This is a genomic window from Asanoa hainanensis (genome assembly GCF_900188485.1).
GTDB classification, from domain to species: Bacteria; Actinomycetota; Actinomycetes; order Mycobacteriales; family Micromonosporaceae; genus Asanoa; species Asanoa hainanensis.
Genome location: NZ_FZPH01000011.1, coordinates 1 through 110,903 on the forward strand (window position 1 = coordinate 1; position 110,903 = coordinate 110,903).

The window sequence follows — 110,903 nt, forward strand, 5'->3', positions numbered from 1 at the left end:
GGCTGACCGAACGCGGGATCCGGCTACTACGACCCTCGTACCGCAACCGGACCCCACGACCGGACGAACACCTGCTCAAACCCGTCCGGCAACTCATCGAGTCAGTCAACGACACCCTCAAGGGCCAACTCGACCTCGAACTACACGGCGGACGCACCATCGAAGGTGTCGGTGCCCGCATCGCTCAACGACTACTCGCGATGACCGCCGCCATCTGGCACAACCGCGCAACCGGCCAGCCCGTGACCAGGTCACTCATCGCCTACGACCACTGAACCCGTTAGGAATTACTCGTCTAGGTGGGGCGGACGGCGGATCGAGTCAGGCCGCGGACCTATTCCAGGTCGGCGGAGCCGGCGCTCGAGGTCGGCTTGTCCGGGCCCTTGGCCGGCGGCTTCGGGGTGTCCTTGGAGTCCGCCGCCGTGTCGGCCGCCTCGGTGTCCGCCGGCTTGGCGGGCGACGACGACGTGGCGGCGGCGCCGTTGCCGTTGAGGAGGTCCGTCAGGACCTTGCCCGTTAGGCGGCGGAAGGTGCGGCCGCGGCGGGCGCGGTCGAGGATGGCTACCTCGAGTTGGTTGGCGGCGATTGTGCGGGCCGCGCCGCCCTCGCCTCCGACGCTGCTCAGGGCCTTGACCGCGAGTTTGACCGCGTCGGCCAGCGACATGTCGCTCTTGTGGGCGCCCTTGAGGACGTTGGCGATCGCCTCGGCCTGGCCGCCCATCGCCATGAAGCCCGGCTCGTCGTTGACCGAGCCGTCGTAGGCCAGGCGGTAGATCTGGTCGTCGGCCGGCGTCGCGCCGACCTCGGCCACGCAGATCTCGACCTCGAACGGCTTCTGCTGGTCGCTGAATATGGCACCTAGCGTCTGGGCGTAGGCATTCGCCAGGGCCAGGCCCGTCACGTCGCGGCGGTCGTAAGACAGGCCGTTGAGGTCGGCCATGCGGACGCCCGCGCGCCGTAGGTTCTCGAACTCGTTGTAGCGGCCCACGGCGGCGAAGCCGATGCGGTCGTAGATCTCGCTGATCTTGTGTAGCGAGCTCGACAGGTTCTCGGCCACGAACAGCACGCCGCCGGTGTAGGTCAGCGCCACCGCGCTGCGGCCGCGGGAGATGCCCTTGCGGGCCAGCTCCGAGCGGTCCCGCATGATCTGGTCGATGTTGGTGTAGAACTGCATCGCCACGGCGGCGCTCCTAGCGGTGGTCGAGGTCGGACAACGAAGCAACCAGCATGATCAGCCGCCCGGGTTCTCCATGCGGGCCGAGACGACCGCGTTGGCGATCGCCGCGGTCTCGTCGTCGGTCAACCGGTGGGTGCCCTCGGCCGTCGCGGTCATGACCACCGGGAAGATGCGGCGGGTCAGGTCGGGGCCGCCGGTGGCGGTGTCGTCGTCGGCCGCGTCGTAGAGGGCCTCGACCGCGAGCCGGGTCGCCTCCTCGATCGACAGGCCGGCGCGGAACCGCTTCTTGAGGGCCGCGTTGGCGAAGATCGAGCCGGAGCCGATCGCGTCGTAGCCGCGCTCCTCGTAAGGGCCGCCGGTGACGTCGTAGCTGAAGATGCGGCCGGCGCGCGCCGGGTCGTTGGCCGACAGGTCGTAGCCCGCGAACAGCGGCACCACCGCGAGGCCCTGCATCGCGGCGCCCAGGTTGCCCCGGATCATCGCGGCGAGCCGGTTGGCCTTGCCGTCGAGCGAGAGCATCGCGCCCTCGATCTTCTCGTAGTGCTCGAGCTCGACCTGGAACAGCCGCATCAGCTCGATGCCTACGCCGGCGGTGCCGGCGATGCCCACCAGCGAGTATTCGTCGGCCGGGTGGACCTTCTCGATGTCGCGGCTGGCGATCATGTTGCCCATGGTGGCGCGGCGGTCACCGGCCATGATCACGCCTTCGGCGGCGGTGATGGCCACGATCGTGGTGGCGTGCGGAGCGAGCGAGGCCGCGGAGCCCGGGGGAAGCGGACGGCGGCCGGGCAGCAGCTCGGGCGCCGCCTGGCTCAGGAACTGCGTGAACGACGAGGTGCCGGCGTTGGTGAACACGTCGGGTAGGCGCCCGGAAGGATCGAATCCCGCTGCCACGTGGTCCCTTTCAGATGTGGAGCGCCGCTTCGAGCGGCGCTGGAGCAGACTATCTTGGGCGCGACGCAGACGCGACGATGCGCGCCCACACGCCCCGGACCGCAATGGTTGCGGCGCCGCAGGACAGACCCGCCGCGCCGCACCAAACCGGACTAAAGCCTACTGGCCGCCCTTTTGGACGTACCCCCTCACGAACTCCTCGGCGTTCTCTTCGAGAACCGAGTCGATCTCGTCAAGTAGGTCGTCGACGTCTTCGGTGATCTCCTGTTGCCGTTCGGCCACCTCGGGGTTGGCCTCGGTGGTGACGTCCTCGATCTCCTCGTCGCGGCGGGCCTTGCCCGACTGCGACTGGCCGCCGCTGTCCCGAGTTGCCATGCGTGCCCTCCCTCAACAGGCCTCAACTGTGCCCTGCGAAAAACCTACCTCGCCGGTACGACAATCTGGCCCGCCGCGCGCGATGTTTCGCGCACGGCGGACGGTTCAGGGACAATGCCAGATCCCGATGGGGTACGCACGACGACGCGCCAGATCAGCCGCCGGTGATCGCCTCGAGCAGGTCCTTGGCGCTCGGGCAGCGGTCGAACAGGGCCCCGACGTGCTTCTTCGTGCCCCGCTCGGGCTCCATCATGGGCACCCGGACCAGCGACTCGCGCCCGACGTCGAAGATCACCGAATCCCAGGACGCGGCGACCACCTCGGACGGATACTGCGCGAGGCACCGCCCACGGAAGTACGCGCGGGTGTCCTCGGGCGGCTCCACCATGGCCGTACGCGTCTCCTCGTCGGTCAGCAGCGTCTGCATCGCACCGCGGGCGACCAACCGGTGGTAGAGGCCCTTCTCCGGGCGCACGTCGCTGTACTGCAGGTCGATGAGCTGCAGCTTCGGCGACGCCCACTGCAGGTTCTCGCGGTCGCGGTAGCCCTCCAGCAGGCGCAGCTTGGCCACCCAGTCGAGCTCGTCCTGTGCGGACATCGGGTCGCGGCCGAGCTTGTCGAGGATGGCCTCCCAGCGCTCGAGCACCTGCACGGTGTCGGCGTCGGTGTCGGTGCCGTAGCGGTCGTCGCAGAACGCCTTGGCCCGCTCGAAGTAGGCCCACTGCAGGTCGAGCGCGGTCAGCCGGCGCCCGTCGCGCAGCCGCATGCGGTGCGTCAGCGTGGTGTCGTGGCTGACGGCCTTGAGCTCGGCCACCGGGTCGGCGATGCCGAGGTCGGGCGTGAGCACCTTCTCCTCGATCATCGTGAGCACCAGGGACGTGGTGCCGACCTTGAGGAAGGTGGAGATCTCCGACAGGTTGGCGTCACCGATGATCACGTGCAGTCGCCGGTATTTGTCGGCGTCGGAGTGCGGCTCGTCGCGGGTGTTGATGATCGGGCGCTTCAGCGTGGTCTCCAGCCCGACCTCGACCTCGAAGAAGTCGGCGCGCTGGGTGAGCTGGTAGCCCGGCTGCGACCCGTCCTGCCCGATGCCGACCCGGCCGGCGCCGGTGAACACCTGGCGGGTCACGAAGAACGGGGTCAGATAGGCGACGATGTCGGCGAACGGGGTCTGCCGCCGCATGGAGTAGTTCTCGTGAGCGCCGTACGACGCGCCCTTGTTGTCGGTGTTGTGCTTGTAGAGGTGGATCGGGTGCGTGCCCGGGATGGTCGCGGCCCGGCGGGACGCCTCGGCCATCACCCGCTCGCCGGCCTTGTCCCAACGGACCAGGTCCATCGGGTTGGTGACCTCGGGCGTCGAGTATTCGGGGTGCGCGTGGTCGACGTACAACCGGGCGCCGTTGGTCAAAATGACGTTGGCCAGCCCGAGGTCCTCGTCGGCGAGCGCCTCCGCGGGGTCATAGGCGGCGCCGGAGTAGGTGAAGCCCCGCGCGTCCCGCAGGGGCGACTCCTCCTCGTAGTCCCAGCGCGCCCGCCCACCGCGGGTCAGCTCGGGTCGCGCCCCGTAGGCATTGACGACCTGCGAGGACGTCACCATCGGGTTGGCTCCGGCCTGGCCCGGCACCGAGATCCCGTATTCGACTTCGGTGCCCATGATTCGCCGTACCGTCACGTCGCCACCTCGTTCCGCTGCCCCATGACGTCAAAGCGTAGTCCGACCAGACCCCCGCCCGCCCCCGGGCCGCGTGCGAATCTCCGGCACCGGTGCTCGACAGCCGCACCAAAGGACCCAGCACGCACCACGCGCCGGGGGTACGCAGACCCCCGGCGCGGCGCGAACGGCGGCCTAGAAGTAGGCGTACTGCTCCTCGGTGGCGTCCTCGACGTCCTTGGCCTCCGGGCGGTCGACCGTGGCGGGCTCACCCAGCGCGGTCAGCTGGATCTCCGACACCATGTCGCCCATGGATGCGGTCTCGATGGTGTACGAGAGGTCGGTCAGCCGGCCTTCGGCGTCGACGGTGACCGAGTACGGCACCGCGGAGCCGTTGGTCGCCAGCCGGGACACGGGCTCGAGCTGGCCCTTGGCCTTGTCCGGCGCGGCCTCGACGGCCTTCTTGATGTCGGCGATGCCCGTGTAGGTCACCGAGCCCGCGGCCACGCCGTCGCGCTTCTCGGCGGTGACCACCCCGCCGAGCAGGCCGGAGTGCTGGGTGATGTCGAGCGAGTTGCGCATCGGGCTCGACGCGTTGAGCTTGGAGACCTGCAGCCGCAGGTAGGGCTTCTTGCCCGTCTGGCCGGACTTGATGAAGAGGTCGTCGCCGAGCTTCACCACCTCGACCGGGGTCTGCATCCCCTCCAGCGCGATCACCATGGCATCGGCGGCCAGGTCGACCCGCGCGGTCATGTCGAGGCTCTGCTGCTTGCCGACCGAGATGTGGGCGGTCATCGTGAAGGACTTCGCGTCGAAGCTCCGCTGGAACGACTCCTTGACGACGGTGACGGCGTCACGGGCGTCGGCGGTGGGTGACGGCGAGGAGGAAGGCGGTGCGGCGGGCTCGGCGGCCGGCGTGGCACAGCCGGCGACAAGGAGGACGCCGGTCAGGGCGAGAACAGGAAGGGATCGAAACACCGGGACACATTAGCGATCTTGAAGATCACGTGCTGACCCATTTGGCGTACGTCACTGGTGGTAGAAGGCGTCGTCGGCCGGCTCGATGTCGCGGCCCGGCGGCAACGGCGGCCGCACCCAGCGGCCGTGCTCGCTGAGCCGGAGGGTGACCCGACCCCCCTGCCACTCGGTCAACTCGACGAGTCGGCCCCTGGCGTCGAGCGTGGCCTCGAAGGGCACGGCCAGGTCGACCGGCCGCGACGGCGCCTCCAGTCGGGTCGCGGCGAGGCCGCGGGTGCGGTCGAGCACGCCGGTGTAGTGCCGGGCGCCGGTGCGCTTTGCCGTGAACACGCCGTAGAGGTCGCGCGGTGCGAGCCACCGGTCCACGTCGTACACGACGGCCTCGGGTCGGTCCGCCAGCCGGGACAGCTCGAAGCGCACCCACGTCCCGTCGCCTTTCGGCACGTAGCCACGGTCGGCGACGCGGATCCCGGCGAGCTCACCGTACGCCCGCAGCACCACCACCTGGCGGGCCGGCGAGACCGTGGCCGTGATGTCGGCCGCGCGGACCCCGCCGTCGACATCGGTGGTGTGGGATTCGATGTGGAACGACCCGCTCAGCGTGCGGTCGGCCGCCTGCCGCAACGCCACGACCGGGTCGTCGGACAACGCGGCCCGCGCCGTGTCGGGCGCGCCGACCAGCGCCAGCAGCACCCACGTGACGAACAGGAGCGCGCGCTGACGCATGCCGCGACGCTAACGCCTGCGGGCAACCGCCTTACCGGTCGTGGAACTCGGCGGCCGCCTGCTTGAACTGCCCGGGTGGTCGGTCGGTGACCGGAGCGCCGAGATCGGTGAGCTGGATCCGGCGCTGGGTGATCGTGGTGCCGGCCCGCACTGAGTACCAGAACGCGGCGAGGCATCCGTCCCGCGAGATCAGGGCCACGAACCCGACGTCCGTCGGGTCGTCCGCCGTGGCGGCGAGCCCGGCCCAGTAGGACTGGTTCACGACCGGAATGTCGGTGGCCAGCCTCATCAGGTCGATGACGCCGTTGACCGTGACGATCCCGACGGCGGTCGTCGCGGTGGCGCTTACGACGCCGTAGAGCGCGCCCAGGAACGGTTCGAGGTTGAAGGGCTCCAGCATCGGGCTGTCCGGGGCCAGCTGGTCGGCCGAGAACCTCGACCAGCCAGGGCTGTCCGACTCGCGCCGGTAGATCTCGTCCCCGACCTTGATCATCTCTGGACCGTCGGGCGCGGGCCGCACCCACATCACCCCGGAGGCGGCGCTCACCGATCCCTCGACGCCGGTGTTCACGGTCGAGCCTGGTTCCTCGGCGAGCGAGTCGACCGTGACGTCGGTGAGGAACCGTATCGTCGCGGCTCCGAAGGTACGCCGCGATGCCGCCTGGAGGACGGCAATGACGGACGGAGTGGCACCGGCGGACGAGTCCACCACACTCGGGACGGCCGCTCCCCTTCGCGGCCGGTCAGACGGTGACGAGGTCATCCGCAGCCGCTTCGTCGAACTCGCCCGGTCCGGGCACGGCCAGGTCCAGCGGCTCGCCGAGCTTCCGGTAGTCGAGGTGCGTCACGCCGCGACCCGCGGGGGTGTCGATGGTGTACTCCAGCAGCAGCAGCCGGCCCTCGTCGTCGAGCTGGGCGCGGAACGGCACCGCCGTGGCGTTCTCCGCGATTCGCGCCGCGGCGGTCAGTGCCGCCCGCGCGTTCGGCGCGGCGGCCTCGGCCGCGGCCGCGAGGTCGGCGAACCCGGTGTACTCGGTGGCGAGCCGCTCCTGCTCCCGTGTCGCCGACCGCACGCCATCGAGGATTCCGGACTGCGCGGTCGGGTCGAACTGCGACCGGAGAGGGCTGGTCTCGGGGAGCGTGGCGACGTTGAGCCGGGTCCAGCGCTGCTCGCCGCCCTTCCGGGCGAAGACCTGGTCACCGGCCTTCAGCGTCTCGACGACCGTGTCGTCCACCCAGTTGACCGCCGTCACGGAGAACAGGTCGCGGCGCAGGTCCCCCCGCCCGGTCAGCCGCAGGACCTGCGTCGGCCCGACCGACACGGTCGCGGTCAGCTCGAACGTTCCGGCGGCGATGTTCCGGGCGTACGAGGTGCGCAGCGCGGTCACCGGGTCGAGGAGGTAGCCCGCCCGGATGGGCGGCGGGCCGGCCGGGCCGGCGGGACGGGCAACCGCACTGGCATAACCGCCGGCGAGACAGACGGCGACCAGGGCGAGGGCGAGCAGCGAACGACGAAGCACGGCCGTACCCTAGCGATCTTGAAACGCCCCGGACGCCGAGGGCCGGAAAGCGAGAGCGGGGCGACACCCGGAGGTGTCGCCCCGCTGTGGAGATCTCGCTACAGGTACTGACCGGTGTTGCTGGCCGTCTCGATGGAGCGGCCGGCCTCGGTGCCCTTGCCGCCGGAGACGAGCGTGCGGATGTAGACGATCCGCTCGCCCTTCTTGCCGGAGATGCGGGCCCAGTCGTCGGGGTTGGTGGTGTTGGGCAGGTCCTCGTTCTCGCGGAACTCGTCGACGCAGGCGTCCAGCAGGTGCTGGAGGCGCATGCCCTTGCGGCCGGAGGCGAGGAACTCCTTGATCGCCATCTTCTTGCCCCGGTCGACGATGTTCTGGATCATCGCGCCGGAGTTGAAGTCCTTGAAGTAGAGGACCTCCTTGTCACCGTTGGCATAGGTGACCTCGAGGAACCTGTTCTCTTCGGACTCGGAGTACATCCGGAGCACGACCGCCTCGATCATCGCTTCGACCGTGGCCTGGTTGTCGCCGCCGTGCTCGGCCAGGTCGTCGCCGTGCAGCGGCAGGCCGGCCAGGATGTACTTGCTGAAGATGTCCTTCGCCGCCTCGGCGTCCGGACGCTCGATCTTGATCTTCACGTCGAGTCGGCCAGGCCGCAGGATGGCGGGGTCGATCATGTCCTCGCGGTTGGACGCGCCGATCACGATGACGTTCTCGAGCCCCTCGACGCCGTCGATCTCCGACAGCAGCTGCGGGACGATCGTGTTCTCCACGTCGGAGGAGACGCCGGAGCCGCGGGTGCGGAACACCGAGTCCATCTCGTCGAAGAAGACGATCACCGGGGTGCCCTCGCCGGCCTTCTCACGGGCCCGCTGGAACACCAGCCGGATGTGTCGCTCGGTCTCGCCGACGTATTTGTTGAGCAGCTCTGGACCCTTGATGTTGAGGAAGTAGCTGGTGTGCTTCTCCTCGCCACGCCGCTCGGCGATCTTCTTCGCCAACGAGTTGGCGACCGCCTTGGCGATCAGGGTCTTGCCGCAACCGGGCGGTCCGTAGAGCAGGATGCCCTTCGGCGGCCGCAGCTGGTGCTCGCGGAACAGGTCGGCGTGCAGGAACGGCAGCTCCACCGCGTCGCGGATCGCCTCGATCTGCGTGTGCAGGCCACCGATGTCCTCGTAGCCGACGTCGGGGACCTCCTCGAGGACGAGCTCCTCGACCTCGCTCTTCGGGATCCGCTCGTACGCGTACGACGAGCGGGGCTCGATCATGAGCGAGTCACCGCTGCGCAGGGCGGCACCGATGAGCGACTCGGCCAGGTGGACGATCCGCTCCTCGTCAGCGTGGGAGATCACCAGAGCGCGGTCACCAGCACCGCCACTCGGGTTTTCCAGGATCTCCTTCAGCATGACGACCTCACCGACCCGCTCGTAGCCGAACGCGTCGACCACGTTGAGCGCGTCGTTGAGCAGGACCTCCTGGCCGCGCTTGAGCTCCTCTGTGTCGATCGAGGGCGACACGGCCACGCGCAGCTTGCGACCGCCGGTGAACACGTCCACCGTGCCGTCGTCGTGGCGGGTCAGGAAGACTCCGTAACCGCTCGGCGGCTGAGCCAGGCGGTCGATCTCTTCCTTGAGTGTGACGATCTGGGCCCGAGCCTCTTTGAGGGTCGTGACGAGCCGCTCGTTGTTTTCGGACACTCGGGCCAGCTGCGCCTGCGTTGCCGCGAGCCGCTCCTCGAGCTGACGGACGTGTCGGGGGCTCTCTGTGAGCCTGCGCCGCACCAGAGCGAGTTCCTCTTGAAGGAACGCGACCTGGGTGGAGAGATCGTGGGTCTCCTTCTCCCACCGTGCGGCGCGCGCATCCGCGTCGTCGCTGCGTGCCACGTCCCACCTCCCCGGGGGGCTAAAAACGTTCTGTCATAACACTAACCGCTCCGACGACGATTTAGACCCAGGCAACACCCTCGTCACTGACTCTTGATCTCGAAGATTTGGTGTTCGTCACTGCGGACGAGCCACAAAACCTCCGTCGGGTACGGTCAGAACGTACGAACGTAGCTCGCGGGAGGCCAAGTGACGACTCAGACCGAGACTGATCAGTTGCGGGTCTGGGTGGACCAGGATCTGTGCACCGGTGACGGGCTCTGCGTGCAGTACGCGCCCGACGTGTTCGAGTTCGACATCGACGGCCTGGCGTACGTGAAGGACGCATCCGGAGAGCTCCAGCTGTCACCTGGTGTCCGGGTCGACGTGCCCGCCCACCTGCGGCTGGACGTGCTCGACTCGGCCAAGGACTGCCCGGGCGAGTGCATCCACGTGATGCGCGGCGACTCCGACGACGAGGTCGCCGGCCCGAACGCCCCGGTCGAGTAGCTTTTGCCGCCGTCTCACAAGGTGGGACGGCCGACCAGCGAGGCGACCAGCCGGGCGAAGTCCTCCAGGCGGGCGATCTGCCCCGCTCCCCCGTCGTCGAGCGTCTTGCCGAACCGCAGCGCGTCGTGCCGGGGCGCCTGGGCGCCCTCGTCGCCCGCCCCGGCCTCGTCCATCGAGCTGAGCAGCAGGTAGACGTCGATCGAGTCGGTGCGCGCCTGGCCGCTCGGTGACCTTGAAAGCCGCCGCCGGCAGCCCACCTCGGTGACCGTCGAGAGCGGCACGACCCGCAGCGACGAGGTCATCGACCCGGCCGGACCGTCGGTGGGCGGCACGTCCTCGCCGTGCCAGAGCACCAGGCGGCTGCCGTCGCAGACCACGACCTCCTGCCACACCCCGTTGACCTCGTTGACGAACCGCTCCAGCGTGAAGCACACGACCGTGGCGCCGTTGAGCACGCCGCCCAGGGCCTCCAACGCGACGTCGGGGTCGCGCAGGTAGGCCCGGGCGGCGGAGTCCAGGTCGGGGTACGGGGACCAGTCCGGGAAGACGGCGGGCAGGTCGTTGCCGCCGCCGAACGAGGGCCGGCTCATCTCGGCTCGTCCCGCTGCCCGGCCGCCCCGTTGCCCGGCTGCTCCTCCGGCGCCCGGGACGCGGCCTTGCGTATCGCATATGCCTCTTGGCCCTTGGAGGGTTTCCGCCGGCGCGGCGGGGCGATCACGCCCGGGGCCAGCTTGCGCGCCGAGACCAGGAAGGCCGTGTGCGCGATCATGCGGTGGTCGGGGCGCACGGCCAGGCCCTCGGCGTGCCAGTCGCGCACCAGGGACTCCCAGGCGCGCGGCTCGGTGAAGCCGCCCTTCTCGCGCAGCGCCTCGACCAGGTCGGAGAGCTGCGTGGTGGTGGCGACGTAGCCGATGAAGACCCCGCCCGGCACCAGCGCGCGGGAGATCAGGTCGACCGCGTCCCAGGGCGCGAGCAGGTCGAGGATGATCCGGTCGAAACCGGTGTCGGTGCAGTTCAGGACGTCGTCGTTGCGCAGGGTCCAGGCCGGGTGCGGGCCGCCGAAGAAGGACTCGACGTTCCGGCGGGCGATGGCGGCGAAGTCCTCGCGGAGCTCGTACGAGATCAGGTCGCCGGACGGGCCGACAGCGCGGAGCAGCCAGCTGGCCAGGGCACCGGAGCCGGCGCCGGCCTCCAGCACGCGGGCGCCGGGGAAGATGTCGCCCATCGTGACGATCTGGCCGGCGTCCTTGGGGTAGATCACCTGGGCGCCGCGGGGCATGGAGAGCACGTAGTCGGACAGCAGCGGCCTGAGCGCCAGGTATTCGGTGCCGCCGGCGGAGCGGACCACGGAGCCGTCCGGCAGGCCGATCAGCGCGTCGTGGGCGAGCGCGCCGCGGTGGGTGTGGAACTCGCGACCCGGTTCGAGCGTGACGGTGTGCATGCGACCCTTGGGGTCGGTGAGCTGGACGCGTTCGCCGACCCGGAAGGGGCCCCGGTTGCGCGGGGTGGTGTCGGGATCGGTGTGTTCGGTGGTGGTGGAGTTCACGTCCTCGTCTTTCCGTTGGGCTCGAGCAGCTGCGCCAGGTCTGACAGGCGCAGCACACCGACCACATCTTCGCCCGAAGTGACCAGATACTGCGAGCCCGGGTTGCGCTGGACGGTCGTGATCACCTGATCGCCGCTCGTGCCGACGGGGATGGTGGGCACGCCGTCGATGCCCCGGGCGACGGTGTCGACGGAGACCCAGGGGCGGCGCTCCAGGGGTACGGCCTCCAGGGCGGCCTTGTCGACCAGCCCGACCAGGCGCCCCGCGGAGTCCGCGGTGGCCAGCGCGTAGTCCTGGCTGCCGGCGGCGAGGGCCAGCCGCTGCGCCTCGGCCAGCGGGGTGCCGCTGCGCACGGTGAACACCGGCCGGGCCAGCCTGCGCAGGTCGATGAGCGGGAAGCGGCGGCTGATCCGGGCGAACCGGATGCTCTGGCCGGCGCCCTGCCAGAGGGTCAGCGCGATCAGCAGCATGAAGACGAGCCCGAACAGCGACAGGATGTCGAAGTACGCCAGCGCGGCCACGGTGATCGCCACCGCGACGGCGAGCCCGCGGCCGGTCCAGCCGGCGACCTCGGTGCCGATGTGGCGGTCCTTGGAGACCCACCAGACGATCGCCCGCAGGGCGCGGCCGCCGTCCAGCGGCAGGCCCGGGAGCACGTTGAAGATCGCGACCACGACGTTGCTGAAGGCGACCTGGAAGCTGAGCTCGTTCCAGAGGGTGCCGTCGGGTAGGGCCAGCGTCAGGCCGACCGCGCCCGCGCCGAGCACCAGGGAGACCGCCGGCCCCGCGAGCGAGACCAGCAGGTCGACCCGGGGGTTCGGCGCGTCGCGGTCCATCTCGGTGTAGCCGCCGAGCAGCTCCAGGGTGATCCCCTTCACCCCGATACCGAAGCGCCGGGCGGTGATCGCGTGGCCGAGCTCGTGGAGCAGGACCGAGACCAGCAGGCAGACGACGAAGCCGAAGCCGACCAGGTAGCCGGCGGGGACGCTGAGGTCGAGCTGCTGCCGGACGAAGTTGCCGTAGAGCAGCGTGATCAGCCCGGCGAGCAGAAGCACGGAAGGATTGAGGTACAGCGGGACACCCCAGAGGCGCCCGACCACCATGCCGGGTCGCCGCTCGGGGCGATCATCACCGCTCGCGTTGTCTGCCATCGTATCGATGCTATCGACACGACCCGCCCGCGCGGATTCGTCGTACCCCTCGTTTAGCGTCTGGGGCATGACAACGCAGGCTGTGTCCCTCGAACCGCACGACGAGGCGCCGGTTCATCCCACGCTGTCCCCCTCCCGTGCGGCCGACTTCAAGACCTGCCCGCTGCTCTACCGGTTCCGCACGATCGACCGCCTGCCGGAGACCCAGACCCCTGACCAGGCCCGCGGCACGCTGGTGCACGCGGTGCTGGAGAGGCTGTTCGACCTGCCCGCCGCCGACCGCACCGCCGCGGCGGCCGCCTCGCTCGTCGGGCCGGAGTGGTCGCGGATGGTCGAGGAGGTGCCCGCGCTCGCCGAGCTGTTCGACGACGGCCCGCCGGCGCTGGTGCCCGACGCCGCCGTCGACGTCGTCCGGCCCTGGACCACCGACGACTTCCTGGCCTCGGCCCGGTCGCTGCTCGACGGCTACTTCACGGTGGAGGACCCGCGCCGGCTCGAGCCCGCCGAGCGGGAGACGCTGATCAGCGCGCTGGTCGACGACCAGTTGCTGATCCGGGGCTACATCGACCGCCTCGACGTGTCGCCGAGCGGCGACCTGCGGGTGGTCGACTACAAGACCGGCGGCGCGCCCCGCGAGGCCTTCGAGGCCCGGGCGCTCTTCCAGCTCAAGTTCTACGCGCTGGTCCTCTGGCGCACCCGGGGCGTCGTGCCCCGCGTGCTGCGCCTGCTCTACCTGAAAGACCAGGAGATCTGCGACTACTCCCCCGACGCCGACGAGTTGGCGCGCTTCGAACGCACGCTGCTGGCGCTGTGGCAGGCGATCGAGCGGGCCAAGGAGGCCAAGGAGTTCCAGCCCAAACCGAGCCGACTATGCGGCTGGTGCGCCCACCAGGCGCTCTGCCCGTCCTTCGGCGGCACCCCACCGCCATACCCGGTGCCTCAACAGCGCGAGGCGGCCGAGGTCGTGACCCCAGGAGCCGACGACTAGGGGCCTGTCCTGCCAATACCTCTGGACAGTGACGCACCGATACGTGTAACTACGTACACAATCGCGTCGAGAGGTGGTGGGGATGACCGAACGGAGCGTGGCGTCACTGGCCCCGACGGCGGTCTCTGACGTCGTCGCGGCGGTCGAGGTGGTGGACCTGGCGGTGTCGTACGGGGCCGTGAAGGCTCTCGACGGGTTGAGTCTCACTGTCTCGCCTGGCACCGTGTTCGGGCTGCTCGGGCCTAACGGCGCCGGGAAGACCACGCTGGTGCGGGTGCTGTCGACGCTGTTGCGGCCGGGGCGCGGGCAGGCTCGGGTGCTCGGCCACGACGTCGTTCGCGAGCCGCTCGCCGTGCGGCTGATGATCGGGCTCGCCGGGCAGTCGGCGGCGGTCGACGCGGAACTGACCGGGCGCGAGAACCTCGAGATGGTCGGCCAGCTCTACCGGCTGCCGCGGGCCGAGGCGCGCCGCCGGGCGGCCGACATCCTCGAGCGCTTCGACCTGGCGGACGCGGCGAACCGGCGGGTCGGCACCTACTCCGGCGGTATGCGCCGGCGGCTCGACCTGGCGGCGAGCCTGACCGGGCGACCGCCCGTGCTGCTGCTCGACGAGCCCACCACCGGGCTGGACCCGCGGTCGCGGCTGGAGCTGTGGGCGATCGTCGACGAGCTTCGCGACGCCGGCACGACGGTGCTGCTGACGACGCAATACCTGGACGAGGCCGACCGGCTCGCCCAGCGCATCGCCGTGATCGACGCGGGCAAGGTGATCGCGGAGGGCACCCCGGCCGAGCTGAAGGCCGAAGCCGGCACCGACGTCCTCCGGATCCGCCTGCCCGACCCCGCCGGGCTGGCCATGGCGGCGCCGTTGCTGGCCGACCTCGCGGCGGCCGGCACCACCGTCGACACCTCCGACGACGAGCTCACGGTGCGGGTGGCCCGGCCGGACGCCTCGGCCGAGGCAGTGCGCCGTCTCGACCGCGCGGGGCTGACCGTGTCGGTGATCCAGTTGACCCAGCCCAGCCTCGACGACGTCTTCCTGTCGCTGACGGGCCACACCGCCGCCGCGACCGATTCGACCGGGGAGGAGAGCGCATGACCGACACCACGGTTCGCCGGGTCGGGCTCGTCGACCGCGGTGGGCGGCAGCGGCTGACGCTCGGGGGCATCCTGCGCGACAGCCGCGTGATGGCGCAACGGCAGCTCCGCAAGACGCTCCGGCGGCCGACGTACATCGTGTTCTCGTTCGTGCAGCCGGTCATCTTCGTCCTGCTGTTCCGCTACATCTTCGGCGGCGCGATCGACACCGGGTCGGTCTCGTACGTCAACTACCTCATGCCCGGGATCATCGTCCAGACCGCGGTGTTCGGCGCTATGGTCACCGGCATCGGGCTGACCGAGGACCTCGCGACCGGGGTGGTCGACCGACTGCGCTCGCTGCCGATGGCGCGCTCCGCCGTCCTGTTCGGACGGACGGCCGCCGACGCGGTCACGAACGTGCTCACCCTGATCGTGATGACCGCGGTCGGCCTGGCCGTCGGGTTCCGCCCGTCGCAGCCGGCCTGGCAGCTAGCCGCGGCGTTCGTGCTGGTGCTCGCCTTCTCGTACGTGTTCTCGTGGATCAGCGCCTGGGTCGGACTGTCCGTCAAGAACCCGGAGACCGCCCAGTCCGCCGGGTTCATCTGGGTGTTCCCGCTGACGTTCGCGTCGTCGGCGTTCGTGCCGACCGACTCGATGCCGGCGGCGGTCCGTGCCTTCTCCGAGGTCAACCCGGTGAGCCTGTGCGTCGACGCCGTGCGCGCCCTCACGATCGGCGGCCCGTCACCCACGGCACCGGCGCTGCAGACCCTGGCCTGGCTCGCCGGACTCCTCGTGATCTTCGTGGCTCTCGCGGTGCGGGCCTTCCGCCGTGCCTGACGACGACCGTCCCGGCCGGACCTTGAGCGCGGACGTGTTCTCGGCGCTGACCTTCTGGCCGGATTACAGCTCGACTCCGGCGCCGCGGGTGCCGGTCGCGGTGCTGGTGCCCTTCTTCAACGACCTGCTCGACGAACTGCCGTGGTGGAACCCGGCCTGGCGGGTGACGAGGATAAGTGCCGTCGAACCGAGCGGCGCGATGGTGGGTGGCTCGGGCTTCGACGAGGTCACCGTGCTGGGTGAGGTCGGCGACGCGGATCCCCAGCCGTTCGTCGGGCGGGTCCGCCTGCAGGACGACCGGCTGGTCCGGTTCCAGGCCAAGATCGGCGACGTGGTCATCGAGCCGGGTTCGACGCCCGCGGGAGAGCCGGAGCAGGATCCGTTCGCCGCGCTGGTCCGGGTCCTGATGGACGTACGCGGGCTCCGGATCCGCGACGTGGCCCGGGGCGCCTTCCTGTCCGAGGCGACGATCCGCTGCCTGCGCGGCGGCTGGAGCCCGGACCCGGTCGTGGCCCGCCGGGTCGCGGAGGCTTTGGACGTGACACCCGAAGAGCTGCTGGCGGCCGCCGGACACGATGCGGAGCCGGACGGGCCTCGCTAGGGGCGGCTCGCTGCTCGGGATGAGCGTCGCCGCGGCGAGCTCGATGTGGCGTCCGGACTTGCGCGGACGCGGGTCCGACCTCGGTGCCGTACGTGGCCGGCGTCCAGGCGGGCGCCGGCGCCGACCGGACCTGGTACCGGCTGCGGCCAGCATGCGGCCGGGCGCAAACCCCGATCAGACCCGCCTGCCGCACCTGGCCCCGCCAAGTGCGCGAGACCCTATTAGACCCGCCGCCGGGCCCCGCCGGCATCCAGCGCGGACCCCGGACCTGCCGCCGTACCCCTCCGGCATCAGCGCGCACGGACCCCCGACCTGCCGCCGTACCCCGCCGGCATCCAACGCGCGGACCCCGGACCTGCCGCCGTACCCCGCCGACATCCAACGCGCGGACCGCGGACCTGCCGCCGTGCCCCGCCGGCATCAGCGCGCACGGACCCCGGGCCCACCGCCGTACCCCGCCGGCATCCAACGCGCGAACCGCGGACCTGCCGCCGTACCCCTCCGGCATCAGCGCGCACGGACCCCGGGCCCACCGCCGTACCCCTCCGGCATCCAACGCGCGGACCGCGGACCCGACACCGTACACGGCCGGTCTTCGCGTGTGGTCCGTCGTCGACCTTGCCTGGCGCGGCGCCATGATCCGCCAGCCGCCCCCTTAGCGGTCGTCGGCGTGGTTCGTTGCCGGCTTGATGAGTTCGAGCAGGTTGCCCTCCGGGTCCTTGACGTAGGCGAAGCGCATGCCCGGTCGCGCTGCGGCGGCGGGAGCCGAAACCGCTCGCCCGCCCGCGCGCAACAGGCGGTCGAAGGCCGCGTCGAGGTCGTCCACGTACACGGCCCAATGGAAGTAGCCCTGCGTGCCAGCGCCGTCGAGCGGGTCGGTGAACTCTTGCGGCGCGGACCCGCCGCGTTCGATCAGCTCGATCTTGAGGCCGTCCTCCGCGCGCAGGATGACCGAGCGGACGTGGGCCTCGGGCACGTCGACGGTCTCCTCGACCGCGGTGAGACCGAGGGCGTCGCCGTAGAAACGGCGCTGGGCGTCGAGATCGGCGACCGAGAGCCCGACGTGGTCGAAGACGAAAGTCGGCATGGTTCCTCCCGTGGTGGTTAAAGCCATTAACCAGGTTAGCGCCATTAACCATGGGCGGCTACCATGATGCGCATGCCGCCCTCCCCCCGCCCGACCGGCCTGCACCACGGCGACCTGCGCAACGCCCTGCTCGCTGCCGCCCTCGAGCTGGTGGCCGAGCGCGGCACCCAGGGCTTCACCCTGGCCGAGACCAGCCGCCGGGCCGGGGTGAGCGTCGCGGCGCCCTACAAGCACTTCGCGGACAAGGACGCGCTGCTCGCGGAGCTGGCCCGCACGGGCTACGAGCGGCAGCACGACCTGTTCCAGGCCGCGATGGCCGCGGAGTCGGACCCGGTCGAGCAGTTGGCCGCCTTCGCCGGCGCCTATGTCGCGTTCGCCGCCGAGAACAAGGCCCTCTTCGAGATCACCTTCGGGGCGGGGCTGGAGAAACAGCGCTACCCCGCGCTGGCGGAGGCGGGCGACCGCGTCCTGGCGCTGCTACGCGGTCCGGCGGCGCGGCTCGGACCCGAAACCGACGACCTCATCCACACCATCGGCGCGGCCGCGCACGGCTTCGCGGCGTTTCTCGCCGAGGGCATCTTCGGCGAGCCCACCTCGGCCCTGGCGGCGACCCAGCGCCGGGCCCGGGACGCGGCCCGGAAACTGGCCCTTGCGCGATAACTCTATCTAGGTAGATATTAGTGCGATGGTACGTGTACGACGCCCGTCGCCGCAGACCGTGGCCGTGCTCGCCGCCCTCGCCGAGGCCGGCGACGGCTGGAGCCACGGCTACGACCTGTGCCGCGCGCTCGGGCTCAAGGCCGGCACGGTCTACCCGATCCTGATCCGCTTGACCGAGCGCGGGCACGTCGAGACCTCGTGGGAGACCGACCCACCGCGCGGACGACCGGCCCGGCACCTCTACCGGCTCAACACCGCGGGCGCCGAGCTCGCCCGCGCCGTCGCCGCGCCCGCGCGGGCCGCCGACGGCGCGACCTCACCCCGGCTCGCGCCCGGGCCCGCCTGAGACCCCGTCCGGAGGCAACCCGATGCTCGCCCTGCTTTTCCTCGCGGTGCTGGGGATCGCGCCCTTGCTGGCGCTCGTACTCCTGATGACCCGACTCCCCCGGGCCGGCGCCGGGTCGCCCGGCACCCGCGTCCGGGCGGCGCTGCGATCCGGGCTCGCGCGCCCGGTCTGGCCGGGGCTGGTCGCTGTCGTGGTCGTCGCCGGAGCGCTCACCTTCGGCCTGGAACAGGGCTACCTGGCCGCCGTCCCGAACAGCCCGCGCTGGGGCTTCGACGTGGCGCTGCTCGCCGTAATGCTGGCGCCGGCCGGCGCGCTCGCCTGTGCCGGGCTCAGCGCGCTGGCCGCGGCCGCCGTCGCCCAGGCCCGCGGTTTCGGCGCCGGAACCGTCACCGGGCTGCTGACGCTGCTCGCCGTGGCTGTCGGAAGTGCCGCCGCCCACCTGCCGCTGTTGGCGATCTACCGGGCGGACCCGAGCGGCTTCCCGGTCATCCCGAACCTCGGCGAGGGCGACCTGCTCGCACCGTTCACGATCTTTCCCGCCGCGCTGATCTGGGCCGCGCCGTGGCCGGTCATCGGCGCCGCCCTCGACGCGCGCGAGGACTCGCGGCCCCCGGTGCGCGACCGCTGGCAACTCCTGCTCGACCTGACCACCGCCGACCTGCCGGAGAGCCGGTCCGCCTGGGGAGCGGCGTTGCGCGCCGAGCTGGCGGTCATCGACCCGCCGAAGGAACGGCGCGGGTTCGCCCTCGGCGGGGCATGGGCGGCGGTCCGATCAGGCGCCTCGCGCGGCACATGGCTGGGCGCCGCCGGGGTGCTGCTCGTCGTGGCCGCCGCGTCGCTGGCGGCCTCGCGCTGGGAGCTCGCACACGGCCGGGGAGGTGTCCTCGTTTTCTGGACGACGGTCCCGAACCTCCTGCTGCTGGCGATCGCCCTCGCCACGGCCTGGCGCACCCGCTCCTTCGGCGCGGGCCTGCGCGCCGGCCTACTGGCCGGCTTAGCGGCTCTCGTGGCGGTGCTCGTGGTCGGCATCCCGGAGGCAGTGGTCTGGGCAAACCAACGGGCGGGCTACCTGACCACCGGCGACGCCGTCCCACCCGACTGGCAGTCCGCGGTCCGCGACCTGCTCCGACCGGAGTTCCTGGTCAGCATCGTCGTGGCCTGGACAGCGGCGGTCGCCAGCGGCGCGGCGGTCGGCGCGGCCCTGGGCCGCCTACACCGCAGAGCCCACCCCAACGAGACGACGGCCACCGTCTAGCGCGCCGGAGCGCGGGCCAGCTAGATCCGCTGGCGACCGCCACGACCCGCGCACCCGACCCTCCGCGCACGACCCCACGTTCGGTACGCCACGGCGTGGCGCACCATGCCAAGCCGCACGCCGGCAAATTTAGAAAACCCCCCGTCGCGATACCACCCAGGTCCGACCCGCGACCGCCACGGCCAGCGCACGCCGCCCCGCCAACACAACCGACCATCGGGGCGCCACGGCGTGGCGCACCACGCCACGCCGAGCGCCGGCAGACCTGGGAAAACTACCGTCGCGATACCGCCCAGGTCCGACACGCGACCGCTACGACCAGCGCACCCCGCCCGCTCGCACAACCCACCATCGGGCCTCACGGCATGGCGCACCCGCCACGCCGCGCATCGGCAGACTTAGGAAAACCACCGTCGCAATAGCAGCAACGAACCACCCAGATCCGACACGCGACCACTACGACCCGGGCATCCAAGCCCTCTCCCACAACCCACCGCCAGGCGCCACGGCGTGGCGCACCACGCCACCCCGCACGACGCAAGACCTAGGAAGACCACCGTCGCGATGGCGGCATTGAAATACCTAGGTCCGGGCGCGGCCGGTCGTCTAGTTCAGCTTGCGGGCCACGTCGGCGGCCTGTGGGTGGCCGGCGCGGGAGAGTCGTTCGTGGGCGTAGGACCAGCACTCCCGGGCCGCTTCCACGTCGCCCAGGGATTGGTGTACGTCGCCGAGGTGGTTGGTGTGTTGCGCGTCGAGGATCGGGTCGCCGAGGTCGCGGGCCAGTGCCCGGCCCAGGTCGAACTGCTCGGCCGCCGCCGCATGGGCGCCGAGGGCGAGCCGGGCGTGGCCCAGGCCCTGGCGGGCCACCGCCTCGTTCGCGCGGTCACCGGCCGTCCGCTGCACGGCGATCGCCCGCTCGTAGAACGACACGGCGGCTAGGTGGTCGCCGAGCTGGGCGCGGTACCAGGCGACCGCCATCGCCGCCCGGCCCTCCCAGCTCGGCTCGTTCAGCTCCGTCCACAGCAGCAGCGACCGTTCGATGTGCTCCAGCGCGCGGTCGTGGTCGGCCTGCAGCCAGCACACGTAGGACAGGACGAACTCGGTCTCCGCCTCGCCCGCCCGGTCGCCGGACGCGCGCGAGAGCTCCATCGACTCGCGCATGTGCTCGTACGCCTCCGCGAAGCGCTCCAGCCGACCCGCGACCGCGCCTAGGAAGCGGTGGGCGTGCGCGGTGGCCGCCCGGTCGACCAGCGCGGTCGCGGCCCGCAGCGCGACGAACCAGGCGGCGCCCTCGTCGTCCCAGCGGCGGCGTTCGAACAGGTACGTGTCCAGCGCCCAACCCAGCTGCCACGCGTGCCGGTCGAGCCCGTCGTCGCGGGCCTGGCGCAGTGCCGCGAGCAGCACCGACCGCTCCGCGTCGAGCCAGGCCAGTGCCTTCTCGTACGGGATGTCGCCGTTCCCGGCCGGGACAGGCAGCGGGATCGGTGCCCGGGCGGGGTTCAGCACGCGGTCGGCCTCGTGCGCCGAGCTCGTGTAGAAGTCGAGCAGCCGCGTCAGCGCGGCGCGGCGCTCGTCGGCGGAGTCGCGCTCCCGGGCGAGCTCACCGGCGTGGTCGCGCAGCAGGTCGTGCATCAGGTAGCGGCCCGGCCGGTGCTCGACCAGCAGCCCCGCGTCGACCAGCTCACCCAGCAGCGCCCGGGCGTCGTGCGTCCCGGCCAGCGCGGCGACGGCGGAAGCGGCGATGTCCGGGCCCGCGGTCAGGCCCAGCAGCCGGAACAGCCGGGCCGCGGGCGAACCCAACGCGTCGTACGACCACGCGAACACCGCCCGCAGCTCAGCGTGCGCCCCCGAACCGGGCCGCCGAAGCTCGGCTGCGGCGACGGCCAGCGGAAAGCCGGTCTGCCGCACGCGCGCCGCCACCAACGCGAGCGCGAGCGGCAGCCGCCCACACGCCGCCACCGCGTCTGCCACCTCAGCACTGCCGTCTCCGAGCCGGGCCCGCATCAGCTCGGCCGCCTCAAAATCGCCCGGCAGGTCAAGGGCGACCGGCGCAGCACCCGCCCCGGCGACAAGGGTGGTCAACGGGTTGCGGCTCGTGACCAGCGTGCGCACGGCGGGGCCGCCGGCGAGCAACGGGCGCACCTGGTCGGCGTCGCGGGCGTTGTCGAGCACGACGAGCAGCCGGCGGCCGGCGGCAAGGCTGCGAAACCGGGCGAAGCGCGCCTCCCGGTCGACCGGCACCTCGTGCGGCGGCACGTCGAGCGCGTCGAGCAGGCTCCGCACCGCGTCGCCCGGGTCGACCACGTCGCGGTCGTACCCCCGGAGGTCCACATAGAGCTGGCCGTCCGGGAAGCTCGCGGCCGCCCGGCGGGCCCAGTGCACCGCGAGCGAGGTCTTGCCGACGCCGGGCGGCCCGGCGACGACGACGACCGGCGCGGTCGCGGCGTCCAGGGCCGCGAGCGCTGACGCCCGGCCGGCGAACTCGCCGCTCCCGGCGGGAAGCTGGTTCGGCCCGGCGGTGCGCGGCGCGGGCCGGCGCCGCAGTCCTTCGTGGACGCCCACCAGCACGTCGTGGCGCCGCCGCCAGTCCGCCAACTCGCCGCCACACGCGAGCACGAGCGGACGCACGAGCGCCTCGAAGTCCGGCGGGCGCCGGATCTCTCCGCCGAGGATCGCGTAGAGCTGCGCCCGGCTGATCTTCACCTCGCGGGCGACACCCGGCAGGTCGCGACCCGACGCCCGCCACAGGCGCCGCAGGTCGGCACAGAACTCCCCCACCGGATCCATGCGCACCGATCCGTCCCCCACGCGGCACACCCTATCCGGTCCGGTCCGGTGTTCCGCCCCGCGGCCACGCGTTCCGTCCGGAGTTGGTCGGCGTCGGGCCACCATCCACCCGTACCCGGTGACGCTCGTGGAAAGCGACGACGGGAGTGATGTCATGGTCAAGTCCAAAGTGCTGCGTTGGCTCGCGGTGGCGGTGGTGGCCGCGGGCCTGCACGTGCTGGCGCCGGGCGCGGCACACGCGGCCACCCCACAGTGCAACGGCTCGGGGGTCCTGATCCGCAACGGGAACTCGGCCTGGATCCCCGCGTACCAGTCGAGCAACTTCAACTGCTGGCTCGGGCGTGGCTCGCACAACTCCGGGGTCGGCGAGCTCCAGCGGAACCTCAACGACATCTGGGGCGGCACGCCTGGATACACCATGCTCTCGGTGGACAACGACTACGGCCCACGGACCGAGAGTATGGTGCGCTTCGCGCAGCAGCAGTACAAGAACGACGACCGGCCGTGGGTAAGCGTCGACGGCGGCTACGGGCCACAGACCCGCGGGCTGATCTGCTGGACGACGTTCAACACCAACGCCTGCATCACGTACTGACCGGGGGGGTGCGCGCGGGCCGCACCGAGCGGCCCGCGCGTCAGGCTCCTGGACGGACCAGGCCTGACTCGTACGCGAGGACGACCGCCTGGACGCGGTCGCGGAGGCTCAGTTTGGTCAGGACGTGGCCGACGTGGGTCTTGATCGTGGTTTCGCTTACCGAGAGCTTGCGGGCGATCTCCGCGTTGGACAGGCCGCGGGCCACCTGGACCAGCACCTCGCGCTCCCGTTCCGTCAGTGTCCCCAGGGCCGGCGGGGTGGTCTCGTGCGGGTCGGGCAGGGCCGCGGCGAAGCGGTCCAGGAGTCGCTTGAGGATCCGGGGAGCCACGACCGCTTCGCCGGCCGCGACCGTGCGGATCGCGGTCACCAGGTCGTCGGCCGGGATGTCCTTGGCCAGGAAGCCGCTGGCGCCGGCGCGCAGGGCGCCCACCACGTACTCGTCCAGGTCGAAGGTGGTCAGCACCAGGACCCGGACCGGCAGCCGGGCCTCGACGATCGCGCGGGTGGCGGCCACGCCGTCCATCCTCGGCATCCGGACGTCCATCAGCACCACGTCGGGTAGCAGCCGGCGGGCCAGGTTGACCGCCTCGGCGCCGTCGCCGGCCTCGCCGACCACGTCCAGGTCCGGTTGCGCGCCCAGGACCATGCGGAAGCCGGTGCGCAGCAGCGGCTGGTCGTCGGCGAGCAGCACCCGGACCGGCCGGCTCGGCGCCACGTCGTCAGCCACCCTCGCCCCCTTCAGCGTTCACCGGTCATCTTCCCGTACGCCTCCACCCGGACGCGGTTGGGTGTTTACCCGGTAAATGTCCGCTTATCTCCCGGAGCTGAGGAAAGATCGGGAGACGTGACCACGACTGCCGTGACCGGACCGGCCGCGCGGGCCGTCCAGGTGTGGAAGGTGTACGGGGCCGGCGAGACCGAGGTCGTCGCGCTCCGTGACGTGAGCGTCGACCTGGAGCGCGGGAAGTTCACCGCCATCATGGGGCCGTCCGGGTCCGGCAAGTCGACGCTGATGCACTGCCTGGCCGGGCTCGACTCGGTGAGCCGGGGCGAGGTCTACGTCGGCGGCACCAGGGTGACCGGCCTGGGTGACGCGGGTCTGACCCGCCTGCGTCGCGACAAGATCGGGTTCATCTTCCAGCAGTTCAACCTGCTGCCGACGCTGACGGCCGAGGAGAACATCCTGCTGCCGATGTCGATCGCGGGGCGCAAGCCGGACCCGGAGTGGTACCGCACCGTCATCGAGACCGTCCGCCTCGGCGACCGGCTGGGCCACCGCCCGTCGCAGCTCTCCGGCGGCCAGCAGCAGCGGGTCGCCTGCGCCCGGGCGCTGGTCGCGCGGCCGGACGTCATCTTCGCCGACGAGCCGACGGGCAACCTCGACTCGCGCTCCGGCGCGGACGTCCTGAGCTTCCTGAGCGATTCGGTACGCACGCACGGCCAGACCATCGTCATGGTCACCCACGATCCAGTTGCCGCGTCGTACGCGGACCGCGTCCTGTTCCTGGCCGACGGCGCTGTGGTCGACGAGATCCTCGCACCCACCGCGGACGCGGTCCTGGACCGCATGCGCACGATCGACGAGGGGCCGCGCGGCTTGGGACCGGCCGCCGGCATCCCGCACGAGAGCCGCGGCACCACGGACCCGACCGGGCGCACCCCGCATCCGGGGCCACCCCCGGACGGCGGCGGCCTGCCCCGGATGGACGGCGGCACCGAGCCGGGCGGCGGGTCCCGGGATCCGTCGGCGCGGCTGGGCTCGGGCATGGCGCAGGCCGTACGCGTGTTCGCGGCCGACAACGGCCCGACCGCGACGCTGACCTCGACGGCTCCGTCGACGCTGACCACCGCGCCCACCCAGGCGGGCCCGCAGACGGTCGGCCCTGTCCCGCAGGGCGCGCCGGGCGAGCCCGCTCCGCGCACGCGGCGTGACCCGGACGGACCGCCACCACCCCGCCTACGCCGACCGGCGGAGTCGGAACAGTCCACACCGGAGCCGGCGCGGCGCCCGACCCGCGCGGTCGGCAGGGCCAAACCGGAACCGGGCAGCGCCGCACCGGCACCGCCCACCGCTCCGCCCGACGCGCCGAACACAGGCCCTGCGGCGACCCCGGACCAGAGCGCAAGCCGCCGATCAGACGTGGCCCCACCGGGCCAGACGGCGCCGCCGGGCCAGACCGCGCCGCCGGGCCAGACGAGCCAGGCTTCGCTCGGCCCGGACGGGCAGGCAGCGGCCGGTGTGGCCGGGCCGGTGGCGTTGGCCGGTGAGGACGCCGAGGTGGCGGGCGTGCGGGTCGGCACCGAGGTCGGTGAGCGGCGTGGCTCCGCCCGCCGCAAGGCGGTGCAGGGTCCCGCCGCCACTCACCCGCCCAAGGGCCGGCCGACCAAGCGCAGCGGCCCGCAGGATCAGGCGGACACCGCCGAGCCGGCGGCGCCCGAGCCCGAGAACGCCAAGCCGCGCAAGGCGGCGGTCAAGCGGACCACCTCGCGCAAGGCCAAGCAAGACCCCGTGGCCGACGACGAATAGGGAGACGGGCGGAGCATGTTCCGGTCCATGTTGCGCGGGCTGCTCACGCACAAGTTGCGGCTCGCTCTGTCCGCGCTCGCGGTCATTCTCGGCACGATGTTCATGTCGGGGGCGTTCGTCGCCGGTGACACGTTCGCGCAAGGGTTCACCGCGCTCTTCTCGACCGTCAACCGGGACATCGACGTCGAGGTCACCGCCAAGGACACCTCGCCGGGCGGGCAGAACGCGCAGCTCGGCACCCCGACCGCCCTGCTCGACCAGCAGGACGTCGACACCGTCCAAAAGGTCGACGGAGTCGCGAAAACTACGCCGGGTGTCTACTCCGCGGGCGCTCGGCTGATCGGCTCCGACGGCAAAGTCGTCGGTGGCAACGGGCCGCCGCAGCAGGGCATCGCGTGGCAGGACCAGGATCCGCTGATCCAGCTCCGGCAGGGCCGGCCGCCGCAGGCCGCCAACGAGATCGCCATCAACCAGGGGCTCAGCACCGACAGCGGGTTCGGGCTCGGGCAGACCGCCAATGTGATCACGCTCGAGCCGCCCACCCCGTACACCATCGTCGGGATCTTCGGTTTTCCCGGCGACCGGCCCTCGTTGGCCGGTGAGACCACGGTCGCCTTCACCCTGGCCCAGGCGCAGCGGGTGCTGCTCAACGCGCCCGGCAAGTTCACCAGCATCGACGTCACCGCCGCCTCGGGGGTCAGCGACGACACCCTGCGGGACCGGATCGCGGCCGCGCTGCCCGACGACGTGGTGCGGACCGGGGCGCAGGTCGCCGAGGAACAGCAGAGCGCGACGTCGAGCTTCGTCAACATCCTGAAGACCGGGCTCGTCGTGTTCGCGCTGATCGGCATGTTCACCGGCGCCTTCTTGATCTTCAACACGTTCTCGATGCTGGTGGCGCAGCGGACCCGGGAGCTGGCCCTCTACCGCTCCTTCGGGGCCAGTCGCGGGCAGGTCAACCGGTCCGTGCTCCTCGAGTCGGTGCTGCTCGGGCTGGCCGCCAGCATCGTCGGGCTCGCGCTGGGCATCCTGGTCGGCTACATCCTCAACAAGGCGCTCCAGGCGTTCATCGACGCGAGCCTGCCGGTCAGCGGGGTCGTCGTGCGCGCCTACGCCGTGCTGACAACCCTCGCCGTCGGCACCGCCTTCACGGTCGTGGCGGCGTTGATCCCGGCGCTGCGGGCCAGCCGGGTACCGCCGATCGCCGCCATGCGCGACGCGGTCACCCCGGACAAACCGCTCACCCGGCTCACCGTCGCCGGTGCGGTGATCCTGGCCGCCGGCGGACTGCTGCTCGGGCTCGGCGTCGCGCACGTCGGTGACCTGCCGACCTGGCTGACCCTCGGCATCGGCGCGGCGCTGACGTTCCTCGGCGTCGCGTTGCTCGCGCCCATCATCAGCCGCCCGCTGACCACGGCGGCCGGCAAGGCGTTCGCCTGGTCCGTGCCGGGGCGGCTGGGCGCCCGCAACACCGGCCGGAACCCCCGCCGGACCGCGGTCACCGCCGCCGCGCTGATGATCGGGGTGGCGCTGGCCACCGGCGCGGGAGTGTTCGCACAGTCCGCGAAGGCGGGCATCAGCAACGCGTTCGAACGGGACGTCAACGCCCAGCTCGCCGTGACGACCAGCTTCAGCCAGGGGCCCGGCGCGAACGCCGGGTTCCCGCCCGAGCTGGAGCAGACGATGGCGGCGCTGCCGGGCGTGTCGGCGGCGGTCGCGCTGCGGACCGACACCGTCAACCTCAACGGCAGCGACCGGTTCGTGCTGGCCGGCGACGCGCAGGCCGCCTCTACGATCTTCAACCTGAAGCCGGTGGCCGGCAACGTCCGCGAGCTCGACCCGGGCGAGGTGCTGCTCGACCAGGACACCGCGGACGCCCTGCGCCTCGGCGTCGGCGACCGGGTGACGATGCGGACGGCCCGCGCCGCCCCGGTCACCCTCGACGTGGTCGGCATCTTCAAGCCCAACCAGGCGATCTCCAGCTCGCTGATCAGCAGCGCCGACGCGGGCGGGTTCCGGTCGCCGTTCGCCCAGCAGGGCTTCGTGCAGGTGGCGAACGACAGCCAGGTCCCCCAGGTGCGCGCCGAGCTCGACCGCCTGTTCGCGAACAACCCCGAGGTCACGGTCAACGACCAGTCTCAGCTCATCGACCAGGCCAACAGCTTCGTCGACATCCTGCTCGGCATCGTCAACACGCTGCTGGCGCTCACGATCATCGTGGCCGTCCTCGGCGTGGTGAACACCCTCCTGCTGTCGGTCTTCGAGCGCACCCGGGAGCTCGGCCTGATCCGGGCGGTCGGGATGAGCCGGGCCCAGGTCGGCCGGATGATCACCGTCGAGTCGGTGCTGATCTCGGTCTTCGGCGCGCTCCTCGGCATCGTGATCGGGGTCGGCCTCGGCGTGGCGATCGTCAAGGCGCTCGGCGACGAGTTCCTGTCCCTGACCGTGCCCTGGGGCTACCTGCTGATCACGCTGGCCCTGGCGATCGTGGCCGGGGCGATCGCGGCGGTCCTCCCGGCCATCCGGGCGGCCAGGCTCAACGTCCTGCAGGCCATCGCCTACGAATAAGGGCAAACCCTGAGGTGGGGTACGGGTTACCCGTATCAGAAAATCGGCGGCTCCTCCGTCGTGCGGCTGACGAAACCAGTTGACCCGGTCCGAGAGCATGGATGCTGCCGGCCGGACCGTCCTGGTCCGGCCGGACCATGACCTGTTTACGAGGGGGAACCAGGTGACGGCCAGCGATCCGGTGGCGGCCCGTGCGGACGACGTGTGGAAGGTGTACGGCAGCGGCGAAGCGGAGGTGATCGCGCTGCGGGGGGTCAGCGTGACCTTCCAGCGGGGTGTCTTCACCGCGATCATGGGGCCGTCCGGCTCCGGCAAGTCGACGCTCATGCACTGCCTGGCCGGGCTCGACTCGGTGACCCGCGGCGAGGTGCACATCGGCGAGACGCGGGTCACGGGGCTCGGCGACTCGGGGCTGACCAAGCTGCGGCGCGACAAGGTCGGCTTCATCTTCCAGCAGTTCAACCTGCTGCCGACGCTGTCGGCCAAGGAGAACATCCTGCTGCCGCTGTCGATCGCGGGGCGCAAGCCCGACGACGCGTGGTTCGACACGGTGATCAAGACGGTGGCACTCCAGGACCGGCTCGGCCACCGGCCGGCGCAGCTCTCCGGCGGTCAGCAGCAGCGGGTGGCGTGCGCGCGGGCGCTGGTGGCCCGGCCCGAGGTGATCTTCGCCGACGAGCCGACCGGCAACCTCGACTCCAAGTCCGGTGCCGACGTGCTGGGCTTCCTGCGGGACTCCGTGAAGACGTACGGCCAGACCATCGTCATGGTCACCCACGACCCGGTGGCCGCCTCGTACGCGGACCGGGTCATCTTCCTGGCCGACGGCGCCGTGGTCGACGAGCTGAGCGACCCGACCCCCGACATGGTGCTCGACCGCATGAAGCGGCTCGACAACCCGGCCGAGGTGGCTCGCTGATGTTGCGCGCCACCCTCAAGAGCCTGCTGGCCCGCAAGGTCCGCCTGATCCTGTCGGGTCTCGCGGTCGTGCTCGGCGTCATGTTCGTCGCGGGCTCGTTCGTGCTCACCGACACCCTGTCCCGGTCCTTCGACTCGATCTTCTCCGACGTCTACTCGCAGACCGACGTGACCGTGGCCGGCAAGCCCAAGGTCGAGGTCGACGAGCTCGACGGCGAGTCGCTGCCGGCCAACGTCCCGCAGTCCGCGATCACCGCGGTGTCCGCGTTGCCCGGCGTGGCCCAGGCGCGCGGCGTGGTCGCCGCGGACGGCGCCACCATGATCGGCAGCAACGGCAAGGCCGTCGGGTCGTTCGGTCCGCCGCAGCTCGGTGAGAACTGGCTGGGCGAGAACGAGCTGACCCAGCTCCGGGAGGGTCGCGGGCCCACCGCCGACGACGAGATCGCGATCAACGTCGGTCTCGCCACCGCCGGCAAGGTCAAGGTCGGCGACCGGGTCGGCGTGCTGACCCTCGACGCCAAGCAGCGGATGTTCACGATCGTCGGCACCTTCGGCTACAGCGGCGACCGCGACAGCATCGGCGGGGTCAACGAGGTCGCGTTCACCGAGCCCGTCGCGCAGCAACTGATGCTCGGCGAGCCCGGCGTGTTCAGCAGCATCGACGTCAAGGCCGCCGACGGCACGAGCCCCGACGCGCTCAAGCAGCAGGTCGCGTCGGCCCTCGGCGCCGACTACACCGTGCGCACGGGCAAGGAGGCCGCCGCCGAGGACGCCGAGGGGCTCAAGAGCGCCCTCGCGTTCTTCAACAACATCCTGCTCGGCTTCGCCGGGGTCGCGCTGTTCGTCGGCATCTTCCTGATCATCAACACGTTCTCGATCGTGGTGGCCCAGCGGACGCGCGAGCTGGCTCTGTTGCGGGCCATCGGCGCCGGCCGGCGGCAGGTGATCGGCTCCGTGCTGACCGAGGCCGTGATCGTCGGCACGATCGCCTCGGTGCTCGGCCTGGGCGCCGGCATCGGCGTCGGCGCGCTGCTCGCGTACCTCGCCGGCCAGTTCTCCGGTGGCCTGGCCCTGGCCGGGATCGGCGTGCCACCGGTCGCGATCATCGCGTCGTTCGTGGTCGGCCTGGTGGTGACGGTGATCGCCGCGGTGATGCCGGCGCTGCGGGCCTCGCGGATCCCGCCGATCGCCGCCATGCAGGACGTCGCGACCCCGGACCGCCCGCTTACGCGGATCACCTGGATCGGCGGCGTCGTCACCGCGCTCGCGCTGGCGCTGCTCGGCGTCGGCCTGTACGCGGACGGTGGCCTCTTGCTGGTCGCCGGCGGCGTGCTGCTCACCTTCATCGGCGTCGCCCTGCTGACCCCGGTGTTGAGCCGGCCGGTCGTCGGCGTGCTCGGCCGGATCTTCTCCTGGTCCGTGCCGGGCAAGCTGGGCCGGCTCAACTCCGGCCGCAACCCGCGCCGCACCGCGATCACCGCCGCCGCGCTGATGGTCGGCATCGCGCTGGTCACCGGCGTCGGCGTGATCGTCTCGTCGGCCAAGACCAGCATCGCCGGCGCCGTCGAGTCGGTCGACGCGCAGCTCATCATCCAGGGCAGCCAGACGAGTGCGCGTCCGCCGACCTTCGCGCCCGGGGTGGTCGACCAGGCCAAGGCCGTACCCGGCGTCCGCGACGTGGTGGGTGTGGCCAGCGACCTGGCCACGGTCAACGGCCAGCAGCAGTTCGTCACGTCCGTGACCGATCCGGCACCGATCCCGGTCATCTTCGGCAGCACGGCCGTCGCCGGGAACATCTCCGCGCTGGGCGCGGACCAGGCGATCGTCAACGACGACGCGGCCAAGGAGCACAACTGGTCGGTCGGCTCGGTGCTGACCGTGCAGCTGACCCGGGGCACGGAGCACCGCTACACGGTCAGCGGCATCGCGCCGGCCGACAAGTCGATCGGCGAGATCATGCTCCCGCCGGCGGCGATGACGGAGTTCACGCAGCCCGGTCTGTCGCTCGGCTTCGTCCAGCTCGACCAGGGCACGCCGGTCGCGTCGGTGCAGCCCCAGATCGAGGCACTGGTCGCCGACAACCCGCTGGTGTCCGTGATCGACCAGGACACCTTCACCCAGCAGCAGAGCGGCATGCTCGACCAGGTGCTCGTCATGATCCAGATCCTGCTGGCCCTGGCGATCCTGATCGCGGTGCTGGGCATCATCAACACCCTCGCCCTGTCGGTGCTGGAACGGACCCGCGAGCTGGGCCTGCTCCGTGCGATCGGCCTGGGCCGGGCGGCGACCATGCGGATGATCACGGTCGAGGCGGTGGTGATCTCGGTGTTCGGCGCGCTGCTGGGCGTCGTGGTCGGCACGGGCCTGGGCGCGGCCGTGGTCCGCGCGCTGCGCGACGAGGGCTTCACGGACCTGACGCTGCCGTGGTCGACGATCGTGCTCTACCTGTGCGTGGCGGCCCTGGTGGGCGTGGTGGCGGCGATCCTGCCGTCGATCCGGGCGGCGCGGCTCAACGTCCTGGGCGCCATCGCCCACGAATAGCCGGGGACGCGGTGCCCGCCGCCATCAAGGGGTGGGCACCGCGGTCGGCGCGTCGCCGATCGAGCATCGGGCGGGCGGTGCCTGCCGCCGTCAGGGGGTGGGCACCGCGCGGTCGGCGAGGTCGGCCAGCAGCGGCAGGTCGACAGCCGTCAGGCTGTCGACGATGTGCAGGCCGCGGCGCGGGGCGACCGCCGCGTCGTGTGGAACGGCGATCACCGCCGCTCCCGCCGCGAGGGCGCTCGTGACGCCCGTCGGAGAGTCTTCGATCGCGACGCACCGCTCGACCGGCACGTCGAGCAGGCGCGCGGCCATCAGGTACGGCTCGGGATCCGGCTTGCCGACGCTCACCTCGTCGCCGCAGACCACGGCGTCGAACCAGTGGGAGCCGATCACCGCGAGCGCGATGTCGACCAGGTACCGGCCGGTGTTGGTCACCAGCGCGGCCGGGATGCCGGCGTCGTGGACCGCGTCGAGCAGCTCGCGGGCGCCGGGCCGCCAGCGCAGCTCCGTCTGGTAGAGCTCGGCCATCCGGGTGATCAGAGCGTCCGCGGACGTCTGCGCGTCGCGCCACGGCTGGGCGATGTCGTCGTGCAGGATGGCCATCGACGTTTCCATGCTGCCGCCGACCATCGCGAGCCGGGCGTCGTCCGAAAGCTCCCCGCCGTACGACCAGGCAAGTTCGCGGAGTCCGATGTCCCAGACCCGCTCGCTGTCGAGCAACGTGCCGTCCATGTCGAACAGCACCGCGGCGGGCCGGCGCTCGCTCTCAACCAGATCCGTCATCAGGACGAGTATCGCCCGGATGCCGTCGCGCCCGGGTGTCCGTGGGCTCGGCCGTGGCACGCGTCACGCCGCCTCTTGTCCGGTTCGCCGACAATGGTGGCCGTGTGGCGGGTGTGCCCGCCGGGTAAGACCTTCGTACGAGACGAGAGGGGACGCCGTGATGACCAGACCCGTTCTGACGCGGGTGCTCGCGCTGCTGGTCGTCGGGGTGGTCGCGGCCGCCTGCGGGTTCAGCACCGGCGACGGCGACCCGGCGGCCGACCCGCCGGCCGCGACCGGCGGCCCCGACGAGGACGGCACGATGACCGTCGGCGAGTTCAAGAGCGACATCCAGACCGCGACGAACACCGCCGAGGCCTACTGGAAGGCGCGCTTCGAGGAGTCCGGCGAGCGGTTCCGCGCCGTGCGCCGGGTCGTCGCCTACACCCGCGACGGCGAGATCAACTGCGGCGGCGAGCCGGTGCCCCGCAACAACGCCGTCTACTGCCCGGCCGGCGACTTCATCGCGTACGACGTGAACTTCGCCGTCGCCGCGTTCCGGCAGGTCGGCGACGCCTTCCTCTACTACCTGCTCGGCCACGAGTACGCGCACGCCATCCAGGCCCGGCTCGGCATCGAGCACCGGCTGACCATCGACCACGAGCTGCAGGCCGACTGCATGGCCGGCGCGTACCTGGGTGACTCGGTCCGTGGCAAGGCCCTGGGCGTCGACGACGGCGACCTCGACGAGTTCCAGAACGGCCTGCTCGCCGTCGGCGACGACCCGAGCGTGCCGTGGTTCGCCCCGGGCGCGCACGGGACCGCCGAGCAACGCACCGAGTCGTTCTTCCTGGGGTACGAGAAGTCGCTGTCGGCCTGCGACCTCGGCGGCTAGGGGGCGACGAGCTCGGCCTCGAAGCCGTCCTCGTTCGCGAGGTACGCGGCGTAGGTGTCCGGGCCGCCGGCGTGTGGGTGGCGGTCCGGGAACAGCAGCGCCCAGCCGTGCTTGGGCGCCTCGTCGACCAGCGCGTCGATCGTCTGCCGGTCGGCGTGGAAGGCCAGGTGGTTGAGGCCCGGCCGCAGGCGGTCGTGACCGCCGGGGGACATGGCCTTCGACTGCTCGACCACCACGTAGGTGGCGCCGCGTCGCCAGCTCCGGCCGGCGGGCCAGCTCTGGAACTCCGTGTAGCCGAGCGCGCCGAGCAGCCAGCCCCAACTGGTGATCGCGCGGTCCAGGTCGGGCACCCACAGCTCGACGTGGTGCAGGGTGCCGGTCGTCGCTTGGTCGCTCACGCCGACATCATGCCTTTGGTTCTTGTGGCAGGTGCACGGACGGATCCGGGCACACGAGGTACGGGTAGCCCGCGTACGGGTAGACGGCGTAGGGGCCGACGGGCAGCACCGGCGGCCGGGGCGGCACGAACCAGCGGCTGGCCGGCGGCACGGCGAGCAGCACCACGATCGCCAGGAGCAGAACCACCTCGATCACCGTGACGGCCGCCTGCCCGGCCATGAAGGCGTCCTCGGCGGGGGTCGTGTTGTTGTAGAGCGTGTCGTAGAACGTCGAGCCCTCCGCCCAGACCAGATCGTCCTCGGGTGCGTATCCGGGATCGCTCGCGATGAACAGCGGGATCATGGCGGCGCCGGCGAGGAACGGCGAGGCGCACAGCAGGAGGTGGGCACCGCCGGCGACGAAGACGAAGATCCGCGCGACGTTGCTGCCGCGGAGCATCGGCAGGGCGGTCGCGGCGAGCCACAGGACCACCACGAGCACGACCACACCGGGTACGGCCGTCGTGACCACGTTGCCGACCCGCTCCCCGCTGACCTCGCCCGGATCCACGTTGGGCACGAGCTCGGCGGCGCGGGAGATGAGCCCGTCGTAGTACACGGCGTGGGCCACCAGCAGCCCGAGCAACGCCAGCAGCGTCAACACCGCCGCGAGCTGAAGCCAGAACGCGACGGTCACCGTCACCGGACGCGGCCGGGGCGGATCGGCGGTGATCAAGGTCATGACTCGGCAAGGTACGGACTCGCGCCCGACCGCGACTCCCCCGTTTGGACGGACGCGGCCTACTGGCCTTCGGGCGCCGGTGGAGTGATCGCGGAGATCACGTGGATCGAGACGAACTCGCCGCCGCCGCGGAGGCAGTCCGCGGCCACCTCGGGCAGTTCGATCTCGGTGGTCGCGGGATTCGCATAGCCACCGCCGCCCGTCAGGCGGCTGCCGATCGCGATCGGGTCCCGGTCGGGCACCTCCACGCCGGCCACCCTCGCGCCGTCCAGCCACACCTTCGTGCCCGGCGGCCACACCGCGACGTTGCGGACGCCGGCCGAGTCGAGCACGAAGCAGTCGGCTTCTTCGAGGTAGCGCACGTGCCCGTCGACCCCGGCGTCGTCGGACCGACCCTGGACGCCGTGCACGAGCAACGTGGGATCGGTCCGCGCGGTCGAGATGCCCTCGTGCGACCCGCAGCCCACGCAGGCCAGGGCCACGAGCAGCGGTATCGCTCTGCCGCGCATCGCGTACCCCCTTATGGGAGAGGCAGTAGCTCGGTCCTGTCGCCGTCGACGAGCAACACCTCGCCGTCGCGTAGAGCCCAGTGTGACTGACCGGCCGCGGTGTAGGTGGCCGAGACCGCGTCGCATTCGGCGGTCTCGGGGTGGCCGGGGGAACGCACGTGCGGCACGAACGGCCGGTCGAGCAGGCCGAGACCGGTCAGGATCGGGTCGGCGACGACGCCCGGATCGTCGACGGCGGCAAGGCCCGTCAGGTCCTCACCCAGGACGCAGGCACCGGCGCTGTAGCCGCCGTAGACCAGGGCATCGTCGCGCAGCAGGTCCAGGAGCACGGCGTCGGCGCCGCTGTCCGCCAGCACGCGGCGCAGCACGAAGACGTTGCCGCCGCGGGCCCACACGATGTCGTACCCGGCAAGGCTCTTCGCCGTGCCCGGTTCCCGCAGATCCGCCAGTGTGACGTCGAGCCCGAGCGCACCGAGGTCGTCGAGGTCACGGCGGAGCGGGCCGGCGCGGACGTCGGCTGGCCACGCGTCGAACGCGTTGGGGATCAGGGCGGTGCGCCGCCCTTTCGCCATCGCGAGGAGCACATCGGTGTGCGCCCCGGTGCGGAACGAGGAGAGGTACAGGCGCATGCGTCAGCCGATCCCCAGGACCGGCAGGCACTCCTTGACGCCGGCGAGCTCGATGTCGTCCCGGCGGTGGCGTTCCCACGTCTCGCGGGTGAGCCGCCACTGTTGGATCCGGGCGGGCTCGCCGCGGCGGGTGTCCCAGTCGGTGCCGTTCGGCTCGTAGCCCAGGCCGCGGGAGATGCTGTTGGACGCCGCGTTGTCGACGAAGGCGTCGCTGCCGGCCTCGCGCGCGCCCAGGCCCGCGAAGGCCAGGTGCAGCAAGGCAGCCCGCATCTCCTTACCGAGCCCCTGCCCGCGACGGCCAGGGTCCAGCCACGAGAAGCTGGACACGGTGCCGAACCGGGCGAAGTTCTTGCCGACGAGGTCCTGCATGCCGATCGGCTCGCCGTCGACGAGCACCGCGAAATAGAGCCGCCACGAGTCGGGACTGACCCGGCCGCGGCCACGCCAGATGCCGCGCAACCATTGCCACTCGCGCTCGGGACTGTCGGCGTAGAACGAGATCGGGTCGTCGAACGGCCACGGCTCGGCGTCGTCGACGATCCCGGCCCGCACGAGCGGCACGAGCCGCTCGAGCAGTTCATCGGAAGCGCCGACCAACGCCAGCCGCGGCGTGCGAACCACGACGTTCAACGGCGGATAGGTATGACCCACGCCCGGACGCTATCCACCCGGCCCGGCGACCGCATCCGGTTTCCCCTCAGGGCATGCCCGCCTATCTGAGTGGGAGCGGCGGTCGAGGCCGGCGCCACGCGACGTAGGACATGATGGCGAACGCGATCACGAAGACCGGGGCGATGGCCATGATCAACCATCCGGATTGATCGCCCGCCTCGCGCACTCGGAGGCAAGGGTCGGTCTTGGCGTGGTGGACCTGGATGCGCTCACCGGCGCGCACATCCCGGTTGTCGCCGACCGTGACGCGCAGGCGTGATTCACACACGTCGCCGCGCTCTGTGGTGAACCGGACCGTCAAGAAGGTCCTCCCACCGCGGTCGTCGACGTCCAGCACCTCGGCGGGTGCCGCTGATCCGCGAAGCTCGTCCGCGACGGACCAGGTGCCGAGCGCCGCGAGCACGATCGCGAAGACCAGACCGAACGTCGAGAACACCCGCAGGAAGACTCGGCTCGGCCGTCGGCGATCCACGGGCGAACTCTAGGACAGGTCAGCAACGGCCCGGTCGGACGGAGATCATCTTCGCTATCCTCCTGGCATGCGCCGCGGTTTCCGTACCCTCGTCGTCCTCGCCCTGCTCGCGGCCGGCCTGTCGGCGTGCGGCGACGACGTCGCGCCGCTGCCGGCTCGCGTGATCGTCATCCTTGATGACGAGGGCGCCGCCCAGCCCGCCGTCGTCGAGCAGCGCATCCGGACGATGCCCGCCGTGACCGACGTGGTTCTGACCACGAAGGAGCAGGAGTACGAGAACTTCCAGCGGAACTCGGCCGAGCTTCCCGAGGCGGCCAGAAACGTCAGGCCCGGCGACCTGCCGGCGTCGATGGAGGTCACCGTCACGGACCTGGGACGCGCGGAGGCGGTGCAGTACGCGATCGGCACGTTCGACGGCGTCGATGACACCTCGCTCAGCACGGCCGACGGCGATATGTTGGCGCACGAACGGGTGGGCATCCTCGTACGGCTGGAAAAGGACGCTTCGGCCGCGGAGCGGACCAGCGTCGAGGAGTTCATCCGCGCCCTGCCGGGCTACGACGCCCTCACGTTCGAGACGCCGGAACAGACGCGCGACCGGCTGCGGGAGCGCTGCCGCGACCACGCCGAACTGGCGGCCGCGTTCGACAAGGTCGAGCTGGCCGACATCCCCGCGTCGTACCGGTTCCGGCTCTCGCGCGACCAGAAAGCGCCGCAACTGACGGAGCTGATAAACCTCGACGGCGTCACGCCGTTCTCGTTCGTACCCGCCGAGCTCGTCAAGGACTAAGCCGGTAGGTCGCCCTGGTGGGAGCGATCAAACCGTGGCATGTCGATCTGGTGTGATGGGCGGGTGGGTGTCGACGGTTACCGCCGATCGGGCGAGGCGGCCGAGGAGTTGGCCGCGGGCGCACTGGACTGGCTGATCGGGTCGGCGCGCGTCGAACCCGACCACACGCTCTACAGCGGCGGCGCCGGGGTCGTGCTCGCCCTGCTGGAAGGTCAACACCATTTCCAGGACGACCGGTACGGCGACGCGGCCCTGCGCGGTGCGGCCGGCTTGGCCGCGGCTGTCGACCACGAGGAGAACTGCTCGTTGTACTTCGGCCTCGCCGGCATGGCGGTCGCGCTGCGGGCGGCGCACCGGCTGCTCGGCGACGAGGCGGCGGGTCGCGCGGCGGACCGGGCGATGGACCTCGTGCGTACGCGATTCGACGGGCGGCGCTGGGGCGAGATGTTCGAGCTGCTCTTCGGCAACGCCGGCATCGCGCTGGGCGCCCTGCACGTCGGCGACCTGGAGCTGGCCGTCCACGCGGTCGAGCCGTACCTCGACGAAGCCGACCCGACTCCCGGCGGCGTCAACTGGGCGGTTCGCCCCGGTCCCGCGCGGTCGCATCACATCGCGCACGGAACGCTGGGCATCGTGTACGCTCTGGCCGCCGTAGGTGCCGCCGCCGGGCGCGACGACCTGATGGATCTGGCGCTGGCCGGCGCGGCCGACGTCGTGGCGAGGGACGAGGCGGGGCCCGACGGTTTTCTCGTCCCGCATTCCGACCCGCCGCACCGGCCCGAGCTGATCGAGCGCTACAGCTACGGCTGGTGCAACGGCCCCGCCGGTGACGCCCAGGTCTTCCGGTTGCTCGGTGCCTTGACCGGGGACGCTGCCTGGGCCGCGCTGGTCGACCGGTGCTGGCACACCGTGACCCACAGCGGCCTGCCCCGGCGCGTGCGGCCCGGCTTCTGGGACAACAACGGCCGTTGCTGCGGAACGGCCGGCGTGCTGGCGCTCGCGTGCGACCGGCACGAAGCGGGCGCGCACTTCGCCCAGGTGCTCGTCGGCGACCTCGGCGAGCGGGCCACGGTCGACGCGGACGGGGTGCGCTGGTCCAACTACGAACACCGCGTGGCGCCGGGCACGCTCGCACCCGAGGTCGGGTGGGCGATGGGCAACGCGGGCATCGTCCGTGAGCTGTTGCGGTTCGCCCGCACCACGACCGGGGCGGACCCGGCGTACGCCGTCCAGTGGCCCGATCAGCCGGCCGCCGCCAGGTAGAACGCGCCTGTCGTGCCCGCCAGCGGCGTGGCGTCGTGGTAGCGGATCTCGTACGTGCGCTCCGCGAACCGCCATCCGTCGGGCGTACGCGTGTAGCGGTCGTGGTAGATCGCGTAGTTCACGTGTGACGTGCCGTCGCGGAAGCGGCCGAGCTCGTGCATGTGCGCGCGGCCCGTCGCGGTGTCGCCGTCCACGACAACCGCGCCGGCGTGGGTGTGCTGGAGGAAGAACTCCCAGTGCCCCTGCAGCCGCTCGATGCCCTCGCGGAGGGCGGCCCGGCCGACCAGCTCGACGCCGGCGTCCGGGATGCGCATCACACCGTCCGATGTGAACAGTGCGGCGAAGCGGTCGTAGTCGCGCATCAGCCCGGCGTCCGTGTATTCGGCCCGCAGCGCGTCGATCTCGACCCGGTCGGCGATAGCGTGGAAATCAGTCATGCCTGTCCGACGAGGTGGGCCGGCGGGATGTCAGGCCTGACGTTTCGCCCCGCTGCCTCGTCGGACCCGGTAGAGGAAGGGAGACCACGATGGCGGACCTCAGCGAGATCATGAGTGAGCGGCGGCAACTGATCAATGTCGCGTACCGGCTGCTGGGCTCCCTGGCCGACGCCGAGGACGCGGTGCAGGAGACCTATACCCGCTGGTACGCCCTGTCCCGCGCGCAACAGGAGGCAGTCGAGTCACCCGGGGCCTGGCTGACCACGGTGGCGAGCCGGATCTGCCTCGACCAGCTCCGGTCGGCCCGGGTGCGGCGGGAGCGCTACGTCGGCGAGTGGATCCCGGAGCCGCTGCCCGAGGACGGCCGGATGAGCAGCGCCGACCCGGCCGACCGGATCACCCTCGACGAGTCCGTCAGCATGGCCTTCCTCGTCGTGCTCGACTCGATGACGCCGGCCGAGCGGGTCGCGTTCGTGCTCCACGACGTCTTCCGCTATCCGTTCGGCGAGGTGGCCGAGATCGTCGGGCGTACCCCCGCCGCCTGTCGGCAGTTGGCCTCCTCGGCCCGCAAGCGGGTCGCCGGGTCGCGCGCCGAGATCAACGGAACCCCGGACACCCGGCGCGCCGGACTCGTGCGTGACTTCAAGCAAGCCTGGCAGGCCCAGGACATCGCGGCGCTCGTCGGGCTGCTCGACCCCGACGCCACGGCGACCGGCGACGGTGGCGGGATCGTCAACGCCGCGGCGCAGCCGATCGTGGGTGGCGCGGAGGTGGCGCGCTACATGGTCGGCCTGGCCGCGCGGGCGACGACCGAGTTCACCCTGGTCGAGAGCACGGTCAACGGCCAGCCCGGCCTGATGGGGGTGCAGGACGGCCGGACCGTCATGGTGATGGCGTTCGACGTCGCCGACGACCGGATCACCCGCATCTGGGCGGTGCTCAACCCCGAGAAGCTGCGCCCGTGGACGGCGTGAGGGTCGACCGGGCGATCCGCAGGAAGTGGCGGGCGACCGGGCCCAGCGGCCGGCCGGCGACGGTCGCGATCACGATGCGGTAGCTCGGCGGCTGGCCGCCCAGCTCGAGGAAGCGCAGGTCGTCGGCCTGCTCGATGATCGAGCGTGGCATGAACGCCAGGCCGAGGCCGAGCCGGACCAGGTCGAGGATCGTCGCCAGGTCGTTCATCTGCACGGTGGTCCGCCGGGTGAGGCCGGCGGCGACGTAGGCCCGGTCGACGGCACTGCGGACACCCCAGCCGGGCGGGAACTCGATGAACGCCTCGTCGGCGAGGTCGGCCAGGTCGACAGATTCCCGGCCGGAAAAGGCCAGTCGGTGGTCGGCGGGGCAGGCCAGCACCACCTCGTCGGTGGCCAGCACCTGCTGGTCGAAGCCCGGCAGCGGGCCCTGGGTCAGCACGACGGCCAGGTCGAGCGCGCCGTCGCGGAGGCTGTCCAGGTGGTCGAGCGTCCCGCGCGGGCCCGGTGCGGTCAGCCAGATCTCCACACCGGGCAGGTCGGCGCGGAACGTGGCCAGCGCCTCGCGTACGCCGCTGGGGGTCAGGCCGTAGAGAATGCCCAGCCGCAGCCGGCCGCGCAGGCCCTGGCCGACCTGGGTGACCGTCTCCCGCGCGGCCTCGACCGCGGCCAGGATGCCCAGCGCCTCGGGCAGCAGGGCGCGGCCGGCCTCGGTGAGCTCGACGTGCTGGGTGGTGCGGTCCAGCAGGGTCGCCCCGAGCTCGCGCTCCAGCGCCCGGATCGCGGTCGAGACGCCGGACTGGGCGGTGCGCAGCCGCTCGGCCGCGCGGGTGAAGCCGCCCTCCTCGGCGACGGCGACGAAGACCTCGAGCTTGCGGATGTCCACCCGACCATCATTCCAAGATCCGATAGAGATATCCAAACTTGATATTGGGCCCCGATGGATCTTCGGATCAGACTCGGTTTCATGCCCAGCACCACCCATCGCGCCGGCTTCGCGCTCGTCGCCGGCGCCTACGCCGCGACCATGGCAGCCGGTTCCGTGCCGACGCCGCTCTACGTCCTCTACCAGCGCCGGGACCATTTCGGCACGACCATGATCAGCGTTGTTTTCGCTGTGTACGTCATCGGCGTGATCAGTGGCCTGCTGTTCGCGGGCGCCCACGCCGAGCGGCTGCGCCGGCGCACGATCCTCGGCGCGGCGCTCGCCGTGCAACTCGTCGCCTGCGCCGTCTTCCTGGCCTCCCCGGCACTGCCCGCCATCCTGGCCGGCCGGGTGCTCTCCGGGCTGTCCGTCGGCCTGCTCTCGGGTCCCGCGACCGCCTTCCTGATCGAGCTGCGCCGCCGGGCCGCGCCGCAGGGCGACCAGCGGCACGCCGAGGTCGTCGCCACCGCGGCCAACCTCGGCGGCCTCGCGCTCGGCCCGCTGCTGTCCGGCGTCCTCGCCGAATGGGCTCCGGCGCCGCTGCACCTGCCGTACGTGGCGATCGGTCTTGTGCTCGCGCTGTCGGCGGTGCTGCTCGCGCTGGTGCCCGAGACCGCGACGCCGACCGGCGGGCCGGCCGCCCGCCCGCTGGCCGTCGCACCGCACCGACGCGAGCAGTTCCTCGCCTCCTGCCTCGGCGGCCTCGTCGCGTTCGCGATGTTCGGCCTGTTCGCCGCGCTCAGCCCGTCGTTCGTGGCGGGCACCCTGGGCCACCGCTCGCACGCCCTGGCCGGACTCGTCGCCTTCGTCGGGCTCGGGGCGGCCGCCGTCGCGCAGATCGGGTTGCGCCGGCTCCCGCCCCGCCAGGCGATGACCGCGGTCCTCGTCGGCATGCCGGTCGGGCTCGCCCTCGTCGTCGGCGGTGTGTGGGCCGGCTCGCTCGCCCTGTTCGTCCTCGGCGGCGCGCTCACCGGCGCCGGCGCCGGGCTGCTCTTCCGGGCGTGCCTGACCACCGTGGTGCAGCTCAGCCCGCCCGAGCGCCGGGCCGGCACGCTCGCGTCGCTGTTCGTGACCAGCTACGCCGGCCTGACCGTCCCCGTGATCGGGCTCGGCGCCGCCAGCCAGCTCACCGGCACCCGCGTCGCCATGGCCGGCTTCGCCGTGATCGCCGTCGCCGCGCTGGTCGCGGTCGGCACCGTCCGCCTCCGTCCCGAACCCGTTATGGAGCTGAGTTGACCACCACCACCATCATCCGCGACGCGCACGTCGTCACCATGGACGACGAGCTCGGCGACCTGCGCCACGCGGACCTCCGCGTTGACGGCGGCGTCATCACCGCGATCGGCCCCGACCTGGAGGTGCCGCCCGGCGCGACGGTCATCGACGCCGCCGGCAAGGTGGCGCTGCCCGGCCTCGTCGACTCGCACCGCCACGTCTGGCAGGGCGCCATCGGCGGGGCGGGCGGGAAGGTCTCGCTCGGCGGCTACTTCGGCGTCGTGCTGGCCGGGCTGCTCGACAAGTACTCGCCCGAGGATGTTTATGCGGGCGTGCTGTGGGGCGCGCTGAAGGCACTGCACTCCGGCGTCACCACGGTCGCCGACTGGTCGCACATCGTCACGACACCCTCGCACGCTGACGAGAATGTGCGCGCACTGCGGGACTCGGGCATCCGGGCGGTGTTCCTCTATGGACCGCCGGTCGGCCAGGGCGTGATGCGCTGGTTCCACGAGAGCACGGAGCGACACCCGTCCGACGTACGCCGAATGCGTGCTGAGCTCGCCGACGACAGCGCGCGGGTCACCATGGGCCTGGCCCTGCGCGGCCCGGAGTTCGCCACCCCTGCGACGACGGAGTACGACTTCCGGCTGGCCCGCGAGCTCGACGTGCCGATCAGCATCCACTCGGGCATCCCCGGCTACCTGCTCAAGTACCGCACCATCGACACGCTCTCCGAGTTGGGCCAGCTCGGCCCCGACGTGCACCACGCCCACGGCGCCCAGTTCAGCGACGACGACCTGACCCGGATCGCGGCGACCGGCGGCGCGGTGACCCCGTGCCCGACGATCGACATGACGATGGCGATGGGCACCTTCCCGCTCGTCGGGCGGGCCCTCGAACACGGCCTGGTCCCGTCGTTCGGCACCGACACCGTGGCCGGCTCGGGCGCGGACCTGTTCAGCGAGATGCGCCTCGCCCTGGCCGCGGAGCGGGCCCGGGCCAACGCGGCCGCCCTGGCCCGCGACGAGCCACCGGCCACCGTGGACCTGGACCAGCGCGACGTGCTGCGCTTCGCGACGGCCGGCGGAGCGGCGGCGTGGGGCATGCAGGACCGGATCGGCACGCTGCGGCCGGGCAAGCGCGCCGACATCATCCTGGTCGACGTGACCCAGCCGCACCTGGCGCCGCTGAACGACCCGGTGACCACGATCGTGCTCAACGCGGGCGCGTCTGATGTGGACACCGTGCTGGTGGACGGCGTGGTGGTCAAGCGTTCCGGGCGGCTGGTCGGCCCGCTGCTGGACCAGGCCCGCTCGCTGATCGAGGCGTCGCGGAGCCGGCTGTTCGCGCGCGCCGACCTGTCGGGCGTGCTCGGCCCGGACTGGGCGGCCTGAGAAAGCTGCCGCCTGCGCGACCAGGCCAGTGCCGGACCCCCGCCGGCGAGCGCCAAGGTCTGGTCGCGCAGGTGGCTGGTAAGCAAGGATGTGGACCATGGAGAAGCACCGGGCGGTACGCGGGCTGTTGCTCCTCGCGGCAGCGGCGCTGGCGATCGCGTTCGTGGCGATCGCCGGTTATCCGAGACTGGTCAGCGCGGGCATCACCGGCGGTCTCACGGCGGGCGTGCGCGCGATCGGCGTCGGCGCCCTCCTGCTCGCGCCGATTCTGGCGGTCAGCGCGTTGGTGCGCCGGCTTCTCTAGCGCCTCTCGTACCCTCGCCAAATGTCCGTGGAGATCGTTTTCGAGACGCACGCCCTGACGGAAGACAACGAGAACGGTGTGGCGACGGGATGGTTGCCCGGCCGGGTTGTCCGCGCGGGGGCGCGACAACGCGGCCGCAATGGGCCGGCGGCGGCGTGCCGACGGCATCGCCGCGGTCTTCTGCTCGGACCTGCGCCGGTCGGTCGAGACCGCCGAGATCGCCTTCGCCACCGGCGACATCCCGGTCCTCCTCGACTGGCGGCTGCGCGAGTGCGACTTCGGCGCCCTCAACGGCTCGCCCGGGGCGCAGCTGAGCGCCGGCCGGACACAGCACGTCGACCGGCCGTACCCGGGCGGCGAGAGCCACCGGCAGGCCGTGCGCCGCGTCGCCGGCCTGCTCGCCGACCTGCCGTCGCGGTGGGACGGCCGGCGCGTGATGCTGATCGGCCACCTCGCCACGTACCGGGCGCTGGAGCACGTCGTCCACAGCCGGCCGGTCGAGGACGTCGTGGCGGCCGAGTTCACCTGGTGCCCGGAAGGCTGGGAGTACCGGCTCGGCTAATCGCGTTGCGAGCCCTGTCGCGCCGGGCTTAGCTCGGCGTCATGTCCGCTCCTTCACCGGTCTTCGTCGCGGGTACGGGTCGTTCGGGCACCTCGCAGCTCGCCGACATCATCGGCCAGCATCCGCTGATCCATCGGATACCGATCGAGACCCGGTTCATCCCGGACCCGGGCGGCCTGCGGGACCTGGCGGACGCCCTGACGTGCCGGTACGACCCGATCGCCGCCGGCGACGCCCTGCGCCGGCTGAGCGACCTGCTGACGGTGCGGATGGTCGGCCGACGTGACCGCGACCGCGGCTACACCCTGCCCGACGTCGTCGGCGAACGGCACTACTGGGACGCGGTGGCTGCGCTGTGGCCGGCGCTCGTCGCGACCACCTTCGACGAGGCGCTGCCGGAGTTCGGGCGCGCCGGGCCGTTCGAGCCGGCGAGCCTCCGGCGGGTGGTGCCGCGGTACTTCCGCGACCGGCGGGACCTGATCCAGATCCTGCGGCGCGCGGTGGACACGATGTTCGGCGGGGCCGCGGCCGACGCGGGCAAGCCGACCTGGTGCGAGAAGACCCCGTTCAACCTGCTGTGCATGGACTTTCTCTGGGAGCTCGTCCCGGAGGCCACCATCGTCCACATCAAACGTGACCCGGTCGCGGTGGTCGCCTCACACGTCGAGCAGGTGTGGGCGCCGCCCACGGTCGACGGCGCACTCGCCTGGCTCGAACCGGTCTACGACCGCTGGCTCGCCTGGAAGGCCACGGCCGACCTGGACAACCGGCGGTACGTGGAGGTGAAGGCGGAAGACCTCGCGGCGGACTGGCCCGCGCAACGCCGCGCCCTGTTCGCGCGACTCGGCGTCGACGACTTCGCGACGCCGTCGACGTTCGAGCCGCGGAAGGTGCGAAACCGCGACGACCAGTTCGACGCGGCAACCCGCGAGTACGTCGAACGAGCGCTCGGCGACGTCATCCCGGCCATGGGGTACGCCGTCAGTCCTTGACGAGCTCGGCGGGCACGAAGGAGAACGGCGTCACGCCGTCGAGGTTCATCAGATCCTTCATCTGCGGCACCTTCTGGCCGAGCTCGAGCCGGAACCGGAACGACGCGGGAATGTCGGCCAGCTCGACCTTGTCGAACGCGGCGGCCAGCTCGGCGTGGTCGCGACAGCGCTCCCGCAGCCGGTCCCGCGTCTGCTCCGGTGTCTCGTACGAGAGCGCGTCATAGCCCGGCAGGGAGCGGATGAACTCCTCGACCTTGGCTCGCTGGGCGGTCGTGGGGTTCTCCTCCATCGGCACGATGATGCCCACCCGTTCCTGCGCCGCCACGTCGCCGTCGGCCGCGGTGAGCATCGAGCGCTCGACACCGTCAAACGTGCCGACCGCGAACGCGACCGCCTCCGCGTGCCACAGGTCGGTGACGGTGGCCTCCAAGGAAGCCGGCATATTCTCCGGCGCGGCGCCGGCGAGGACCTCGGGGAGGTCAGCGAACGTCCGCTGGTGGTCGGCGTACGCCTGCTCCTTCGAGGTCGCGACCACGCCCGTCACGCCGGGCATCGCCCGGATGCGCTGCTCTACGCCGGCGAAGTCGGTGGCGACCGCGTCATCGAGAAACACGACGACCCGGGCCGGCAGCGGCTCGACGTCGTCGCCGCACCCGGACAGGCCGGTCGCGAGCAAGGCAAGAACGACGAGGGTACGAACGGCGCGGCGCATGCGCCGGACGATAGCGACTCCAGGCCAGTATCGGTGACCCGCACAGCGGCGGTCGAGGCCGCCAAGGGTGGTGGGTTCAGCGCCTTCGGCTCCGCGAATCGTCCACTCGTGCGCTACCGCGATATCCGCGTGGCGGGTCTACTGGTTTGACTCGGCTCCGGGCGAGGAGGTCGACATGAGTGTCTACGAGATTCGACACGGTGATCATCTGGTCGTCAAGCGGAGATTTGCCGGCGTGGTGCCCTACACGCATCACGGAATTTACGTCGGCTCGCGCAAGGTCATCCATTTCACCGGGCGTACGGCCGCGACCGCGACTGTCCGCAAGACAACGATCGAACAGTTCATCGCCGACAGCGCGTTGGCGGTGCGGGTTTACGACGGGAAGACGCTGAAGCGCAAAGAGACCTGTCGGCGCGCGGAGGAGATCCTGCGCACCAGCAAGGCGTACAGCTATGTGAACAACAACTGCGAGCATCTCGCCACCTTGTGCAAGGCGGGAGAGTCGAAAAGCCACCAGGTCGACAGCCGAGTGGACTTCGTGGTCTACGGCAGGCAGTCAGAGATCGCCCCGCGCTTTCCGGACTCGATCTTCAATCCCGGCTTCACGGACGTCAAGGTCCTTCGCTATCGGTTGCGAAACTGACCTGCTCCGGGCCGCGGGCGTCGCCAACCGCGGCAGCCTGGTCCATGAACCTCACGAAGCCGGGCGGGTAACTGGTCAAGGTCAGGACCGCCGACCAGAGCCGCGCGAACGCCGGTCGACTCATCGACGCACGCGTGCCGGACTCCCAAACGTTCGCGAGCTTGCGGCTCACCAGCCGATTGTCGATCAGATACCACTGCTCGAAGCAAAGATCGAAATACTCCCAGGCAGCCCGGACCGACGTCTCCCTCGCCGCTTCGTCAAGGTCCTCGAGTCGAAAGTGGGGGTCCAGAAAAACGGCGGGCATGCGGCGCAGCAGCTCGTTGTAGCGCCGGTTGTGCTCGGCGAAGTTCTGGATGAACAACTGCCGTCGCACCGCCCGAAGTTGAGCGAGAATCGCGACGATCGACACTGTCAGCGCCAGGGCGGCGATGTAGTCCGTCGGCGCCTTGAACATTTCGCGCCCCTTCGCACGTGAGCGACGCCGAAGCGTCGCGCTGGCCGCGAGCCGAGCCTCGGCAGGCACGGCGTCCTATGTAACCTGCGGCATTGCCCGCAATCGGTCAAGGGCCGATGTCCAGCCCGCCTCGTACAACTCCCGGGACACCTTGAACCACCTGGTATAGGTTTGATCTGGTTCCACGTCTCCCTCTCCGTCGCCCTCGGCGACGAAGATGTGGCCATCCATCTGCCAGACCAGGATGTCCCATCCCTGGTCCATGTCGAGATACGGCTTTTCGATCGTGCCGCATGGGATGTCCGCAACGGTCCAGGCACGAATCTTGGCCACAGGTTCGCTCCACCAAGCCCAACCAATGCGGGTAGCCGGCGACGAGACAACGTAGGCCAGGTTGAGTGACTCCACCCCCCCCGGTCCGTGCCCCACACGGCGAGTTCGACCGTGAAATCCTGGGCCTCAGGAAAATCGTCCGGGTTGAAGCCGGTCAGGCCGGAGATTCCGTCAAAGATATTCATCGACCTGACCTTCTCACAGCAGCGGCCGGTGACCTACTTCCTCCCAGTGCGCTGAGCACCAGGGTTGCTTCCGCACCGTTCGACTGCCGCCAGAGGATCACCGGCGTGGTCGCGGGCATTTCGATCCTGTCGATCTCGTCCCACCCGACCGTCGTAGTACGCAAGAACTCGCGCACCACGACTCCGCGCGGCTTGGCGAACACCCCGAGCATCGGCGCGCGGAGAGCGCCAGCCCAGAAGCAGGCGGAGAACAAGAGGATCCCGACAACAGCCAGCGAGTTCTTCTGCGTCAGGGCCGATATGGTCAAGGTGGCCGCCAACACCGTCATACAGAGCACCAGAACGATGTTCCAGAACCATGATCGCCAAGCCGACTTCATCGAACCTCCGCGTCCGGCTTTCTATCCCACGGACAGGCGGGTGGGAGGTCGCAGCAACGATCCTAGGGCGCTCCCACCCGCCCACGACCACGCGAGGTCAGCCCGGTCCCTTGGTCTGCGGGGCAGCGGGGCAGCGGTCGTGCGAGCGCGCTTCCCTGATCGGTACCGGGTTGCGGTCGATCTTGGTGCCGGATGCGGCTTGCGACAGGGCGAAATCTTCGCAGTAGCCCCGCCCACAGCCCGCTCTCCCCCGCAGGTCAGGGACCACCTCGCAGCTACTTGGCGTTGAAGTAGTTGGCTTCCGGGTGGTGGACGATGATGGCGTCCGTGGCCTGTTCCGGGACCAGTTGGAACTCCTCCGACAGGTGTACGCCGATCCGGCCCGCGTCCAACAGGTCTACGACCTTCGCGCGGTCCTCCAGGTCCGGGCACGCCGGGTAGCCGAAGGCGTACCGGCAACCCCGGTATTCCGTGCGTAGCAGGCCCGTCAGGGTCGGCGGGTCCGAGGCGGCCACCGGGTCGCCCGACGGCAGGACGAGCTCCGAGCGGATCCGTTGGTGCCAGTACTCGGCCAGCGCCTCCGTCAGCTGCACCGACAGGCCGTGGACCTCCAGGTAGTCCCGGTACTCGTTGCGGGCGAACAGTTTCGCCGTGTACTCGCTGATCGGTTGGCCTACCGTGACCAGCTGGAGGGCGACGACGTCCGCAGCGGAGGCCGAGAAGAAGTCCGCCAGGCACAGGCGGCGTTCCTGGCGTTGGCGCGGGAACGAGAAGCGGGTCAGTTCCGTCCCGCCGTCGGCCGCGTACACCACCAGGTCGTTGCCCGACGAGCGGGCCGGGAAGTAGCCGTAGACCACCGACGCCTCCAGGACCTGGTCGGCGGCCAGGCGGTCCAGCCAGTAGCGCAGCCGTGGGCGGCCCTCCGTCTCGACCAGCTCCTCGTAGGACGGGCCGCTGCCGCGGGCGCCGCGCAGGCCCCACTGGCCGAGGAACAGCGCGCGCTCGTCCAGCAGCGCCGCATAGGACGCGAGCGGCAAGCCCTTGACCACCCGGGTGCCCAGGAACGGCGCGGTCGGGATGTCCACGGAGGTGGCGACGTCCGAGCGCACCGAGTCGTCCGCCAACGACGGCAGGTCCGCGGAGACCTGGGCTCGCTGCCGTTCCCGCCGGGCCCGGCGCGCCGCCAGGGCCGCCTCCCGCGCGGGGTCGACCACCGGGGCACCACCGCGCCGCGCCGTCATCACACGGTCCATCAAGGACAGTCCCTCGAAGGCGTCGCGGGCGTAGTGCACCTCGCCGCCGACGTACAGCGACCGCAGGTCGTCCTCCACATAGGACCGCGTCAGCGCCGCGCCGCCCAGCAGGACCGGCCACCGCGAAGCGACGCCCCGGGAGAGCATCTCCTGCAGGTTCTCCTTCATCACCACCGTGCTCTTGACCAGCAGCCCCGACATGCCGATCGCGTCCGCGTCGTGCGACTCGGCGGCGTCCAGGATCGACGCGATCGGTTGCTTGATGCCGATGTTGACGACCTCGTATCCGTTGTTGGACAGGATGATGTCGACCAGGTTCTTGCCGATGTCGTGCACGTCGCCCTTGACCGTGGCCAGCACGATGCGGCCCTTGCCCTGGTCGTCGTCGGACTTCTCGATGTGCGGCTCCAGGTGCGCCACCGCGGCCTTCATCACCTCGGCCGACTGGAGCACGAACGGCAGCTGCATCTGGCCCGAGCCGAACAGCTCGCCGACGACCTTCATGCCGTCGAGCAGCGTGTCGTTGATGATCGCCAGGGCGGACCGTGACTCCAACGCCGCCAAAAGATCGTCTTCGAGGCCGACCCGCTCACCGTCGATGATCCGGCGCTTGAGCCGCTCGTCCAGCGGCAGCGACGCGAGCTCCGCCGCCCGGGTCGCCCGCGCCGAGGCCACGTCGACGCCCTCGAACAGCGCGATGAACTCCTGCACGGGGTCGTAGCCCGGCCGGCGCCGGTCATAGACGAGATCCAGCGCCACGGAGCGCTGCGACTCCGGAATCCGCGACATCGGCAGGATCTTGCTCGCGTGCACGATCGCGCTGGTCAGGCCCGCGGAGACGCACTCGTGCAGGAACACCGAGTTGAGCACCTGCCGGGCCGCCGGGTTGAGGCCGAACGAGATGTTCGAGATGCCGAGCGTGAAGTTGACGCCCGGATAGAGCGAGGCGATGGACCGGATCGCCTCGATCGTCTCGATCCCGTCCCGCCGCGTCTCCTCCTGGCCCGTCGCGATCGGGAACGTCAGCGCGTCGATCAGGATGTCCGACCGCGCCAGGCCCCACCGCCCGGTCAGGTCGTCGATCAGCCGCCGGGCGACCCGGACCTTCCACTCCGCCGTCCGCGCCTGGCCCTCCTCGTCGATCAACAGGGCGACGACGGCAGCGCCGTGCTCCCGCACGATCGGCATCACCCGCGCGTACCGCGAGGTGGGTCCGTCGCCGTCCTCGAAGTTGACCGAGTTGACCACGCACCGACCGCCGAGCATCTCCAGGCCGGCCTCCACCACGGCGGGCTCGGTCGAGTCGAGCATGATCGGCAGCGTGGAAGCGGTCGCGAAGCGGCCGGCGAGCTCCTTCATGTCGACCGCGCCGTCCCGACCGACGTAGTCGACGCACAGGTCGAGCAGGTGCGAGCCGTCCCGAGCCTGCGAGCGGGCCAGCTCCACACAGGCCTGCCAGTCGCCGGCCAGCATCGCCTCGCGGAACGCCTTGGAGCCGTTGGCGTTGGTCCGCTCGCCGACCATGAGCAGGCTAGCGTCCTGCGCGAACGGCACGTGGTGGTAGATCGAGGACACGCCGGGCTCGACGACCGGCTCCCGCTCGACGCGCGCCGGGTGGACCCCCAACGCGTCGACGACCGCCGAAATATGCGAAGGCGTGGTGCCGCAACACCCACCCACGAGGGCGGCCCCGTAGGAAGACACAAAATCGCTCAGCGCCGACGCCAGCTCCAAAGGCGTCAACGGGTAGTACGCGCCGTCCGACGTCAGTTGCGGCAACCCCGCGTTCGGCATCACCGACAGGGGTACGCGCGCGTGCTGCGCCAGGTACCGCAGGTGCTCGGTCATCTCCGCCGGCCCGGTGGCGCAGTTGAGCCCGATCAGGTCGACGCCGAGCGGCTCGATCGCGGTCAGCGCGGCGCCGATCTCACTGCCGAGCAGCATCGTCCCGGTGGTCTCGACCGTCACATGGGCCACGATCGGCACCGTGCGCCCCGCGTCGGTCATCGCCCGGCGCGCGCCGTTGACCGCCGACTTGAGCTGCAGCAGGTCCTGGCAGGTCTCGATGATCAACGCGTCGGAGCCGCCGAGCAGCAACCCGAGGGCGTTCTCCTGGTACGCGTCGCGCAGATCGCGATAGGCCGCGTGCCCCAGCGTCGGCAGCTTGGTGCCGGGCCCCATGGACCCGAGCACGAACCGAGGGCGATCAACCGAGCTGAACCGGTCGGCGGAGCTCCGGGCGATCCGGGCACCGGCCTCCGCCAGCTCACGGATGCGCGACTCGATCCCGTACTCCCCCAGGTTGCCGAGGTTGGCCCCGAAGGTGTTGGTCTCGACGCAGTCAGCACCTGCGGTGAAATAGGCGTCGTGCACCCCGCCGACCACCTCCGGCCGGGTCACGTTGAGCACCTCGTTGCAGCCCTCGTGGCCCTCGAAGTCGTCGAGTGTCAGATCGGCCGCCTGGAGCATGGTGCCCATCGCGCCGTCGGCGATCAGTACCCGGCCGGCGAGCGCGTCAAGGAACGAGTTCGACACCCTCTCAGGCTAGTGCGTCCGTCCGTTTCGCGTAGGAAGCGATGATCCAAACCGGTTGGCCGATGTGACCGGCGTCGCTACGGGTCACCCACCGGCGCCGCGCCGCCGAGCCCTCACTGGCGGGGCCACGTAGGCTGGCGAGGTGAACGTACGGACCAGCACGGCGACCGGCACGACACGGTGGACGGAGGGCGTCGCATGACCGAGTTCGATGGACTGCCCGAGTTGCGCTCGCCGGTCGCGATCGCGGCGTTCGAGGGATGGAACGACGCCGCCGACGCCTCGACGGCCGCGATCGAACACCTCGAGCAGGTGTGGGGCGCGCGCGAGGTCGCGGCGCTCGATCCCGAGGACTTCTACGACTTCCAGGTCAGCCGGCCGACCATCACCATGGCCGACGGCGAGACCCGGCGCATCGAGTGGCCGACCACCCGCTTCATGGTGGCCAGCCCCGAGGGCACCGACCGCGACGTCGTGCTGATCCGGGGCATCGAGCCCAGCATGCGCTGGCGCACCTTCTGCGAGCAGGTGCTCGAGGTCTGCCACAGCCTGGAGATCAACCGGGTGGTGCTGCTCGGCGCCCTGCTCGCCGACGTCCCGTTCACCCGCCCGCTGCCGATCAGCGGCAGCGCGTCCGACAAGGACGCCGCGGACCGCTACCAGCTCACCCCGACGCGGTACGACGGCCCGACCGGCATCGTCGGCGTGCTGCACGACGCCTGCCAGAAGGCCGAGGTCGAGGCGCTCTCGTTCTGGGTGCACGTGCCCCACTACGCCAACAACCCGCCGTGCCCGAAGGCCACGCTCGCCCTGTTGCACCGGGTCGAAGAGGTGCTCGACCTGCCGGTGCCGATGGCCGACCTGGCCGAGGAGTCGGCCGAGTGGGAGCAGCGGGTCAAGGCGGCCGCCGAGCAGGACGCGGAGCTCGGCGAGTACGTCCGTGAGCTGGAGGAACGCGCCGGCGACGCCGGCATCCAGTCGGTCAGCGGCGACGAGATCGCCCAGGAGTTCGAGAAGTACCTCCGCCGCCGCGGCGGATCCGCCGGGCCGACGGCCGGCTCTTGGTAGCCGGCGTGTCGGGCGCGACCGCCCGCTTGCGGGGGTCCATCCTAGGAGGGTCGCCCGAGCGGGAGGTCGCGTCATGCAGAGCAACCCGGGTGCGGCTGAGGTGCCGCACCGCCAGATAGCCGAGCAGATCAAGGCCCAGATCCGCCGGGGTGACTGGGCGGCCGGTGAGCGCCTGCCGTCGATCCCGGCCCTGGCCGAGACGTTCGGCGTGGCCAAGCAGACCCTCCAGCGCAGCATCGACCAGCTCCGGGTCGAGGGCGTCCTGATCACCAAACCCGGATCGGGTACGTACGTCCGCGGCACCAAGCGCCGTCTCAACCGACTGAGCCGGGGCCGGTACGGCGGCCACCGCGGCTACCACGCGGACCTGGCGGCCCGGTACCGGCAGCACCTCACCGAGGTCGGCCGGGCACCGGCGCCGCCGGAGGTCGCGGACGCGTTCGGCGTGCCGGACCACACTTCCCTACTGGTCCGCCGGCACCTCGTGCGCACCGACGACGTACCCGTCGAGATCGGCGCGGCCTGGTTCCGGGTCGAGGACGTCGCCGGCACCAGCCTGGAGCGGTTCGAGGGCTTCGGCCGGCCCCTCTACCAGGAGGCCGAGGAGGCGATCGGCCGCCGCTACGCCACCGCGTCCGACGTGATCACCGCCCGCCAGCCGGACCGCGACGAGGCGGAGATCCTGCAGATCCGCGGCGACACCCCGGTCCTGCACCTGCTGCACGTGGCCTACGACGACAAGCACCGGGCGATCGAGGTGAGCCAGGCGACCTGGCCGGGCCCGATGACCACGCTGACGGAGAACTACAAGATCCCGGGCCCGGCCGAGGAACTGCCCGACGACGAGCCCGGAATGGCGCTGGGCTAGGGCTTGTCGTAGTAGCCGCCGTCCATCCGGATCGTGGCGCCCGTGAGGTAGTCGGCGACCGGGCTCGCGAGGTAGGCGACCAGGTCGGCGTAGTCGCGGGGGTAGCCGATGCGTCCGGCGTCGGTGCCCGCGCGGTGCGGCAGGTGCGGTTCGACGTCCGCCCAGGTCTCGCCCCAGCCGTTGGTGCGGGCGAGCTCCATCAGGTAGTCCCGGGTGGTGGGGACGAGGATGCCGCCGGCCGCGATCGCGTTCGACGTCACGCCGGTGTGTTTGAGGTCCCGGGCCAGCGACCGGGTCAGGCTCAGCCGGGCGGCGTTCGAGGCGGCGTAGTGCGGCTGCGCCGCGGACGGAAGCTCGCCGGTCACGCTGCTGATCTGGATGACGCGACCCCAGCCCTTGGCCCGCATGGCGGGTACAAGGTGTCGGATCAGGCGCACCGAGCTGAGCACGTTGAGGTTGTACATCTCGGCCCACGCGTCCGCTGCCGTGTCCGCCCAGCCTGCGGCCGGGTCGTGGCGCCGGCGTTGTTGACCAGGATGTCCACCTCCCCGGCCTGGTCGGCGACGGCGGCGGCCCCGGCGTCGGTCGTGAGGTCGCCGATGACGGCCACCCCGCCGACCTTCGCCGCCGTCCGCGCCGTGCGTTCCTCGTCGCGGCCGTGTACCAGCACGACCGCCCCCTCGCCGGCCAGGACGGCGGCGATCTCCGCGCCGAGCCCGCCGCTGGCCCCCGTGACCAGCGGTCGCTTCTCCGACAGCCGCAAATCCATCTGTTCCTCCCAGGTCGTCTCGCGGACAGCCTGACTCGGAGATACTGGACTGTCGAGTCCAAAGCCTCAGCGGACGGTCGGGCGGTAGACGAGCTCCTGGGTGTGGCCGTCGAGCGTGCGGCTTTCGAGCAGCTCCAGGTCGAAGTCGCCCGCACCGCCGAGGATCGGGCTCGTGCCCGTTCGGCCCGAGATGACCGGGAAGATCGTCACCTGGAGGCGGTCGACGAGGCCGGCCGCCAGCAGGGCCCAGTTCAGCGACAGGCTCGCCTGTGACCGCAGCGGCACGTCGGACTCCTCCTTGAGCCGCCGGACGATGTCGACCGCGTCGCCGCTCGCGATGGTCGCGTCCGGCCAGCCGAGGGTGTCCCGCAACGTCGAGGAGATCACCGTCGCCGGGGACCGCATCGTCCGCAGGTTCCACTCGTCGAGCGCGTTGGGGTCGAGGCCCGAGGTCATGATCTCGGCCATCTCGCGGAAGGTGGTCGCTCCGTAGACCATGCGCTGCTCGGTGTCGAACAGGGCAGCCCGGTGCGCGAGCAGCTCGGGCCCCTGCTTGCCCCAGTAGCCGCCCCAGTCGCCGGGCTCGGCGTACGACCCGTAGCCGTCGAGCGTGGAGAAGACGTCCCAGGTGTACACGGCGGTCATGTCAGTTCCCTTCGTTTGTCCCACATCCTCTCCACGAACGGACGCCACCGGATCCGACACGACCTACGCGGTCCAGGGCGGTTGGATCCGGTTGCCGCCCGCGGTGGCCATGCTGCCGGCGGCGCTCGTGACGATCGCGGTCAGGCCGCCGGCCGAAGCGGTGACCTGGCGTTCGGCGTCCGCCACGAGGATCAGGGTGTCGCCCGCGTCCAGCCGCACATCCGTGCCGTCCAGCCGGACCGACGCCCCACCGGACAGGACCGTCCAGATCTGCTCCGTGTCGATCGTGTGCACCGGTCCGGCACTGCCGCCCGACATCTCGACCCGCCACACCGGCCGGCTCGCACCGCCCAGGGTCGGCGAGCACAGGGTGGTCGTCACTCCGGCGGGTGTCTCGTGGCGCCGGGTCTCGTCGTACCTGATGACAGTCATGGTTGTGCCCTTCTAAGATGGTCAACGTGGTTGTCCAAAACGTAAACGTGGTTGTCTAACCGTGTCAAGCGACGGGTTCCTGCTGCCGCTGCGGCTCTTCGTCGGGTTCCGGCAGCTCATCGACGGCGTGCACGCCGAGCTCGCCCGCGAAGGCCACCCCGAGCTGCGGCCGCTGCACGGCTTCGTGTTCCAGGCCATCGGGCGCGACGGCACGACGGCGGTCGACCTCGGGAAGAGGCTCGGCGTCTCCAAGCAGGCCGCCGGGAAGACCCTCGACGGCCTCGAGCGCCTGGGCTACGTCGAGCGGAGCACCGACCCGCACGACGCCCGGCGCAAGCTGGTCAGGCTCACCGACCGCGGCGTCGAGGTCCTCACGAGGTCGGCACAGATCTTCGACGAGCTGCGCGCGGAGTGGGCGGCCCGGATCGGCGCCGACCGCCTGGACGAGCTGGAGCGGGACCTGGTCACGGTGACCGGCGCCGAGGCCTTCCGGCTGGACGTGCCCGGCTGGTTCGGCGGCTAGGGCGCGTCCTAGGCGTCGCGTTCCGGATAGCCGATGGAGATCGCCGAGACGTCGTCCAGGGCCGTTTCGATCTCGGCCGGCAGGGTCATCTCCTCGACCTTCAGGGCGCCGAGGAGCTGGCCGACCGTGCGCGCGCCCAGCACCGGGGCGACGACCCCGGGGCGGTCGCGGACCCAGGCGAGGGCGACCTCCAGCGGCGACACGCCCAGGCCGCTCGCGGCCGTGGCCACCGCCTCGACGATCGAGGACGAGCGCGAGTCAAGGTAGGACCCGACAAACGGCCCGAAATGGGGCGAGGCCGCGCGGGAGTCGGCCGGGCGACCGTGCCGGTACTTGCCCGTCAGCACTCCCCGGCCGAGCGGCGACCACGCCAGCACGCCCAGGCCCAGGGCCGAGCAGGCCGGCAGCACCTCCCGCTCGACGCCGCGCTCCAGCAGCGAATATTCCACCTGTGTGGCGACCACCGGCGTCCGGCCCGGCACCGCCTGCTGCCAGGCCGCCGCCCGCGCGGTCTGCCAGCCGGAGAAGTTGGAAACCCCCGCATACCGGACCCGGCCGCTGGTCACCGCGTAGTCCAGCGCCGCCAGGGTCTCCTCCAGCGGCGTCGTCTCGTCGTATCCGTGCACCTGCCACAGGTCGACGTACGAGGTGCCGAGCCGGCGCAGCGAGGCGTCCAGCGAGCGCAGCAGGTGCCCCCGCGAGCCGTCCCGCCGCCGGCCGCTGCCCGGTCGCAGGCCCGACTTGGTGGCGATGAGGACGTCGTCGCGCGGGATCAGGGCGTCCAGCAACGAGCCGATCACGGCTTCGGCCTCGCCGTCGCCGTACACGTCGGCGGTGTCGACGAGGTTGCCGCCCGCGTCGACGAAGCCCTTGAGCTGGGCCGCCGCGTCGTCGGTGTCGGTGTCGGCACCCCACGTCATGGTGCCGAGCGCGAGCCGGGAGACCGCGAGCCCGCTACGGCCTAGCGGTCGCTCCTGCATGGGTGCACCTTATGCCGCGCGCGACTCGCCGGATAGCCGGCCGGTCGGTGCATCATGCACGTCAGGTCCGCTCCGCGTGTTGGGGATGGCCGTCGACAAACGCGACAGAACGATTTCGTAGTCTGATCCCGCGTCGCCGGCCGGGCGGCATTGGGGAGGGGCACGGTGAAACTGGGACTCAACCTCGGCTACCAGACCGCGTGGAGCTCGCCGGCGACAGACCTGGTGATGGCGCAGGAGGCCGAGCGCCTGGGCTACACGGTGGTCTGGGCGGCGGAGGCCTACGGCAGCGACTCCCCGTCGACGCTCGCCTGGCTGGCCGGGCAGACCTCGACGATCGACCTGGGCGCGGCGGTGATGCAGATCCCGGCCCGCACCCCGGCTTCGACCGCGATGACCGCCACCACGATCGACAACCTCTCCGGCGGCCGGTTCCGGCTCGGCCTGGGTGTCTCCGGCCCGCAGGTCTCCGAGGGCTGGCATGGCGTGCGGTTCGGCAAGCCGCTGGCCCGCACCCGGGAGTATGTCGACATCGTGAAGCTGGCGGTCGGCCGCAAGCCGGTCGAGTATGCCGGCGAGCACTACACGCTGCCGCTGCCCGACGGTCCGGGCAAGACGCTGCGGCTCGGCTTCCACCCGCCGCGCGACCACATCCCGATCTACCTGGCCGCCGTGGGCCCGAAGAACCTGGAGCTCGCCGGCGAGATCGCCGACGGCTGGCTCGCGGTCTTCTACTCCCCCGAGTTCGCGGCCGAGCAGCACGACTCCTGGCACGCCGGCCGGGCCACCGCCGGGAAGACCCCCGAGGGCTTCGACGTGGTGCCGAGCGTGCCGGTCGTGGTCGGCGACGACGTCGCGTCGGCGGCCGAGCTGATCCGGTGGTACGCCGCCCTCTACGTCGGCGGGATGGGCAGCCGCAAGCAGAACTTCTACAACGATCTCGCGATCCGGATGGGGTACGCGGACGCGGCGAAGACGGTGCAGGACCTCTACCTCGACAAGCGCCAGCGGGACGCGGCGGCCGCCGTACCCCTGGAGTTCATCGACCGCACCTCGCTGCTCGGTCCCAAGGAGCGGATCGCGGACCGGATGAAGGCGTACGCCGCCTCGGGTGTCACCACGCTGTCGGTGAGCCCCTTCGTGGCGGATGCCGAGTCCGGTGTGCGGACATTGCGTACGGTTGCCGAGGCGTTCGACATGGCGGGGGTCGGGGAATGACATGGACCGAGGCGATCGTGCTCGGGATCGTGCAGGGGCTCACGGAGTTCCTGCCGATCAGCTCGTCCGGGCACATGCGGATCACCTCGGCGATCTTCTTCGGTCAGGACGCCGGCGCCTCGTTCACCGCGGTCACGCAGCTCGGCACCGAGGCCGCGGTGCTGCTCTACTTCGCCAAGGACATCTGGCGAATAAGCAAGACCTGGGTGGTCGGCCTCTGGGACGCGTCGGCGCGCAAGGAGCACGACTACAAGATGGCGTGGTACGTCATCATCGGCTCCATCCCGATCGGCATCATCGGCTTCGCGTTCAAGGACCAGATCCGCACCGCGGCCCGCAACCTGTGGCTGGTCTCGATCGTCCTGATCGTCTTCTCGTTCGTGCTCGCCTTCGCCGAGTATTTCGGTCGCCAGGCCCGCAACCTCGAACGCTTCAAGATGCCGGACGCGGTCACGATGGGCTTCGCCCAGGCGCTGGCGCTGATCCCGGGCGTCTCCCGCTCCGGCGGCACCGCCAGCGCCGGCCTGTTCCTCGGCCTGACCCGCGAGGCCGCCTTACGGTTCTCGTTCCTCTTAGCCATTCCGGCGGTCGTAATGTCCGGGGTGTTCAGCCTCCCGGACGTCTTCGACAAGTCCGGCGAGGGCCTGGTCCCGTCCGGCGCCCAGATGATCGTCGCCACGGTGATCGCGTTCGGCCTGGGCTACGCCTCGATCGCCTGGCTGCTCAAGTACGTCTCGGCGCACACGTTCTACCCCTTCGTGCTGTACCGGGTAGCGGTCGGCGGCATCGTCCTCGCACTGCTCATGAACGGCACGATCGCCGCCACGTAGGGCGCGGCTCGGGGGTCAGGGTGGTGCTCCGGCGAGGCCCAGGCGGCGTCCGGGCGTGCGCGGGGGTCGGTCGGATACCGGTGTTGTATCTGGCCGACCCCCGCGTGCGGTCGGTCGTCGCCTGGGTCCGGCGGAGTGCCGCACTGAACCCCGAGCCGTGCCCTTAAGGTTGGCGGCGTGGCGACCCTCCTCCTCCTGCGGCACGGCCGCACGACGGCCAACGCGGACGGCGGCCTCGCCGGCCGGCAGCCGGTCGAGCTCGACGAGACCGGCAAGGCCCAGGCGGTGGCGGTGGGCGCACGGTTGCGGGCGCTGCCGCTGGCCGAGGTGGTCAGCAGCCCGCTGATCCGCTGCCGGCAGACCCTGGAGCTGGCCCTGCCGTCCGCCGAGCCGAGCATCGAGGACGGGCTGATCGAGTGCGGCTACGGCGAGTGGGAGGGCCAGCCGCTCAAGAAGCTGGCCAAGGATCCGCTGTGGCCGGTCGTCCAGGTGCACCCGTCGGCGGCGGTGTTCCCCGGCGGTGAGGCGATGGCCGCGATGTCGGCCCGCGCGGTCGGCGCGGTCCGCCACTGGGACCGGGCGGTCACCGCCGCCCACGGCCCCGAGGCGCTCTGGCTGGCCTGCACGCACGGCGACATCATCAAGGCGATCGTGGCCGACGCGCTCGGGCTGCACCTCGACCAGTTCCAGCGGATCGTGGCCGACCCGGCGTCGGTCACCGTGATCCGTTACACACCGACCCGCCCGTTCCTGATGCGCCTCAACGACACCGGTGGGGACCTGGCCGGGCTGGTGCCGCCGAAACGCCGCCGCCGGCCACGCAAAACCACCGCGACCTCGTCCGATGCGGTCGTTGGCGGCGGTGCCGGCGCGACCTGAAATTCGCTCTGGGCGAACGCCCCTGATCCGCTCCCCACATTCGAGGCAGTGCGCTACGCGTGCGTACGCGTGGGCGGATAGGGTCTTTAGTTATGACCCACCAGGTGCACGCGTTCGAGCCGCCCGAGCGGTTCGTGGCTGGAACCGTGGGGCCGCCCGGCGAGCGCAGCTTCTTCCTGCAGGCGCGCGGTGGCGGTCGCGTGGTCAGCGTCGCGCTGGAGAAGGTCCAGGTCTCGCTGCTGGCCGAGAAGCTCGAGGAGCTGCTCACCGAGGCGGCCCGGCGGTTCGGCGTCGACCTGGAGCTGCCGCCCGAGGAGCCGTCCGTGGCCGCCTCCGACAACGAGCCCCTGGAGAGCCCGGTCGACGAGGAGTTCCGCGTCGGCACGCTGGGCCTGGCCTTCGACGTCGACACCGCGACCGTGGTGATCGAGGCGATCGCCGCCGGCGAGGGCGAGCTCGAGGCGGTCGACGACGCCGAGGCCGAGACGGTCGACGACGAAGACGACGACGAGCCCGACGACGACCTCGACCGGCTCCGGGTGCGGTTGACGCCCGCCGCGACCCGCGAGTTCATCAGCCGCGCCAAGCGCGTGGTCGCCGCCGGCCGCCCACCCTGCCCGCTCTGCGGCCAACCGCTCGACCCCCGCGGACACCTCTGCCCGCGCCACAATGGCTATCACCGGTGACGGTGCCGCGCCGGTGTCAACTCCGTCCCGGCTGCCCGAGCACGACGCGCTGACGCTGCTGCGCTCGGGCGAGATCGAGCTCGAGGGCCGGCTGGTCGACGCCTCCAATACGACGCTGCGGGCGTTCGTGTCGCTCGACGGGGTCACAGCGCGCTGCGTCTACAAGCCGATCAGCGGTGAGCGGCCGCTGTGGGACTTCCCCGACGGCACGCTTGCCGGCCGGGAGGTCAGTGCTTATCTGGTCTCCGCGGCCACCGGCTGGGACCTGGTCCCGCCCACCCTGCTGCGTGAAGAGGGACCGCTCGGGCCCGGGATGTGCCAGCTCTGGATCGACGAGCCCGAGGCCGCCCAGCCGCTCGTCGGCTTCGTGCCCGCCACGCAACTGCCGACCGGGTGGAGGCGGATCGCGTCGGCGCAGGACGAGGACGGCAACCCGTACTCGCTGGCGCACGCCGACGACCCCCGGCTGGCCCGGCTCGCGGTCCTGGACATCGTGATCAACAACGCCGACCGCAAGGGCGGGCACGTGCTGGTCGGCCCCGACGACCGCGTCTACGGCGTCGACCACGGGGTGACCTTCAACGTCGAGCCCAAGCTGCGCACGGTGCTGTGGGGCTGGACGGGTGCGGTGCTACCCGACGACGCGGTCGACGTGCTGGGCCGGCTGACCGGCGACCTGCGCAACTCGCTCGGCGGAGCGCTCCGCGAGCACCTGACCGGCGCCGAGGTGGCCCGGGTCCGCGGCCGGGTGCGCCGCCTGCTGGAGAACGCGAGCTTCCCGGAGCCAGGCACCGACTGGCCGTCGGTGCCCTGGCCTCCGATGTAGTCGCTCAGATCGCGGTCTGCTCCAGGGTGATGCCCAGCAGGGCGTCCACCGTGTGTGCCATCAGCCGCGGGGCGTCCGGGTCGTCGCCCTCGCCCGCCAGCGTCGCTTCCGCCCAGGCGTCGACGACGGCCAGGGCGCCCGGGGTGTCGAGGTCGTCGGCGACGCGGGCGCGTACTCCCGCCAGCAGGTCGGCGCCCGACGGCCCGGCGGTGGCCGAGGCCGCCGCGCGCCAGCGGGCCAGGCGCTCCTGGGCGGTCTTGAGCAGGTCGTCGTTCCAGGTGCGGTCGCCGCGGTAGTGGTCGGCGATCAGCGCCAGCCGCAGCGCCATCGGGTCGACGTGGTCGGCCCGCAGGCGGGAGACGAAGACCAGGTTGCCGCGGGACTTGGACATCTTCTCGCCGTCGAGGCCGATCATGCCGGCGTGTACGTAGTGCGAGGCGAACGGCTGCTGCCCGGTGAGCTTCTCGGCGTGCGCGGCCGAGCACTCGTGGTGCGGGAAGAGCAGGTCGTTGCCGCCGCCCTGGACGTCGATCGTGTCGCCGAGCAGGCTGAGCGCGATGACCGCGCACTCGATGTGCCAGCCGGGTCGGCCGGGGCCGAGCGGGCCGCCGGGCCAGGCCGGCTCGCCGTCGCGGGCGCCGCGCCAGAGCAGGGGGTCGAGGGGGTCACGCTTGCCCGGGCGCTCGGGGTCGCCACCACGCTCGGCGGCCAGCACCAGCATCTCGTCGCGGGTCAGGTTCGACTCGTACCCGAAGTTCGGCGTCGTGGAGATGTCGAAGTAGACGTCGCCGGTGCCGTCCTCCAGGACGTAGGCGGCGCCGTCGGAGAGGAGCTGGACCACGCGGTCCGCGATGGCCGGGATCGACTCGACCGCACCGACGTAGTGGGCCGGCGGGATCATCCGGAGGGCTTCCATGTCCTCGCGGAACAGGGCGGTCTCGCGCATGGCCAGGACGACCCAGTCTTCGCCGTCGCGCTCGGCCCGTTCGAGGAGCGGATCGTCGATGTCCGTTACGTTCTGGACATAACGGACAGGAAAGCCCGCGTCGAGCCAGGCCCGCTGGACCAGGTCGAAGGTGATCATGGTGGCGGCGTGGCCGAGGTGGGTGGCGTCGTAGGGGGTGATCCCGCAGACGTACATCGTCGCCCCGGTCTCCCGGTCCGGGCTCGTCTCATGTGCGCTGCGCACCGCCGAGTCGAACAACACGAGAGGCTGGCCGGTGCCCGGCAGCCGCGGCACGTCGTGCCCGGTCCAAGACTGCATTCCGCCAGCCTAACCAGCGCGGTCGGAGACCCGACGGCGGCCAGGGCAGAAAATGATCAAGCGCGGTCCTGCGCCTGGAGTGACGGGTGAGCCGGACCCCGGGACGGGCTGTTAGCTGGTTGGGGGAAGGGCTGGTGCGGGCACCCGAAAAATGTGCAGGATAGGTGCCATGGACTACGAATACGCGCCCCTGCGGTTACCACCGAATGTCGACCGGTCGACCGCAGAGGCGCAGCTGGCGATCCAGGCGGAGTTCTCCGGCTGGGAGTTGGCCCGGGTGCGCTTGTTCCGGGACGGCACGCGACAGGTGATGCTGCGGCGCCGTCTGGTCAGCAAGACGCAGCCGGGCCTCAGTTACTGAATAGACCGGTCCCCCTGCCGGACGCGGGCCGTCCGGCGACGCAGGCCTGCCACGACCCCGCTCCCGGGGTCGCGGGAGCGGGGGTCACGGGCGCTGTCAGGCGGTGCGGGGGTTGTCGTCCTCGTCGTCGCCGTCTTCCTCGTCTTCCGGCAGCGCGCCGTCGAGGTCGCCCGGCAGGAACGGGTGCTCGTCGAGGCGGCCGACCAGGCGGTCGGTGCCGGCGGGCGTGAACGGGCCCGAGCCGTCGTGCTCGTCGTAGCTCTCGAGGTCGAGCGCCGTGTTGACCTCGCTGACCATCACCACCCCGTCGAGGGGCTCCAGCTCGGGGACGTCGAGCGCGCTCAGCGATCCGTCGCCGGCCTGGAGCAGCTCCAGCACCGCCTCGCCGACCGTCTCGACCGGGCCGCCGGCCTCTTCCGGGCCGGCCTCGGCGCGGGCCTCCTCGGCGCGGCGGACCAGGGCCACCACGCTGGGCACGCGGTAGTCGCGGCGCTGCCGGACCGAGATGACGTGCGGGTGGGCGTCCTTGGCCTCGTCGCCCTCGACGGTCACGCCACCGAGGGCGCCCTCCACCTCGTCGGGGTCGATGGACTCGACGTCCCAGGGCGTGACCTCGCCGAACGCCTCCAGGAGCAGCTCGTCGTAGTGGTACGACGCGTTGTTGAGCGTCACGTAGGCCTGCCACACGTCGTCGTCGTCGACCCGGCCGTCGGCGGCCTTCACCGCGGCGAGGTGCGTGCGGGCGGAGGCGATGACCTCCTCCAGCGCGGCGTCGAGGGAAGCGTGGTCGTCGGTCATGGTGTATCCATCCTCGGGAAGAAAGAAGAGCCGTCAGCTGGTGCGGAGGAAACGGTCGAGCACGCGCGCGCCGAAGCGCAGGCCCTCGACCGGCACCCGCTCGTCGATGCCGTGGAACAGGCCGGCGAAGTTGAGGTCCGGCGGGAGCCGCAGCGGCGCGAAGCCGAAGCACCGGATGCCGAGGCGCTGCCAGGCCTTGGCGTCGGTGCCGCCGGAGAGCATGTAGGGCACGGCCTTGGCGCCCGGGTCTTCCGCCAGCAGCGCGGCCGACATCGCGGCGACCAGCGGGCCGTCGAACGTGGTCTCGACCGCCGGCTGGCGCTGGATGTGCGCGATGTCGATGTCGGGGCCGAGCAGGTCGCGGATCTCCTTGAGGAACGCCTCGGACTGGCCGGGCAGGGTGCGGCAGTCGAGCGTGGCGTGCGCCTGGCTCGGCACCACGTTTTCCTTGTAGCCCGCGTCGAGCCGGGTCGGGTTGGCCGTGTTGCGCACGGTGGCGCCGACGAAGCCGGCGATCGGGCCGAGCTTGGAGATCGTCGCCTCGGGGTCGGCCGGGTCGAACTCGATGCCGAGCAGCTCGGACACCTCGGCCAGGAAGGCCGCGGCGGTGTCGGTCAGGACGATTGGGAACCGGTGCCGGCCGACCCGGGCGACCGCCTCGGCCAGCGCGGTGACGGCGTTGTCGTCGTGGATCATCGAGCCGTGCCCGGGGCGCCCGTGCGCGGTCGCCCGCAGCCACTGGATGCCCTTCTCGGCGGTCTGCACGAGGTAGAGCCGGAGGTCTTCGGAGACCGTGAAGGAGAAGCCGCCGACCTCGCCGACCGCCTCGGTGCAGCCCTCCAGCAGGTCGGCGTGGTTGTCGACCAGGAAGTGCGCGCCGTAGTCGCCGCCGGCCTCCTCGTCGGCCGTGAACGCGAGCACCAGGTCGCGGGGCGGGCGGACGCCCGTGCGCTGCCAGTCGCGGACCACCGCGAGCACCATGGCGTCGAAGTCCTTCATGTCGACGGCGCCGCGGCCCCACAGGTAGCCGTCGCGGATCTCACCACCGAACGGGTCGACCGACCACTCCTGCGGGTCGGCCGGCACCACGTCGAGGTGGCCGTGCACGAGCAGCGCGCCCCGGGACGGGTCGGTGCCGGGGATGCGCGCGACCAGGCTGGTGCGGCCGGGCGCCGACTCGCGGAGCTCGGCGTCGACACCGACCTCGGCCAGCTTCTCCGCGACGTATTCGGCGGCCACCCGCTCCCCCGCCGAGGTGGCGTTGTCGCCGGTGTTGGTGGTGTCGATCCGGATCAAATCACGGCACAGGTCGACGACCTCGTCGGCGCTGGAAGGGGTCGGGCTGGTCATGCGGTCTTTCTTACCAGCCCGGCGGCCGGCGCGGCCGACCGGGCACGCACGCCTGTGGATAACGTCAGTCACTCTCGGCGCGGGCCGCGAACAGCGACCGCTCGGCCTCGTTGCGGGTCAGCGCCGCCGCCCGGGCGAACTCCGCCCGCGCCTCGGCGGCCCGGCCCAGGCGGGCCAGCAGGTCGCCGCGGACCGCCGGCAACTGTGGATAGTCGCGCAGCGACTTCTCCGCCGCCACCGCGTCGACCAGGGCCAGGCCACGGGCCGGATCACCGGCCATCCCGTACGCGACCGCCTGGTTGACCCGCAGCACCGGCGAGGGCCGCAGGTGGAACAGCACCTCGTAGAGGGCCGCGACGCGCTCCCAGTCGGTGTCCTCATGGGAGCGGGCCCGGGCGTGGCAGGCGGCGATCTCCGCCTCGACCGTGTAGGCCCCGCCGCCGAGGTCGCCGGCCAGGGCCAGCGCGGCCAGCCCGCGCCGGATCAGCAGCCGGTCCCACCGGCGGCGGTCCTGGTCCGGCAGCAGCACGGGTCGCCCGTCCGGGTCGACCCGGGCCGGCAGCCGCGACGCCTGGAGCTCCATCAACGCGGTCAGCCCGTGCACCTCGGGCTCGCGTGGCAGCAGGCCCTGCAACAGCCGCCCCAGCCGCACCGCCTCGTCGGCGAGCTCCGGCCGGACCCAGACCGGGCCGCCCGTGGCCGCGTACCCCTCGTTGAAGATCAGATAGACCGTGGCCAGCACCGACGCGAGCCTCGGGGCCAGCTCGGCGGCGGGCGGCAGGGCGAACTCCACTCCCGCGAGGGCCTTCTTGGCCCGGGTCAGCCGGGCCGCCATGGTGGGCTCGGGCACCAGGAACCCACGGGCGATCTCGGCGGTCGTCAGCCCGCCCAGCAGCCGCAGGGTCAGGCCTACCCGGGACTCGGCGGGCAGCGCCGGATGGCAGACCGCGAAGATCAGGCGGAGCAGGTCGTCGCCGATCTTGCCCTCGTCGAGCACCGCGTCGTACCCGCCGTCGTCGGTCTCGGCGACCCCACCGGCGACGAGCCGCAGCTTCGCCGCGTAGTTCTGCCGGCGGCGGATCTGGTCGATCGCCCGGTGCCGGGAGGTGGCGAGCAACCACGGACCCGGATCATCGGGTACGCCGTCGCGCGGCCACTGCTCCAGCGCCACCACCAGGGTGTCCTGGGCGATCTCCTCCGCGAGCCCGATGTCGCCGGTCAGCCGGGCGAGCACCGCCACGATCCGGGCGGCCTCGATCCGCCACACCGCCTCGACGGTCCGGTGTACCAAAGCGGGATCGGCGGCCCCCATGGCCGCCGATCCTGCCACGCTCAGGGTTGGAAATCCTCCGGACCCATCACCTTGAGGACCTGCGACTCCCCCTCCCAGCCGGGCCAGAGGTCGCGGTGGGCGCGCATGAAGCGGGAGGTCCACTCGACGGCCTCGGCCTTGTCACGCACGTCGTACACGGCGTAGCTGATCACCTCCTTGGCCTCGGCGAACGGCCCGTCGGTGACGGTGAGCTCGCCGCCGGCCACCCCGACCCGGGAGGCGAAGGTGCTCGGCGAGAGGCCGGCCTGGTCGACGAGGGCGCCGGAGTTGGTGGCCTCCTCGCCCAGCTTCATGATCGCCTCCATGAGCTCCGGTGGCGGTGGGGTGTTCGGACGGGTCGCGGTGAGCAGGGCGATGTAGCGCATGACTTTTCCTCCTCAGACTTAGCTGACGGCGCGGTAGAGACGGACAGAGACGGCGGTCAGCCACGCGGAGACCAACAGCACGCCGGCCGTGAACGTGACCATTCCCCACGGCGCGCCGCCGCTGGCGTTCATGGCCAGGAAGCTCGCGACGAACAGCACCCCGACCGCCCGCGAGAGCAGCGGGAAGCCGGACCGGCCGGCGAGCAGGAAGCAGGCGATGGCCAGGCCGACGAAGCCGACACCGCCGGCCGCGAGGTGGACCAGGCCGTGCCAGCTGATCGTGCCGCCCGCCGAGCCCGGCGGGAAGCCGGCGCCCGGGTCGGCGCGGAACAGACCGGCCACGACCATCCCCACACCGTAGATACCCAGCGGGACGGCGCCACGACCGACGGCGCGCCGGACACCGACGGCCGCCGCGATGACCATGAGACCGGAAACGATCAGGTTCGTGGTCTGGATCCAACCCAGGTCGCCGTTCTGCAACATGCTCCAGGCGTGCCGCGTCGGGTCGAAACCCTCCCGGGTGTACGCCTGTGCCAGCGCGACGCCGACGTACAGCGGACCGGCGATCACGCCGTACCCGAGCAGGCTCTTCGTCACCCGCTCGGCGAGAGCGGGCGTCGCGCAGGCGGTCGTGGTGGTCATGTCGATCTCCTTCGTGGGCCCGTTCGGGCGCCGTCACCCGTAGCTCGAACGGGCTTCGCCGGATTCGACACATGGACTGGTTTTTTCTGAAAGGAAACATCAAGGTCTTCCGATGAATCGCCCCGGAGTCCTACCGTCACGCTATGAACCTGGAGCTGCGGCACCTGAGGGTGGTCACCGCGATCGCGGAGACCGGCAGCGTGACCAAGGCCGCCTCCATGCTCGGACTCGCCCAGCCGGCCCTGACCGCCCAGCTCCAGCGGATCGAGCGGGCCCTCGGCGGGCCGCTGTTCGAGCGCGACCGGCGCGGCGCCCGGCCGACCGCGCTCGGTGAGCTGGTGCTCGACCGGGCCCGGGTGCTGCTGCCGGCGATGAAGGGGCTCCAGGACGAGGCCGCGCGGCTGGCCGGCGGTGACGCGCTGAGCCGTTACCGGCTGGGCGGGGTCAACAGCCCGATCCTCGGGCGCCTCGTGCACCGGCTCACGGCCGACCAGCCGACCGCACAGATCAGCACGCACGCGAGCTGGTCGGTCGACGAGCTGGCCCGGATGGTCCTGTCGGGACGGCTGGACTACTCGCTGTGCGGCGTCTGCGGCGACGCCGTCCCCAGCGCCGAGCTCGGGCTCGCCTGGTGGGTGGTGGCGGTCGACCCCGTCTGGCTGCTGCTGCCGGAGCACCACGCGCTGGCCGGCCGCACCGAGATCGACCTGGCAGACCTCAGCGAGGAGCGCTGGGTGGCCGCGCCCGGCGACGGCTGCTTCGCCGACTGCTTCGCGGCCGCGTGCGCGCGGTCCGGCTTCACGCCCCGCAAGGTCTACGAGACCGACCTCAAGGGCAGCATCGACCTGGTCGAGGCCGGCGAGGCGATCGCGCTCTGCCAGGCCACCTTCCGGCCCGTGCCCGGCCTGATCACGCGGCCGATCAAGGGCGCGCCGCTGCGCTGGCGCCTGCTGCTCGGCTGGCACGCCGAGGCGCAGGCGGCCGGGTTCGCCGACCTGATGGTCAAGTACGCGGCCGGTGCGTACGCCGACATCCTCGAGCGCAACCCGGACTACACGGCGTGGCTGCGCCGGCATCCGGGCTTCGGCGCCCAGCCCAACACGGAGTTCGAGCCGGCGGTATGAGCCAGGTGGTATATACCACCTTCGATTTTCCCTGGCTACGTTGACGGTGCTTTTCCTTTCACCCCCGAAGGAGTGCATCGTGAACAGATTCCTTGCCGGCCTGGCAGCGGTGACCCTGCTGCCCGTCGGCATCACCGTCGCCGTGGCCGCGCCGGCCATGGCCGCACCCGCTGTGCCGGGACCCGCTTCTGCCTCCGGCGAGGCCGCTTCGCCGGAGATGCTCGCCGCGATGCAGCGCGACCTCGGTCTGACCGCCGCCCAGGCCAAGGTCCGGATCGCCAAGGACGACGCGGCCAGCCGCACCGAGCTGCGCCTGCGCAAGACGCTGGGCAGTTCTTTCGGTGGCGCGTACCTCACCAGTTCCGGCTCGTTCGTGGTCAACGTGACGTCCTCTTCTCGGATCGCTGAGGTGACCGCGGCCGGGGCGACCGCCAAGGTGGTCAGTCGGAGCTCGGCGACCCTGGACGCGGTCAAGGCCCGGCTGGACGCCGCTGCGGCTTCGGCGCCCGCGTCGCGCGTACCCGGCTGGTATGTCGATGTCACGACCAACCGGGTCGTCGTGCTGGCCAAGGGTGGGACCGCGGCGGCTGCCCGGTTCGTCGCCGCCAGTGGCGCCGACGCGGCCGCGGTGTCGGTCGTCGCCACCTCCGAGACACCCCGCCTGCTGTACGACGTACGCGGCGGCGACGCCTACTACATGGGCGGCGGACGCTGTTCCGTCGGCCTGTCCGTCAACGGCGGATTCGTCACCGCCGGACACTGCGGCACCCGGGGTCAGGCCACGACGGGCTACAACCAGGTCTCCCAGGGGTCGTTCCAGGGCTCCTCGTTCCCGGGCAACGACTACGCGTGGGTGTCGGTCAACAGCAACTGGACCCCGCAGCCGTGGGTCAACAACTACAGCGGCGGCAACGTGACCGTGGCGGGCTCCACCGAGGCGGCCGTCGGCGCGTCCATCTGCCGCTCCGGCTCCACCACTGGCTGGCACTGCGGCACGATCTCCGCGAAGAACCAGACCGTCAACTACTCGCAGGGCTCGGTCAGCGGCCTGACGCGGACCAACGTCTGCGCCGAGCCGGGCGACTCCGGCGGCGGCTGGATGAGCGGCCAGCAGGGCCAGGGCGTCACCTCCGGCGGGTCGGGCAACTGCTCCAGCGGCGGCACGACCTACTACCAGCCGGTCAACGAGATCCTCTCGGCGTACGGCCTGACGCTGCGCACCTCCGGCGGCGGCGGCGACCCGAACCCGCCGACCGGTTGCTCGGGTTACGAGTTCACCGCGAGCGGCTCGCTGTCCTCCGGCGGCAGCGTCTACCAGCCGAACGGCAGCTACTACTACTCGTCGCTGTCCGGCACGCACCGCGCCTGCCTGGACGGCCCGAACGGCACGGACTTCGACCTGTACCTGCAGAAGTACAGCGGCTCGACGTGGGTGAACGTGGCAACCGGGACGTCGGCCAACCCTGACGAGACGGTGTCCTACAACGGGACCGCCGGTTACTACCGCTACCGGGTGCACGCGTACAGCGGCTCGGGTAGCTACTCGCTCGGTTATTCGAACCCGTAATTTCGCTGGCCTTCCTGCCCCGCCCACCGCTTTCTTGACGGCTGGGCGGGGTAGGTTGCGGTTCATGACCGACGATCGTGAGAACGCGCGCCGCGCCGCCGCCGCGCACACCGAGGCGTCCCGCGAGCTCGAGGCGTTCCTGCGCCGGGCGCCGGAGGTGCCGGACGCGGCGGACATCGCCGAGTTCACGACGCTGCTGGCCCGCGAGGAAGAGGTCCGCGCGGAGCGCCAGGACGCACTGGACGCGTTCGGGCTGAGCGCACCGAGCATCGACGAGCCCTAGTTTTGGTTGCCCTGGTGGTGGTCGACGTCGCCAACGTGATCGGCTCCCGGCCGGACGGCTGGTGGCGCGACCGGGCCGCGGCGGCCACGCGGTTGCGGGACGAGCTCGCGGCCTCGGTCGCCGCCGGCCACCCGATCGGTGACCTGTCGCCGGTCGAGCTGGTGCTGGTGGTCGAGGGCAAGGCGGGCGGGGTCGGCTCGGTGCCGGGCGTCGAGGTGATCTCCGCGCCGGGGTCGGGCGACGACGCCATTGTGGACGTGGTGCGCTCGCGCGGGCCGGACCGGCCGGTCGTCGTCGTCACGGCCGACCGCGAGCTACGTGGCCGGGTGGCCGCGCTGGGCGCTGTCGCGCACGGGCCCCGCTGGCTACGCCGTTAGCCGTTCTTGTCTGACCCGGCCGCCGAGGAAGATCGGGTTGGTCAGCGCGACCATCGTGTCCGCGCGCCGCACCTCGGCGCGCACGTAACGGGAGGCGCGGGGTGTCGTCGTCCAGGACACGACGCCCGTCGCGGGCACCGGAGCGACCAGTCGCCGCCCCTGGTCGGTGACGATGTTGACGACGGCGTCGGGCGCTCCGCGCGCGGCGAGCGTGACGGTGATCGCGGTGTCGTCCGCGACGTCGAGCCGGTCGCCGATTCCTGCCGCGCGCCCGTGAGCGGCGCTGGCCGTGAAATCGAGGTCGATCGCCGACGACTCCGCGATCCACAGGCGGCCCGCGCGCACGCCGGCCAGGATCGAGTCGCGGTCCAGGCCGTCGGCGAGCACGACGTTCTGCGGCAGGCCCACGACCTGGTCCTTGCCGTGTGCGTCGCTGTTGCCTACCGCGGGCAGCCAGCGTTCGCCGGCGACCAGCAGGTTGTCCCAGTTGCCGAGCGTCGCCTCGTCGTCGGGGGTCCACGGGCCGTTCCAGACCTCGATGGCGTCGAGGCCCTCGTACCCGAACTTCCAGCCGCAGCCCTTGCACGACGCCAGCGGGTGGTTGGCCACCGCGAGGGCGCCGGCGTCGTGGGCCGCGCGCAGGGCGTCGCCGATCGCGCCGTCGGTCGCGCGGTAGCGCCAGTCGATCCAGGTGCCCGCCGGCAGGCCGAGCACCCCGAGGTGACCGTTGCGGGTCGTGACCTCCGTACCGTTGATGACCAGCAGGTCCGGGCCCGCGTGGGTGCCCCAGATCGCGTGCGCGCTGGGGGTGTTGTGCTCTGTCGAGACGATGTAGTCGAGTCCGGCGGCTCGCGCGTCGGCGGCCAGCTCGGCGGGCTGGCGCCGGCCGTCGGAGTGGACGGTGTGCAGGTGCATGTCGCCGCGGTACCACGCTCGGCCGCGACCGCTCGCCTCGTGTGGTGCCGGGGTCGGCGCGAAGGCCGGGCCGGAAGGGCCGAGCTCCAGGGTCACGGTGAGCGTCCACCGCAGACCGTCTGGGACCACGCCGTACGGGCCGAGGAGCACGTGCCACCGTCCGGCGTGGATCGGGCCGGGCAGGTAGCCGGGTGTGGCGTCCGAGGCGCTGATCGTGAAGCCGTCCCGGGCCCCGCCGGACCAGCCCCGGAAGCCGGCGCCCGCGTGGCCGCGCTCGTCGAACACGCCGAGGTCCAACGCGTTGCCGTCGTGGCCGGGCGGTGGGGTCGGGCGGTCGTAGCGGTAGGTCACGGTGATCCGGTTGACGCCGGCGGGGACCTCCACGGGGAGGTAGACCCAGTCGGGCGCGCCGTACGGAATCGTGCCGGTGACCGTCCGCGTCAGACCGTCGTCCGGACCGAAACGCACCGGCTCCAGCTCCACGCGACTTCCTCCTTCGGGCGCCGGGCGGGCGCCGGCGGCCTAGTCAAGATCACGTGGTGGTTGCCAGTTTGTCAAGACAAAGCTGGCTGGCGGGTCGACGTCGCCACGCACAGGGCCGCCGCGACCAGCAGCACCACGGCGTTGACGATCAGTGCGGTGTGCAGCGCGGAGACCATGCTCGCGCCGCCGGCCATGCGGCTGCTGAGCACGACGCCGAGGACGGCGGGGCCGAGCGCGCCGCCGTACTGCCGGACCGCGGTGTTCGCGGCGGCAGCCATGCCGGCGAGGTGGTGCGGCACCGCGTGGATGGCGGCCACCGCGACCGCGCTGAGCATGAACGCGTCCGCGACGCCGAGGACCGTCAGGCGCCATGCCGCGTCGGCGAACGAGGTGTTCGTGCCGAGGCCGGTCAGCAGCAGCATCGCGACGGCCCCCAGCCCGAGCCCGATCGCCAACAGGGTGATCGGCTGCCGGTGGGCCAGCAGGCGGCCGACGAAGGGATTGGCAACGGCGGTGACGCCGTTGACGAAGAGGAGCCGGACGCCGATCTCCAAGGGCGACAGGTGCTGGCCGGCGCCGAAGAACAGGCTGAGCAGGAAGAGCCCGCCGACGATCGCGAACAGGGCCGCCAACGCCGAGAAGCTCGCGGCGCGGAACGCCGGCAGGCGGAACAGCGACAACTGCAGGATCGGCGACGCCGATCGGGCCTCGACGCGCAGGAACACGGCCAGCGCGGCCACGCCGACGACCAACCCCGCGATCGTGGAGGGTGCGCCCCAGCCGGCCTGGCCGCCTTCGATCACGCCGAAGATGCTCGCCGCGATCGCGACGGTCGCGGTGATCTGGCCGGGCCAGTCGAGGCGGCGGCCCTGCGGTGACTTCGACTCGGGCAGGCGCAGCGCGGCGAGCAGGCCGGCCACCACCGCCAGCGCGATGATCGGCAGGAAGATCCAGCCCCAGCCGGCGTACCGGAGGATGGTCCCGGAGATCAGCGGACCGGCCGCCAGGCCGAGGACGAGCCCGGTCGCCCACAGGGCGATGTACCGTGCCCGCGCCCGCAGGTCGGGGACCGCGTGGGCGATCAGGGCGAGCGTGGTCGGCAGCAGCAGCCCGGCGCCGGCGCCGGTGACCGCCTGGCCGACCCACAGCAGGTGCAACCCGCCGGCCACCGTGCCCGCGACCATGGCGATCGCGGCGCCGAGCACGGTGATCGCCATGCCGGCCAGGAAGACCCGGCGGCGCCCATGCAGATCACCGAAGACGCCGGCGGACAGGATCGTCGCCGCCATCGGGATGATGTAGCTGTCGGTGACCCACTGCAGGTCCGCGGTCGAGCTTCCGGTCGAGGTGCCGATCGTGGTCAGGGACACGCTGACCGCGGTGATCGGCACGTACGTCACGAAGACGCCGAGCACCGCGAGTGCGATGGTGAGCCGGACGCCCCGGTCGCCGTCGGTCCCGGCCGGCCCGGCCGTCGTCCGCGTCAGTGTCGCCACCAGAGATCCCTTCGCGTTAACTATCTCAACGTGAAGATATCACCGCACTAAGATTCTTCACGCTGTTGTAATGTTGCTCTCATGCCCAGCTCAGAGACCGCCCGCGACCGGGTCGACGGGTTGCTCGCCGTGATCGCCGAGCGCGACCCCGACCGCGACCTGAACGCCAAGGCGGTCACCTGGCGGCTCCGGCGGGCCAGCCACCGCATCGACACCGAGATCCGCCGGCAGCTGGCGGCCAAGGGCATGGAGCTTTGGGAGCTGGAGATCCTCTGCGCGCTCCGCAACGGCGGCGGCACGCTGACCATGGGCGCGCTGCTCGACGCCGCCCAGATCACCTCGGGCGCGATCACCAACCGGGTGGCCCGCCTCGAACGCGACGGCTACGTGCGGCGGGAGATGGCCGCCGACGACCGCCGCCAGGTGCTGGTGACCATCACCCCGGCGGGCCTGGAGCGCAACTGGGCGGTCATCGCCGCCAACAACGCCGCCGAGCAGGAGATCTTCGGGGACATCGACCCCGACCTCCAGCGGGGACTGGCCCAGGACCTCCGCCGCCTGCTGCTCGCCGTCGAAGGCCCGGACCCAACCAGCAAGACCGGACCCGGCCCGATCCGGGAGACGCCTCTCTAGTCGCGGCGGAAGATGACGACCAGGACGCGCAGGATCAGGACCACGCCGACGATGAGGACGAAGTAGCCCAGCAGCGGGAACAGCTCCACCGTGCCGCTCAGGCGGGGGCCGTCGCCGGTGCGCAGCAGCAGGACCGCGACCAGAGCCGCGGCCGAGCCGATGACCGTCAGCAACGCTCGGTGCAGCAGGTCGGTGACCAGGCGGCGGTCCTGGTCGTCGGCGAAGAGGCGCACGTTGACCCGCAGCCGTCCGTGTTCCAGGGCGTCGCCCAGCCGGTCGATTCGCCGGGGCAGCCGCCGCAGCACCGGCAGGAGCGCCGCGAGCTCGTCCTCCAGTGAGCCGCGCAGACGGTCCGGGCCCAGTGCCTCCGCGAACCGCCGGGTGCCGGCCGCGCGGGCGTGCGTGATCAGGTCGAAGCCGGGCCGCACCAGGCCGAGGGCGCCTTCGAGAGTGGCGAACGCGCGGAACACCGCGGCGACCGCGGGCGGCACACCCAGCCCGTACGCGGCGAGGGTCCGCAACAACGCCGCCACGGCCGCCGCGCCCGCGGTGGTGCCGGGCGCCGCGTACCGGACGATCAACGCGCCGATCGCCCGCTGGAGCTCGCGCTCGTCGACCTCGGCGGGCCGGTCCACGACCTGCAGCAGCGCGTCGCTGACCGCGACCGAGTCCCGCCGGCCGAGCGCGGCCAGCAACTGCCCGATCGCGTCCCGGGTCGCCGCGTCGAGCCGGCCCACGGAGCCCAGGTCCAAGAGCCCGAGGCGGCCGTCGGCGGTCACCAGCACGTTGCCGGGGTGCAGGTCCACGTGGAAGATCCCGTGTACGAGCACCTGGTCCAGCATCGTGTCGACCAGACCGCCGGCGAGCTCGGCGCGCCGGTCCTCGCCGAGGCCGTCGAGCACCGCCGTGGCCGCACCCAGCGGTGTTCCGTCCAGCCGCGCCATCACCAGGACCCGCTCGGAGCTGAGTGAGGCGTACGCCGTCGGCACGAGCACGCCCCGGTCCGGCGAGTCGGCCAGGGCCGCCGCCATCGACTGGAGGTTGTCCCGTTCGATGGTGAAGTCGAGCTCCTCGTGCAGCGCCGCCGCGAACCCCGTCGCCAGTGCCCGCAGGCCCAGCGGGCGTCCCCAGGAGGTCCGCTCCTCCAGCGTGCCGGCGAGCCGCAGCAGGATGTCGACGTCCCGCTCGACGATCGCGGCGACGCCGGGCCGCCGGACCTTGACCACCACGTCGGTGCCGTCGGCCAACCGTGCCGCGTGCACCTGCGCCACGGAGGCGGCGGCCAGCGGCTCGTGGTCGAAGGCGGCGAACACCTCCTCGACGGGACGGCCGAAGTCGGCCGCCAGGACCGCGGACACCTCGGCCCAGGCCACCGGGGCCGCCCGGTCCTGCAACGCGGTCAGCTCGTCGACGATCTCGGCCGGGAGCAGATCGCGCCGGGTCGCGAGCAGTTGGCCGAGCTTGACGAAGGTGATGCCGCCCTCGTCCAGGGCGGCCCGCAACGAACGGCCGAGCTGACGGCGGGCCGCGGCCGACGACGGTCCGGGAGCGGGGCGGCCGCGCAGGAAACGGCCGAGCCCGTGGCGGAGCGCGATGCGCACGATGGTCGCGTACCGCCGGGTGCGTCCGACCCGCCGGCGGGTGCCGCGCCAGAGCTCCACCGGGCCGGGCATGGACCCGGTCGGCAGCAGCACCTCCAGGATGACCAGGGCCGCCATGGCGAGCAGGGCCGAGATGACGACGGCGACCAGTCCGATGAGGACGAGCTCACCGGCGTTCAGGCTGGTGGGATCGGGCGGCGCGAGTGCCTGGAGCACCGGGGCGGCGACGAAGACCGCGAGCAGCGCGGCCAACAGCGTGCGCACGGGCCCGACCCGGACGCCGAGCAACCGCCGGATGACCGCCGCGAACAGCAGCACGGACACGACCATCGTGGCGAGGAACGCCAACACAGTGACCGCCGTCTCCACGACGAACGACGATATCCGGCCCGGCGGCAGGACGCCCGCCGGGCCGGAGAACCGTCAGGCGACGCGGTACGAGTACAGGTCGGTGTTCACCAGCGAGAAGCGCAGCTTGATCTGCTGGCCGGCCAGCGCCCGCAAGGATCGGCCGCCCGGGAAGCGGACCTGGGCGTCGTACTGGTCACCCGTGACCGGAAGCGAGCGGTAGCCCGGAATCACCGCGCCCGACTCGTCCAGGACCTCGACCGTGAGCGCGCCCTTGGCGTGCACCTCGGCGTTGACGTGCAGCGCCCGGCCGTCGGTGACCAGCGGCTTCGTGGTCAGCGTGCCCGGGTCGCCGAGGCCGGGCCGTGAGGCGTTGGTCATCGAGACGAAGCCGTCGCGGCGCCAGGTCGCCAGGCCGACCCCGCTCGTGTACGGGGTCGTCCCCGCCACCTGGCCGCCGTGGCCGGCGTTGAAGGCGCCGTAGTACATCGTGATCGTCCGGTCGTCGACGAGGACGTTCGACGCCGTGTAGAGCGCGCCATCGTCCCACGCCCCGGGCTGGCCCGGTTGGATGATCGGGTCGCGCACCGGACGGCTCCAGTCGACCAGGTCGCGCGAGGACGCCACCTGCGGCAGCACCGGGCCGTCGCCCGCCGACGACTGGGTGCCGTGGGTGAAGTTGGTGATGAGCAGGACCCACGGGATTCCGATGTACGTGCTCTCGTACGGCAGCACCGGCATGCCGTAGATCTGGCCCTCCAGGCCGTTCAGCGCCTGCGCCGCACCGTCGTCGGCATAGTCGCCGGCCACGCCCAGCACCGGCGTGCTCCACGTCAGGAAGTCCGCGCTGGTCGAGACGAACGCCGCGCGGTCGTACACGCCCGGGGTCCGCGACGTGAACATGCGCTTCTTGACGGTGGCGATGTAGCGCCGGCCGTCCCAGGCCACATTGGACACGTCACCGTCGAGCAGGACCGGCTTCTCCGACGCCTGCGTCCAGGTGTAGCCGTCGGCCGAGAAATAGGCGTAGTAGCCCAGCGTCTCGTTGACCACGCCGGTGTGGAACTGCAGGAGCGCGTAGCGGCGGTCGGCCGGCGCGTCCGGGTTGTAGGCGACCGTGCCGCCGCCGGCGATGACCAGGTTGGTCTGCGACGCCGGGATGTCCTTGTAGCCGATGGATCCGCGACCCAACGGCTTCGTCCACCGCACGCCGTCCTTGCTCTCGGCGTAGCAGAGGTAGTAGCCGGGTGCGACGTCGTTGTTGCAGTCGTACCACATGCGGTAGACCTTGCCGACCTTGAAGACCGAGCCGTAGATGTACGTGTTCGTCTCCCACGGGTACGTGGGCCGGATCAGCGGCTCGGGCCGGGTCGTGGCCGGATGCACCACGCGACCGACGTCCCGGCTCGACTCGATGCGGTAGTCGTCGAGGAACAGCTCCCGATCCGTGCCGAGCCGCGGGTCGTACGCGGCCGGCGCCGGCGTCAGGGTGACCTGGTCCCAGTAGGACCAGCCGGCCTCGGCGCCGGAGATCCGCACGGTCACCTGGGCGGTGCCGGCGGGTGCGGTGCCGGTGACCGTCACGGTCTGCCAGTCGGTGCTGAACGCCGTGTCCGCCGCGCTGGTGCGCAGCTCGGTGCGGTTGAAGTCGGTGAAGACCAGCGCGAGTTGGGCGGGCGTGCCGCTGCGGCCCTTGACCCGGGCGGTCAGCGTGTACGCGACACCGGGCGCGGCGACCATCCGGTCGCTGGTGACCGTGACCGGGTTGCCTGCGGTGACATTGAGTTCCAGCGAGCCCGGCCCCGCGGTCCGGTAGGCGGAGAGGTTGACGACGTTGGCCGCCGCTTCGGCGCCCTCGACGCTCCAGCCCGTCGGATGGCCGACGCGGTCGCCGACGTCGAAGCCGCCGTTGGCGACGAGGTTGGTGTCGCGGTGATCAATGCGTGGAGGCTGACAGTCCATCTGGAACACCGTTCCATGTCAACGGTCGCATCGATTGACATGGAATGGTGTTCCAGATAGCTTTCGGGCCGATCGCCGAACCCGCCGTACCTGATTGGGAGTGGTTTTCGTGCGTCGTCTCGTCCTTGGCGCCTGCGCCGCGCTGCTCGCCTCGACCGCCGCCCTCGCCGCCACGTCGACCGCCGCGACCGCGGCCTCACCACCCGGAACGCCAACCGATCCCGTCATCGTCGCACCGGCCGAGAGCGGCAAACGCGCGTTCTTCGGCGACATGATCAAACTCAAGGACGGTCGCCTGCTCGTCGCGTACCGGGAGTCGGTGGCCCACATCGACCAGGACGGCCGCATCATGGTCGTGCAGAGCCGCGACCAGGGCCACACCTGGAGCACCCCGCGGGTGGCGATCGACACGCCGATCGACGACCGCGACCCCAAGCTCATGCAGATGCGCGACGGCACCGTGCTGATGAACTTCTTCCGCACGGACTGGACCGGCTACCCCGGCAAGCCGGTGACGCTGGTCGGCACGTTCGTGACGCGGTCGACCGACAAGGGTGCCAACTGGAGCACCCCGATCGAGGTCGGCACCGCCCTCGAAGGACCGTCCGATGTGGTCGTCGGTGCGTACTACGCCGGCCACGCCGCCACCCACGGGCCGATCCTCCAGCTGCGAAACGGCGACCTGCTGGTGCCGCTCTACGGCCGGCTGCCCGAGGGCGGCACCGGGCCGGCGACGGTGGTCCGCTCGACCGACGGCGGCCGCACCTGGCCGAAGGAGAACGAGTCCGTGATCGGCCGTTCGGCGACCTTCGACTTCCAGGAGCCGAACCTCAGCCTGCTCAAGGACGGCTCGCTGCTCTCGATCATCCGCACGTCGATCAACATCGCGTACGTGTCGCGGTCGTACGACCAGGGCCGCACCTGGACCACGCCCGAGTCGACGGGCCTGCCCGCGTCGTCACACCACCAGTTGGTGCTGCGCAACGGCGACGTGCTGTTCACCTACGGCGACCTGTCCGGGACGTTCGGCCCGGGCCGCCCGACGGTCGGGCGCCTGCTGCGGCATCCCGAGCGGAACATCGACGCGGACCAGGACATCCTGATCTACGACGCGGCGATCCACGGCCCGGCCACGGCCGACCAGGCGAACCCGTCCAGTGTCGAGCTGCGCCCCGGGCGCTTCCTGACCATCACGTCCGACCCGCACCTGGCGGCCATCGTCGGCGTCTTCACCGAGCGCCGCGACTACTGACCCGCGGTTCGCCGCCCGCCGACCGGTGTCACCAATGGTCGGCGGGCGGCTCCTTTCCTGGGTCAGCGCCAGACCGTGAACCGGACCTGCTGCGGTTCGGGAACGATGTAGTCGACCTCGTAGAGCACGAAGAAGACGGTGCCGTCGGGCACGTTGGTTGCCAGCACCGTGCGCTTCTGCGGCGGCGAGGAGCAGGCCCGCACCGGGTCGGTGTAGGTGGGGTCGCCGCCGTCGCGGGGCAGCATGGCCACCAGGAACGTCTGGCAGCGGTCGTTCGGGTCGCGGACGTCGCGGATCTGGGAGACCGAGATGGTGCTGCAGCCGGAGGTCGGGACGGTGACGCGTTCCGAGCCGACCCGGCCGGCGGCGTAGAAGTCGGTGCCGGGCCAGGCCGGCGCGCAGTAGGAGCTGCCGGCTCCGCCCGCGGCCGGTGACGCGACGGCCGAGCCAGGCAGGAGCGCGGCTCCCACGATGGCGGTGAGTACGGTGACGATCCACATTGGTCGATTCATCAATGACGATGCTCGCGTGCTCTCAAGACCGTCCCTGGCGTGCTGCTTGTTGGCACGTTATGGGGAGGTGAGGTGCCTGACGACGAACTCGCGCCAGCGGGTGACGGCTTCGGGTCTGGTCTCGCCGTGGGGGCCGGGAAAGGCGATCAGTTCCTTGTCGTACGACGGCAGCAGGTCGAACAGGGCCAGCTGGCCGTCCCGTGGGAAGAGCTCGTCGTGCCACTGGACGTGGAAGAGGACCGGGGCCGTGAGCCGGGCGGCGTCGCGGGCCACCCTCCCGGGTGCCGCCATGCCCGGGGCCATTTCCTGGCGCAGGCCGAACTTGCCGAGCACGGCACAGCGCAGCCGGTCTCCCAGGGCGGCCGCGACCGGAAGGCCGAACCGGGTGCCCATGGACAGGCCGAGATAGCCGACCCGCGAGACGTCCGCGAGGCCTTCCGCGCCGATGACGTCCAATGTCGTCAGCCAGTCGTCGGTCATCCGGTCGAGCACGGTCTCGATGCCCTCGGCGACGACGCGGGCCTGGTACTCCGCCGTCGTCAGCGGGCTCGGCACCCGATCACCGTGGTACGGGCCGTCGATCGCCACCGCCGCGCAGCCGGCCCGCTCCGCGAACCAGCGGCCCAGCTCCACGACGCGCTCGCTGCGCTTGTGCCCGCTGCCGCCGTGGCCCAACAGGACCAACGGACGCGGGTCCGGGTAGGACGGCATCCAGAGCACCGCCGGCACGTCGCCGACCCGCAACGAACGCTCCACCGGGTCAGCCGACGGACGGCGGCTTGCGCACAGTGGTCAGGAGGAAGCCGGGCATCGTCAGGTCCGCGCCGTCGACCGTCGCGAACACCTCGATGTCGGTGACCCGCGTGTCGGTCCAGGTCGGCTCGGCGAAGGTCGCGCGCAGGAACTCCTCCGTCATGGTCCAGTCGCCGCCGGCCGCCGCCGAGACGCCCAGCACGTGCAGGGTCGCGGCCGGGGCCGCGAGGGTCGGCAGCAGCGCGAGGTAGGCAGCGGTGGCGTCCGCGTTTTCGCGGTGCAGGTTGTGCAGCAGGCCGGAGTCGAAGATCGCGTCGAACTCGGCCGCCGGGAGGCTCGTGGCGTCGTCGACCTCGAAATGGATCGCCAGGCCGGCGTCGGCCGCCTTGGCCCGGGCCAGGTCGATCGCCACCGGAGAGATGTCGACGCCGGTCACGTCGAGGCCCAGGCGGGCCAGCGCGAGGGCGAGCTCACCGGTGCCGCAGCCGAGGTCCAGCACGCGCGGGCCGCCGACACCGCGGTCGAGCACCGCCGCCAGGGCCGGCTGCGGGCCGCCGATCTCCCAGGGCGCCGCGCCGTGTCGGTAGATCTCGTCGTAGTCCATCGCGCGACCGATCGTACGCCGCGGAAAGTTCTTCCCGCTTGTCAACGAAGCCCGCGGCATCGACGTCTGTTCAGCGTGACGTTCGAGGAGTACGTGCTCGCCCGGGGGCCCGCCCTGGTCCGGCTGGCCCGGTTGCTGGTCGACGACGACCATCGCGCCGACGACCTGGTGCAGGACGTGCTGGCCAAGGCCTACCAGCGGTGGGGCCGGATCGTGAGCGCCGACGATCCCGACCGCTACGTGCGCCGCATGCTCGTCAACGCCCGCAACTCGTGGTGGCGGCGGGCGGCCCGGCGGCACGAGGTGTCCGTGCCGGAGGTCAGACCCGTGGCCACCACGGACCCCCCGCTCGACGGGGCCGACCGCGACGCGCTCTGGCAGTTGGTGGCCGCGTTGCCAGGGCGGCAACGGGCGGCGCTGGTGCTGCGCTACTACGAAGATCTGGACGACGTCGCGATCGCCGAGATCCTCGGGTGCTCCGCCGTCACCGTCCGGACGCACGTGATGCGCGGCCTCGCGGCCCTCCGCGCGACCGTCGGCGACGCCGGCTTCCCCGAGACCATGCCCACGAGGAGCAAGCGATGACGATCGAGGACCGACTCGCCGGGGTCCTGCACGAGCGCGCCGACCGGCCCGTCGACGCCGACGCGCTGCTGGCCGCCACGCTCGCCGCTGGTCGGGCCCGGGCGCGGCGCCGCCGGCAGGGTGGCTACGCGGTGGCCTGCGCCGGGCTGGCCGGCGTCGTGGCGGCGTCCCTGCTCGCCATCGGTCCCGGTCAAGATCCACAACCTGGCAACCCCCGCATCGGCTGGGACGCCATGCCGGCGCTGCCGGACGCGGCCGGCCAGGCGGGCGCCGCGGACCGGCCCGACCTCGTCGGCACTGACCCGACCGTGCTGCGGTTCGCGGTGCCGTGGGCACCGTGGCCGGTGCAGGCCGTGGGCTGGTCGGCCCGGGAAGCGGTCGAGCAGGTCAGGGTGCAGATGGTGACCGGCGACGTCGTCGTCTCCGGCACGGTGACCATGTGGCGGGGCGCCGACCGCGGTGAGAACGACAATGCGTCGGTGCCCAACGAGACCACGTCCGCGGTCGTCGACGGCCATCCGGCCGTAGTGGAGCAGGAGCACTTCGACTGGGGCACCAACCAGTGGCTCACCTGGCATCCGGCGGAGGGCCTGACCGTGCAGGTCACGCTCAGGGCCGACGGCTTCCAGTCGCTCACGGGCGGCACCCCGCCGGAGCGGTCCACGGTGGTGGACGTGGCCGACCTGGTGGAGTTCGCGAACGCGGTGCGGCTCGACGCGACCACGGCGTGCTCGGCACCGTTCCGGATGACGTTCGTGCCACCCGGCGGCCGCCTGGTCACTTGCTCCGGCTCGATCGTGGTCGTGGAGCCGGGTGCGGAGAGCCGGCACGGCGCCCTGTTGCTGGTGCAGGGTGACCGGCTGGTCGAGGTCGACTACGGCACGGCTCCGCCCGTGGTGGAGCCGACCGGGCCTGCCACGCCGCCGCCCGTGCTGGAGTCGACCGGGCCTGCCGCGCCGCCGTCCGGGAGCCGCCCGCCGTCGCTGTTGCCCACGTTGGGGCCTGACGAGCCGGGACCGCCCGATGTGACGGCGACGGAGCCGAGCGGCCGGATCCTGTCGAGCGCCCAGACGAAGGAGCGCACCCTCCTCCCCCGGTTGACCGCCTGGGCCCTCTATCAGAGGGGAGGTGAGGCGGACGCGGCGGCGATCGTGGAGGGCCTCGATCCGGTCGGGGAACCCACCGATCCGATGACCTGGCCCCAGCGCCCGCTCGGCTGACGAGATGGACCGGGTCGTCGTCATCGGCTGCGGAGGAAGCGGGAAGACCCGGCTCGCCCGGGAGTTGGCCCGGATCGTCGCCGCGCCGCTGACGCACCTCGACGGCGTCTACTACGACGAGCGGTGGCGGCCGGCCTCTCCGGACGACTTCGCGGCGCGGCAGCGTGCCCTCGTTGCCGCGCCGCGGTGGGTGATCGAAGGGAACTACGCGGGCACACTGCCGATCCGGCTGGCCGCCGCCGACACGGTCGTCTTCCTCGACCTGCCCGCGACCACCTGCCTGTGGGGCATCGCGCAACGTCGCTGGCGCCGCGAGACCGGCCGGATCACCTGGGGCTTCATCCGGTACGTCATCGCGTACCGGCGGCGGATGCCCCCCCGGGTGACGAGGCTGCTGCGCGAGCACGGACGGCACGCACACCTGGTGGTCCTCAGCAGCCGCCGGCAGGCGAACCAGTTCATCGAGCGTTGGCCATCGGGCGTCCGGCCGCCGGTCGATTGACGGCAACCCGGGTCGCGAAGGCTCGGTGGTCCAACCTGGACCACCTGGAGGACCGTTGTCCGAGTTCACCGTCAGCCGCCGGCAGGTGCTCGCTTCGGCGGTCGCCGCCGGGGCCGTTGTAGCGACCGGATCGCCGGCCGCCGCGCACGACACCGCCGAGCCCTTCCCCCTCGGCGTCGCCAGCGGCGACCCGACCGCGCACAGCGTGATCCTGTGGACCCGGCTCGCCCGCGACCTGTACGCGCCCGGCGGCCTGTCCCGGCGGACGGTCGAGGTGGGCTGGGAGGTGGCCACCGACGAGCGTTTCCGGCGCGTGGTGCGGCGCGGCACGACGCTGGCCCGTCCGGAGCTCGCCCACTCGGTGCACGTCGACGCCGGCGGGCTCGAGCCGGGCCGCGAATACTTCTACCGGTTCAAGGCGCTGGGCGAGGTGAGCCCGGTCGGCCGCACCCGCACCGCGCCGGAGCCGTGGGCGGACCCGCGCTCGCTGCGGTTCGCGATCGCCAACTGCCAGGACTTCCAGAACGGCTACTGGCCGGCGTACGACGCGTTGTCCAATGAGGATCTGGACCTGGTCGTGCATCTGGGCGACTACATCTACGAGTACGACCCGAGCAGCCGCTTCCCCGACCGCAGGCACGTCGCGCCGGAGACGCCGGGGCTCGACCAGCTCCGGACGCTGAGCGACTACCGCAACCGGCACGCGCAGTACAAGACCGACCCGGCACTGCGGGCGGCGCACGCGGCCTTCCCGTGGGTGGTCACCTGGGACGACCACGAGACGGAGAACAACTACGCGGCGCTGGTCGACGAGCTCGACAGCGGCGCCGCGCACCAGACGGCGGCCCAGTTCGCCAAGCAGCGGGCGGCCGCGTACCAGGCGTACTACGAGCACATGCCGATCCGCGCGAACCTGCGCCCGGGCAGCCCGGACCTGCGCATCTTCCGCCGCTTCGACTTCGGCCGGCTGCTGCGCCTCAACATGCTCGACACCCGGCAGTACCGCACCGACCAGCCGGGCACCGCGGACTTCGGGCCGGTGGAGGCCGGGCTCGGCAACACGTCCGGCACGCTGACCGGCCGCGACCAGGAGCGCTGGCTGACCTCCGGCCTGATCGGCTCGCCGGCCCGCTGGAACGTCGTCGCCCAGCAGGTGATGATGAGCCGCACCCTGCTGCCCAACCCGGCGCTGGTACCGCCGACGATGGCGAACCTCGACCAGTGGGACGGGTACGCGCCGCAGCGCGAGCGCCTGCTCGGCGTGCTCGCCGACCACCGGGTGGCCAACCCCGTCGTGCTGGCCGGCGACATCCACTCGACCTGGTTCAGCGAGCTGCACCGCGACTTCGACCGGCTCGACGTCCCGCCGGTCGCCGTCGAGTTCGTCTCGACCTCGATCAGCTCCGACTTCCCGGCCGCGTTCGACGCCCCGGTCAAGGCGGCCAACCCGCTGCTGAACCCGCACGTCAAGTACTTCGACGGCCTGAAGCGCGGCTACCTGCGGTGCACCGTGGACCGGCACGGCTGGCGCACCGACGTCCGGACCGTCGACTCGATCGAGACCAGGCGGTCGCCGGTACGCACGCAGGCGTCGTACGCGGTCGCGGCCGGCACCTCCCGGATCGTGGCCGCCTGAGCGTCCCGGGTCGGGCCGGTCAATCCAGCCCGACCCGTCGCCCTAGGCCTTGATTCGTATCTGGGGTTGAGGCGAGTCCGCCGCAGCCCGGCCCCAGACACGAAACAGGGCCTAGCTGGACCGGCTGATCACCTGGTGCGGGACGCGCACGAGGTGCCGGCCCGCGACACCGTCGCGCAGGCACACGACTACGTCGGCCGGCTGTCCCGGCTTCCATTTCGGGCCGTTGCGGCCGACCGCCTCGAATTCAGACCCGTCGGGAATCCGGGCGGTCTCTTCGACCAGGTGAGAAACCCAGACCTCCGCGCCGCAGATGACCGCGATCAGCTCGGCCCGCAACGACGGCAGGACGGCGGGGTCAGCCCGGACCCTGACGCCGGCGAGCATGGGCTTTCCGTCGGGCGGCGAGATGGGCATGAAGTTACGGTTCAGGAAGGTCCCGATCCGCACCGTCGCGCCGTCGATCACCACTGTTTCGGGCAGCGCCGACACCGCCGCTGTCAGCCGCTCGGACGCGGGACCCAGCCACCCGAGGTCGAGGCCGGAGAACCACCGCGACAGTCCGTCATCGTCCATGAGCACCAGGATCGTCGCCCCGCGCTACCTCACTTCTCCAAGGTGTCCAGCAGGTCCTGCAGTGCGCGGCAGGCCTCGGCGAAGCGGGCCTGGCCGATCACGTCTCCCCAGTGCTGCTCGATCTCCGCGACCCGGTCGCCCGCGTCCGACAGGGCGGCCCGCCCCCGTGCGGTCGGGACGATCAGCTTGGCGCGGCCGTCGGCCGGGTCCGGCTGGCGTTCGAGGTAGCCCAGCCGTTGCAGGTCGTTCACCAGCTCTGACGTCGCGGCCAGGCTCAGTTGCGCCCGGGCGGCGAGGTCGGTCAGCCGGGCGCCGCCGTAGATGTTGCCGAAGATCTGTAGATGCGGCTCGCGTAAGTCGCCGTAGCCCGATTCCGCGGCCGGTTCGAACATCTCGGCCCGGAACTGCCGCAGGAGGCGCACCAGGAGCTGTCCGATGGCGGCCCGGTCGGTGGGCAGGTCGCTTGACGTCGGCTTCACGGACGGATAATACTTCGGAAGCCGAAGCTTAGGTAACCGAAGTAAATCCCCTTGGAGGCGGGAATGGCGACCGTGACGACCCGGGTGGGGCGGCTGCACGTCGAGGTCGAAGGGTCCGGTCCCCCGGCGGTGCTTTGGCACAGCCTGTTCGTCGACGGGGCGACCTGGGGCCGGCTCCGCCCCGACCTGGCCAAGGAACGGACCCTCGTGCTGATCGACGGCCCCGGACACGGCCGCAGTGGCGCGGCGCCCGGGCCGTTCACCCTGACGGACTGCGCCGACGCTGCCCGCGAGGTCCTGGCCGCACTCGCCATCTCCACGCCCGTCGACTGGATCGGCAACGCCTGGGGCGGCCACGTCGGGGTCTTCTTCGCCTCCGCACATCCGGACCTCTGCGCGAGCCTGGTCACCATCGCGTCGCCGATCACCGCGCTGTCGCCCGCCGACCGGCGCTCGGTGCGCCTGCTGCGCGCGCTGCACCGCCTGGCCGGCCCGCGCCCGGTCGCCGGGATTCTCGCGGATGTGTTGCTGGGCAAGGGATTCCCGGACACCGAGGCCACCGCCACGGTGAAGGCGGCGTTCGTCCGCGCCGACCGCGCCGGCATGCGCCAGGCCATCCGCTCGATCAGCCTGGACCGGCCGGACGCCACCGACCGACTCGCCGCCATCAAGGCGCCGACGCTGATGGCCACGGGTGCCGACGATCCACTGTGCACACCGGACGACACGAAGGCGTGGGCGGCCCGGATTCCCGACGGGCGCGACGTCGTCCTATCGGGAGCCGGTCACCTCGCGCCGCTCTTCGCACCAAGGACCGCCGACGTGATCAAGGAGTTCTGGGCCGGCTAGCCCGGCACCGCCACGGCCTCGCGCAGCAGGCGGCGGGCCAGGACCAGGCACGACTCCTCGTCGTCGAGGCCCGGCAGGTCACCCACGCGGGTCACGGAGCCGTCCAGGAAGGCGGTCAGCGCCGCCGTGCACCCCGCCGGGAACGTCACCGCCCGGTCGGTCAGGCGCAGCCGGAGCTTTTCGGTGCCGTCCGGCTCCAACCGCCAGCGCAGCCCCCGGCGCGGCACGATGTGGGAGTCCGCGGCCAGCGACGACAGGGCCGCGGCCTGGGCCAGGGGCCGCAGCGGGGCCGGGCGGGCGGCCGGCCACGACCGGCGGCGCAGGCGCTCGGCGACCGCCGCCGGTGACGCCGTCTCCAGCCAGGACCGCAGCGCCTCGACCGTCTCGGTGAGCTCCGGTTCGAGCTGGTCCTGGTCGCTGACGTCGAGGGCGTACGGCAGCGTCGCCCGCAGGCGCGGGTCCTCGGCCGCCTCCGCGAGCAGGGCCTCGACCAGGGCGTACCGCGTCAGGGCCCGGATCCCGATCGTGATGTGCAGCGACGAGTCGTCCTGGGCGGCGGCGCTGTGCAGCCAGCCCCGGGGCAGATAGAGCGCGTCTCCGGGCTCCAGGACCACGTCCAGCGCCGGTTCGCCGGCCGCCGTCGCGGAGACCTCCTCGGCCCGGCCGCCCCACGCCTGGCGCTCCAGCGGGTCCGCGAGCACGGGTGGGTGGACGCGCCAGCGCTTGCGGCCGTCTACCTGGAGCACGAAGACGTCGTGGGTGTCGTAGTGGGTCGAGAAGCCCTGGTTGCCGGCCGGCGTCAGGTACGCGTTGATCTGCAGCGGCTGGCCGAGGGCCGAGCCGAGCTCGCCCGCGAACGCGATCAGCGGCGGCCACGTGCGGTGGAGCCCCTGGAAGACCAGGGTCGCGCCCTCGGCGTACAAAGCCATGATCTTCTCGTCGATGATCTGGTCGTCGATCTCGGCGCCCGCTCCCCCGCCGCCGGTGTAGCGGCCGGGCGGCACGAGGGCCCCGTCCTTCGCGACCCGCAGGAACGGGACCCGCAGGCCCCGGCGACTCAGCAGCTCGTCGGCGTCCGACGGGGACAGCAGGTCGCGGAAGCCGTCCGCGCCGTCGAGCTCGGAAGCCCGGGACAGCAACGGCGCCCGCCCCCAGTACGCGCCGGCGAACTTGGCCGCGTCCACGCTGACGCAACGGGCGAAGGCCGGGCGGCGCGCACCACCCGGCACAACCCCGTCGGCCGCGGCTCCCTCAGGCACCGCCGTCCGCACCGCCGTCGCGACCCTGCGGGTTGGTCCCGCCGTCCGCCGGACCCTCGGCGCTGCCGTCCGCGCCACCGTCGTGGCCCTGCGGGTTCGTGCCGCCGTCGGCGACCCCCTCCGCGCTGCCGTCGGCACCGCCGTCGTGACCGGACGGGTTGGTGCCGCCGTCCGCCGGGCCCTCCGCACTGCCGTCCGCGCCGCCGTCGTGACCGGACGGGTTGGTGCCGCCGTCCGCCGGGCCTTCCGTGCTGCTGGCTCCGCTCGTGGCCATGTCGTCGTCGTCGAGTGTCATGAGTAGCCCCCTCGCGCTCGTGACGCCCCGGGTGGAGGGGCGTTTCCACCGCTCCCCTACCCGTCGAACGATCACCTGTAACCCCAGAATGACCGGTCCGGACGGGCCTGCGTGCGGGAATCGGGGGTAAGTCAGGACCCGTGATCCTCGTCGGCACCTCGGGTTGGCAGTACCGGGACTGGCGTGGCCCCTTCTACCCCGAGAAGCTGCCGCAGCGGGCCTGGATCGAGTACTACGCGGCCCGGTTCGCCACGGTGGAGATCAACAACGCCTTCTACCGGCTGCCGGAGCGGGACACCTTCGTTCAGTGGCGGGAGCGCACGCCCGACGACTTCAGCGTGGGGGTCAAGATGAGCCGCTACCTCACCCACATCAGGCGTCTCAAGGACCCCGCGGAGCCGGTGCAGCGCTTCCTGGACCACGCGGCGGGGCTCGGCGACCGGCTCGGACCGGTGCTGGTCCAGCTTCCACCCAACCTGAAGGCGGATCCCGGCGCACTCGACGACGTGCTGGCCCGCTTTCCGCGTGGGGTCCGGGTCGCGGTCGAGCCCCGGCATGCGAGTTGGTGGGCCGAGGAGGTCCGGGCGGTGTTGGAAAGACACCACGCCGCGCTGGTGTGGGCCGACCGGCTCGGCCGCCCGACGACGCCGTTGTGGCGCACCACCGACTGGGGTTACCTGAGATTCCACGAAGGACGGGCGACACCCCGGCCGCGGTACGGGCGCAGCGCGTTGCGTACCTGGGCGGGGCGGCTGAAGGACGCGTTCGGCGACGCGTACGTGTACTTCAACAACGACCACGGCGGCGCGGCCGTGGCCGACGCGGTGGTGTTCGCGCGCGTCGCGGCGGCCACGGGACTGACCCCCTCGCGTACGCCATGAGCCCGCGGGTCCTGGTCACCAACGACGACGGCATCGACGCCGTCGGCATCCGGGTGCTCGCCGCGGCGCTGGCGGCCCGGGGCCTCGACACGGTGGTCGCCGCGCCACGGGTCGACTCCAGCGGCACGAGCGCCGCCCTGACCGCGACCGAGGACGACGGCCGGGTGCTGCTCGAGCGCCGCGACGTCGACGGCGTGCCGGGGTACGCGATCGCCGGCTCGCCCGCCTACATCACGCTGCTGGGCCTGCGGGGTGCCGTCGGCCCGCCACCGGACCTGGTGGTGTCCGGGATCAACCGGGGCGCGAACGCCGGCCGCGCGGTGCTGCACTCGGGCACGGTCGGCGCGGCGCTGACCGCCTCGGCGGCGGGGTGCCGGGCCATGGCCGTCTCACTGGACATCCTGTCGGCGTCGGCGGCGACGACCGCCAGCGGCGGAGCGGTGATGCGGATGACCGCGGCCGACGAGGCCCGCCGCAACTGGCACACCGCCGCCGCGACCGCGGTGGACCTCGTCGACGAGCTGCTGGCCGCGCCCGCCGGCGTGGTGCTCAACGTCAACGTGCCCGACCTGCCGGCCTCGCGGTTGCGCGGGGTACGGCGGGCGTCGCTCGCCGCCTTCGGGCAGGTGCAGATGACCGTCGTGGAGTCCGGCGAAGGCTTCGTCCGGACCGCGCTGGAGGAGTCCGGCGAGAAGCTCGTGCCGGGAACGGACCTCGCCGCGCTGGCCGAGGGCTACGCCACGGTCACCGCCCTGCGCGCTCTCACCGAGCTCTAGGCCATAGCCGCGGCCTGGGCGTCCCACATCGCGATCACGACGCCGGCCACGAAGACCTGTGCCGGTGTCGGCATGCCCGGCAGGTCGAGCTCCACGTCGCGCCGCCAGGCGCTCGGGCGCCGCGCGTAGCCGACCCCCTGGTCACCCACGTAGAGATCCTGTTGCTGGCTCCACATCGAGCGCCAGCGGAACTGGTAGGTCTGGCCGCCGTACGTCACGGTCCACTTCTTGCGGCCGACCTTGTCGGCCACCGCGACCTCGTCGCCGTTCCCGTCGACCATCGTGTGCCGGGTGCCCCAGGTGTTGGAGCTGATCTGGTAGTCGTGACCGTCCAACGTGCACTTCCCGCCCTGCTTCCAGAGCGAGGCCTGCCAGGTCGTCAGCGGTCGGCCGTCGAGCGCGAGCTCGTAGGTGTTGCGCCACGTGCTGGCGGGGCGGGCGGTGAGCATGCCTGCACGCTATCCGCGCAGCGTAACGGGCCGGCCGTCCCAGCGCCACGAGTCACGCAGCGGGTGGCCGGGCAGCGCGATCCGGCCGGTCGCCCACAGGAGCCGCTCCCACGGGTCCGGGTGTTCCGGCAGGTCCGGGAACAGCCGCTCGATGACCCGCTCGCACAGCTCGGCCGGCGGCTGCCAGGGCAGGCCCAGGGTGGTCGCCACGTCGTGGGCGTGCACGACGGTCTCGACGACGCCCATCGCGGCGAAGCCCTCCGGGTCGCTGATGCCGTACGCGTGGTGGGAGAGACGGTCGGCGGGCGCACCGGCGACGACGCCGGCCAGCATGGCGCCGCAGCCGTCCAGCACCCGCAGCAGGCCGAGGGTGCCGGCGGCGCGGTCGACGAAGATGGTCAGGGCGGGGCCGCCCTCGCGCAGGTACCGCCAGCCGGCCGGTACGTGGGTGTCGGTGGGCGGGTCGGACGGGCCGATCTGCATCGCGTACGCGAACAGGTCGTCCGCGGTGTGCTCGATGGTCTCCCAGCACGTCCAGGTGAGCGCGCCGGCCGGCACGTCCCAGGCGTCGTCGGGCACGTCACGCAAGGTCGCGCGGAGCAAAGCCACGACAGTGGTCACGTCGGCAGGGGTAACCGTCACGGGCGGGACCCTAGCAAACCCGTTACGTGAGCAGGGCAGCAATTATCACCAAAGCGGGTACGGCGGCGAGGGTGGACAGCACGATGGCGTCCCGGGCCAGGCCGGTGGCGCGGTCGTAGCGGGTGGCGTACACGAAGAGGTTCTGGGCGCTGGGCAGGGCCGACAGCACAACGGCGGCGAGCAGCGCGTGGCCGTCGAGGTGGAACAGGAAGTGGCCGATCGCCCAGGCGACGGTGGGCTGCACGACGACCTTGAGGCCGACGGCGAGATAGCGCTGGGGTGCGTCCGGGCCGCCGGCGAACGGGCGGCTGCCGCGCAGCGCGAGCCCGAGGGCGATCAGGGCCAGCGGCACGGCTGCCCCGCCGACCAGGTCGAACGGGCGGAGCACCTCGGGCGGCAGGCGCCAGCCGGCGGCAGCCACCACCAGGCCGCAGAGGCAGGCGACGCTGATCGGGTTGCGCAGCGGCGCGGAGAGCAGCCGCAGCGGCGCGGGGCGGTGGCCGGCCGCGGTCACGTCCAGCACGGCCAGGCCCGTCGGGGTCGCGATCAGGAGCTGGAAGAGCAGCACGGGTACGACCAGAGAGGCGTCGCCGAGCACGTACGCGGCGATGGGCAGGCCGAGGTTGCCGGCGTTGACGTACGACGCGCAGAGCGCACCGATGGTCACCTCGGCCGCCGGCCGTCTCGGCAGGGTGACGGCCACGTAGAGCGCCGCCGCCACCAGCGTGCTGAGCACGAAGACGGCCAGCGCCGGGGTGAACACCTTGTCGAGGCTGGAGGTGGCCAGCGTCGAGAAGAGCAGGGCCGGTGCGGCGAGGTAGAAGACCAGGCGGGCGAGCAGCGTGGTCGCGTCCGGGCCGAGGACGCCGAAACGGCCCGCCAGGTAGCCGGCCAGCGTCACCAGCCAGATCCCGGCGAACCCGGTCAGCACGGCCCGCATGCCGGACATCCTGCCGGTGCCAGGGCATCATGGGCGGGTGCGTGTGCGGCCGATCACTCCGGAACTGTTCGTCGACGGTCTCGCATCGCGGATCGCGTCGGCCTCTCCGGAGGGCCGGATCCGGGTCGCGCTGGACGGCCCGCCGCCGGCTGGTGCCTCTCCGCTGTCGACCGCCGTTTCAGACAACCCGTTGGCCGGGCCGGGCCCGCTGGCATCCGTGCTGGTCGACGAGCTGCGGCTGCGGGGGCGGCCGGCGCGTGTCGTACCCGCGAACGGGTTCCTCCGGGCCGCGTCGTTGCGCTTCGAACAGGGCCGGACCAACCCCGACGCGTTCTACACGGACTGGCTCGACGAGCCCGGGCTGCGGCGCGAGGTGCTCGACCCGGCCGGGCCCGGCGGCACCGGGCGGATCCTGCCGTCGCTGTGGGACCCGGCGACCGACCGGGCGAGCCGGGCCGGCTACGAGCCGCTGGAGCCGACCGCCGCGGTGCTGGTCACGGGTGGTTTCCTGCTCGGCGGCGCGCTGGCCTTCGACGTGACCGTCCATCTCGTGGTGTCGCCGGGCGCGCTGGCCCGGCGGACCCCGGCGGACTGGGCATGGACGCTGCCGGCCTGGCGGCGGTACGCGGACGAGGTCGACCCGGCCGGCTGGGCCGACGTGGTGGTGCGCGCCGACGATCCACTCCATCCGGCCCTGGTCGAGCGCGAGTGAACGCGAGTGAAATGAATGAGCGGTTTGACCTTCGGGCATGATGGGTACTCGCCCGCACCTCCACCTCCACCACCTGGAAGGGCGGCCGCCATGTTGATCGAGGACGCGACCCGAGCCGAGCAGATCCGGCTCACCCTGCAGGCCCGGGTGGACGAGCTGACCGCCGAGTACGAGGCCGAGCGCGAGCGGGGCCTGCTGCTCCGCCTGGTCGAGGCGCGCGACACGGCCGGCGACGACCAGGCCGACAGCGGCTCGAAGGCCGCCGAGCACGACACGTTCCGGTCGGTGCTGGGTGTCATCGACGAACGCCGTTCGCAGTACGAGCACGCGTTGTCCCGGCTGGCCGCGGGCAGCTACGGCGCCTGCGAGACCTGCGCCGCCCCGATTCCGGTCGAGCGGCTGGAGATCTTCCCGGCGGCGACCTCGTGCGTGGCCTGCAAGCAGACGCGGGAGCGCCGGGCGGCCTAGTCTCGTTGGTGTGGGCGACATCAAGGTCGGCACGGCCTCGTGGACCGACAAGACGCTCCTGGAGTCCGGGTGGTATCCGCCGGGCTCGGACACCCCTGAGAAGCGGCTGGGTTACTACGCGGGGAAGTTTCCGCTGGTCGAGGTCGACGCGACCTATTACGCTCCGCCGGCCGAGCAGACCGCGGCGTTGTGGGCGGCGCGCACTCCTGCGGGTTTTACGTTCAATGTCAAGGCGTACAGCCTCCTGACCGGTCATCCGACCAAGGTCAGCTCGATCTTCAAGGACCTGCGGCCCGAGACCGACAAGACCAACGTCTACCCCAAGGACCTCGAGCCGCAGGCGTACGAGGAGGTCTGGGCCCGATTCCTGTCGGCGCTGGACCCGCTCGTGTCAGCGGGCAAGCTCGGCGCGCTGCTGTTCCAGTTCCCGCCGTGGTTCGGCATCCGGCGGTCCAACAAGAACTTCCTGATCGAGGTCCGCGACCGGGTCAAGCCCCTGCGGCCGGTGTTCGAGTTCCGCAACGCGTCGTGGTTCGAGGGCGACAACCGGGCGGAGACGCTGGAGTTCCTGCGCCAGCACCATCTGCCGTACGTCGCCGTCGACATGCCACAGGGCCACCGCTCCTCCGTCCCGCCGATCCTGGAGGCCACCGCGGAGCTGGCGGTGATGCGCTTCCACGGGCACAGTGCCAAGTGGACGAGCAAGAACATCTACGAGAAGTTCGGGTACGAGTACTCGAAGCGCGAGATGGCGCAATGGGCCCCGAAGCTGCGGCGCCTGGCCGCTGACGCCGACGAGACCCACGTGCTGATGAACAACTGCTACAGCGACTACGCGCAGCGCAACGCCCAGGAGCTGGTGGACCTGCTGTCCTAGTCGGCCACCACGGTGATCGGAGCCTCGTCCTCCAGCCGGTAGCCGACGCCGTAGATGGTGCGCACCACCGGGGTGACCAGCTTGCCGCGCAACCGTCTGATGTGGACGTCGACCGAGCGGGGGCCCGCGATCGCGTAGCCCCAGACGCTGCGCAGCAGGTGGTCGCGGGTGAAGACCCGGCGAGGGTGGCGCGCGAGGAAGACCAGCAGGTCGAACTCGAGCCGGGTCAGGGGCACCTCGCGGCCGCCGCGGATCACCTGCCGCGCCGCGACATCGATCCAGACCTCGGGTGCCGTCCGCTGGCTCGGGATTGCCACGGTCATGGTTCCTCCCTGGGGTGTGCGCCGACGAGCTGGGGGGTGGGCCGGGTCGGTGCGCCGGGTTGCAGGACGGGCAGACCGGCCGCGAGCCAGGCGAGGAAGCCGCCGGCGAGGTCGGTCGCCCGGTGCAGGCCGAGGTCCTGCAACGAGGCGGCGGCCAGCGAGGACGAGTAGCCCTGCTGACAGAACAGGATGTAGTGCGTGTCGTACGAGTCGGCGATCGGCAGCCGCGCGTCGCACCGCGGGTCGAGGCGCCACTCCAGCACGTTGCGGTCGATGACCAGCGCGCCGGGGATCGTGCCGGTCGCCTCGCGCTGCCCGACCGGGCGGGTGTCGACGAGCACGGCGCCGGAGCGGGCGGCCACGTGGGCGGGCTCCGGGTCGAGCCGGTTCAGTCGTTCGCGTGCCGCTTCCAGGATGTCGTCGATCGAACGGCTCACCAGGCCACCCCCGCGCGTGCCACGTCGGCGACCCGCAGGACGCCGTCGTCGGTCAGGTCATATCGGGTCATGCTACGCAGTTCCGGCGCGTAGCAGTGGACGCTGATCGCCGGGTCGGGGCCGAGGTTGCTGACGCGGTGCACGTAGTGCGGGCCGAACCGACGGCCGGCGCCGGGCGCGAGCGGCCGGGCGCGCAGCGCGCCGCGGCTGACGGTCTCCTCGGTCAGGGTGCCGGAGACGACGGTGAAGCCGCCGCTCGCGCCGCCGTGGTCGTGCAGGTCGGTGTGCTGGCCGGGCAGCCAGGTGAGCAGCCAGACCTCGTGCTCCGGCGTGGCGGCGATCCGGTGGTACCACCGCTCGTCGGGGTCGAATCGAGGAGCGACCGACCAGGCGGCCGGGTCGCCGGCGAACCGCCGGGCGACGCTGAGCAGGTCAGAGGACAGGAACATGGTGGACACGATAACCCACTAAGCCTACTGAGTTAGTAGGTTATCCCGGGTTGTGGGACGCCGGTTCAGGAGCGGACGTACCGCCCCTTGCCCGGGACACCGCGGATCAGGCCGCGGTCCTCCAGGGTTGTGGTGACCCGGTGGATCGTGGAGATGCTGACGCTGTAGTCGGCGGCGAGGCGCACGGTCGAGGGCAGCTTCTCGCCGGGCGCGAGCTCGCCGCTCTCGATCCGGCGGACGAGGTCGTCGAGAATATGGCGATATGAAGTGGTGGGTTCCACGATGGAGCTCGCTTTCCGGTTGGCCACCGCGAGTCCACCACATCGAGGCTTGTCATGTCATCTTGTTGCAACAAGTTGAGATTGGACGTTGACCAGATGGAACCAGTTGGAATAAGTTGACGCATGGAACGCGGCGGCTCGCTTCCGGGTTGGCGCCTTAGGCGAACCCGCCCGCGATCCACAGCGGACCGCCGGCTGGGCAGCTCGGCGCCCGCACCCTGCCGGCCGGCGACCCCCATCACCGGCCGGCAGGTCCGCCATCCCACGCTCTCGGCCCCAGCGCTGATCGCGCGTCACTCACACCGTGGCTGGCGGAAGGCGGTCAACCGCACGGGAGATGGCGGCATAGCCCGTCTCCGTCAGTTTGTCCTGGCGGCGGAGATCTGCCAGCCGGGTCCGCAGCTCACCGATCTTCCTGGGGGCGTCCGGGGCGTCGCGATCCAGCCGGTCTGCGATGTCGTCGACCCGTTTGTGGAGGTCCGCCGCCTCCTTGGCCTTGAGCTGGCTGGCATCCACCTGGGCGTCGATGGTCCGCCGCAGGTCGGTGACCGGATCCACCGCGACAGCGGGCGGGGACGTCCGTGTCGGCCGCGGTTTGGTGGGAGACGGCGGGGCAGCCGGTGCTGTGGTCGTCCGTGTCGACCGCGAAGGGGTGGGAGATCGCAAGGCGCTCGTGTGTCCCGGCACCGGCGCGGACGCGGGTGCGGCCGACGCGGCCGGCGGCGCGGCGACCCTGTCCGGGCCGCCGTCGCGGGTGGCGGCGAGCAACGACGCCAGGGCGATTGCCGCCACCGCTCCGGCGGCCACGCCCGCGATGCCCCAGGCCCGCCGGCGGCGCCGCCGCGCGGGAGGGCCGGCGAGAGGTGCCGGCGCGTCGTCGGCCACCGGGGCCAACCCCGCGGCGCCCGGACGGCCGTCCGACGGCGAAGCTGCCGGTTCGTCGAACAACCGAGCCGGCAGGGCACCGCTCGGCCGGACGTCCGGCGCCGAGGTCGCCGGTTCGCCGGCCAACCGGGCCAGTACGGCGTCGGCGTCGCTCGGCCGGGCGTCCGGCGACTTCGCCAGCAGCTCGTCGACCAGGCGCGCGAGGGCCGCCGGCACGTCGGGGCGCGCCGTTCGTACGTCGGGCGGTGACTGGGTGACGTGCTGGTGCACCACGGACAGCGGGGTCACTCCCACGAACGGCGGCGCGCCGGTAAGCATGGCGTGGATGGTGCAGCCCAGCCCGTAGAGGTCCGTCCGCGCGTCGACCGGATCGCCGTTGACCTGCTCCGGCGACATGTAGCTGGTCGAGCCCATCGCGATCGCGGTGCTCGTCAGGCGGGCCTGGCCCGACACGTGCTGCAGGTGGGCGATGCCGAAGTCGCAGATCTTCACGACGCCCGCGTGCGTCCGGACGAGATTCGCCGGCTTGACGTCGCGGTGGACGACCCCGGCGGCGTGCGCGGCGGACAGGCCCGCACAGGCCTGGGCGGCGACCGCCGTGGCCTCGGCGACCGGCAGCGGCCCGTCACCGATGACCGCGGCCAGGCTGCGGCCTTCCACGAACTCCATGACCAGGTAGGAGTCGCCGTCGTCGGTTCCGAAGTCGAAGACCGCCACGATGTTCGGGTGGTTGAGCCGGGCCACGGTGCGGGCCTCGCGGTCGAACCGCTCGATCACCGTCGGGTCGGTCAACGCGGAAACCGAGACGAGCTTGACGGCCACCGCCCGGTCGAGCCGCAGGTCACGGGCCCGCCAGACGACGCCCATGCCGCCGCGGGCCACCACCTCCTCGAGCTCGTACCGGTCGGCCAGGCGCCGTCCAGCCATCGACGTCCCTTCCGGGGCAAATAGTTGCGATCACGCAACCATAGTTCACGCGCGTCGATGGCGCTCGGGGCCGCACTGTCCTGGGCCGGGTCGTGATCCCGGCCCAGGACAGGCGAGGGTCAGGCGCCGCCCTCGGTGAGGGTGACCGTCTTCGGGGTGAAGCCGGCGCCGTTGACGTCGACGCCCTGCGACTTCAGGGTGTCCAGGGCCTTCTGGACGTAGTCGTTCGTGTAGGCCAGGCCCTCCGGTGCCTTGGTGAGGACCGTCTGGCCGTCCGCGTTCTTCGTGGTCATCGACAGGTCGACCGTGGCCTTCCAGGCCGCCTCGTCGATCATGCCGGCGCCGGACGGGGCCGGCCAGACCAGTTTGTTGACCTCGTTTACCTGCCAGAGTTGGTGGCTCGCGCCGAGCTTCGAGCCGCGCTTGACCACCAGGTCGCGGCAGGCCTCGGGGTTGTCCCGGCAGTACGCCCAGCCCTTGATCGACGCGGCCAGGAACTTCGTCGCGGTGTCCTGGTAGGACGCGTCGGACTCCAGCTTCGACGTGTTGGCCCAGACGGCGTCCTGGAGCATCGCGGTGCCGACCGAGTTCCAGTCGAGCACCGTGAACGCCGACGGGTCGTAGAGCTTGCCCGTCGCCGGGTCCTTCGCCTCCAGGAGCTGCGCGTACTCGTTGTAGCTCATCGCCTGGGCCGCGTCGATGTCCTTGCGCAGCAGCCCTTGCATGTCGAACTGCTGCTGCACCAGCGTGACGTCCTTGCCGGGGTCGAGCCCGGCCTTGGTCATCGCCGCGAACAGCTCGAACTCGTTGCCGAAGCCCCAGTTGCCGACCTTCTTGCCCCGCAGATCAGCTGGCTTTGTGATGTGCGCGGAGGCGAAGGAGACCTGGTACGTGCCCGAGCGCTGGAAGATCTGGCCGATGTTGGTGATCCCGGCGCCCTGCTCGCGGGAGGCCAGCGCCTTGGGCACCCACGCGATCGCGAAGTCGGCCTGGCCCTGGGCCAGCACGGTCTGCGGGACGATGTCGACGCCGCCTTCGAGGATCTCGACGTCGAGGCCTTGCTCCTTGTAGAAACCCTGGTCGGCCGCGGCGATGTAGCCGGCGAACTGGCCCTGCACGAACCACTGGAGTTGGAGCTTGACGCTCTTGGTGCCACCGCTGCCCGAAGAAGCAGCGGGCTCGTCGGCCGTGCCGCACGCGGTAAGCACCAGGGTGGACAAAGCCAGAATCGCAAGGGCGGTTCTCGTACGCTTCACAATGGTCCTCCGGTATGTGTCTAGACCCTCCGCCACGGCATAACGAGCCGTTCGAGGAGAAGGGCCACCAGGTAGAAGACGAGACCCAGCACGCACGCCCCGAGCACGAAGGCCCAGGCACGGGGGTACGCGGTGTTGGCCGCCGCCGAGGTGATCCGGGAGCCCAGGCCGTTCTGCAGCCCGCCGAAGTACTCCGCGACCACCGCCGCGATCACCGCCAGGGAGGACGCCTGGCGCAGACCGGTGAAGACGAACGGCAGGGCGGCGGGGAGGCGGACGAGCCGGGTGACGGTCCAGCCGCTCGCGGCGTAACTGGCCATCAGGTCCCGGTGGATCGGGTCCACCTCGCGCAGCCCGCGTAACGCGTTGACGAACACGGGAAAGAACACCACTATCGCGACCACCAGGCGTCGGGGCACGCTGCTGGTCGAGTCGAACATGTTGTTGAGGATGGGTGCCAGGGCGATGATCGGCAGCGCGTTCAGCGCCGCCGCCACCGGGATGGATACCTCGCCGAGGAAGGCGAAGCGGGCCGCGACCATGGCCGCGAGCAGCCCGACGGCCGCGCCGACGAGCAAACCGATCAGGGCGTTCTCGCCGCTGGCCAGGCCGGTGCGCCAGACCACCTCGCGGCTCTGCCAGAACTGCTCGCCGATCGCCGACGGGGCCGGGAGCACGTAGGGCGCTACCCGGCCGACCTTGACGACGGTCTCCCAGAGCAGCAGCCCCGCGACACCGACCACCAGCGGCGGCACGACCGCCAACCACGGGCCCCCGCGGCGCCGGCGGGTGACGACCGGCGCGGTGGGGTCGGCCGCGACCACCGGGTCGACGGCCGTGGTCATGACGTCGCGCCGGCGGGCACGGCGTCGCCGCGCAGGGCGCGCCGGACCTTGGTGATGCCGGTGAAGAAGCCCGGCGACTGCCGGGTCGCCTCGCCGCGGGGGCCGAGGTCGACCGGGACGACCTCGGTGATCCGGCCCGGCCGCGCCGACATCACCACGACCCGGTCGGAGAGGTAGACGGCCTCGGGGATCGAGTGGGTCACGAAGATCGTGCTGGTGCCGGTGCTGGCGCAGATTCGCAGGAGCTCGTCCTGGAGCCGTTCGCGGGTCATCTCGTCGAGGGCGCCGAACGGCTCGTCCATCAACAGCAGCGGCGGATGCACGGCCAGCGCCCGGGCGATCGCGACGCGCTGCTGCATGCCGCCCGAGAGCTGCGCCGGATAATGCGAAGCGAACTCGCCCAGCCCGACCAGGTCGAGCATCTCGCGGGCCCGTTCGCGCCGCTCACGCTTGGAAGTGCCGCGCAGCTCCAGCGGAAGCTCGACGTTGCGCTGCACCGTGCGCCACTCGAACAGGCCGGCCTGCTGGAAGGCGATCCCGTATTCCTGGTCGGCGCGGGCGGTGTGAGCCGGCTTGCCGGCCACGGTGACCGTGCCCGTGGACGGCTGGATGAGGTCGCCGACGAGCCGGAGCAACGTGGACTTGCCGCACCCGGACGGCCCGATCAGCGTGACGAACTCGCCCTGCTCGACCGTCAGGTCGACACCGGTCAACGCGGTGACCTCGTCGGGCCGGCCGGCGTTGAACACCTTGGACACACTTTCAAGGACAACGGCAGTCATGCCCGCACCCTCCGCCGGCGGAGCAGGAACTCGCTGAACCCGATGACCGCGGCGACCGCGAGCCCGAGGGCCGCGGCGCCGATCATCGCCGTGAAGACCTTGGCGGGATCCGTGGTGGCCTCCCGGGAGTATTCGATCACCAATCGACCGACACCACCACGGGTGCCCGTGGAAATCTCGCCGACCACGGCTCCGACGACGGCCGCGGCGGCAGCGAGGCGCAGCGCGGGGAACAGGTACGGGGTCGACGCCGGCAGGCGGAGCTTGACCAGCGTCTGCCACCACCCGGCGGCGTAGCTGCGCATCAGCTCCTCGGCGATCGGCGCCGGCGACTGGAGACCGCGCAGCATGCCGACGGCGACCGGGAAGAACGCCAGGTACATCGCGATCACGGTGACGGACATCCAGGGCTGCCACGGGTACGAGCCGATCGAGAGCCGGCCGCCCCAGCCCGCGATGACCGGCGCGAGCGCGATCAGGGGCACGGTCTGCGAGAGGATCACGTACGGGAGCAGCCCGCGCTCGACGATCCGCAGCCGCTGCATCAGCACGGCGAGCAGCAGCCCGACGAGGCCGCCGAGCACGAACCCGAGGGCGACGCTGCGCAGCGTGAACAGGCACGCCTGGAGCACCACGAGCCAGATCGGGTCGCCGCCCGACAGCTCGGGGTCAGCGAACCGGGACAGGATCGTCGCGATGTGGGGCATGGCGGCGTCGTCGGTGCGCGGCAGCACCCGCGCGCCGGCGAGCGACAGCCCATCGGCCGGCCCGACCGCCTTGTAGCCCTCCCAGAGCAGCACACCCACCACCACGGCACCCAGCGCGCCGAGGACGAGCCGCCCCCGGCGGTTCATCGCGATGCCAGGGCCGGGATGATCTTCTCTCCGTACGCCTGGAGGGTGTTTTCCTTGTCGTCGTGCTGCAGGTAGAGCGCGAACTGGTCGACGCCCAGGTCACGCAGCTGCTGCAGCTTGTCGAGGTGCGCCTCGACCGGACCGAGCAGGCAGAACCGGTCGACGATCTCGTCGGGTACGAAGTCCGTGTGCGTGTTGCCGGCCCGGCCGTGCTCGGCGTAGTCGTAGCCCTGCCGGCCGCGGATGTAGTCGGTCAGCGCCTGCGGCACCGCGCCGGACTCGCCGTAGCGGCCGACGATGTCGGCGACGTGGTTGCCGACCATGCCGCCGAACCAGCGGGTCTGGTCGCGCTGGTGCGCCAGGTCGTCGCCGACGTAGGCCGGCGCCGCGACGCAGAAGGTGATCGCGTCCGGGTCGCGACCGGCCTGCTCGGCGGCGGCCCGCACCGACTTGATCATCCAGGCGGCGATGTCGGGGTCGGCGAGCTGGAGGATGTAGCCGTCGCCGACCTCACCGGCGAGCGCGAGCGCCCGCGGCCCGTACGCCGCGATCCACATCTCCAGCTCCCCGTCGCGTACCCACGGGAAGTGCACCGGGCGGCCCTTGTAGTCGCCCTCCCGCCCGTGCGCCAGCTCCCGGATCAGCGTGACGCACTCGCGGAGCTCGGCGAGCGTCGTCGGCTTGTAGCCCAGCGTGCGCAACGCCGAGTCGCCCCGGCCGATGCCGCACACCGTGCGGTTGCCGAACATCTCGTTGAGCGTGGCGAACAGCGATGCCGTCACCGTCCAGTCGCGGGTCCCCGGGTTGGTGACCATCGGACCGACCTTCACCCGGGACGTCTGGGCGAGGATCTGGCTGTAGATGACGAACGGCTCTTCCCACAGCAGGTGCGAGTCGAACGTCCACACGTGACTGAAACCGAGTGTCTCCGCCTGCTTGGCGAGGCGCACGACCTCGCTGGCCGGCGGGTCGCACTGGAAGACGACACCGATGTCCATCCATCGCTCCTTGTCTAGCGGACCTTCGGGAAGCCCAGGTCGACCTGGCTGGTGGCCGGGTCCGGCCAGCGTGAGGTGACCACCTTGGTGCGGGTGTAGAAGCGCAGGCCGTCCGGCCCGTACATGTGCACGTCGCCGAAGAGCGACGCCTTCCAGCCGCCGAAGCTGTAATAGGCCACGGGTACGGGGATCGGCACGTTGACGCCGACCATGCCGCAGTCGACGTCGTACTGGAAGCGTCGGGCCGCACCGCCGTCGCGGGTGAAGATCGCGGTGCCGTTGCCCCACGGGTTGTCGTTGACCAGCTTCACGGCATCGTCGTACGTGTCGACGCGGACGACGGACAGCACGGGCCCGAAGATCTCGTCGGTGTAGTACGGCGATGCGGTGTCCACTTTGTCCACGAGCGACGGCGCGAGGAAAAAGCCCGGACCACCCGAAATGTCCGCGCGGCGGCCGTCGACCACGATCTCGCCGCCCTCGCCGTCGAGATACGAGCGCACCTTGTCGCGGTGCACCCCCGAGATCAGCGGGCCCATCTCGGCGTCCGGGTCGCTGGCCGCGCCCACCCGGATCTTGGCGATCCGTTGCGCGATCTCCTCGACCAGCGTGTCACCGACGTTGCCGACCGCGACCACGACCGAGACGGCCATGCACCGCTCCCCCGCCGAGCCGAACCCGGCCGACACCGCCGCGTCGGCGGCCGCCGGCACGTCGGCGTCGGGCAGCACGATCATGTGGTTCTTCGCGCCACCGAGCGCCTGCACGCGCTTGCCGCGCCGGGTGCCGGTCTCGTAGATCGACTGCGCCACCGGGGTCGACCCGACGAAGCTGATCGCCTTGACGTCCGGGTCGGCGAGCAGCGCGTCGACCGCCTCCTTGTCACCCTGGACGATGTTGAACACGCCGTCCGGCAGGCCGGCGCGGCGCAGCAGGTCGGCCAGCAGCAGCGAGACCGACGGGTCCTTCTCGCTGGGCTTGAGCACGAACCCGTTGCCGGCGACGAGGGCGTTGCAGAACATCCACATCGGCACCATGGCCGGGAAGTTGAACGGCGTGATGCCGGCGACGACGCCGAGCGGCTGCTGGATCGAGTAGACGTCGACGCCGCCCGCGGCCTGCTCGCTGTAGCCGCCCTTGAGCAGGTGCGGCGCGCCGGCCGCGAACTCGGCGTTCTCCAGCCCGCGGGCCACCTCGCCGGCCGCGTCCGCCACGGTCTTGCCGTGCTCCGACGAGAGCAGCGAGGCGATCTCCTTGCGGTGGCCGTCGACCAGGTCGCGGAACCGGAACATCACCTCGGCGCGGCGGGACAGGCTGGCCGCCCGCCAGGCCGGCTGCACCGCCAGCGCGGTCCGCACCGCCGTGCGTACCTCCTGCGTGGTGGCGGCGACGACCTCGGCCTGGACCTCGCCCGTGGCCGGGTCGAAGACGGGCAGCCGGCGGGTGCCGGTGCCGGCGACCTCGCGGCCACCGATCCAATGTGGAATCTCTCGCATCGTTCTCACCTCAACGCAGGTAGGAGGACAGGCCGCGCTTCAGGTACCGGCCGCGGCCCTTGCGGCCGTGGTAGGTGCCGTCGCGGTCCACGAGCACCTCACCGCGCGAGATGACCGTGTCGACCTTGCCGGCGATCTCCACGCCCTCCCAGGCCGAGTAGTCCAGGTTCATGTGGTGGGTCGTGGCGCTGATCGTGGTGCGCCCGTTGGGGTCGTACAGCACGATGTCGGCGTCGGAGCCCGGCGCGATCACGCCCTTGCGGGGGTAGAGCCCGAACATCCTGGCCGGCGTGGTCGCGATCGTCTCGACCCAGCGCTCGACGGACAGCTTGCCCTCGGCGACACCCTGGTAGACGAGGTCCACCCGGTGCTCGACGGTGCCGATCCCGTTGGGGATCTTGGAGAAGTCGCCGAGGCCGAGCTCCTTCTGGTCCTTCATGCAGAACGGGCAGTGGTCCGTCGACACGATGGCCAGGTCGTTGGTGCGCAGGCCGCGCCAGAGGTCGTCGCGGTGCGACTCGTGCTTCGGACGCAGCGGCGGCGAGGCGACCCACTTCGCGCCCTCGAAGCCGGGGGCGCCGAGCTGATCCTCCAGCGTCAGGTAGAGATATTGCGGGCAGGTCTCGGCGAACACGTTGCGCCCGGCGTCGCGGGCGGCGGCCACCTCGGCGAGCGCCTCGCTCGCGCTCAGGTGCACGAAGTAGAGCGGGGTGTCCTTGGCGACCTGCGCGAGGGCGATCGCCCGGTGGGTGGCCTCGCCTTCGAGGATCGAGGGGCGGGTGATCCCGTGGTAGACGGGGTCGGTCTGCCCCTTGGCGAGGGCCTGGGCGACCAGCACGTCGATCGCGATGCCGTTCTCGGCGTGCATCATGATCGTCGCGCCGTTCTCCCGCGCGGTCTGCATCGCGCGCAGCACCTTGCCGTCGTCCGAGTAGAAGACGCCGGGGTACGCCATGAACAGCTTGAAGCTGGTCACGCCCTCGTCGCGGACGAGCTGGTCCATCGCCTTGAGCGCGTCGTCGTCGACCCCACCGATGATCATGTGGAAGCCGTAGTCGATGTGCGCGTTGCCGTCGGCGAGGGCGTGCCAGGCGGCCAGGCCGTCCTGGACGACCTCACCGGTGCGCTGCACCGCGAAGTCGACGATCGTGGTGGTGCCGCCGTAGGCGGCCGCCCGGGTGCCGGTGTCGAAGTCGTCGGAGGCGAAGGTGCCGCCGAACGGCAGCTTCATGTGCGTGTGCACGTCGATGCCGCCGGGAATGACGAGCTTGCCGGTCGCGTCGATGGTCGTCTCGGGCTGGCCGGACCAGGTGCCGGGTGCGAGGAGTGCGCTGATCGTCTCGCCGTCGACCAACACGTCGGCGGCGAAGCGGCCGGTCGGGCCGACCACCTCGCCACCGGTGATGAGGAGGGTCATGCGGTGGCTCCCTTACGGCTTCACGAGCTGGTCGTAGGCGTCGGGGCGGCGGTCGCGGTAGAACTGCCAGCGGTCGCGGACCTCTTCGAGCAGCGCCATGTCGAGATCGCGGACGATGAGCTCGGGGTTGTGCGCGTCACCGGTCTCGCCGACGAACTTGCCCTCCGGGTCGACGAAGTAGGACGTGCCGTAGAAGTCGTTCTCACCGAGGGGCTCGATGCCGGTGCGGTTGATCGCGCCGATGAAGTACTCGTTGGCGACGGCGCTCGCCGGCTGCTCCAGCTTCCACAGGTAGCTGCTGAGGCCGCGGTGGGTCGCGCTCGGGTTGAAGACGATGCGCGCTCCGGCCAGGCCCAGGGCCCGCCAGCCCTCGGGGAAGTGCCGGTCGTAGCAGATGTAGACGCCGATCCGGCCGACCGCCGTGTCGAAGGTCGGGTAGCCGAGGTTGCCGGGCCGGAAGTAGAACTTCTCCCAGAATCCCTTGACCTGCGGGATGTGCGTCTTGCGGTACTTGCCCAGGTACGAGCCGTCGGCGTCGACCACGGCCGCGGTGTTGTAGAGGACCCCCGGCTGCTCCTGCTCGTACATCGGCAGGACCATGACCATGCCCAGCTCTGCCGCGAGGGCCTGAAAGCGCTCGGTGGTCGGGCCCGGGATGCTCTCGGCGTACGAGTAGTACTGCTTGTCCTGCACCTGGCAGAAATAGGGGCCGTAGAACAGCTCCTGGAAGCAGATGACCTTCGCGCCCTGCGCGGCCGCTTGGCGGGCGTACTCCTCGTGAGCCTTGATCATCGACTCTTTGTCGCCGGTCCAGCTCGTCTGCACCAGCGCCGCGCGGATGTTCTCCGGCATCGGAACCTCCTTGTCCCCCGGCCAGCGTGAATCCGTTCAGCCTATGACCGAGGACGGCCGGACGACAGATCGCAAGGCCGTGGTGGTGTTCCGATTCTGTTAAAGGCCCAGCGTGGCGGGGTCCGGGGTGATCGCTTTCCACCGTTCCCTGGAGTCGGGGACCAGTACCCCCGGACGGTGATCCTGACCTGGAACAACTCTGGCTAGTCCTTTCGTTCGCCGGGCATCCACACCGCGGCGTCGTGGGCGAAGACGATGGCGCGCGGGTCGAGCTCTTTGAGCCTTTCGACCCATTTCGGGTACGGGATGTCGTGGCCGCTTTCGTGGGCCAGGGCGTCCCTGCCGTACGTGGTGGCATCGTCGCGGGCCTGGCCGGCCAGCACGACGGTGCCGTCGGGGCGGCGCACGGCGACCGACTGGTGCCCGTCGGTGTGCCCCGGAGTCGGGATGATCCAGACGCCGGGCCAGAGCTCGGTCTCGCCGCTGATCTCCAGGTAGTGCGCGCCGGCGAAGTCGACCAGCTCCGGAAGCGTGTAGTCGGTGGTCTTGCGTGCCGTCGCGAGCTCTCTGTCCTGGACGATGATCGGGATCCCCGTGAAGAGCGGGTTGCCGCCGCAGTGGTCGAAATGCAGGTGGCAGTTGACCACCATGGTGACGTCGTCGGTGGTGACGCCGGCGTGCTCGAGCGCTGTCTTCAGGGATCGTCTGGTGGGCCGGTAGTGCGCGTCGACGTCCGGGTTGGTGCCCATGCCGGTGTCGAAGAGCAGCAGCCCCTCCGGGCGGCGGACCAGGTAGCCGAAGACCGGCTCGACCCGGGGGTGGGCGGCGCCGGCCTCGTCCGCCGGGCGGACGAAGTAGCCGAGGTCGATCCGGCGGACATCTCCCACGTTCTTGATCCTCGCACGGGTGAACGCCGCCGTGGGTGTGTGAGGCTTTACCCGTGACCGTCGATGACACCCTCGCCGACTCGATGACCGCCGTGGCCGCCGAGCTGATCTCGCTGGTGGGTCCCCCGCTGCCCTTGCCGTTCGACGACGACGGGCGGCGCTGGATCGAGTACCGGCCGCACACCCGGCCCGGGGTGTCGCTCGCCGCCTTGGAGGTGCCGGCGCGGAAGGCCGCGTTCCGGCTGCTGGCGACGGGCCTGAGCCCACACGCGTACGCGCAGGCGCTCTCGATCGTGTCGTTGGAGGAGGTGTTGGACCGTTCGGAGGGGTACGTGCGGGGTCGGCACCTGAACGACTACTGGGTGTCGGTCTTCGGCACGCCCGGCTCCGCGGATCCGTGGACCTGGCGGTTCGAGGGGCACCACCTGTCGGTGTCGATGACGGTCGCCGGGTCGGAGGTGTCGCCGTCACCGGTGTTCTTCGGCGCCAACCCGGCCCGGGTGTCCTACGGTCCGCACATCGTGTCGCGGCCCTTGGCGCCCGAGGAGGACGTGGCGTTCGCGCTGCTGGCGGCGCTGTCGCCGACCGAGCGGTCCTTGGCTGTCTTCGCGGACGTGCCGCCCGCGGACATCCTGAGCGGGACCTCTCCCGTGGCGTCCCCGCTGTCGCCGGGCGGCGTCTCGGCGACCTCGCTGAACCCGGCGGCCGGTGCGCTGCTGGCCTCGCTGGTCGGCGTCTATCTGGACCGGTTGCCGTCGGCGCTGGCCGACGACCTCAGCCCTTCTTTGGAGGATCTCCGCTTCGCGTGGGCCGGTCCGGAGCGGCCCGGTTCGCCGCACTACTACCGGCTGCAGGCGACGGACCTGTTGATCGAGTACGACAACACGGCGAACGGTAACCACGCGCACAGCGTGCTGCGCCGCCCGGCCGCGGACTTCGGTTCGGACCTGTTGGCGGCGCACCGGCGGGCGTACCACTGAGCTTTTGTTTGTGGAGATGTCGTAGCCCGATCGTGTAGTTATGACGCGGTGGGGCGGCATGAGCGGTTTCGTCCTGTTCAATGGCGGGATCCCGCTTGGAGCTGCCCATGTCACACCCGCAGACCACCGTGCCCGAGTGGCAGATGACCCCGCGCGCCCGCAAGGCGTTCACCGTCCTCATCGTGAGCGCGGTGGCCGTGCTGCTGGCGGGCAGCGCGTGGATGACGTACGACTTCCAGTTCCGCCAGGACTCGGGCCTGGAGGCCTGCGGCTCGTTGGCCGGTGGGTCGTCGGTCGAGCTGAACGAGTCGGAGTACAGGGCCTTGCACGGAATGTTCGCCCGGTCCTCGCGGCCGCTGCTGCGCGAGCAGGGCGTGCGGGCGATCGAGGCGGGCGTACTGACGGCCCGGGGCCCGTCCCTGTTCGCGGTGCTACATCCGTCGAACGCGGAAGCGGCGGCGCTGCGCTCGGCGTGCGTGGCCGAGGGCGCGCTGGCTGACTAAGGTCTGATCGCGTGACCTCGCTGGTGTCCCACGCCGACCCGCTGTTCTCCTTCTACGACGACGCCACCGGTGCGCACTCGGCCTTGACCGCTGCCTCGCTGGGCTCGTGGGCGTCCCGCACGTCCGCGCTGCTGACGTCGGGCTGCGGCCTCGGCCCGGGCACGCGGGTCGCGGTCCTGCTGCCGCCGCACTGGCAGACGGCGGTGGCGCTGCTGGGAGCGTGGTCGGCCGGGGTGGCGGTGTCGTACCGGTTGTCCACGTCCGTGGCGGGGCTGCCGGTCGACGACGACGGTCCGTTCGACGCGCTGTTCGTGTCGCGGGGGCGGCTCGACGACTGGCTGGTCGACGTGCCTTCCGCGACGCACCGGTTCCTGTTCGACGTGGGCGACGAGAAGCGGCCGGTGGCGACGCCGGATGGCTATCGGGAGTTCCTGCCGTCGCTGGGCTCGCACGCCAGTGACCCGGACCCGTCGGTCTTCCTGCGCGCGACGGATCCCGCTACTGCTGATGGCACGACGTTCGGGCAGTGGGGCTCTCTCGCCCACGAGCTGGGTCAGCGCGCGGACCTGGCGCGGGGTGACCGGGTGCTGGTCGACGCGGCCGAACACGAACATCCGTTGAAGTGGCTGCTGACTCCCCTGTCGGCGGGCGCGTCGGTGGTGCTGTGCGCGAACCTGGACCGGTCGCGGTTGGACACCAGGATCGCCGCGGAGCGAGTGACCCACGTTCTCTAGCGCACTGTCCGCTGCTCGTCGGCCACGCGAGGCGGTGCCGGGCCGGCCCGCTTTGCTCTGCCTCCATATACGCATCACCCCCGCGGGCCCGGCCGGTCACACGGCTCGCGCCGCCGCCGGCCAAGCCACCCGGCGATGCGGCGGCTAAGTCAGGCGGGGTCGCGCCGGCCACGCCACGCGCCGAAGCAGCGGCTGGGCAAGGCGGGGTCGCGGCGGTCGGGTCAGGCGGGGTTGCGGCGGTCAGCGGCCAGGCCGTTGAGACCGCCGAGGCCGATGCGCATCTCGGCGGTCAGGTCGGGGTCGCTCGGCTCGGCCTGACGCAGGCCCAGGCCGGCGCGGTTCGCGGCGCGGTTCGTGGCGTACACGGTGCCGGATCCGGCGACGTCCGGTGTCGCGACCAGGCGGCGCCCGCGTGGCACGCTGCGCTCACCCGCCATCGTGCCGAACCGGCGCATGAGGCCGGCGCCGAGCCAGATCCCGAGGCCGCCGACGACGAGCGCGAGAGCCTCCATGACCACCATCGGAACGCTGGCCAACGGAAGCCCACTGCCGGCCCGCATCAGGCAGACGACGAGGAAGATCCCGGCCATAGCGGCATTGACCGCGTTGAACGTGATCACGTCACGCCGAGCCGGCCCGGCGGGCACGTCCCACAGGTCGATCATCCCGGCGACCATCGTCAACGCGGTGGCGACCAGTCCGGCGACCGCCGTCCAGTAGCCCACCTCACCGACGATCGCCGGCGCGCCGACGAGGCGCCCGACGTCGAAGACGACGGCGCACACGAACAGGCCAACCGGAAACGTCATCAGCACCGGCTGAATTGGATGGCCGGAGATCCGAAGGCGGGTATCCACGAGCTCCTCCACCCCTGGTTGTCGAGGTCAGGGTGTCACGCAGCGATACCCGAAAGCCGCGAGCGAAAACCCACGTCGCCCGATTCACCCGATCGATACGGCTTAACTACTCTTAGCACCATCCGTTAGGGCTCGCCGTTTCGCCGAAGCCCATCACCAATCCGGCCAGAAACGTCCTGGCGGGACCGTCCACTCCCGACCTGCACGGGGCTGACCGCCGCACGCACGGTAGAACTTGATCGGGTGTGCCACATCTGGGCGGGCTGCGGTGCGACGCATGATCGGGTGCGTCTGATCTGGACGACACGCCGTACCGGGACTCGACCACCCACACGCGATCATGACCCAGCGATGTCAATGCCCTGGTGAGCCACACCCGATCTTCAAGCAACCGCAGACCGCGGCCCGCGGTCCCGCCACAATGCACCCGACCAACGCCGCCCTCAGACCGCGCGGGCGCGGTCCTCGGCGGAGCGGACCAATCGGCGGGCGACGTCCTCGACCGGGATGGAGAGCGCCGTCGACGCGCCCCGCAGGACGTCGAGTGCCTCGGCGGGTGGGCAGCGGCGCTGCATCATCACGACGCCGATGGCCTGGCCGATCACTTCGCCGGAGGCGAGGGTGCCGGCGAGGTCACTGGGTACCGAGTCGC

118 protein-coding genes and 3 pseudogenes (1 of these 121 running past the window's edge) are annotated in these 110,903 nt (G+C 71.6%); 52 read left to right on the forward strand and 69 right to left on the reverse strand.

What is annotated here, in order from left to right; translation table 11 throughout:
- Window positions 1-275 (forward strand): annotated as a pseudogene (locus CHC05_RS24585) (IS982 family transposase); the annotation flags it as partial.
- A 59-nt stretch (window positions 276-334) separates the two neighbouring features.
- On the opposite strand, the gene prcA reads toward CHC05_RS24585, so the two are convergent.
- From prcA to arc, 9 genes are all read right to left on the reverse strand, one after another.
- Complete coding sequence (gene prcA / locus CHC05_RS24590) at window positions 335-1,180, reverse strand: proteasome subunit alpha (protein ID WP_089252843.1); 846 nt, start codon at window positions 1,178-1,180, stop codon at window positions 335-337.
- A gap of 51 nt (window positions 1,181-1,231) precedes the next feature.
- Window positions 1,232-2,071, reverse strand: coding sequence for a proteasome subunit beta (prcB, locus tag CHC05_RS24595; RefSeq protein WP_179266352.1), 840 nt, complete (start codon window positions 2,069-2,071; stop codon window positions 1,232-1,234).
- 159 nt (window positions 2,072-2,230) lie between these two features.
- Window positions 2,231-2,446 (reverse strand): ubiquitin-like protein Pup, encoded by a 216-nt coding sequence (locus CHC05_RS24600; protein ID WP_089252848.1) that lies wholly within the window; start codon window positions 2,444-2,446, stop codon window positions 2,231-2,233.
- Window positions 2,447-2,600: 154 nt separating this feature from the next.
- A complete protein-coding gene (gene dop / locus CHC05_RS24605) occupies window positions 2,601-4,118 on the reverse strand; it encodes a depupylase/deamidase Dop (RefSeq protein ID WP_342745675.1) in 1,518 nt (505 codons plus the stop codon).
- Window positions 4,119-4,292: 174 nt separating this feature from the next.
- Window positions 4,293-5,075 carry a hypothetical protein gene (locus tag CHC05_RS24610; RefSeq protein WP_089252852.1) on the reverse strand — a complete coding sequence of 261 codons (783 nt, stop codon included), beginning with the start codon at window positions 5,073-5,075 and terminating at the stop codon, window positions 4,293-4,295.
- 51 nt (window positions 5,076-5,126) lie between these two features.
- Window positions 5,127-5,801 (reverse strand): hypothetical protein, encoded by a 675-nt coding sequence (locus CHC05_RS24615; protein ID WP_089252854.1) that lies wholly within the window; start codon window positions 5,799-5,801, stop codon window positions 5,127-5,129.
- Window positions 5,802-5,832: 31 nt separating this feature from the next.
- On the reverse strand, window positions 5,833-6,513 hold the full coding sequence (locus CHC05_RS24620) for a hypothetical protein (RefSeq protein ID WP_089252856.1): 681 nt from the start codon (window positions 6,511-6,513) through the stop codon (window positions 5,833-5,835).
- A gap of 31 nt (window positions 6,514-6,544) precedes the next feature.
- Window positions 6,545-7,321, reverse strand: coding sequence for a hypothetical protein (locus CHC05_RS24625; RefSeq protein WP_089252858.1), 777 nt, complete (start codon window positions 7,319-7,321; stop codon window positions 6,545-6,547).
- Between the two features lie 98 nt (window positions 7,322-7,419).
- Window positions 7,420-9,201: a proteasome ATPase gene (gene arc, locus CHC05_RS24630; protein ID WP_089252860.1), complete on the reverse strand. Its 1,782-nt coding sequence runs from the start codon at window positions 9,199-9,201 to the stop codon at window positions 7,420-7,422.
- Between the two features lie 189 nt (window positions 9,202-9,390).
- Here arc and CHC05_RS24635 point away from each other — a divergent pair, with 189 nt between their 5' ends.
- The gene (locus tag CHC05_RS24635) at window positions 9,391-9,690 is read left to right on the forward strand and encodes a ferredoxin (RefSeq protein WP_089252862.1); all 300 of its coding nucleotides are present in this window, start codon (window positions 9,391-9,393) and stop codon (window positions 9,688-9,690) included.
- Window positions 9,691-9,704: 14 nt separating this feature from the next.
- Here CHC05_RS24635 and CHC05_RS24640 read toward each other — a convergent pair whose 3' ends face one another.
- Genes CHC05_RS24640 through CHC05_RS24650 form a run of 3 tightly spaced genes read right to left on the reverse strand, consistent with a single transcriptional unit; the run spans window position 9,705 to window position 12,339 of the window.
- Window positions 9,705-10,280, reverse strand: a complete 576-nt coding sequence (locus tag CHC05_RS24640; RefSeq protein ID WP_089252864.1) for a hypothetical protein — start codon at window positions 10,278-10,280, stop codon at window positions 9,705-9,707.
- Window positions 10,277-11,236, reverse strand: a complete 960-nt coding sequence (locus CHC05_RS24645; protein ID WP_089252866.1) for a tRNA (adenine-N1)-methyltransferase — start codon at window positions 11,234-11,236, stop codon at window positions 10,277-10,279. Before CHC05_RS24645 ends, CHC05_RS24640 begins: the two co-directional genes overlap by 4 nt.
- On the reverse strand, window positions 11,233-12,339 hold the full coding sequence (locus tag CHC05_RS24650) for a M50 family metallopeptidase (protein WP_089252868.1): 1,107 nt from the start codon (window positions 12,337-12,339) through the stop codon (window positions 11,233-11,235). The genes CHC05_RS24645 and CHC05_RS24650 overlap by 4 nt, the downstream gene beginning before the upstream one ends.
- A gap of 115 nt (window positions 12,340-12,454) precedes the next feature.
- Between CHC05_RS24650 and CHC05_RS24655 the strand changes: the two genes are divergently transcribed.
- From CHC05_RS24655 to CHC05_RS24670, 4 genes are all read left to right on the forward strand, one after another.
- Window positions 12,455-13,375 carry a RecB family exonuclease gene (locus CHC05_RS24655; protein ID WP_089252870.1) on the forward strand — a complete coding sequence of 307 codons (921 nt, stop codon included), beginning with the start codon at window positions 12,455-12,457 and terminating at the stop codon, window positions 13,373-13,375.
- Window positions 13,376-13,457: 82 nt separating this feature from the next.
- Complete coding sequence (locus CHC05_RS24660; RefSeq protein ID WP_089252872.1) at window positions 13,458-14,474, forward strand: ATP-binding cassette domain-containing protein; 1,017 nt, start codon at window positions 13,458-13,460, stop codon at window positions 14,472-14,474.
- Entirely contained in the window at window positions 14,471-15,292 is an 822-nt protein-coding gene (locus tag CHC05_RS24665) for an ABC transporter permease (RefSeq protein WP_089252874.1), read from the forward strand. The genes CHC05_RS24660 and CHC05_RS24665 overlap by 4 nt, the downstream gene beginning before the upstream one ends.
- A complete protein-coding gene (locus tag CHC05_RS24670; protein WP_089252876.1) occupies window positions 15,285-15,893 on the forward strand; it encodes a helix-turn-helix domain-containing protein in 609 nt (202 codons plus the stop codon). Before CHC05_RS24665 ends, CHC05_RS24670 begins: the two co-directional genes overlap by 8 nt.
- A 655-nt stretch (window positions 15,894-16,548) precedes the next feature.
- Here the strand turns inward: CHC05_RS24670 and CHC05_RS24675 are convergent.
- Entirely contained in the window at window positions 16,549-16,980 is a 432-nt protein-coding gene (locus tag CHC05_RS24675) for a VOC family protein (RefSeq protein ID WP_089252878.1), read from the reverse strand.
- Between the two features lie 72 nt (window positions 16,981-17,052).
- On the opposite strand from CHC05_RS24675, the gene CHC05_RS24680 reads away from it, so the two are divergent.
- The 3 genes from CHC05_RS24680 to CHC05_RS24690 are packed head-to-tail and all read left to right on the forward strand — an operon-like array spanning window position 17,053 to window position 19,241.
- Window positions 17,053-17,640, forward strand: a complete 588-nt coding sequence (locus CHC05_RS24680) for a TetR/AcrR family transcriptional regulator (RefSeq protein WP_089252880.1) — start codon at window positions 17,053-17,055, stop codon at window positions 17,638-17,640.
- Window positions 17,641-17,665: 25 nt separating this feature from the next.
- Entirely contained in the window at window positions 17,666-17,986 is a 321-nt protein-coding gene (locus tag CHC05_RS24685) for a PadR family transcriptional regulator (protein WP_089252882.1), read from the forward strand.
- Window positions 17,987-18,008: 22 nt separating this feature from the next.
- Window positions 18,009-19,241 carry a hypothetical protein gene (locus CHC05_RS24690; protein WP_089252884.1) on the forward strand — a complete coding sequence of 411 codons (1,233 nt, stop codon included), beginning with the start codon at window positions 18,009-18,011 and terminating at the stop codon, window positions 19,239-19,241.
- Between the two features lie 606 nt (window positions 19,242-19,847).
- Here CHC05_RS24690 and CHC05_RS24695 read toward each other — a convergent pair.
- Entirely contained in the window at window positions 19,848-22,049 is a 2,202-nt protein-coding gene (locus CHC05_RS24695; RefSeq protein ID WP_144022749.1) for a tetratricopeptide repeat protein, read from the reverse strand.
- Between the two features lie 133 nt (window positions 22,050-22,182).
- Between CHC05_RS24695 and CHC05_RS24700 the strand changes: the two genes are divergently transcribed.
- Window positions 22,183-22,623: a peptidoglycan-binding domain-containing protein gene (locus tag CHC05_RS24700; RefSeq protein ID WP_089252888.1), complete on the forward strand. Its 441-nt coding sequence runs from the start codon at window positions 22,183-22,185 to the stop codon at window positions 22,621-22,623.
- A gap of 40 nt (window positions 22,624-22,663) precedes the next feature.
- Here the strand turns inward: CHC05_RS24700 and CHC05_RS24705 are convergent, their stop codons facing one another.
- Complete coding sequence (locus CHC05_RS24705; protein ID WP_281257718.1) at window positions 22,664-23,350, reverse strand: response regulator; 687 nt, start codon at window positions 23,348-23,350, stop codon at window positions 22,664-22,666.
- 117 nt (window positions 23,351-23,467) lie between these two features.
- On the opposite strand from CHC05_RS24705, the pseudogene CHC05_RS24710 reads away from it, so the two are divergent.
- From CHC05_RS24710 to CHC05_RS24725, 4 genes and pseudogenes are all read left to right on the forward strand, one after another.
- Window positions 23,468-24,205 (forward strand): annotated as a pseudogene (locus CHC05_RS24710) (ABC transporter ATP-binding protein); the annotation flags it as partial.
- Between the two features lie 960 nt (window positions 24,206-25,165).
- Window positions 25,166-27,718, forward strand: coding sequence for an ABC transporter permease (locus CHC05_RS24715; protein ID WP_089252890.1), 2,553 nt, complete (start codon window positions 25,166-25,168; stop codon window positions 27,716-27,718).
- Between the two features lie 163 nt (window positions 27,719-27,881).
- Window positions 27,882-28,637, forward strand: a complete 756-nt coding sequence (locus tag CHC05_RS24720) for an ABC transporter ATP-binding protein (RefSeq protein WP_245871198.1) — start codon at window positions 27,882-27,884, stop codon at window positions 28,635-28,637.
- Entirely contained in the window at window positions 28,637-31,177 is a 2,541-nt protein-coding gene (locus tag CHC05_RS24725) for an ABC transporter permease (protein ID WP_089252894.1), read from the forward strand. Before CHC05_RS24720 ends, CHC05_RS24725 begins: the two co-directional genes overlap by 1 nt.
- Before the next feature lie 90 nt (window positions 31,178-31,267).
- Here CHC05_RS24725 and CHC05_RS24730 read toward each other — a convergent pair whose 3' ends face one another.
- Window positions 31,268-31,921: an HAD family hydrolase gene (locus CHC05_RS24730; protein ID WP_089253173.1), complete on the reverse strand. Its 654-nt coding sequence runs from the start codon at window positions 31,919-31,921 to the stop codon at window positions 31,268-31,270.
- 199 nt (window positions 31,922-32,120) lie between these two features.
- On the opposite strand from CHC05_RS24730, the gene CHC05_RS24735 reads away from it, so the two are divergent.
- Window positions 32,121-32,834 (forward strand): neutral zinc metallopeptidase, encoded by a 714-nt coding sequence (locus tag CHC05_RS24735; RefSeq protein WP_089252896.1) that lies wholly within the window; start codon window positions 32,121-32,123, stop codon window positions 32,832-32,834.
- Here the strand turns inward: CHC05_RS24735 and CHC05_RS24740 are convergent.
- From CHC05_RS24740 to CHC05_RS24765, 6 genes are all read right to left on the reverse strand, one after another.
- Entirely contained in the window at window positions 32,831-33,232 is a 402-nt protein-coding gene (locus tag CHC05_RS24740) for a VOC family protein (RefSeq protein WP_089252898.1), read from the reverse strand. The two genes, CHC05_RS24735 and CHC05_RS24740, sit on opposite strands and share 4 nt — an antisense overlap.
- A 7-nt stretch (window positions 33,233-33,239) precedes the next feature.
- A complete protein-coding gene (locus CHC05_RS24745) occupies window positions 33,240-33,953 on the reverse strand; it encodes a hypothetical protein (RefSeq protein WP_089252900.1) in 714 nt (237 codons plus the stop codon).
- 59 nt (window positions 33,954-34,012) lie between these two features.
- Window positions 34,013-34,462, reverse strand: coding sequence for a hypothetical protein (locus CHC05_RS24750; protein WP_089252902.1), 450 nt, complete (start codon window positions 34,460-34,462; stop codon window positions 34,013-34,015).
- Window positions 34,463-34,473: 11 nt separating this feature from the next.
- The gene (locus CHC05_RS24755) at window positions 34,474-35,091 is read right to left on the reverse strand and encodes a Type 1 glutamine amidotransferase-like domain-containing protein (RefSeq protein WP_089252904.1); all 618 of its coding nucleotides are present in this window, start codon (window positions 35,089-35,091) and stop codon (window positions 34,474-34,476) included.
- Window positions 35,092-35,094: 3 nt separating this feature from the next.
- The gene (locus CHC05_RS24760; RefSeq protein ID WP_089252906.1) at window positions 35,095-35,742 is read right to left on the reverse strand and encodes a GNAT family N-acetyltransferase; all 648 of its coding nucleotides are present in this window, start codon (window positions 35,740-35,742) and stop codon (window positions 35,095-35,097) included.
- 61 nt (window positions 35,743-35,803) lie between these two features.
- Entirely contained in the window at window positions 35,804-36,235 is a 432-nt protein-coding gene (locus CHC05_RS24765; protein ID WP_144022750.1) for a DUF3592 domain-containing protein, read from the reverse strand.
- Window positions 36,236-36,302: 67 nt separating this feature from the next.
- On the opposite strand from CHC05_RS24765, the gene CHC05_RS24770 reads away from it, so the two are divergent.
- Together CHC05_RS24770 and CHC05_RS24775 are read left to right on the forward strand one after the other, a co-directional pair.
- On the forward strand, window positions 36,303-37,025 hold the full coding sequence (locus CHC05_RS24770; protein WP_089252910.1) for a permease-like cell division protein FtsX: 723 nt from the start codon (window positions 36,303-36,305) through the stop codon (window positions 37,023-37,025).
- Window positions 37,026-37,088: 63 nt separating this feature from the next.
- Window positions 37,089-38,288 (forward strand): lanthionine synthetase LanC family protein, encoded by a 1,200-nt coding sequence (locus CHC05_RS24775; protein ID WP_218824670.1) that lies wholly within the window; start codon window positions 37,089-37,091, stop codon window positions 38,286-38,288.
- On the opposite strand, the gene CHC05_RS24780 is transcribed toward CHC05_RS24775, so the two are convergent.
- Entirely contained in the window at window positions 38,267-38,725 is a 459-nt protein-coding gene (locus tag CHC05_RS24780) for a nuclear transport factor 2 family protein (protein WP_089252914.1), read from the reverse strand. The genes CHC05_RS24775 and CHC05_RS24780 overlap by 22 nt on opposite strands.
- Before the next feature lie 89 nt (window positions 38,726-38,814).
- Between CHC05_RS24780 and sigJ the strand changes: the two genes are divergently transcribed.
- On the forward strand, window positions 38,815-39,699 hold the full coding sequence (gene sigJ / locus CHC05_RS24785; RefSeq protein WP_089252916.1) for an RNA polymerase sigma factor SigJ: 885 nt from the start codon (window positions 38,815-38,817) through the stop codon (window positions 39,697-39,699).
- On the opposite strand, the gene CHC05_RS24790 is transcribed toward sigJ, so the two are convergent.
- On the reverse strand, window positions 39,665-40,582 hold the full coding sequence (locus CHC05_RS24790; RefSeq protein ID WP_218824671.1) for a LysR family transcriptional regulator: 918 nt from the start codon (window positions 40,580-40,582) through the stop codon (window positions 39,665-39,667). The genes sigJ and CHC05_RS24790 overlap by 35 nt on opposite strands.
- 81 nt (window positions 40,583-40,663) lie before the next feature.
- Here CHC05_RS24790 and CHC05_RS24795 point away from each other — a divergent pair, with 81 nt between their 5' ends.
- From CHC05_RS24795 to CHC05_RS24815, 5 genes are all read left to right on the forward strand, one after another.
- A complete protein-coding gene (locus CHC05_RS24795) occupies window positions 40,664-41,857 on the forward strand; it encodes an MFS transporter (RefSeq protein WP_179266354.1) in 1,194 nt (397 codons plus the stop codon).
- The gene (locus tag CHC05_RS24800; protein ID WP_089252920.1) at window positions 41,854-43,233 is read left to right on the forward strand and encodes an amidohydrolase family protein; all 1,380 of its coding nucleotides are present in this window, start codon (window positions 41,854-41,856) and stop codon (window positions 43,231-43,233) included. Before CHC05_RS24795 ends, CHC05_RS24800 begins: the two co-directional genes overlap by 4 nt.
- Before the next feature lie 97 nt (window positions 43,234-43,330).
- Window positions 43,331-43,537, forward strand: coding sequence for a hypothetical protein (locus CHC05_RS24805; protein ID WP_089252922.1), 207 nt, complete (start codon window positions 43,331-43,333; stop codon window positions 43,535-43,537).
- A 139-nt stretch (window positions 43,538-43,676) separates the two neighbouring features.
- Window positions 43,677-44,099: a histidine phosphatase family protein gene (locus CHC05_RS24810; RefSeq protein WP_245871199.1), complete on the forward strand. Its 423-nt coding sequence runs from the start codon at window positions 43,677-43,679 to the stop codon at window positions 44,097-44,099.
- Between the two features lie 41 nt (window positions 44,100-44,140).
- On the forward strand, window positions 44,141-45,091 hold the full coding sequence (locus CHC05_RS24815; RefSeq protein ID WP_245871200.1) for a sulfotransferase family protein: 951 nt from the start codon (window positions 44,141-44,143) through the stop codon (window positions 45,089-45,091).
- Here CHC05_RS24815 and CHC05_RS24820 read toward each other — a convergent pair.
- On the reverse strand, window positions 45,081-45,803 hold the full coding sequence (locus CHC05_RS24820) for a permease-like cell division protein FtsX (RefSeq protein ID WP_144022752.1): 723 nt from the start codon (window positions 45,801-45,803) through the stop codon (window positions 45,081-45,083). The two genes, CHC05_RS24815 and CHC05_RS24820, sit on opposite strands and share 11 nt — an antisense overlap.
- Before the next feature lie 175 nt (window positions 45,804-45,978).
- Between CHC05_RS24820 and CHC05_RS24825 the strand changes: the two genes are divergently transcribed.
- Window positions 45,979-46,449: a lecithin retinol acyltransferase family protein gene (locus CHC05_RS24825; RefSeq protein WP_089252926.1), complete on the forward strand. Its 471-nt coding sequence runs from the start codon at window positions 45,979-45,981 to the stop codon at window positions 46,447-46,449.
- Here the strand turns inward: CHC05_RS24825 and CHC05_RS24830 are convergent.
- The 4 genes from CHC05_RS24830 to metH all read right to left on the reverse strand — a co-directional run bounded on the left by CHC05_RS24830 (window position 46,418) and on the right by metH (window position 51,592).
- Window positions 46,418-46,906 carry a hypothetical protein gene (locus CHC05_RS24830; protein ID WP_089252928.1) on the reverse strand — a complete coding sequence of 163 codons (489 nt, stop codon included), beginning with the start codon at window positions 46,904-46,906 and terminating at the stop codon, window positions 46,418-46,420. The genes CHC05_RS24825 and CHC05_RS24830 overlap by 32 nt on opposite strands.
- Before the next feature lie 75 nt (window positions 46,907-46,981).
- Entirely contained in the window at window positions 46,982-47,239 is a 258-nt protein-coding gene (locus CHC05_RS24835; RefSeq protein ID WP_089252930.1) for a hypothetical protein, read from the reverse strand.
- Window positions 47,240-47,420: 181 nt separating this feature from the next.
- Window positions 47,421-47,804 carry a PH domain-containing protein gene (locus CHC05_RS24840; RefSeq protein ID WP_089252932.1) on the reverse strand — a complete coding sequence of 128 codons (384 nt, stop codon included), beginning with the start codon at window positions 47,802-47,804 and terminating at the stop codon, window positions 47,421-47,423.
- A gap of 275 nt (window positions 47,805-48,079) precedes the next feature.
- On the reverse strand, window positions 48,080-51,592 hold the full coding sequence (gene metH, locus CHC05_RS24845) for a methionine synthase (protein ID WP_089252934.1): 3,513 nt from the start codon (window positions 51,590-51,592) through the stop codon (window positions 48,080-48,082).
- 198 nt (window positions 51,593-51,790) lie between these two features.
- Between metH and CHC05_RS24850 the strand changes: the two genes are divergently transcribed.
- Window positions 51,791-52,660, forward strand: a complete 870-nt coding sequence (locus CHC05_RS24850) for a PAC2 family protein (RefSeq protein WP_089252936.1) — start codon at window positions 51,791-51,793, stop codon at window positions 52,658-52,660.
- A gap of 73 nt (window positions 52,661-52,733) precedes the next feature.
- Complete coding sequence (locus tag CHC05_RS24855; protein WP_089252938.1) at window positions 52,734-53,528, forward strand: GntR family transcriptional regulator; 795 nt, start codon at window positions 52,734-52,736, stop codon at window positions 53,526-53,528.
- Here CHC05_RS24855 and CHC05_RS42690 read toward each other — a convergent pair.
- From CHC05_RS42690 to CHC05_RS24870, 3 genes and pseudogenes are all read right to left on the reverse strand, one after another.
- Window positions 53,525-54,297: pseudogene (locus CHC05_RS42690) on the reverse strand (SDR family NAD(P)-dependent oxidoreductase). The gene CHC05_RS24855 and the pseudogene CHC05_RS42690 overlap by 4 nt on opposite strands.
- 66 nt (window positions 54,298-54,363) lie before the next feature.
- Window positions 54,364-54,942, reverse strand: a complete 579-nt coding sequence (locus CHC05_RS24865) for a dihydrofolate reductase family protein (protein ID WP_089252940.1) — start codon at window positions 54,940-54,942, stop codon at window positions 54,364-54,366.
- A 63-nt stretch (window positions 54,943-55,005) separates the two neighbouring features.
- On the reverse strand, window positions 55,006-55,374 hold the full coding sequence (locus tag CHC05_RS24870; protein ID WP_089252942.1) for a cupin domain-containing protein: 369 nt from the start codon (window positions 55,372-55,374) through the stop codon (window positions 55,006-55,008).
- A gap of 61 nt (window positions 55,375-55,435) precedes the next feature.
- On the opposite strand from CHC05_RS24870, the gene CHC05_RS24875 reads away from it, so the two are divergent.
- On the forward strand, window positions 55,436-55,897 hold the full coding sequence (locus CHC05_RS24875) for a MarR family winged helix-turn-helix transcriptional regulator (protein ID WP_089252944.1): 462 nt from the start codon (window positions 55,436-55,438) through the stop codon (window positions 55,895-55,897).
- Between the two features lie 8 nt (window positions 55,898-55,905).
- Here CHC05_RS24875 and CHC05_RS24880 read toward each other — a convergent pair whose 3' ends face one another.
- Window positions 55,906-56,877 (reverse strand): aldo/keto reductase, encoded by a 972-nt coding sequence (locus CHC05_RS24880; protein ID WP_089252946.1) that lies wholly within the window; start codon window positions 56,875-56,877, stop codon window positions 55,906-55,908.
- A gap of 165 nt (window positions 56,878-57,042) precedes the next feature.
- On the opposite strand from CHC05_RS24880, the gene CHC05_RS24885 reads away from it, so the two are divergent.
- The 5 genes from CHC05_RS24885 (at window position 57,043) to CHC05_RS24905 (ending at window position 61,316) form a co-directional block, all read left to right on the forward strand.
- The gene (locus tag CHC05_RS24885) at window positions 57,043-58,095 is read left to right on the forward strand and encodes an LLM class F420-dependent oxidoreductase (protein ID WP_089252948.1); all 1,053 of its coding nucleotides are present in this window, start codon (window positions 57,043-57,045) and stop codon (window positions 58,093-58,095) included.
- Window positions 58,092-58,925 (forward strand): undecaprenyl-diphosphate phosphatase, encoded by an 834-nt coding sequence (locus CHC05_RS24890; protein ID WP_089252950.1) that lies wholly within the window; start codon window positions 58,092-58,094, stop codon window positions 58,923-58,925. The genes CHC05_RS24885 and CHC05_RS24890 overlap by 4 nt, the downstream gene beginning before the upstream one ends.
- A 177-nt stretch (window positions 58,926-59,102) precedes the next feature.
- Window positions 59,103-59,804 (forward strand): histidine phosphatase family protein, encoded by a 702-nt coding sequence (locus tag CHC05_RS24895; protein WP_089252952.1) that lies wholly within the window; start codon window positions 59,103-59,105, stop codon window positions 59,802-59,804.
- Window positions 59,805-59,896: 92 nt separating this feature from the next.
- Window positions 59,897-60,490 (forward strand): DUF3090 domain-containing protein, encoded by a 594-nt coding sequence (locus tag CHC05_RS24900; protein ID WP_089252954.1) that lies wholly within the window; start codon window positions 59,897-59,899, stop codon window positions 60,488-60,490.
- A gap of 13 nt (window positions 60,491-60,503) precedes the next feature.
- The gene (locus CHC05_RS24905) at window positions 60,504-61,316 is read left to right on the forward strand and encodes an SCO1664 family protein (RefSeq protein ID WP_245871201.1); all 813 of its coding nucleotides are present in this window, start codon (window positions 60,504-60,506) and stop codon (window positions 61,314-61,316) included.
- 4 nt (window positions 61,317-61,320) lie between these two features.
- Here the strand turns inward: CHC05_RS24905 and mshC are convergent, their stop codons facing one another.
- The gene (gene mshC, locus CHC05_RS24910; RefSeq protein ID WP_089252958.1) at window positions 61,321-62,580 is read right to left on the reverse strand and encodes a cysteine--1-D-myo-inosityl 2-amino-2-deoxy-alpha-D-glucopyranoside ligase; all 1,260 of its coding nucleotides are present in this window, start codon (window positions 62,578-62,580) and stop codon (window positions 61,321-61,323) included.
- 169 nt (window positions 62,581-62,749) lie between these two features.
- On the opposite strand from mshC, the gene CHC05_RS24915 reads away from it, so the two are divergent.
- The gene (locus CHC05_RS24915; protein WP_089252960.1) at window positions 62,750-62,941 is read left to right on the forward strand and encodes a DUF5703 family protein; all 192 of its coding nucleotides are present in this window, start codon (window positions 62,750-62,752) and stop codon (window positions 62,939-62,941) included.
- A gap of 96 nt (window positions 62,942-63,037) precedes the next feature.
- Here CHC05_RS24915 and CHC05_RS24920 read toward each other — a convergent pair whose 3' ends face one another.
- The 5 genes from CHC05_RS24920 to CHC05_RS24940 all read right to left on the reverse strand — a co-directional run bounded on the left by CHC05_RS24920 (window position 63,038) and on the right by CHC05_RS24940 (window position 67,432).
- Window positions 63,038-63,739: a hypothetical protein gene (locus CHC05_RS24920; protein WP_245871202.1), complete on the reverse strand. Its 702-nt coding sequence runs from the start codon at window positions 63,737-63,739 to the stop codon at window positions 63,038-63,040.
- A gap of 33 nt (window positions 63,740-63,772) precedes the next feature.
- Window positions 63,773-65,089 (reverse strand): M20/M25/M40 family metallo-hydrolase, encoded by a 1,317-nt coding sequence (locus CHC05_RS24925; protein WP_089252962.1) that lies wholly within the window; start codon window positions 65,087-65,089, stop codon window positions 63,773-63,775.
- 64 nt (window positions 65,090-65,153) lie between these two features.
- Window positions 65,154-66,401, reverse strand: a complete 1,248-nt coding sequence (locus CHC05_RS24930; protein WP_089252964.1) for an RNA polymerase sigma factor — start codon at window positions 66,399-66,401, stop codon at window positions 65,154-65,156.
- A gap of 20 nt (window positions 66,402-66,421) precedes the next feature.
- Window positions 66,422-66,787, reverse strand: a complete 366-nt coding sequence (locus CHC05_RS24935) for a YciI family protein (protein ID WP_089252966.1) — start codon at window positions 66,785-66,787, stop codon at window positions 66,422-66,424.
- An 18-nt stretch (window positions 66,788-66,805) separates the two neighbouring features.
- Window positions 66,806-67,432 carry a DUF998 domain-containing protein gene (locus CHC05_RS24940; protein ID WP_089252968.1) on the reverse strand — a complete coding sequence of 209 codons (627 nt, stop codon included), beginning with the start codon at window positions 67,430-67,432 and terminating at the stop codon, window positions 66,806-66,808.
- Between the two features lie 143 nt (window positions 67,433-67,575).
- On the opposite strand from CHC05_RS24940, the gene CHC05_RS24945 reads away from it, so the two are divergent.
- The 4 genes from CHC05_RS24945 (at window position 67,576) to CHC05_RS24960 (ending at window position 70,783) form a co-directional block, all read left to right on the forward strand.
- Complete coding sequence (locus tag CHC05_RS24945) at window positions 67,576-68,556, forward strand: LysR family transcriptional regulator (protein ID WP_089252970.1); 981 nt, start codon at window positions 67,576-67,578, stop codon at window positions 68,554-68,556.
- 79 nt (window positions 68,557-68,635) lie between these two features.
- A complete protein-coding gene (locus CHC05_RS24950) occupies window positions 68,636-70,123 on the forward strand; it encodes a S1 family peptidase (RefSeq protein ID WP_245871203.1) in 1,488 nt (495 codons plus the stop codon).
- 64 nt (window positions 70,124-70,187) lie between these two features.
- Complete coding sequence (locus CHC05_RS24955) at window positions 70,188-70,406, forward strand: hypothetical protein (RefSeq protein ID WP_089252972.1); 219 nt, start codon at window positions 70,188-70,190, stop codon at window positions 70,404-70,406.
- A gap of 11 nt (window positions 70,407-70,417) precedes the next feature.
- The gene (locus CHC05_RS24960) at window positions 70,418-70,783 is read left to right on the forward strand and encodes a PIN domain-containing protein (RefSeq protein WP_245871220.1); all 366 of its coding nucleotides are present in this window, start codon (window positions 70,418-70,420) and stop codon (window positions 70,781-70,783) included.
- On the opposite strand, the gene CHC05_RS24965 is transcribed toward CHC05_RS24960, so the two are convergent.
- Window positions 70,772-72,181 (reverse strand): CehA/McbA family metallohydrolase, encoded by a 1,410-nt coding sequence (locus CHC05_RS24965; RefSeq protein WP_089252976.1) that lies wholly within the window; start codon window positions 72,179-72,181, stop codon window positions 70,772-70,774. The genes CHC05_RS24960 and CHC05_RS24965 overlap by 12 nt on opposite strands.
- Window positions 72,182-72,252: 71 nt before the next feature.
- Entirely contained in the window at window positions 72,253-73,677 is a 1,425-nt protein-coding gene (locus CHC05_RS24970; RefSeq protein ID WP_245871204.1) for an MFS transporter, read from the reverse strand.
- Window positions 73,678-73,758: 81 nt separating this feature from the next.
- Here CHC05_RS24970 and CHC05_RS24975 point away from each other — a divergent pair, with 81 nt between their 5' ends.
- Window positions 73,759-74,310, forward strand: a complete 552-nt coding sequence (locus tag CHC05_RS24975) for a MarR family winged helix-turn-helix transcriptional regulator (RefSeq protein WP_089252978.1) — start codon at window positions 73,759-73,761, stop codon at window positions 74,308-74,310.
- Here the strand turns inward: CHC05_RS24975 and CHC05_RS24980 are convergent.
- Together CHC05_RS24980 and CHC05_RS24985 are read right to left on the reverse strand one after the other, a co-directional pair.
- Window positions 74,307-76,280 (reverse strand): ABC1 kinase family protein, encoded by a 1,974-nt coding sequence (locus CHC05_RS24980; RefSeq protein ID WP_245871205.1) that lies wholly within the window; start codon window positions 76,278-76,280, stop codon window positions 74,307-74,309. The two genes, CHC05_RS24975 and CHC05_RS24980, sit on opposite strands and share 4 nt — an antisense overlap.
- Before the next feature lie 54 nt (window positions 76,281-76,334).
- Entirely contained in the window at window positions 76,335-78,221 is a 1,887-nt protein-coding gene (locus CHC05_RS24985; protein ID WP_144022753.1) for a hypothetical protein, read from the reverse strand.
- Window positions 78,222-78,330: 109 nt separating this feature from the next.
- On the opposite strand from CHC05_RS24985, the gene CHC05_RS24990 reads away from it, so the two are divergent.
- Window positions 78,331-79,473, forward strand: a complete 1,143-nt coding sequence (locus CHC05_RS24990; RefSeq protein WP_144022754.1) for a sialidase family protein — start codon at window positions 78,331-78,333, stop codon at window positions 79,471-79,473.
- A 62-nt stretch (window positions 79,474-79,535) separates the two neighbouring features.
- Here CHC05_RS24990 and CHC05_RS24995 read toward each other — a convergent pair whose 3' ends face one another.
- From CHC05_RS24995 to CHC05_RS25005, 3 genes are read right to left on the reverse strand one after another with little or no spacing between them, the layout of a single operon-like run.
- Window positions 79,536-79,985, reverse strand: a complete 450-nt coding sequence (locus CHC05_RS24995; RefSeq protein ID WP_144022755.1) for a hypothetical protein — start codon at window positions 79,983-79,985, stop codon at window positions 79,536-79,538.
- Window positions 79,986-80,042: 57 nt separating this feature from the next.
- Window positions 80,043-80,741, reverse strand: a complete 699-nt coding sequence (locus CHC05_RS25000; protein WP_144022756.1) for a dienelactone hydrolase family protein — start codon at window positions 80,739-80,741, stop codon at window positions 80,043-80,045.
- A 4-nt stretch (window positions 80,742-80,745) separates the two neighbouring features.
- A complete protein-coding gene (locus CHC05_RS25005) occupies window positions 80,746-81,342 on the reverse strand; it encodes a class I SAM-dependent methyltransferase (RefSeq protein ID WP_089252988.1) in 597 nt (198 codons plus the stop codon).
- A 75-nt stretch (window positions 81,343-81,417) separates the two neighbouring features.
- Between CHC05_RS25005 and CHC05_RS25010 the strand changes: the two genes are divergently transcribed.
- Genes CHC05_RS25010 through CHC05_RS25025 form a run of 4 tightly spaced genes read left to right on the forward strand, consistent with a single transcriptional unit; the run spans window position 81,418 to window position 85,285 of the window.
- The gene (locus CHC05_RS25010) at window positions 81,418-81,927 is read left to right on the forward strand and encodes a SigE family RNA polymerase sigma factor (RefSeq protein WP_089252990.1); all 510 of its coding nucleotides are present in this window, start codon (window positions 81,418-81,420) and stop codon (window positions 81,925-81,927) included.
- The gene (locus tag CHC05_RS25015; RefSeq protein WP_089252992.1) at window positions 81,924-83,147 is read left to right on the forward strand and encodes a hypothetical protein; all 1,224 of its coding nucleotides are present in this window, start codon (window positions 81,924-81,926) and stop codon (window positions 83,145-83,147) included. Before CHC05_RS25010 ends, CHC05_RS25015 begins: the two co-directional genes overlap by 4 nt.
- 4 nt (window positions 83,148-83,151) lie before the next feature.
- Window positions 83,152-83,649 (forward strand): P-loop NTPase family protein, encoded by a 498-nt coding sequence (locus CHC05_RS25020; protein WP_089252994.1) that lies wholly within the window; start codon window positions 83,152-83,154, stop codon window positions 83,647-83,649.
- Window positions 83,650-83,704: 55 nt separating this feature from the next.
- Window positions 83,705-85,285 (forward strand): alkaline phosphatase D family protein, encoded by a 1,581-nt coding sequence (locus CHC05_RS25025; protein ID WP_245871206.1) that lies wholly within the window; start codon window positions 83,705-83,707, stop codon window positions 85,283-85,285.
- A gap of 111 nt (window positions 85,286-85,396) precedes the next feature.
- Here CHC05_RS25025 and CHC05_RS25030 read toward each other — a convergent pair whose 3' ends face one another.
- Together CHC05_RS25030 and CHC05_RS25035 are read right to left on the reverse strand one after the other, a co-directional pair.
- Entirely contained in the window at window positions 85,397-85,861 is a 465-nt protein-coding gene (locus tag CHC05_RS25030) for a hypothetical protein (protein WP_089252996.1), read from the reverse strand.
- Window positions 85,862-85,890: 29 nt separating this feature from the next.
- Window positions 85,891-86,340 (reverse strand): MarR family winged helix-turn-helix transcriptional regulator, encoded by a 450-nt coding sequence (locus tag CHC05_RS25035; protein ID WP_218824674.1) that lies wholly within the window; start codon window positions 86,338-86,340, stop codon window positions 85,891-85,893.
- A 63-nt stretch (window positions 86,341-86,403) separates the two neighbouring features.
- On the opposite strand from CHC05_RS25035, the gene CHC05_RS25040 reads away from it, so the two are divergent.
- On the forward strand, window positions 86,404-87,189 hold the full coding sequence (locus CHC05_RS25040; RefSeq protein WP_089252998.1) for an alpha/beta fold hydrolase: 786 nt from the start codon (window positions 86,404-86,406) through the stop codon (window positions 87,187-87,189).
- On the opposite strand, the gene CHC05_RS25045 is transcribed toward CHC05_RS25040, so the two are convergent.
- Window positions 87,186-88,448, reverse strand: coding sequence for a cupin domain-containing protein (locus CHC05_RS25045; protein WP_245871207.1), 1,263 nt, complete (start codon window positions 88,446-88,448; stop codon window positions 87,186-87,188). The two genes, CHC05_RS25040 and CHC05_RS25045, sit on opposite strands and share 4 nt — an antisense overlap.
- Window positions 88,441-88,743: a hypothetical protein gene (locus CHC05_RS25050; protein ID WP_089253002.1), complete on the reverse strand. Its 303-nt coding sequence runs from the start codon at window positions 88,741-88,743 to the stop codon at window positions 88,441-88,443. Before CHC05_RS25050 ends, CHC05_RS25045 begins: the two co-directional genes overlap by 8 nt.
- A gap of 140 nt (window positions 88,744-88,883) precedes the next feature.
- Here CHC05_RS25050 and CHC05_RS25055 point away from each other — a divergent pair, with 140 nt between their 5' ends.
- Both CHC05_RS25055 and surE read left to right on the forward strand, forming a co-directional pair.
- Window positions 88,884-89,624 carry a DUF72 domain-containing protein gene (locus CHC05_RS25055; RefSeq protein ID WP_089253004.1) on the forward strand — a complete coding sequence of 247 codons (741 nt, stop codon included), beginning with the start codon at window positions 88,884-88,886 and terminating at the stop codon, window positions 89,622-89,624.
- The gene (gene surE / locus CHC05_RS25060; RefSeq protein WP_089253006.1) at window positions 89,621-90,400 is read left to right on the forward strand and encodes a 5'/3'-nucleotidase SurE; all 780 of its coding nucleotides are present in this window, start codon (window positions 89,621-89,623) and stop codon (window positions 90,398-90,400) included. The genes CHC05_RS25055 and surE overlap by 4 nt, the downstream gene beginning before the upstream one ends.
- Here the strand turns inward: surE and CHC05_RS25065 are convergent.
- Genes CHC05_RS25065 through CHC05_RS25075 form a run of 3 tightly spaced genes read right to left on the reverse strand, consistent with a single transcriptional unit; the run spans window position 90,397 to window position 92,431 of the window.
- The gene (locus CHC05_RS25065; protein WP_089253008.1) at window positions 90,397-90,849 is read right to left on the reverse strand and encodes a hypothetical protein; all 453 of its coding nucleotides are present in this window, start codon (window positions 90,847-90,849) and stop codon (window positions 90,397-90,399) included. The genes surE and CHC05_RS25065 overlap by 4 nt on opposite strands.
- Before the next feature lie 9 nt (window positions 90,850-90,858).
- On the reverse strand, window positions 90,859-91,491 hold the full coding sequence (locus tag CHC05_RS25070; protein WP_089253010.1) for a DinB family protein: 633 nt from the start codon (window positions 91,489-91,491) through the stop codon (window positions 90,859-90,861).
- 22 nt (window positions 91,492-91,513) lie between these two features.
- Entirely contained in the window at window positions 91,514-92,431 is a 918-nt protein-coding gene (locus tag CHC05_RS25075; RefSeq protein ID WP_089253181.1) for an AEC family transporter, read from the reverse strand.
- Window positions 92,432-92,468: 37 nt separating this feature from the next.
- Here CHC05_RS25075 and CHC05_RS25080 point away from each other — a divergent pair, with 37 nt between their 5' ends.
- From CHC05_RS25080 to CHC05_RS25090, 3 genes are all read left to right on the forward strand, one after another.
- The gene (locus CHC05_RS25080) at window positions 92,469-93,143 is read left to right on the forward strand and encodes a nucleoside/nucleotide kinase family protein (RefSeq protein ID WP_089253012.1); all 675 of its coding nucleotides are present in this window, start codon (window positions 92,469-92,471) and stop codon (window positions 93,141-93,143) included.
- A 90-nt stretch (window positions 93,144-93,233) separates the two neighbouring features.
- Window positions 93,234-93,611, forward strand: coding sequence for a TraR/DksA family transcriptional regulator (locus CHC05_RS25085; RefSeq protein WP_089253014.1), 378 nt, complete (start codon window positions 93,234-93,236; stop codon window positions 93,609-93,611).
- A gap of 10 nt (window positions 93,612-93,621) precedes the next feature.
- A complete protein-coding gene (locus CHC05_RS25090; protein WP_089253017.1) occupies window positions 93,622-94,488 on the forward strand; it encodes a DUF72 domain-containing protein in 867 nt (288 codons plus the stop codon).
- Here CHC05_RS25090 and CHC05_RS25095 read toward each other — a convergent pair.
- The 14 genes from CHC05_RS25095 to CHC05_RS25160 all read right to left on the reverse strand — a co-directional run bounded on the left by CHC05_RS25095 (window position 94,485) and on the right by CHC05_RS25160 (window position 107,177).
- Window positions 94,485-94,811, reverse strand: a complete 327-nt coding sequence (locus CHC05_RS25095; RefSeq protein ID WP_089253019.1) for a winged helix-turn-helix domain-containing protein — start codon at window positions 94,809-94,811, stop codon at window positions 94,485-94,487. The two genes, CHC05_RS25090 and CHC05_RS25095, sit on opposite strands and share 4 nt — an antisense overlap.
- Window positions 94,808-95,248: a rhodanese-like domain-containing protein gene (locus CHC05_RS25100; protein ID WP_089253021.1), complete on the reverse strand. Its 441-nt coding sequence runs from the start codon at window positions 95,246-95,248 to the stop codon at window positions 94,808-94,810. Before CHC05_RS25100 ends, CHC05_RS25095 begins: the two co-directional genes overlap by 4 nt.
- Entirely contained in the window at window positions 95,245-95,697 is a 453-nt protein-coding gene (locus tag CHC05_RS25105; protein WP_089253022.1) for a cysteine dioxygenase, read from the reverse strand. The genes CHC05_RS25100 and CHC05_RS25105 overlap by 4 nt, the downstream gene beginning before the upstream one ends.
- Before the next feature lie 65 nt (window positions 95,698-95,762).
- Complete coding sequence (locus CHC05_RS25110) at window positions 95,763-95,978, reverse strand: winged helix-turn-helix domain-containing protein (RefSeq protein WP_245871208.1); 216 nt, start codon at window positions 95,976-95,978, stop codon at window positions 95,763-95,765.
- Window positions 95,979-96,275: 297 nt separating this feature from the next.
- Entirely contained in the window at window positions 96,276-97,790 is a 1,515-nt protein-coding gene (locus CHC05_RS25115; RefSeq protein ID WP_089253023.1) for a serine/threonine-protein kinase, read from the reverse strand.
- 119 nt (window positions 97,791-97,909) lie between these two features.
- Window positions 97,910-99,010: an ABC transporter substrate-binding protein gene (locus CHC05_RS25120; RefSeq protein WP_245871209.1), complete on the reverse strand. Its 1,101-nt coding sequence runs from the start codon at window positions 99,008-99,010 to the stop codon at window positions 97,910-97,912.
- A gap of 56 nt (window positions 99,011-99,066) precedes the next feature.
- Window positions 99,067-99,891, reverse strand: coding sequence for an ABC transporter permease (locus tag CHC05_RS25125; RefSeq protein ID WP_089253025.1), 825 nt, complete (start codon window positions 99,889-99,891; stop codon window positions 99,067-99,069).
- Entirely contained in the window at window positions 99,888-100,673 is a 786-nt protein-coding gene (locus CHC05_RS25130) for an ABC transporter ATP-binding protein (protein WP_089253026.1), read from the reverse strand. The genes CHC05_RS25125 and CHC05_RS25130 overlap by 4 nt, the downstream gene beginning before the upstream one ends.
- Window positions 100,670-101,527 (reverse strand): ABC transporter permease, encoded by an 858-nt coding sequence (locus CHC05_RS25135; RefSeq protein ID WP_089253027.1) that lies wholly within the window; start codon window positions 101,525-101,527, stop codon window positions 100,670-100,672. Before CHC05_RS25135 ends, CHC05_RS25130 begins: the two co-directional genes overlap by 4 nt.
- Window positions 101,524-102,525 carry a TIGR03842 family LLM class F420-dependent oxidoreductase gene (locus tag CHC05_RS25140; RefSeq protein WP_089253028.1) on the reverse strand — a complete coding sequence of 334 codons (1,002 nt, stop codon included), beginning with the start codon at window positions 102,523-102,525 and terminating at the stop codon, window positions 101,524-101,526. Before CHC05_RS25140 ends, CHC05_RS25135 begins: the two co-directional genes overlap by 4 nt.
- A gap of 14 nt (window positions 102,526-102,539) precedes the next feature.
- Window positions 102,540-104,021, reverse strand: a complete 1,482-nt coding sequence (locus CHC05_RS25145) for a CoA-acylating methylmalonate-semialdehyde dehydrogenase (RefSeq protein WP_089253029.1) — start codon at window positions 104,019-104,021, stop codon at window positions 102,540-102,542.
- 10 nt (window positions 104,022-104,031) lie between these two features.
- Entirely contained in the window at window positions 104,032-105,438 is a 1,407-nt protein-coding gene (hydA, locus tag CHC05_RS25150) for a dihydropyrimidinase (protein ID WP_089253030.1), read from the reverse strand.
- Between the two features lie 12 nt (window positions 105,439-105,450).
- Window positions 105,451-106,290: a nitrilase-related carbon-nitrogen hydrolase gene (locus CHC05_RS25155; protein ID WP_089253031.1), complete on the reverse strand. Its 840-nt coding sequence runs from the start codon at window positions 106,288-106,290 to the stop codon at window positions 105,451-105,453.
- 203 nt (window positions 106,291-106,493) lie between these two features.
- On the reverse strand, window positions 106,494-107,177 hold the full coding sequence (locus CHC05_RS25160; RefSeq protein WP_089253032.1) for an N-acyl homoserine lactonase family protein: 684 nt from the start codon (window positions 107,175-107,177) through the stop codon (window positions 106,494-106,496).
- An 83-nt stretch (window positions 107,178-107,260) separates the two neighbouring features.
- Between CHC05_RS25160 and CHC05_RS25165 the strand changes: the two genes are divergently transcribed.
- From CHC05_RS25165 to CHC05_RS25175, 3 genes are all read left to right on the forward strand, one after another.
- Window positions 107,261-108,157 carry a DUF3500 domain-containing protein gene (locus CHC05_RS25165; RefSeq protein WP_089253183.1) on the forward strand — a complete coding sequence of 299 codons (897 nt, stop codon included), beginning with the start codon at window positions 107,261-107,263 and terminating at the stop codon, window positions 108,155-108,157.
- A 107-nt stretch (window positions 108,158-108,264) separates the two neighbouring features.
- Entirely contained in the window at window positions 108,265-108,660 is a 396-nt protein-coding gene (locus CHC05_RS25170) for a hypothetical protein (protein ID WP_089253033.1), read from the forward strand.
- Between the two features lie 11 nt (window positions 108,661-108,671).
- Window positions 108,672-109,394 (forward strand): TIGR03089 family protein, encoded by a 723-nt coding sequence (locus CHC05_RS25175; protein ID WP_089253034.1) that lies wholly within the window; start codon window positions 108,672-108,674, stop codon window positions 109,392-109,394.
- A 221-nt stretch (window positions 109,395-109,615) separates the two neighbouring features.
- Here CHC05_RS25175 and CHC05_RS25180 read toward each other — a convergent pair whose 3' ends face one another.
- Window positions 109,616-110,203: a DUF2231 domain-containing protein gene (locus CHC05_RS25180; protein ID WP_245871210.1), complete on the reverse strand. Its 588-nt coding sequence runs from the start codon at window positions 110,201-110,203 to the stop codon at window positions 109,616-109,618.
- Between the two features lie 491 nt (window positions 110,204-110,694).
- Window positions 110,695-110,903, reverse strand: the final stretch of a protein-coding gene (locus CHC05_RS25185) for a GAF and ANTAR domain-containing protein (RefSeq protein ID WP_089253035.1). It continues 535 nt past the right edge of the window; 209 of the gene's 744 nt are visible here — the last part of the coding sequence; its start codon lies off the right edge, out of view — the gene reads right to left on this strand; it ends in the stop codon at window positions 110,695-110,697.

Bases quoted from the DNA above. Each gene is read 5' to 3' on its own strand.
- CHC05_RS24600 (WP_089252848.1), bottom strand. From the start codon at position 2,446: ATGGCAACTCGGGACAGCGGCGGCCAGTCGCAGTCGGGCAAGGCCCGC.
- CHC05_RS24615 (WP_089252854.1), bottom strand. From the start codon at position 5,801: ATGCGTCAGCGCGCGCTCCTGTTCGTCACGTGGGTGCTGCTGGCGCTG.
- CHC05_RS24640 (WP_089252864.1), bottom strand. From the start codon at position 10,280: ATGAGCCGGCCCTCGTTCGGCGGCGGCAACGACCTGCCCGCCGTCTTC.
- CHC05_RS24650 (WP_089252868.1), bottom strand. From the start codon at position 12,339: ATGGTGGTCGGGCGCCTCTGGGGTGTCCCGCTGTACCTCAATCCTTCC.
- CHC05_RS24655 (WP_089252870.1), top strand. From the start codon at position 12,455: ATGACAACGCAGGCTGTGTCCCTCGAACCGCACGACGAGGCGCCGGTT.
- CHC05_RS24660 (WP_089252872.1), top strand. From the start codon at position 13,458: ATGACCGAACGGAGCGTGGCGTCACTGGCCCCGACGGCGGTCTCTGAC.
- CHC05_RS24665 (WP_089252874.1), top strand. From the start codon at position 14,471: ATGACCGACACCACGGTTCGCCGGGTCGGGCTCGTCGACCGCGGTGGG.
- CHC05_RS24675 (WP_089252878.1), bottom strand. From the start codon at position 16,980: ATGCCGACTTTCGTCTTCGACCACGTCGGGCTCTCGGTCGCCGATCTC.
- CHC05_RS24680 (WP_089252880.1), top strand. From the start codon at position 17,053: ATGCCGCCCTCCCCCCGCCCGACCGGCCTGCACCACGGCGACCTGCGC.
- CHC05_RS24685 (WP_089252882.1), top strand. From the start codon at position 17,666: ATGGTACGTGTACGACGCCCGTCGCCGCAGACCGTGGCCGTGCTCGCC.
- CHC05_RS24690 (WP_089252884.1), top strand. From the start codon at position 18,009: ATGCTCGCCCTGCTTTTCCTCGCGGTGCTGGGGATCGCGCCCTTGCTG.
- CHC05_RS24700 (WP_089252888.1), top strand. From the start codon at position 22,183: ATGGTCAAGTCCAAAGTGCTGCGTTGGCTCGCGGTGGCGGTGGTGGCC.
- CHC05_RS24715 (WP_089252890.1), top strand. From the start codon at position 25,166: ATGTTCCGGTCCATGTTGCGCGGGCTGCTCACGCACAAGTTGCGGCTC.
- CHC05_RS24725 (WP_089252894.1), top strand. From the start codon at position 28,637: ATGTTGCGCGCCACCCTCAAGAGCCTGCTGGCCCGCAAGGTCCGCCTG.
- CHC05_RS24735 (WP_089252896.1), top strand. From the start codon at position 32,121: ATGACCAGACCCGTTCTGACGCGGGTGCTCGCGCTGCTGGTCGTCGGG.
- CHC05_RS24745 (WP_089252900.1), bottom strand. From the start codon at position 33,953: ATGACCTTGATCACCGCCGATCCGCCCCGGCCGCGTCCGGTGACGGTG.
- CHC05_RS24750 (WP_089252902.1), bottom strand. From the start codon at position 34,462: ATGCGCGGCAGAGCGATACCGCTGCTCGTGGCCCTGGCCTGCGTGGGC.
- CHC05_RS24755 (WP_089252904.1), bottom strand. From the start codon at position 35,091: ATGCGCCTGTACCTCTCCTCGTTCCGCACCGGGGCGCACACCGATGTG.
- CHC05_RS24770 (WP_089252910.1), top strand. From the start codon at position 36,303: ATGCGCCGCGGTTTCCGTACCCTCGTCGTCCTCGCCCTGCTCGCGGCC.
- CHC05_RS24780 (WP_089252914.1), bottom strand. From the start codon at position 38,725: ATGACTGATTTCCACGCTATCGCCGACCGGGTCGAGATCGACGCGCTG.
- sigJ (WP_089252916.1), top strand. From the start codon at position 38,815: ATGGCGGACCTCAGCGAGATCATGAGTGAGCGGCGGCAACTGATCAAT.
- CHC05_RS24795 (WP_179266354.1), top strand. From the start codon at position 40,664: ATGCCCAGCACCACCCATCGCGCCGGCTTCGCGCTCGTCGCCGGCGCC.
- CHC05_RS24805 (WP_089252922.1), top strand. From the start codon at position 43,331: ATGGAGAAGCACCGGGCGGTACGCGGGCTGTTGCTCCTCGCGGCAGCG.
- CHC05_RS24810 (WP_245871199.1), top strand. From the start codon at position 43,677: ATGGGCCGGCGGCGGCGTGCCGACGGCATCGCCGCGGTCTTCTGCTCG.
- CHC05_RS24815 (WP_245871200.1), top strand. From the start codon at position 44,141: ATGTCCGCTCCTTCACCGGTCTTCGTCGCGGGTACGGGTCGTTCGGGC.
- CHC05_RS24820 (WP_144022752.1), bottom strand. From the start codon at position 45,803: ATGCGCCGCGCCGTTCGTACCCTCGTCGTTCTTGCCTTGCTCGCGACC.
- CHC05_RS24825 (WP_089252926.1), top strand. From the start codon at position 45,979: ATGAGTGTCTACGAGATTCGACACGGTGATCATCTGGTCGTCAAGCGG.
- CHC05_RS24830 (WP_089252928.1), bottom strand. From the start codon at position 46,906: ATGTTCAAGGCGCCGACGGACTACATCGCCGCCCTGGCGCTGACAGTG.
- CHC05_RS24840 (WP_089252932.1), bottom strand. From the start codon at position 47,804: ATGAAGTCGGCTTGGCGATCATGGTTCTGGAACATCGTTCTGGTGCTC.
- CHC05_RS24850 (WP_089252936.1), top strand. From the start codon at position 51,791: ATGACCGAGTTCGATGGACTGCCCGAGTTGCGCTCGCCGGTCGCGATC.
- CHC05_RS24855 (WP_089252938.1), top strand. From the start codon at position 52,734: ATGCAGAGCAACCCGGGTGCGGCTGAGGTGCCGCACCGCCAGATAGCC.
- CHC05_RS24865 (WP_089252940.1), bottom strand. From the start codon at position 54,942: ATGACCGCCGTGTACACCTGGGACGTCTTCTCCACGCTCGACGGCTAC.
- CHC05_RS24870 (WP_089252942.1), bottom strand. From the start codon at position 55,374: ATGACTGTCATCAGGTACGACGAGACCCGGCGCCACGAGACACCCGCC.
- CHC05_RS24880 (WP_089252946.1), bottom strand. From the start codon at position 56,877: ATGCAGGAGCGACCGCTAGGCCGTAGCGGGCTCGCGGTCTCCCGGCTC.
- CHC05_RS24890 (WP_089252950.1), top strand. From the start codon at position 58,092: ATGACATGGACCGAGGCGATCGTGCTCGGGATCGTGCAGGGGCTCACG.
- CHC05_RS24900 (WP_089252954.1), top strand. From the start codon at position 59,897: ATGACCCACCAGGTGCACGCGTTCGAGCCGCCCGAGCGGTTCGTGGCT.
- mshC (WP_089252958.1), bottom strand. From the start codon at position 62,580: ATGCAGTCTTGGACCGGGCACGACGTGCCGCGGCTGCCGGGCACCGGC.
- CHC05_RS24915 (WP_089252960.1), top strand. From the start codon at position 62,750: ATGGACTACGAATACGCGCCCCTGCGGTTACCACCGAATGTCGACCGG.
- CHC05_RS24920 (WP_245871202.1), bottom strand. From the start codon at position 63,739: ATGACCGACGACCACGCTTCCCTCGACGCCGCGCTGGAGGAGGTCATC.
- CHC05_RS24925 (WP_089252962.1), bottom strand. From the start codon at position 65,089: ATGACCAGCCCGACCCCTTCCAGCGCCGACGAGGTCGTCGACCTGTGC.
- CHC05_RS24930 (WP_089252964.1), bottom strand. From the start codon at position 66,401: ATGGGGGCCGCCGATCCCGCTTTGGTACACCGGACCGTCGAGGCGGTG.
- CHC05_RS24935 (WP_089252966.1), bottom strand. From the start codon at position 66,787: ATGCGCTACATCGCCCTGCTCACCGCGACCCGTCCGAACACCCCACCG.
- CHC05_RS24940 (WP_089252968.1), bottom strand. From the start codon at position 67,432: ATGACCACCACGACCGCCTGCGCGACGCCCGCTCTCGCCGAGCGGGTG.
- CHC05_RS24945 (WP_089252970.1), top strand. From the start codon at position 67,576: ATGAACCTGGAGCTGCGGCACCTGAGGGTGGTCACCGCGATCGCGGAG.
- CHC05_RS24955 (WP_089252972.1), top strand. From the start codon at position 70,188: ATGACCGACGATCGTGAGAACGCGCGCCGCGCCGCCGCCGCGCACACC.
- CHC05_RS24975 (WP_089252978.1), top strand. From the start codon at position 73,759: ATGCCCAGCTCAGAGACCGCCCGCGACCGGGTCGACGGGTTGCTCGCC.
- CHC05_RS24985 (WP_144022753.1), bottom strand. From the start codon at position 78,221: ATGGACTGTCAGCCTCCACGCATTGATCACCGCGACACCAACCTCGTC.
- CHC05_RS24995 (WP_144022755.1), bottom strand. From the start codon at position 79,985: ATGAATCGACCAATGTGGATCGTCACCGTACTCACCGCCATCGTGGGA.
- CHC05_RS25005 (WP_089252988.1), bottom strand. From the start codon at position 81,342: ATGGACTACGACGAGATCTACCGACACGGCGCGGCGCCCTGGGAGATC.
- CHC05_RS25015 (WP_089252992.1), top strand. From the start codon at position 81,924: ATGACGATCGAGGACCGACTCGCCGGGGTCCTGCACGAGCGCGCCGAC.
- CHC05_RS25020 (WP_089252994.1), top strand. From the start codon at position 83,152: ATGGACCGGGTCGTCGTCATCGGCTGCGGAGGAAGCGGGAAGACCCGG.
- CHC05_RS25030 (WP_089252996.1), bottom strand. From the start codon at position 85,861: ATGGACGATGACGGACTGTCGCGGTGGTTCTCCGGCCTCGACCTCGGG.
- CHC05_RS25040 (WP_089252998.1), top strand. From the start codon at position 86,404: ATGGCGACCGTGACGACCCGGGTGGGGCGGCTGCACGTCGAGGTCGAA.
- CHC05_RS25050 (WP_089253002.1), bottom strand. From the start codon at position 88,743: ATGACACTCGACGACGACGACATGGCCACGAGCGGAGCCAGCAGCACG.
- surE (WP_089253006.1), top strand. From the start codon at position 89,621: ATGAGCCCGCGGGTCCTGGTCACCAACGACGACGGCATCGACGCCGTC.
- CHC05_RS25065 (WP_089253008.1), bottom strand. From the start codon at position 90,849: ATGCTCACCGCCCGCCCCGCCAGCACGTGGCGCAACACCTACGAGCTC.
- CHC05_RS25075 (WP_089253181.1), bottom strand. From the start codon at position 92,431: ATGCGGGCCGTGCTGACCGGGTTCGCCGGGATCTGGCTGGTGACGCTG.
- CHC05_RS25085 (WP_089253014.1), top strand. From the start codon at position 93,234: ATGTTGATCGAGGACGCGACCCGAGCCGAGCAGATCCGGCTCACCCTG.
- CHC05_RS25095 (WP_089253019.1), bottom strand. From the start codon at position 94,811: ATGACCGTGGCAATCCCGAGCCAGCGGACGGCACCCGAGGTCTGGATC.
- CHC05_RS25105 (WP_089253022.1), bottom strand. From the start codon at position 95,697: ATGTTCCTGTCCTCTGACCTGCTCAGCGTCGCCCGGCGGTTCGCCGGC.
- CHC05_RS25115 (WP_089253023.1), bottom strand. From the start codon at position 97,790: ATGGCTGGACGGCGCCTGGCCGACCGGTACGAGCTCGAGGAGGTGGTG.
- CHC05_RS25125 (WP_089253025.1), bottom strand. From the start codon at position 99,891: ATGACCACGGCCGTCGACCCGGTGGTCGCGGCCGACCCCACCGCGCCG.
- CHC05_RS25130 (WP_089253026.1), bottom strand. From the start codon at position 100,673: ATGACTGCCGTTGTCCTTGAAAGTGTGTCCAAGGTGTTCAACGCCGGC.
- CHC05_RS25135 (WP_089253027.1), bottom strand. From the start codon at position 101,527: ATGAACCGCCGGGGGCGGCTCGTCCTCGGCGCGCTGGGTGCCGTGGTG.
- CHC05_RS25140 (WP_089253028.1), bottom strand. From the start codon at position 102,525: ATGGACATCGGTGTCGTCTTCCAGTGCGACCCGCCGGCCAGCGAGGTC.
- CHC05_RS25145 (WP_089253029.1), bottom strand. From the start codon at position 104,021: ATGCGAGAGATTCCACATTGGATCGGTGGCCGCGAGGTCGCCGGCACC.
- hydA (WP_089253030.1), bottom strand. From the start codon at position 105,438: ATGACCCTCCTCATCACCGGTGGCGAGGTGGTCGGCCCGACCGGCCGC.
- CHC05_RS25155 (WP_089253031.1), bottom strand. From the start codon at position 106,290: ATGCCGGAGAACATCCGCGCGGCGCTGGTGCAGACGAGCTGGACCGGC.
- CHC05_RS25165 (WP_089253183.1), top strand. From the start codon at position 107,261: ATGACCGCCGTGGCCGCCGAGCTGATCTCGCTGGTGGGTCCCCCGCTG.
- CHC05_RS25170 (WP_089253033.1), top strand. From the start codon at position 108,265: ATGTCACACCCGCAGACCACCGTGCCCGAGTGGCAGATGACCCCGCGC.
- CHC05_RS25180 (WP_245871210.1), bottom strand. From the start codon at position 110,203: ATGACGTTTCCGGTTGGCCTGTTCGTGTGCGCCGTCGTCTTCGACGTC.